The organism is Geobacillus sp. G4, from assembly GCF_040327975.1.
In the GTDB taxonomy this organism is placed as follows: domain Bacteria; phylum Bacillota; class Bacilli; order Bacillales; family Anoxybacillaceae; genus Geobacillus; species Geobacillus thermoleovorans.
In genome coordinates, this window is record NZ_JBEPJY010000006.1 from 1 (window position 1) to 114623 (window position 114623).

115 protein-coding genes, 1 other RNA gene and 3 pseudogenes (1 of these 119 running past the window's edge) are annotated in these 114623 nt (G+C 53.6%); 103 read left to right on the forward strand and 16 right to left on the reverse strand.

The window, feature by feature from the left end; all coding sequences use genetic code 11:
* The 14 genes from ABS784_RS08725 to ABS784_RS08790 all read left to right on the forward strand — a co-directional run.
* A partial coding sequence (locus ABS784_RS08725) for a transposase (protein WP_328004481.1) occupies positions 1-486 on the forward strand: 486 nt, incomplete at its 5' end.
* A gap of 110 nt (positions 487-596) precedes the next feature.
* Entirely contained in the window at positions 597-2072 is a 1476-nt protein-coding gene (locus tag ABS784_RS08730; RefSeq protein ID WP_352512172.1) for a 2-hydroxymuconic semialdehyde dehydrogenase, read from the forward strand.
* Positions 2073-2093: 21 nt separating this feature from the next.
* Entirely contained in the window at positions 2094-2879 is a 786-nt protein-coding gene (locus ABS784_RS08735) for a 2-keto-4-pentenoate hydratase (protein WP_352512349.1), read from the forward strand.
* Positions 2880-2896: 17 nt separating this feature from the next.
* A complete protein-coding gene (locus ABS784_RS08740) occupies positions 2897-3796 on the forward strand; it encodes an acetaldehyde dehydrogenase (acetylating) (RefSeq protein ID WP_131873565.1) in 900 nt (299 codons plus the stop codon).
* On the forward strand, positions 3793-4821 hold the full coding sequence (dmpG, locus tag ABS784_RS08745) for a 4-hydroxy-2-oxovalerate aldolase (protein WP_020279807.1): 1029 nt from the start codon (positions 3793-3795) through the stop codon (positions 4819-4821). Before ABS784_RS08740 ends, dmpG begins: the two co-directional genes overlap by 4 nt.
* The gene (locus tag ABS784_RS08750) at positions 4821-5606 is read left to right on the forward strand and encodes a 2-keto-4-pentenoate hydratase (protein ID WP_033012887.1); all 786 of its coding nucleotides are present in this window, start codon (positions 4821-4823) and stop codon (positions 5604-5606) included. Before dmpG ends, ABS784_RS08750 begins: the two co-directional genes overlap by 1 nt.
* Before the next feature lie 7 nt (positions 5607-5613).
* Complete coding sequence (locus tag ABS784_RS08755) at positions 5614-5817, forward strand: 4-oxalocrotonate tautomerase (protein ID WP_223811951.1); 204 nt, start codon at positions 5614-5616, stop codon at positions 5815-5817.
* Between the two features lie 18 nt (positions 5818-5835).
* Positions 5836-6690, forward strand: coding sequence for a DODA-type extradiol aromatic ring-opening family dioxygenase (locus ABS784_RS08760; RefSeq protein ID WP_033012882.1), 855 nt, complete (start codon positions 5836-5838; stop codon positions 6688-6690).
* Positions 6691-6921: 231 nt separating this feature from the next.
* Positions 6922-8154 (forward strand): ABC transporter substrate-binding protein, encoded by a 1233-nt coding sequence (locus ABS784_RS08765; protein WP_352512175.1) that lies wholly within the window; start codon positions 6922-6924, stop codon positions 8152-8154.
* 106 nt (positions 8155-8260) lie between these two features.
* Positions 8261-9121 carry a branched-chain amino acid ABC transporter permease gene (locus ABS784_RS08770; RefSeq protein WP_033012881.1) on the forward strand — a complete coding sequence of 287 codons (861 nt, stop codon included), beginning with the start codon at positions 8261-8263 and terminating at the stop codon, positions 9119-9121.
* A 1-nt stretch (position 9122) separates the two neighbouring features.
* Positions 9123-10112 (forward strand): branched-chain amino acid ABC transporter permease, encoded by a 990-nt coding sequence (locus ABS784_RS08775; protein ID WP_020279801.1) that lies wholly within the window; start codon positions 9123-9125, stop codon positions 10110-10112.
* A complete protein-coding gene (locus ABS784_RS08780; RefSeq protein ID WP_033012879.1) occupies positions 10109-10864 on the forward strand; it encodes an ABC transporter ATP-binding protein in 756 nt (251 codons plus the stop codon). Before ABS784_RS08775 ends, ABS784_RS08780 begins: the two co-directional genes overlap by 4 nt.
* Complete coding sequence (locus tag ABS784_RS08785; RefSeq protein WP_352512178.1) at positions 10857-11570, forward strand: ABC transporter ATP-binding protein; 714 nt, start codon at positions 10857-10859, stop codon at positions 11568-11570. Before ABS784_RS08780 ends, ABS784_RS08785 begins: the two co-directional genes overlap by 8 nt.
* A 33-nt stretch (positions 11571-11603) precedes the next feature.
* Complete coding sequence (locus tag ABS784_RS08790; protein ID WP_066227602.1) at positions 11604-13064, forward strand: aldehyde dehydrogenase family protein; 1461 nt, start codon at positions 11604-11606, stop codon at positions 13062-13064.
* A gap of 439 nt (positions 13065-13503) precedes the next feature.
* Here the strand turns inward: ABS784_RS08790 and ABS784_RS08795 are convergent, their stop codons facing one another.
* Both ABS784_RS08795 and ABS784_RS08800 read right to left on the reverse strand, forming a co-directional pair.
* On the reverse strand, positions 13504-14271 hold the full coding sequence (locus ABS784_RS08795; protein WP_044737191.1) for an IclR family transcriptional regulator: 768 nt from the start codon (positions 14269-14271) through the stop codon (positions 13504-13506).
* Positions 14272-14347: 76 nt separating this feature from the next.
* The gene (locus ABS784_RS08800) at positions 14348-15109 is read right to left on the reverse strand and encodes an IclR family transcriptional regulator (RefSeq protein WP_044737190.1); all 762 of its coding nucleotides are present in this window, start codon (positions 15107-15109) and stop codon (positions 14348-14350) included.
* A 187-nt stretch (positions 15110-15296) separates the two neighbouring features.
* Between ABS784_RS08800 and ABS784_RS08805 the strand changes: the two genes are divergently transcribed.
* The 13 genes from ABS784_RS08805 to ABS784_RS08865 all read left to right on the forward strand — a co-directional run bounded on the left by ABS784_RS08805 (position 15297) and on the right by ABS784_RS08865 (position 26963).
* The gene (locus ABS784_RS08805; RefSeq protein ID WP_352512181.1) at positions 15297-16574 is read left to right on the forward strand and encodes a phenylacetate--CoA ligase family protein; all 1278 of its coding nucleotides are present in this window, start codon (positions 15297-15299) and stop codon (positions 16572-16574) included.
* A gap of 38 nt (positions 16575-16612) precedes the next feature.
* Positions 16613-17839: an FAD-dependent oxidoreductase gene (locus ABS784_RS08810; protein WP_352512183.1), complete on the forward strand. Its 1227-nt coding sequence runs from the start codon at positions 16613-16615 to the stop codon at positions 17837-17839.
* 15 nt (positions 17840-17854) lie between these two features.
* Positions 17855-18283, forward strand: coding sequence for an acyl-CoA thioesterase (locus ABS784_RS08815; RefSeq protein WP_352512185.1), 429 nt, complete (start codon positions 17855-17857; stop codon positions 18281-18283).
* Complete coding sequence (locus ABS784_RS08820) at positions 18283-19230, forward strand: fumarylacetoacetate hydrolase family protein (protein ID WP_033012916.1); 948 nt, start codon at positions 18283-18285, stop codon at positions 19228-19230. The genes ABS784_RS08815 and ABS784_RS08820 overlap by 1 nt, the downstream gene beginning before the upstream one ends.
* Positions 19221-19721 (forward strand): DinB family protein, encoded by a 501-nt coding sequence (locus tag ABS784_RS08825; RefSeq protein WP_020279838.1) that lies wholly within the window; start codon positions 19221-19223, stop codon positions 19719-19721. The genes ABS784_RS08820 and ABS784_RS08825 overlap by 10 nt, the downstream gene beginning before the upstream one ends.
* Before the next feature lie 16 nt (positions 19722-19737).
* Positions 19738-20862, forward strand: a complete 1125-nt coding sequence (locus tag ABS784_RS08830) for a cupin domain-containing protein (protein ID WP_033012920.1) — start codon at positions 19738-19740, stop codon at positions 20860-20862.
* Positions 20863-21013: 151 nt separating this feature from the next.
* A complete protein-coding gene (locus ABS784_RS08835) occupies positions 21014-21604 on the forward strand; it encodes a hypothetical protein (protein ID WP_081639191.1) in 591 nt (196 codons plus the stop codon).
* Between the two features lie 572 nt (positions 21605-22176).
* Positions 22177-23385 carry an ABC transporter substrate-binding protein gene (locus tag ABS784_RS08840; RefSeq protein ID WP_352512188.1) on the forward strand — a complete coding sequence of 403 codons (1209 nt, stop codon included), beginning with the start codon at positions 22177-22179 and terminating at the stop codon, positions 23383-23385.
* Positions 23386-23402: 17 nt separating this feature from the next.
* Positions 23403-24275 (forward strand): branched-chain amino acid ABC transporter permease, encoded by an 873-nt coding sequence (locus tag ABS784_RS08845; protein ID WP_020279834.1) that lies wholly within the window; start codon positions 23403-23405, stop codon positions 24273-24275.
* Positions 24272-25258, forward strand: a complete 987-nt coding sequence (locus ABS784_RS08850; RefSeq protein ID WP_318538799.1) for a branched-chain amino acid ABC transporter permease — start codon at positions 24272-24274, stop codon at positions 25256-25258. The genes ABS784_RS08845 and ABS784_RS08850 overlap by 4 nt, the downstream gene beginning before the upstream one ends.
* The gene (locus ABS784_RS08855; RefSeq protein ID WP_020279832.1) at positions 25258-26049 is read left to right on the forward strand and encodes an ABC transporter ATP-binding protein; all 792 of its coding nucleotides are present in this window, start codon (positions 25258-25260) and stop codon (positions 26047-26049) included. The genes ABS784_RS08850 and ABS784_RS08855 overlap by 1 nt, the downstream gene beginning before the upstream one ends.
* The gene (locus ABS784_RS08860; protein WP_352512190.1) at positions 26033-26725 is read left to right on the forward strand and encodes an ABC transporter ATP-binding protein; all 693 of its coding nucleotides are present in this window, start codon (positions 26033-26035) and stop codon (positions 26723-26725) included. Before ABS784_RS08855 ends, ABS784_RS08860 begins: the two co-directional genes overlap by 17 nt.
* A gap of 19 nt (positions 26726-26744) precedes the next feature.
* Positions 26745-26963 (forward strand): hypothetical protein, encoded by a 219-nt coding sequence (locus ABS784_RS08865; RefSeq protein WP_352512191.1) that lies wholly within the window; start codon positions 26745-26747, stop codon positions 26961-26963.
* 226 nt (positions 26964-27189) lie between these two features.
* Here ABS784_RS08865 and ABS784_RS08870 read toward each other — a convergent pair whose 3' ends face one another.
* The gene (locus ABS784_RS08870; protein ID WP_352512193.1) at positions 27190-27576 is read right to left on the reverse strand and encodes a hypothetical protein; all 387 of its coding nucleotides are present in this window, start codon (positions 27574-27576) and stop codon (positions 27190-27192) included.
* A 161-nt stretch (positions 27577-27737) separates the two neighbouring features.
* On the opposite strand from ABS784_RS08870, the gene ABS784_RS08875 reads away from it, so the two are divergent.
* From ABS784_RS08875 to ABS784_RS08970, 20 genes and pseudogenes are all read left to right on the forward strand, one after another.
* A complete protein-coding gene (locus ABS784_RS08875; RefSeq protein WP_025039199.1) occupies positions 27738-28709 on the forward strand; it encodes an ABC transporter ATP-binding protein in 972 nt (323 codons plus the stop codon).
* Positions 28706-29479 (forward strand): ABC transporter permease, encoded by a 774-nt coding sequence (locus tag ABS784_RS08880; protein WP_011230984.1) that lies wholly within the window; start codon positions 28706-28708, stop codon positions 29477-29479. The genes ABS784_RS08875 and ABS784_RS08880 overlap by 4 nt, the downstream gene beginning before the upstream one ends.
* Before the next feature lie 2 nt (positions 29480-29481).
* The gene (locus ABS784_RS08885; protein ID WP_011230985.1) at positions 29482-30270 is read left to right on the forward strand and encodes an ABC transporter permease; all 789 of its coding nucleotides are present in this window, start codon (positions 29482-29484) and stop codon (positions 30268-30270) included.
* Between the two features lie 364 nt (positions 30271-30634).
* Positions 30635-31024: a MerR family transcriptional regulator gene (locus tag ABS784_RS08890; RefSeq protein ID WP_011230986.1), complete on the forward strand. Its 390-nt coding sequence runs from the start codon at positions 30635-30637 to the stop codon at positions 31022-31024.
* Complete coding sequence (locus ABS784_RS08895; RefSeq protein WP_014195650.1) at positions 31021-32556, forward strand: class I adenylate-forming enzyme family protein; 1536 nt, start codon at positions 31021-31023, stop codon at positions 32554-32556. The genes ABS784_RS08890 and ABS784_RS08895 overlap by 4 nt, the downstream gene beginning before the upstream one ends.
* A 23-nt stretch (positions 32557-32579) precedes the next feature.
* Positions 32580-34262 carry an acyl-CoA dehydrogenase family protein gene (locus ABS784_RS08900; RefSeq protein ID WP_352512195.1) on the forward strand — a complete coding sequence of 561 codons (1683 nt, stop codon included), beginning with the start codon at positions 32580-32582 and terminating at the stop codon, positions 34260-34262.
* A gap of 121 nt (positions 34263-34383) precedes the next feature.
* Positions 34384-35325, forward strand: coding sequence for an alpha/beta hydrolase (locus tag ABS784_RS08905; protein ID WP_352512197.1), 942 nt, complete (start codon positions 34384-34386; stop codon positions 35323-35325).
* A gap of 135 nt (positions 35326-35460) precedes the next feature.
* Positions 35461-37068: a GGDEF domain-containing response regulator gene (locus ABS784_RS08910; RefSeq protein ID WP_352512199.1), complete on the forward strand. Its 1608-nt coding sequence runs from the start codon at positions 35461-35463 to the stop codon at positions 37066-37068.
* A gap of 18 nt (positions 37069-37086) precedes the next feature.
* Positions 37087-37476: a response regulator gene (locus ABS784_RS08915; protein ID WP_352512200.1), complete on the forward strand. Its 390-nt coding sequence runs from the start codon at positions 37087-37089 to the stop codon at positions 37474-37476.
* The gene (locus tag ABS784_RS08920; protein ID WP_352512202.1) at positions 37445-39889 is read left to right on the forward strand and encodes an ATP-binding protein; all 2445 of its coding nucleotides are present in this window, start codon (positions 37445-37447) and stop codon (positions 39887-39889) included. Before ABS784_RS08915 ends, ABS784_RS08920 begins: the two co-directional genes overlap by 32 nt.
* 192 nt (positions 39890-40081) lie before the next feature.
* Positions 40082-40765, forward strand: a complete 684-nt coding sequence (locus tag ABS784_RS08925) for an SOS response-associated peptidase (RefSeq protein ID WP_352512204.1) — start codon at positions 40082-40084, stop codon at positions 40763-40765.
* Complete coding sequence (locus ABS784_RS08930) at positions 40765-41169, forward strand: thiol-disulfide oxidoreductase DCC family protein (protein ID WP_352512206.1); 405 nt, start codon at positions 40765-40767, stop codon at positions 41167-41169. The genes ABS784_RS08925 and ABS784_RS08930 overlap by 1 nt, the downstream gene beginning before the upstream one ends.
* A gap of 63 nt (positions 41170-41232) precedes the next feature.
* On the forward strand, positions 41233-41628 hold the full coding sequence (locus ABS784_RS08935; RefSeq protein WP_352512208.1) for a hypothetical protein: 396 nt from the start codon (positions 41233-41235) through the stop codon (positions 41626-41628).
* 343 nt (positions 41629-41971) lie between these two features.
* Entirely contained in the window at positions 41972-43492 is a 1521-nt protein-coding gene (locus ABS784_RS08940) for an NAD(P)H-hydrate dehydratase (RefSeq protein WP_352512210.1), read from the forward strand.
* Between the two features lie 333 nt (positions 43493-43825).
* Entirely contained in the window at positions 43826-44260 is a 435-nt protein-coding gene (locus tag ABS784_RS08945; RefSeq protein WP_011230994.1) for a GNAT family N-acetyltransferase, read from the forward strand.
* 131 nt (positions 44261-44391) lie between these two features.
* Entirely contained in the window at positions 44392-45141 is a 750-nt protein-coding gene (locus ABS784_RS08950; RefSeq protein ID WP_352512212.1) for an IclR family transcriptional regulator, read from the forward strand.
* Positions 45138-45831 (forward strand): annotated as a pseudogene (pxpB, locus tag ABS784_RS08955) (5-oxoprolinase subunit PxpB). Before ABS784_RS08950 ends, pxpB begins: the two are co-directional and overlap by 4 nt.
* Positions 45824-46795, forward strand: a complete 972-nt coding sequence (locus ABS784_RS08960) for a 5-oxoprolinase subunit C family protein (protein ID WP_352512214.1) — start codon at positions 45824-45826, stop codon at positions 46793-46795. Before pxpB ends, ABS784_RS08960 begins: the two are co-directional and overlap by 8 nt.
* Positions 46792-47562 carry a 5-oxoprolinase subunit PxpA gene (locus ABS784_RS08965; protein WP_352512216.1) on the forward strand — a complete coding sequence of 257 codons (771 nt, stop codon included), beginning with the start codon at positions 46792-46794 and terminating at the stop codon, positions 47560-47562. The genes ABS784_RS08960 and ABS784_RS08965 overlap by 4 nt, the downstream gene beginning before the upstream one ends.
* A gap of 287 nt (positions 47563-47849) precedes the next feature.
* Positions 47850-48821 (forward strand): YbgA family protein, encoded by a 972-nt coding sequence (locus tag ABS784_RS08970; RefSeq protein ID WP_352512217.1) that lies wholly within the window; start codon positions 47850-47852, stop codon positions 48819-48821.
* A gap of 89 nt (positions 48822-48910) precedes the next feature.
* On the opposite strand, the gene ABS784_RS08975 is transcribed toward ABS784_RS08970, so the two are convergent.
* Entirely contained in the window at positions 48911-49180 is a 270-nt protein-coding gene (locus ABS784_RS08975) for an excalibur calcium-binding domain-containing protein (RefSeq protein ID WP_066233008.1), read from the reverse strand.
* Positions 49181-49299: 119 nt separating this feature from the next.
* Here ABS784_RS08975 and ABS784_RS08980 point away from each other — a divergent pair, with 119 nt between their 5' ends.
* The 4 genes from ABS784_RS08980 (at position 49300) to ABS784_RS08995 (ending at position 54537) form a co-directional block, all read left to right on the forward strand.
* Positions 49300-50781: a transposase gene (locus tag ABS784_RS08980; RefSeq protein WP_352512352.1), complete on the forward strand. Its 1482-nt coding sequence runs from the start codon at positions 49300-49302 to the stop codon at positions 50779-50781.
* An 83-nt stretch (positions 50782-50864) separates the two neighbouring features.
* Positions 50865-51701: an HAD family hydrolase gene (locus ABS784_RS08985; protein WP_352512219.1), complete on the forward strand. Its 837-nt coding sequence runs from the start codon at positions 50865-50867 to the stop codon at positions 51699-51701.
* Between the two features lie 173 nt (positions 51702-51874).
* The gene (locus tag ABS784_RS08990; RefSeq protein ID WP_352512221.1) at positions 51875-53557 is read left to right on the forward strand and encodes a long-chain fatty acid--CoA ligase; all 1683 of its coding nucleotides are present in this window, start codon (positions 51875-51877) and stop codon (positions 53555-53557) included.
* A complete protein-coding gene (locus tag ABS784_RS08995) occupies positions 53557-54537 on the forward strand; it encodes a phosphotriesterase family protein (protein WP_062898584.1) in 981 nt (326 codons plus the stop codon). The genes ABS784_RS08990 and ABS784_RS08995 overlap by 1 nt, the downstream gene beginning before the upstream one ends.
* A 76-nt stretch (positions 54538-54613) precedes the next feature.
* Here ABS784_RS08995 and ABS784_RS09000 read toward each other — a convergent pair whose 3' ends face one another.
* On the reverse strand, positions 54614-54856 hold the full coding sequence (locus ABS784_RS09000; RefSeq protein ID WP_025039201.1) for a hypothetical protein: 243 nt from the start codon (positions 54854-54856) through the stop codon (positions 54614-54616).
* A gap of 65 nt (positions 54857-54921) precedes the next feature.
* Between ABS784_RS09000 and ABS784_RS09005 the strand changes: the two genes are divergently transcribed.
* The 5 genes from ABS784_RS09005 (at position 54922) to thiE (ending at position 60097) form a co-directional block, all read left to right on the forward strand.
* Positions 54922-56601, forward strand: a complete 1680-nt coding sequence (locus ABS784_RS09005) for a DUF6044 family protein (protein ID WP_011231003.1) — start codon at positions 54922-54924, stop codon at positions 56599-56601.
* A 1-nt stretch (position 56602) separates the two neighbouring features.
* Positions 56603-57625, forward strand: coding sequence for a glycosyltransferase family 2 protein (locus tag ABS784_RS09010; RefSeq protein WP_023634543.1), 1023 nt, complete (start codon positions 56603-56605; stop codon positions 57623-57625).
* Positions 57626-57797: 172 nt separating this feature from the next.
* Entirely contained in the window at positions 57798-58607 is an 810-nt protein-coding gene (thiM, locus tag ABS784_RS09015) for a hydroxyethylthiazole kinase (RefSeq protein WP_011231005.1), read from the forward strand.
* Between the two features lie 18 nt (positions 58608-58625).
* Complete coding sequence (thiD, locus tag ABS784_RS09020) at positions 58626-59426, forward strand: bifunctional hydroxymethylpyrimidine kinase/phosphomethylpyrimidine kinase (protein ID WP_011231006.1); 801 nt, start codon at positions 58626-58628, stop codon at positions 59424-59426.
* Between the two features lie 5 nt (positions 59427-59431).
* Entirely contained in the window at positions 59432-60097 is a 666-nt protein-coding gene (thiE, locus tag ABS784_RS09025; RefSeq protein ID WP_352512225.1) for a thiamine phosphate synthase, read from the forward strand.
* Between the two features lie 90 nt (positions 60098-60187).
* On the opposite strand, the gene ABS784_RS09030 is transcribed toward thiE, so the two are convergent.
* Positions 60188-61183, reverse strand: a complete 996-nt coding sequence (locus ABS784_RS09030; RefSeq protein WP_011231008.1) for an acyltransferase family protein — start codon at positions 61181-61183, stop codon at positions 60188-60190.
* Between the two features lie 125 nt (positions 61184-61308).
* Between ABS784_RS09030 and ABS784_RS09035 the strand changes: the two genes are divergently transcribed.
* The 4 genes from ABS784_RS09035 (at position 61309) to ABS784_RS09050 (ending at position 62672) form a co-directional block, all read left to right on the forward strand.
* Positions 61309-61470, forward strand: a complete 162-nt coding sequence (locus ABS784_RS09035; RefSeq protein ID WP_011231009.1) for a hypothetical protein — start codon at positions 61309-61311, stop codon at positions 61468-61470.
* The gene (locus ABS784_RS09040; protein WP_011231010.1) at positions 61471-61650 is read left to right on the forward strand and encodes an H-type small acid-soluble spore protein; all 180 of its coding nucleotides are present in this window, start codon (positions 61471-61473) and stop codon (positions 61648-61650) included. It abuts the gene before it with no gap.
* A 108-nt stretch (positions 61651-61758) separates the two neighbouring features.
* A complete protein-coding gene (locus ABS784_RS09045; protein ID WP_011231011.1) occupies positions 61759-61929 on the forward strand; it encodes a twin-arginine translocase TatA/TatE family subunit in 171 nt (56 codons plus the stop codon).
* 167 nt (positions 61930-62096) lie between these two features.
* Positions 62097-62672 (forward strand): YitT family protein, encoded by a 576-nt coding sequence (locus ABS784_RS09050; RefSeq protein ID WP_014195667.1) that lies wholly within the window; start codon positions 62097-62099, stop codon positions 62670-62672.
* A gap of 197 nt (positions 62673-62869) precedes the next feature.
* Here the strand turns inward: ABS784_RS09050 and ABS784_RS09055 are convergent, their stop codons facing one another.
* The 3 genes from ABS784_RS09055 to ABS784_RS09065 all read right to left on the reverse strand — a co-directional run bounded on the left by ABS784_RS09055 (position 62870) and on the right by ABS784_RS09065 (position 65065).
* On the reverse strand, positions 62870-64231 hold the full coding sequence (locus ABS784_RS09055; RefSeq protein ID WP_011231013.1) for a S8 family peptidase: 1362 nt from the start codon (positions 64229-64231) through the stop codon (positions 62870-62872).
* Positions 64232-64562: 331 nt separating this feature from the next.
* On the reverse strand, positions 64563-64859 hold the full coding sequence (locus tag ABS784_RS09060) for a spore coat protein (protein WP_011231014.1): 297 nt from the start codon (positions 64857-64859) through the stop codon (positions 64563-64565).
* A 20-nt stretch (positions 64860-64879) separates the two neighbouring features.
* The gene (locus ABS784_RS09065) at positions 64880-65065 is read right to left on the reverse strand and encodes a DUF892 family protein (RefSeq protein WP_011231015.1); all 186 of its coding nucleotides are present in this window, start codon (positions 65063-65065) and stop codon (positions 64880-64882) included.
* Positions 65066-65260: 195 nt separating this feature from the next.
* Here ABS784_RS09065 and ABS784_RS09070 point away from each other — a divergent pair, with 195 nt between their 5' ends.
* Entirely contained in the window at positions 65261-67198 is a 1938-nt protein-coding gene (locus tag ABS784_RS09070; protein ID WP_011231016.1) for a hypothetical protein, read from the forward strand.
* Positions 67199-67300: 102 nt separating this feature from the next.
* A complete protein-coding gene (locus ABS784_RS09075) occupies positions 67301-67441 on the forward strand; it encodes a hypothetical protein (protein ID WP_020278855.1) in 141 nt (46 codons plus the stop codon).
* Positions 67442-67515: 74 nt separating this feature from the next.
* Here ABS784_RS09075 and ABS784_RS09080 read toward each other — a convergent pair whose 3' ends face one another.
* Both ABS784_RS09080 and ABS784_RS09085 read right to left on the reverse strand, forming a co-directional pair.
* Positions 67516-67872: a hypothetical protein gene (locus ABS784_RS09080; protein ID WP_023634548.1), complete on the reverse strand. Its 357-nt coding sequence runs from the start codon at positions 67870-67872 to the stop codon at positions 67516-67518.
* Between the two features lie 44 nt (positions 67873-67916).
* The gene (locus ABS784_RS09085) at positions 67917-69020 is read right to left on the reverse strand and encodes a sensor histidine kinase (protein ID WP_014195670.1); all 1104 of its coding nucleotides are present in this window, start codon (positions 69018-69020) and stop codon (positions 67917-67919) included.
* A gap of 224 nt (positions 69021-69244) precedes the next feature.
* On the opposite strand from ABS784_RS09085, the gene cysK reads away from it, so the two are divergent.
* The 20 genes from cysK (at position 69245) to ABS784_RS09190 (ending at position 95232) form a co-directional block, all read left to right on the forward strand.
* A complete protein-coding gene (gene cysK / locus ABS784_RS09090; protein WP_011231021.1) occupies positions 69245-70168 on the forward strand; it encodes a cysteine synthase A in 924 nt (307 codons plus the stop codon).
* Positions 70169-70725: 557 nt separating this feature from the next.
* On the forward strand, positions 70726-71847 hold the full coding sequence (locus ABS784_RS09100; protein ID WP_407059900.1) for an AbrB family transcriptional regulator: 1122 nt from the start codon (positions 70726-70728) through the stop codon (positions 71845-71847).
* 48 nt (positions 71848-71895) lie between these two features.
* On the forward strand, positions 71896-72534 hold the full coding sequence (locus tag ABS784_RS09105; protein ID WP_013523641.1) for a Bax inhibitor-1/YccA family protein: 639 nt from the start codon (positions 71896-71898) through the stop codon (positions 72532-72534).
* 181 nt (positions 72535-72715) lie between these two features.
* Positions 72716-73513 (forward strand): hydroxypyruvate isomerase, encoded by a 798-nt coding sequence (gene hyi, locus ABS784_RS09110; RefSeq protein ID WP_031213236.1) that lies wholly within the window; start codon positions 72716-72718, stop codon positions 73511-73513.
* Positions 73510-74406, forward strand: a complete 897-nt coding sequence (locus ABS784_RS09115; RefSeq protein ID WP_011231025.1) for an NAD(P)-dependent oxidoreductase — start codon at positions 73510-73512, stop codon at positions 74404-74406. The genes hyi and ABS784_RS09115 overlap by 4 nt, the downstream gene beginning before the upstream one ends.
* 252 nt (positions 74407-74658) lie before the next feature.
* Positions 74659-75981 (forward strand): FAD-binding oxidoreductase, encoded by a 1323-nt coding sequence (locus ABS784_RS09120; protein WP_011231026.1) that lies wholly within the window; start codon positions 74659-74661, stop codon positions 75979-75981.
* Complete coding sequence (locus ABS784_RS09125; RefSeq protein ID WP_014195676.1) at positions 75981-77342, forward strand: (Fe-S)-binding protein; 1362 nt, start codon at positions 75981-75983, stop codon at positions 77340-77342. Before ABS784_RS09120 ends, ABS784_RS09125 begins: the two co-directional genes overlap by 1 nt.
* On the forward strand, positions 77339-78784 hold the full coding sequence (locus ABS784_RS09130; protein WP_014195677.1) for an FAD-linked oxidase C-terminal domain-containing protein: 1446 nt from the start codon (positions 77339-77341) through the stop codon (positions 78782-78784). Before ABS784_RS09125 ends, ABS784_RS09130 begins: the two co-directional genes overlap by 4 nt.
* Positions 78785-78891: 107 nt before the next feature.
* Positions 78892-81075, forward strand: coding sequence for a malate synthase G (locus ABS784_RS09135; protein WP_011231029.1), 2184 nt, complete (start codon positions 78892-78894; stop codon positions 81073-81075).
* Positions 81076-81263: 188 nt separating this feature from the next.
* Entirely contained in the window at positions 81264-82481 is a 1218-nt protein-coding gene (locus ABS784_RS09140; RefSeq protein WP_011231030.1) for an NAD(P)-dependent malic enzyme, read from the forward strand.
* A gap of 6 nt (positions 82482-82487) precedes the next feature.
* The gene (locus tag ABS784_RS09145) at positions 82488-83276 is read left to right on the forward strand and encodes a fumarylacetoacetate hydrolase family protein (RefSeq protein ID WP_023634476.1); all 789 of its coding nucleotides are present in this window, start codon (positions 82488-82490) and stop codon (positions 83274-83276) included.
* A gap of 155 nt (positions 83277-83431) precedes the next feature.
* Entirely contained in the window at positions 83432-84217 is a 786-nt protein-coding gene (locus ABS784_RS09150) for an IclR family transcriptional regulator (protein WP_044731246.1), read from the forward strand.
* 242 nt (positions 84218-84459) lie between these two features.
* On the forward strand, positions 84460-86736 hold the full coding sequence (locus ABS784_RS09155; RefSeq protein WP_352512232.1) for a DEAD/DEAH box helicase: 2277 nt from the start codon (positions 84460-84462) through the stop codon (positions 86734-86736).
* Positions 86737-86819: 83 nt separating this feature from the next.
* A complete protein-coding gene (locus ABS784_RS09160; RefSeq protein ID WP_044731248.1) occupies positions 86820-88082 on the forward strand; it encodes a ribonuclease H-like domain-containing protein in 1263 nt (420 codons plus the stop codon).
* Positions 88083-88521: 439 nt separating this feature from the next.
* A complete protein-coding gene (locus ABS784_RS09165) occupies positions 88522-88767 on the forward strand; it encodes a CotD family spore coat protein (RefSeq protein WP_044736280.1) in 246 nt (81 codons plus the stop codon).
* A gap of 602 nt (positions 88768-89369) precedes the next feature.
* Positions 89370-89666, forward strand: a complete 297-nt coding sequence (gene gpsB, locus ABS784_RS09170) for a cell division regulator GpsB (protein WP_011231037.1) — start codon at positions 89370-89372, stop codon at positions 89664-89666.
* Positions 89667-89765: 99 nt separating this feature from the next.
* An RNA gene (gene rnpB, locus ABS784_RS09175) (RNase P RNA component class B) lies at positions 89766-90162 on the forward strand.
* A 147-nt stretch (positions 90163-90309) separates the two neighbouring features.
* Entirely contained in the window at positions 90310-91452 is a 1143-nt protein-coding gene (locus tag ABS784_RS09180; RefSeq protein ID WP_014195686.1) for a THUMP domain-containing class I SAM-dependent RNA methyltransferase, read from the forward strand.
* Positions 91453-91574: 122 nt separating this feature from the next.
* Complete coding sequence (locus tag ABS784_RS09185) at positions 91575-93509, forward strand: ATP-dependent DNA helicase (RefSeq protein ID WP_352512235.1); 1935 nt, start codon at positions 91575-91577, stop codon at positions 93507-93509.
* Positions 93510-93729: 220 nt separating this feature from the next.
* Positions 93730-95232: a carboxypeptidase M32 gene (locus tag ABS784_RS09190; RefSeq protein ID WP_011231041.1), complete on the forward strand. Its 1503-nt coding sequence runs from the start codon at positions 93730-93732 to the stop codon at positions 95230-95232.
* 133 nt (positions 95233-95365) lie between these two features.
* Here the strand turns inward: ABS784_RS09190 and ABS784_RS09195 are convergent, their stop codons facing one another.
* From ABS784_RS09195 to ABS784_RS09205, 3 genes are read right to left on the reverse strand one after another with little or no spacing between them, the layout of a single operon-like run.
* Positions 95366-97015 carry a b(o/a)3-type cytochrome-c oxidase subunit 1 gene (locus ABS784_RS09195; protein ID WP_352512237.1) on the reverse strand — a complete coding sequence of 550 codons (1650 nt, stop codon included), beginning with the start codon at positions 97013-97015 and terminating at the stop codon, positions 95366-95368.
* Position 97016: 1 nt separating this feature from the next.
* Complete coding sequence (locus ABS784_RS09200; protein ID WP_011231043.1) at positions 97017-97487, reverse strand: cytochrome c oxidase subunit II; 471 nt, start codon at positions 97485-97487, stop codon at positions 97017-97019.
* A 21-nt stretch (positions 97488-97508) separates the two neighbouring features.
* The gene (locus ABS784_RS09205; protein ID WP_011231044.1) at positions 97509-97655 is read right to left on the reverse strand and encodes a cytochrome c oxidase subunit 2A; all 147 of its coding nucleotides are present in this window, start codon (positions 97653-97655) and stop codon (positions 97509-97511) included.
* A 294-nt stretch (positions 97656-97949) separates the two neighbouring features.
* On the opposite strand from ABS784_RS09205, the pseudogene ABS784_RS09210 reads away from it, so the two are divergent.
* From ABS784_RS09210 to ABS784_RS09290, 17 genes and pseudogenes are all read left to right on the forward strand, one after another.
* A pseudogene (locus ABS784_RS09210) lies at positions 97950-98174 on the forward strand (type I phosphoribosyltransferase); the annotation flags it as partial.
* 80 nt (positions 98175-98254) lie between these two features.
* Positions 98255-98557, forward strand: a pseudogene (locus ABS784_RS09215) (solute carrier family 23 protein); the annotation flags it as partial.
* 157 nt (positions 98558-98714) lie between these two features.
* Entirely contained in the window at positions 98715-99368 is a 654-nt protein-coding gene (locus tag ABS784_RS09220) for a hypothetical protein (protein ID WP_014195690.1), read from the forward strand.
* Positions 99369-99608: 240 nt separating this feature from the next.
* Positions 99609-100727, forward strand: a complete 1119-nt coding sequence (locus ABS784_RS09225) for a type III polyketide synthase (protein WP_352512239.1) — start codon at positions 99609-99611, stop codon at positions 100725-100727.
* Positions 100672-101295, forward strand: a complete 624-nt coding sequence (locus tag ABS784_RS09230; protein WP_025039382.1) for an isoprenylcysteine carboxyl methyltransferase family protein — start codon at positions 100672-100674, stop codon at positions 101293-101295. The genes ABS784_RS09225 and ABS784_RS09230 overlap by 56 nt, the downstream gene beginning before the upstream one ends.
* A gap of 178 nt (positions 101296-101473) precedes the next feature.
* Entirely contained in the window at positions 101474-105223 is a 3750-nt protein-coding gene (locus ABS784_RS09235; RefSeq protein ID WP_352512240.1) for a dynamin family protein, read from the forward strand.
* Positions 105223-105411 (forward strand): hypothetical protein, encoded by a 189-nt coding sequence (locus ABS784_RS09240; protein ID WP_318538810.1) that lies wholly within the window; start codon positions 105223-105225, stop codon positions 105409-105411. Before ABS784_RS09235 ends, ABS784_RS09240 begins: the two co-directional genes overlap by 1 nt.
* Positions 105408-105683: a YpbS family protein gene (locus ABS784_RS09245; protein ID WP_020279120.1), complete on the forward strand. Its 276-nt coding sequence runs from the start codon at positions 105408-105410 to the stop codon at positions 105681-105683. The genes ABS784_RS09240 and ABS784_RS09245 overlap by 4 nt, the downstream gene beginning before the upstream one ends.
* 120 nt (positions 105684-105803) lie before the next feature.
* A complete protein-coding gene (locus ABS784_RS09250) occupies positions 105804-106652 on the forward strand; it encodes a sulfurtransferase (RefSeq protein ID WP_023634567.1) in 849 nt (282 codons plus the stop codon).
* Positions 106653-106901: 249 nt separating this feature from the next.
* The gene (locus ABS784_RS09255) at positions 106902-107054 is read left to right on the forward strand and encodes a hypothetical protein (RefSeq protein ID WP_011231053.1); all 153 of its coding nucleotides are present in this window, start codon (positions 106902-106904) and stop codon (positions 107052-107054) included.
* Between the two features lie 112 nt (positions 107055-107166).
* Entirely contained in the window at positions 107167-107688 is a 522-nt protein-coding gene (locus tag ABS784_RS09260; RefSeq protein ID WP_033025271.1) for a TlpA family protein disulfide reductase, read from the forward strand.
* 121 nt (positions 107689-107809) lie between these two features.
* Positions 107810-107941, forward strand: a complete 132-nt coding sequence (locus ABS784_RS09265; RefSeq protein ID WP_011231055.1) for an FbpB family small basic protein — start codon at positions 107810-107812, stop codon at positions 107939-107941.
* 55 nt (positions 107942-107996) lie between these two features.
* Positions 107997-108140, forward strand: coding sequence for an acid-soluble spore protein N (locus ABS784_RS09270; RefSeq protein WP_011231056.1), 144 nt, complete (start codon positions 107997-107999; stop codon positions 108138-108140).
* A gap of 30 nt (positions 108141-108170) precedes the next feature.
* Positions 108171-108398 (forward strand): small acid-soluble spore protein Tlp, encoded by a 228-nt coding sequence (gene tlp, locus ABS784_RS09275; protein WP_014195696.1) that lies wholly within the window; start codon positions 108171-108173, stop codon positions 108396-108398.
* A 116-nt stretch (positions 108399-108514) separates the two neighbouring features.
* Positions 108515-108931 (forward strand): acyl-CoA thioesterase, encoded by a 417-nt coding sequence (locus tag ABS784_RS09280; RefSeq protein ID WP_011231058.1) that lies wholly within the window; start codon positions 108515-108517, stop codon positions 108929-108931.
* Between the two features lie 14 nt (positions 108932-108945).
* Positions 108946-109260 carry a hypothetical protein gene (locus ABS784_RS09285; protein ID WP_011231059.1) on the forward strand — a complete coding sequence of 105 codons (315 nt, stop codon included), beginning with the start codon at positions 108946-108948 and terminating at the stop codon, positions 109258-109260.
* Positions 109260-109679: a PaaI family thioesterase gene (locus ABS784_RS09290; RefSeq protein ID WP_020279119.1), complete on the forward strand. Its 420-nt coding sequence runs from the start codon at positions 109260-109262 to the stop codon at positions 109677-109679. The genes ABS784_RS09285 and ABS784_RS09290 overlap by 1 nt, the downstream gene beginning before the upstream one ends.
* A 23-nt stretch (positions 109680-109702) precedes the next feature.
* On the opposite strand, the gene ABS784_RS09295 is transcribed toward ABS784_RS09290, so the two are convergent.
* Positions 109703-109993 carry a HesB/YadR/YfhF family protein gene (locus tag ABS784_RS09295; RefSeq protein WP_011231061.1) on the reverse strand — a complete coding sequence of 97 codons (291 nt, stop codon included), beginning with the start codon at positions 109991-109993 and terminating at the stop codon, positions 109703-109705.
* Between the two features lie 181 nt (positions 109994-110174).
* On the opposite strand from ABS784_RS09295, the gene ABS784_RS09300 reads away from it, so the two are divergent.
* A complete protein-coding gene (locus ABS784_RS09300; RefSeq protein WP_011231062.1) occupies positions 110175-110321 on the forward strand; it encodes a hypothetical protein in 147 nt (48 codons plus the stop codon).
* Between the two features lie 314 nt (positions 110322-110635).
* Complete coding sequence (locus tag ABS784_RS09305) at positions 110636-111574, forward strand: magnesium transporter CorA family protein (RefSeq protein ID WP_014195699.1); 939 nt, start codon at positions 110636-110638, stop codon at positions 111572-111574.
* Positions 111575-111616: 42 nt separating this feature from the next.
* Here the strand turns inward: ABS784_RS09305 and ABS784_RS09310 are convergent, their stop codons facing one another.
* Complete coding sequence (locus tag ABS784_RS09310) at positions 111617-112210, reverse strand: DUF502 domain-containing protein (protein WP_011231064.1); 594 nt, start codon at positions 112208-112210, stop codon at positions 111617-111619.
* Between the two features lie 179 nt (positions 112211-112389).
* On the opposite strand from ABS784_RS09310, the gene ABS784_RS09315 reads away from it, so the two are divergent.
* Both ABS784_RS09315 and bioB read left to right on the forward strand, forming a co-directional pair.
* Positions 112390-113829 (forward strand): NAD(P)/FAD-dependent oxidoreductase, encoded by a 1440-nt coding sequence (locus tag ABS784_RS09315; RefSeq protein ID WP_014195700.1) that lies wholly within the window; start codon positions 112390-112392, stop codon positions 113827-113829.
* A 157-nt stretch (positions 113830-113986) separates the two neighbouring features.
* Positions 113987-114623: the 5' portion of a biotin synthase BioB gene (gene bioB / locus ABS784_RS09320; protein WP_011231066.1), read on the forward strand. The gene runs 365 nt beyond the window's last position; 637 of the gene's 1002 nt are visible here — the first part of the coding sequence; it begins with the start codon at positions 113987-113989; its stop codon lies beyond the right edge, outside the window.

Here is a 114623-nt window from a genome sequence, read left to right on the forward strand (position 1 = left end):
GCCCGCTATATCGAGTCCAAAGACACCCGCCTCGTCACGGTGGGGCAGGAGCGTTATCGCGTGTATCGCTATGAGGGGGCCATCCATGGCCTCGATGACGCGGTGGTGCTGCTGGCTTGGAAGGCGGATCAGCCGATGGCGCCGGAACATCTTCATTGCATCTTGAGCACCGACCGGGAACTCGGGGACGAAGACATCTTGCGTTACTACGCCCAGCGCTGGACGATCGAGTGCTTTTTCCGGCAGGCGAAAGATCAACTGAAGCTGGATGGATACCGCGTTCGCCACATTCGGGCGGTGAAACGGTATTGGGCGGTGGTGCTGTTGGCCTGCGTGTACAGCATCGCCGAATCCCGACAAAACCTCTCCACCGGGCTGGAGCTTCTTCGGTCGCGGAAAGACCACAGCGTCGTCGAGTTCATTTATGACGCTGCGAAGCAAGATATTCCCATTGATGTGATCAAAAAACAGCTCCGTATCGCGTAAGGGGTACCCTGTTTGTCTCTCTAACCATGGAAATTATTGTAATGAAAAATGCTCATCTACAGTTTCTAATTTTTCGATTTCTGCAGACTTGATGAAGGAGGAAATGATGAATGAAAACAGAAGTGGTAGCCAGCGAGAAAGTGAAGGCATTTGACTGCCAACATTTCATCAACGGGCGGTTTTTGCCTTCACAAAGCGGCAAGATGTTTCAAAACATTAATCCCGCTACGGGGGAAGTGATCGGCACCGTCTGTGAAGGGGGGAAAGAAGAGATTGACTTGGCGGTGGCCGCCGCAAAAAGGGCGCTTAGCGGACCGTGGAAGCGGATGACGACTGGGGAGCGGATCGCGGTTTTGCGCCGTATCGGTCATCTCATTTTAGAGCGCAAAGAGGAACTGGCCCGCCTCGAGTCGCTCGATACGGGGAAGCCATACTCTCTCTCCCTCACGTTGGATATTCCGCGGGCAGCGTATAACTTCCACTTTTTCGCCGACTACTTGCGATCGGTCGGCACGGAAGCGTATCAGACGGATGAGGTGGCCATCAACTATTCGATCCGCCGACCGGTCGGGGTCGTCGGGCTGATCAATCCGTGGAATTTGCCGTTGCTGTTGTTGACGTGGAAGCTCGCCCCATGTTTGGCAGCCGGGAACACGGCCGTCATCAAGCCGGCGGAATGGACGCCGCTCACCGCAACTGTATTGGCCGAAATTTGCAAAGAAGCCGGGGTGCCGGATGGCGTTGTGAATGTTGTCCATGGATTCGGTCCGGATTCGGCAGGGGCGGCGTTGACTGAGCACCCGGATGTTGACGCCATTACGTTCACTGGAGAGACAACAACTGGAAAAGTCATTATGGCGGCGGCGGCGAAATCATTGAAAAAGCTGTCTTACGAGTTGGGCGGGAAAAATCCGAACATCATTTTCGCCGATGCGGATTTGGACGAAGCGATCGAAACGACGTTGAAATCGAGTTTTATGAACCAAGGGGAAGTGTGTCTCTGCGGGTCAAGAATTTATGTAGAGCGGCCGATTTATGAACAATTTTTGCAAAAGTTTGTGGCGAAAACGAAAGAACTCGTTGTCGGCGATCCGTTTGACCCGAAAACCGATGTCGGCGCGCTCATCAGCCAAGAGCATTACGAACGGGTGATGAGCTACATCGAGCTGGCGAAGGAGGAAGGCGGTCGTATTTTAACCGGTGGAAAACGGCCGGATGGCTTGGATCAAGGATATTATCTTGAACCGACGATTATTGTCGGTGTCAACCGAAATTGCCGCATCGTCCGCGAAGAAGTGTTCGGACCGGTCGTGACGGTCATGCCGTTTGACGAAGAAGAGGAAGTGATCGCCCAAGCGAACGACACCCACTACGGATTGAGCGCGACGATTTGGACGAACGATTTGCGTCGGGCGCACCGGGTGGCGGCACGCATTGAAGCCGGAATCGTTTGGGTCAATACGTGGTTTTTACGTGATTTGCGCACACCGTTTGGCGGCATGAAACAAAGCGGCATCGGGCGTGAAGGCGGCATGCATAGCTTTGAGTTTTATACAGAATTGACGAACATTTGCATTAAGCTTTAGCTGTGGTGGACGAAAGAGGTGATGACGGTGAAGAAGTGGGATGATTGCGCCGAGTTGCTGCTGGCTGCTGAGAGGGAGAGACGTCCTCTCTCTCCCTTGACGACACTCGATTTGGCGCTGACCGTGTATGACGCCTATCAAATTCAATTGCGGACGATCAAACAAAAAGTAAAGGAAGGGCGCCGGATTGTCGGCAAGAAAATCGGATTGACCTCTAAGGCGATGCAGCAGCTGCTTGGGGTTGACCAACCGGATTACGGCCATTTGCTTGATGATATGGCGGTGGAAAACGGCGGGGTTGTTTCGTGGGAGCGGGTGCTGCAGCCAAAGGTGGAAGCAGAAATTGCGTTTGTCTTAAAACGTGACTTAGTTGGCCCGCGCGTGACTGTCATTGACGTGCTGCTGGCGACGGATTATATCGTTCCGGCGCTGGAGATCGTTGACAGTCGCATTGCCGATTGGAACATCCGTCTTGAAGATACAATCGCCGATAACGCTTCATCGGGACTTTACGTTTTAGGGGAAAATAGGTTGCCTGTTCATGCTGTTGATATTGGGCAAATCGGCATGGCGCTTTATCGAAATGGAAAGCTGGCCAATACGGGCGTTGGGGCCGCAGCGCTCGGACATCCCGCGTTTTGCGTTGCTTGGTTGGCAAACAAGCTCTATGAATATGGAAAAGAGTTGAAAGCAGGAGAAGTGATCTTATCCGGAGCCTTATCGGCAGCGGTGAGCGCCGAGCCTGGCGACGTGTTTTTCGCCCGCTTTGCCCATTTGGGGGAAGTACGGGTCGAGTTTGCGCCATAGGCAAGGGAGGAAAAACCGTGGGGAAAATCAATGTAGCAATTCTTGGTTCTGGGAACATCGGTACTGACTTGATGTTGAAACTCGAGCGTTCGGATGTGTTGCAGTTGACGACAGTAATTGGGATCGATCCTCAATCGGAAGGGCTGCGTCTAGCGAAAGAGAGAGGGTATCGCGTCATTGACAGCGGCATCCAAGCGTTTTTGGAGCATCCAGAATGGGCTGATTTCGTCTTCGACGCGACGTCCGCGAAAGCGCACATCCGTCATGCCAAACTGTTGAAGCGGGCCGGGAAGGTCGTCTTTGATTTGACACCGGCGGCCGTTGGACCGTTTGTTGTACCGCCTGTCAACTTAACTGAACATTTGGAAGAGACCAACATTAACTTCATCACATGCGGTGGACAGGCGACGATTCCGATTGTCCACGCCATTGGGCGCGTGCAGCCGGTTGCTTACGCTGAAATTGTCGCGACGATTTCAAGCAAAAGTGCAGGGCCGGGGACAAGAGCGAACATTGATGAATTTACGGAAACGACTGCTCGAGGGCTCGAAAAAATCGGCGGGGCGAAGCGTGGAAAAGCCATCATTATTCTCAACCCGGCTGAACCGCCCATTTTGATGAGAAACACAATATACGCACTTGTCGAAGGGAAGAAAGCAGCGGCGCGAGAAATTTGCGACTCGATCGAGGAAATGGTAGAAACGATCCGCTCGTACGTTCCCGGCTATCGGTTGCGCACGAGTCCGATCATTGAAGGAAATAAGGTGACGGTCATGGTTGAAGTGGAAGGAGCGGGTGATTATTTGCCGAAGTACGCTGGAAACTTGGATATTATGACCGCCGCTGCGGTGAAAGTGGCGGAGGAAGTGGCGAAACATCGATTGTCGAAGTTGTTGGCTGAGGAGGGGAAACGATGAAGCGAGCCATTACCATTACAGAAGTGGCATTGCGCGACGGCAGCCATGCCATCGCCCACCAATATACAACAAAACAAGTGGCCACGATCGCCAAAGCGATCGATGAAGCGAACGTTCCGTATATTGAAGTGTCACATGGAGACGGTTTGGGGGGATCTTCGCTGCAGTATGGCTTGTCGCGGACCGATGAATTTGAGCTGATTGAAACAGCTGTGGCGGTTTGCCGACAGGCCAAAATTGCGGTGCTTCTTCTTCCAGGCATCGGGACGGTCAAGGAATTGAAACAGGCCGCCCGCTTAGGAGCAAAAATGGCACGCATCGCGACCCATGTGACGGAAGCGGATATTTCGGCCCAGCATATTGCCGCGGCAAAAGAGCTTGGTATGGAAACGGTCGGGTTTTTAATGATGGCGCATATGGCGCCTGTGGAGGTGCTTGTTCATCAAGCGCAGCTTATGGAAAGCTACGGGGCGGACGTCGTCTATGTCGTCGATTCAGCCGGTGCTCTCTTGCCGCATGAAGTGAAAGAGCGCGTTCGTGCATTAAGGGAAGGCCTTGAAATTGAAGTCGGTTTTCACGCTCATAACAATTTATCATTGGCGATGGCCAATACATTGGCCGCGATTGAGGAAGGAGCGACGCGCGTTGACGGCAGTGTTCGCTGCCTGGGGGCTGGCGCTGGCAACACGCAGACGGAAGTGCTTGTCGCGGTGTTGGATCGGATGGGCATTCCGACCGGCATTGATTTGTATAAAATGATGGATTTAGCCGAGCAGCTTGTGGCGCCGATCTTGCCAAAAGCTCAGGAGATTACGCGTGACAGTTTGACACTCGGATATGCCGGCGTCTATTCAAGCTTCCTTCTTCACGCGCAACGCACCGCCCAAATGTTTGGTCTCGATGCTCGCGACATTTTAATCGAACTTGGCCGACGAAAGATTGTCGGCGGTCAAGAAGATATGATCGTCGACGTCGCCGCTGAAATGGTGCGCCAAAAGGCTGCTGTCGAGGAGGGAAAATGGTGATGAGTGCCCTTGATTACGAGAAACTCGTTATGGAGCTTCAGAGGGCGGAACGGGAGAGACGAGAGATTGTTCGCCTGACCGCCCAATATCCGAATATGACGGTCGAGGAGGCGTACGCTATTCAAGAGCGGCTCGTGGCGATGAAACGGGAGAACGGCTATCGGATCATCGGCCCGAAAATGGGATTGACGAGCGCCGCGAAAATGGCGCAAATGGGGGTGAACGAGCCGATCTACGGGTATGTGTTCGATTATATGGTCGTCCCTAACGGAGGGACGGTGGCCATGAACGAACTGATCCATCCGAAGGTGGAAGCGGAAATCGCCTTCATTTTAAAAGAGGATGTCCAAGGGCCGAATATTGACGCGACGGACATTTTAGCGGCAACGGAGTATATCATCCCAGCGCTGGAAATTATCGATAGCCGCTATGCTAACTTCGAGTTTGCCTTGCCGGATGTGATTGCCGACAACGCTTCCTCATCTAGAGTCGTATTCGGAAGCCGCCTCGTTCCTCCCGTCTCCCTTGAACTCGACTTGCTTGGAGTGAGTTTATCGATCAACGGTGAAGCGAAGGCGTTCGGCGCTGGTGCGGCGGTGTTGGGGCATCCGGCCAACGCGATTGCAATGCTGGCCAACATGTTGTCCAGAAAAGGAAAAGGATTGAAAGCGGGGGAAATCATTTTAGCCGGAGCGATGACGGAAGCTGTCCGTTTTGTGGCAGGGGATGTTGTGTTTGCCCAGTTTGACCAATTAGGAACGGTTTCGTTCCGATCGACAGATTGATGAAAGGATGAGCCGCATGCCGATTGTTCATATTCATCTGCTCGAAGGAAGGCCGGAAGAAAAGATTAAAGAAGTGATTCGCGAAGTAACCGGTACAATCAGCGCTGTTTTAGGCTCGCCAAAGGAAAACGTGCGGGTGATCGTGTCAGAAGTGCCGAAATCTCATTGGGGTGTCGCCGGCATCTCAATGTCAGATAAACAACGAAAATGAAGAGGGGGAAAAATCACGATGAGTTTGGAATTAGCCATGCTTGTGCCGCATACGCCGAGAATGTGTTTTGAGGATCGAACTCCTGAGTTTCAACATGAACTCGTCAAAGGGATGCACGAAGTGGCGAAAATCATCGAGCAAGTCAAACCGGATACCCTTGTTTTGATTTCTTGCCATTGGATGTCAAGCTTCGACCATTTTGTCGATGCCACTCCAAGACATAAGGGGGTATTGACTGCTGTAGAATGTCCTGATTTGATTGCCGATGTCCCTTACGATTATCCAGGGGATGAAGAGCTTGGCAAACAACTTGTAAAGGCGGGGAAAGAAGCCGGGCTTCGGGTCGTTGAAGTCAATGACCCGACCTACATTTGGGATTACGGGACGGTCGTTCCGCTCCGCTATTTAGCGCCGAATGAGGACATCGCCGTCATCAGCCTATCGGTGACGTGGGCGGCGAACTTGGAAGAAACGTACACATGGGGGCAAGTAATCGGCAAAGTGCTGCGCGAAAGCAAGAAAAAGACGATGTTTGTATGTAGCGGTGCGCTGGCGCATAATCTCGTCCGCCGGCCCGAGGCGCTGCCGACATTGGCCGAGCAGGCGTTGGATCGGGAATTTTTGCAATACTTACAAAGCAATAATGTGCAAGACGCCTGGAACATGCTTCCACAGTATGCGCGTGCAGCGGGTGTTGAATCCGGAGGGCGCCACCTGGCCGCCTTGCTCGGTGTCATTCAAGAAAACTATCAAAGCCGTTATTATGGGTATGGTCAATCATCCGGCAGCGGGAATGTGGTGATGACGTTTGAACCTGCTCCTGCTCAGTACAAGATGTTGTACATTCCTCAACAGACTGCACAGCACTCGTGAAAGTAGCTTCATTAGGTTTTCTACTGAAAAAACAAACTCATTTTGTTTCATATAGAGGAGTACAGCGCTTTTATATGCAACAACTTTTGCATTAATATAATAGTTGTAATCTTTTAAATATTTACAATATATTACGTGGCATGCGCTAGGGAGGGATTCCGATTTTTTGATTGCAATCTATTCATTTGACAAAAAAATGAAAACGCTTTAATAACAAAGGGGGCGAGAAGAATGAGGAAAACGAAAGGGATTTGGAAACGGGCAGCGGGGGTGATGGCGATGGCCGCCCTGCTCATGACAACGGGATGCGCGCAAAGCAGCACATCGAGCGGATCCGGTTCGGATGACAAAGGAGGAGGTTCTGGGGGATCGGTCAAAATCGGTTTTATTCTTTCCCAAACCGGTACGTTTGCGCCTTTGTCCGAGGGAATCCTCAACGGTTTTCAACTGTATTTGGATCAACATAACGGCACGCTTGGCGGAAAAAAAGTCGAAATCAAAGTGGAAGATGATGAGGCGAACCCGCAAGTGGCGCTGCGCAAATATCGACAATTGGTTCACGCTCAAAAGGTGGATCTTCTGGTAGGACCGATTTCTTCTGCCGTTGCTTATGCATTGCGCGATGAGGTCGAAAAAGATAACAAAGTGTTGATCGACGCCAACGCCGCCGGCGACGATCTCTCATGGGGCAAAAAGAGCGATTACGTATACCGCGTTTCATTCTCAAACTGGCAAAACGGCAGCAATGCCGCTAAATATTTAGCAGAACAAGTTGGTAAAAAAGCCGTCATCCTTGCTCCGGACTATCCTGCTGGAAAAGAAGTGCTGAGGGCGTTTAAGGCTGCCTTTGAAGCGGCAGGTGGAAAAGTGGTGAAAGAAATTTATCCGAAGTTGAACACGAACGATTTCGCCCCGTATTTGCAAGAAGCGGCGGCCGAGAAACCGGATTTGATTTACGCCTTCTTTACCGGCAGCGATGGGATTCGCTTTGTCACTCAATATAAAGAGTTTGGATTGAAAGGGAAAATTGCGTTGGCCGGCTCTTTGGAATTTGGCGATGAATTAATCACCCAGCCGACCGGCGAAGCGGCTGAAGGCATTATTACCGGCATCAACTATTCGCCGTATTTGGACAATGAATTGAATAAGCAATTTGTCGAAGCATACAAAGCGAAATATGGAAAGCTTCCTAATGTTTTCTCTGTGGAAGGGTACGATGCGGCCGCGGTGCTTGATAAAGCGATCACAGAAGCCGGAAGCCTTCGTTCCGAAGACTTGATCAAAGCGCTCAAAGGCATTTCTTTCGACAGCCCGCGCGGACCGATTACGATCGACCCGGCGACGAACAATCCGATCCAAAACTTCTATATTTCCAAAAATACGCTCAAGGATGGGGCGATCGTGCCTGAAGTTATCGAGACAGTGGAAAAGGTGACGATGCCCGACACGTCGCCGTTTGAATGAAAATTAGGAACAGAGGAGAGGGGGCGGTGCCGCCTCCCCTTATAAACACGAATATAGAAAATTTATTAGCCATCTATATGAACTAAAGGAAGGCAGGGGATGACGATTGTCTATCTTTCTGGCGCAACTGTTGACAGGGCTGGCCTATGGGATGCTCTATTTTATGATTGCTGCTGGGTTGACTATCATTCTTGGCGTGATGAATGTCGTGAATCTTGCCCATGGAACGCTGTTTATGGTTGGCACTTATATTGCGTTTACTTTTATCAATGATGAGCTGAACTTCTGGACTGCTTTGCTTCTAGCGGTTCTTTTGACGGCTGTATTAGGGCTGGCATTGGAAAAATGGCTGATTAAGCATGTATACGGAAAAGAGCTTGAACAAGTATTGTTAACCTTTGGGCTGAGCTTTATGATTGCTGATGCTGTCAAGTGGATATGGGGGACGGAAATGCATACGCTTCCAGCTCCAGACTTGCTAAGTGGATCTTTGTCGATTGGGAGCACGGCGTTTCCGGTTTACCGACTGTTTGTTGTTTTTGTCGGCTGTCTACTGGCTTTGTTGCTATGGTATTTGGAAACAAAAACGCGCATAGGGGCGATCATTCGGGCAGGCGTAGACGATCGTGCTATGGTTGGCGCCCTCGGCATTAATGTTGGGCTCGTCTTCACCGGAGTATTCGCGTTCGGGGCGGCATTGGCAGGATTGAGCGGTGTATTGGGCGGGCCGTTGATCGGCATGTATACGGGAATGGACAGCGAAATACTCGTCACATCCCTTATTGTCGTCGTCATCGGCGGTTTAGGTTCATGGAAGGGCTCATTTATTGGTGCGATTGCCATTGGAGTGATTGAAACACTCGGAAAGGTATGGTTCCCGTCTTTATCAATGTTGACGGTGTTTCTCATCATGATGATTGTCCTTATCATCCGTCCGCAAGGATTGTTTGGAAGAGAGGTGGCATAGAGTGAAAAAGCTGCTGCTCGGCGTTGTGCTGCTGATCGCTCTCGTTTTCGCTATGCCGCTTGTTTTGTCAGATTTCGGGATCAACTTGGCGACGGAGATCTATATTATGGCCATTTTTGCGATGAGCCTTGGGTTGATCATGGGCTATGCGGGAATGGTGTCGCTTGGGCATGCCGGTTTTTTTGGCATCGGCGCTTATACGGTTGCGGTCATTGGTCAGCATGTAGCGAACACATACTTGCTGCTTCTGTTGTCCGTTGTCATTTCCGGGATTATCGCCTTAGTCACCGGCGCTGTGTTTATCCGTACGTCCAAGTTTTACTTTTTGATGATTACCCTCGCTTTTGGACAATTGTTGTATGTTTTGTTTTGGCAACTGAAGCCGTGGACGGGCGGGGCAGATGGGATGTCCGTTTCCGCCATCTTGAATTTTGGTTTCGGGGAGATTGTGTCTCCAAACGGCTTTTATTACGTCATGGGTATCGCTTTTATTATTTCCTATATCCTCTTACGTTTATTTGTTGAATCGCCGGCGGGAAAGATTACGAAAGGCATTATGGAAAATGAAGCGCGGATGAGCGCCCTTGGCTATAACGTCCGGGTTTATAAACTGCTTGCTTATACATTGTCCGGAGCGTTGGCAGGGTTGGCTGGTGCGCTTTATGCATATTTTAACGTATTTGTTTCGCCTGATTTGTCTGGTTGGATGTTTTCTGGACAGGTGATGGTGATGGTGATTATCGGCGGAGTCGGCACGTTGCTTGGACCGGCGCTCGGTGCCAGCGTCTTTATTTACTTGCAAAATTTTATGAGCACGTACACCGAACGTTGGCCGATGGTCATGGGAGCATTGCTTGTCGCTCTTGTTCTTGCCGGAAAAGGAGGGCTTATTCATTGGCTGCAACATGGGAAGAGCCTTCTTGTTGCGCGCAAACGGACCGGTGAGGCAGTCTCGCAACAGCCGGTAAAGAAAGGAGAGGCCGTCCATTGAGCTTGCTTAGAGTGGAAAACATTAGCAAGTCATTTAAAACGCTGCAAGTGCTGCGCGACGTTTCTTTGGAGGTGAATCCCGGGGAGCGCCATGTCATCATCGGACCAAATGGTGCAGGGAAAACGACGCTTTTCCATTGCATAACAAATATCCTGCCTATTGACTCCGGCGCTGTGTATTTGGACGGAAAAGAGATCAACAAGCTCCCCGCCCATCACCTTGCCCATTTAGGAATGTCGCGGACGTTTCAAAAAAACAACTTATTTGGCGACTTGACGGTGGAAGAAAATATTCATTTGGCGCTCGCAGCGAAAAAACCGTATCGATACGACATTTTTTCGCCATTGATCAGCCGGACCGACATACGCAAGGAAACAAATGATATTTTGGAACAGTGGGAAATTTCCAACCGCCGTCATGTGAAGGTGAAACATCTTTCGTATGGGGAGCAACGGTTGCTTGAAGTGTTGTTGGCGATGGCGAGCAATCCGAAGATTCTTTTGCTCGATGAACCGACGTCCGGGATGTCCCCAGCGGAAACTGCGCAAACATCAGAAATGATTCAAAAACTTCCTAGCTCTGTCGCGCTAGTTGTCGTGGAACATGATATGGATGTTGTCTTTGCCATTGCGGACCGCATCACCGTTCTACATCATGGGGAGGTCATCTTAAGCGGATCGCCAGACGAGGTCAGAAACAATGAGGTGGTCAAGGAAATTTACTTCGGGGGAGGGGCGAAAAAACATGCTTGAGCTCCAAGATGTCCATTCGTATTACGGAACGAGCTACATTCTTCAAGGAGTGACCTTTTCCGTTCTGAAGGGAAAATGCGTCGCGCTGCTTGGACGGAATGGGGCGGGAAAAACGACGACGATTCATACGGTTGCCGGGCTGCATAAAGCGAAACGGGGAAGCATCCGGTTTAAAAACCGGTCGCTTGAATCGCTTCCCCCCCACCAAATCTCCCGCCTCGGCATCGGTTTAGTGCCGCAGGGAAGAAGAATTTTTCCGTCGCTGACGGTAAAAGAAAACTTGACGATGCCGGCGCGAAAAAGAAAAGCGGACGATGGAGGCATCAACTGGGATCTCGAGAAAATTTACGAGCTGTTTCCCGTCTTAAAGGAGCGGGAGAACAATTTCGGCACACAGTTATCAGGCGGTCAGCAGCAAATGCTGGCCATCGGGCGCGCGCTCATGACAAACCCGGAGTTTTTGTTAATGGATGAACCGTCTGAAGGGCTCGCTCCGGTCATTATTGACCAGATTGGGGAGATTATCGTTCAGTTGAAAGAGGCGGGGTTGTCGATTTTAATTGTAGAACAAAACATCGCCCTTGCCTGCAAGGCAGCGGACGAAATCTTAATCATGAATAAAGGAAAAATCGTATGGAGCGGTTCGCCGGACGAATTGATGGCCAATGAAGGCATTCAGCATAAATATTTGGGAGTTTCAAGTTAGATATATAGTTTATTTGCAAAGGAGTGGGAGAAAATGGAACAGTACGAACAATGGAACAAAAGTTATATTAATGGAGAATGGGTGGAAGGCGAAAGCGGTCGCACCTATGACATTTTGAATCCATATGATCGATCGGTTATCGCTTCTGTACCGTTGGCCACTGTCAAACAGCTTCACTGCGCGTTTGAAGCGGCGAGCGAAGCGCAAAAGGAGTGGGGGCGCTCCTCAGCTGCTCAACGAAAAGAAGTATTGCACAAAGCGATGGAATATTTGCAGGCAAACCGTGAGGAGATCGTCGATTTGATTGTCCGCGAAACAGGAGGCACCTTACTGAAGGCGAATGTAGAGTTTCATTTGGCGCTCGAGCTTTTAGAAGAGGCTCTGCATTATGTCGATGAAGTTGGGGCTGTGAGAGAGGTGCCTTCTAATATAGAAGGGAAAGTCAACTACATCTACCGATTGCCATTGGGAGTCATTGCTTCCATTTCCCCATTCAACTTTCCGTTAAATTTATCACTGCGCACGATTGTGCCGGCGATCGCTCTGGGCAACACTGTCGTGCATAAACCTGATATTCAAGTCGGGCTTGTCGGGGGAGTGGTGATCGCCCGGGCGTTTGAGTATGCCGGGCTGCCGAAAGGGGTATTGAACGTTTTGTTAACAGACATTGATGAGATTGGCGATGAGATGTTGACCAACCCGCATCCACGGCTCATCAGCTTCACCGGGTCGACGGCGGTGGGCAGACGAATTGGTGAGATCGCCGGCAGACAGTTAAAACGAGTGGCGTTGGAATTAGGAGGAAACAGCCCATTTGTCGTTTTATCTGACGCCGACGTAGATCAAGCGGTTAACGCAGCGGTTTTTGGAAAGTTCATCCATCAAGGGCAAATTTGCATGATCATCAACCGCATCATCGTCCACGAGAGCAAGTATGACGAATTTGTTGAGAAGTTCGTGCAAAGAGCGGCTGCGCTTCCGTGCGGCGACCCGCGTGACCCAAGCACTGTGATCGGACCGATCATTAATGAAAAGCAAATGCAAAAGGCGCTGCAAATGATCGAAGAAGCAAAACGAGAAGGAATCCGAATGGCCTTGGAAGGAAAACGGATCGGCAATGTGTTGACCCCATATGTGTTTGTCGATGTCGATCCGGCGAGCAAGCTCGCCCAAACAGAGTTGTTTGCCCCCATCGCTGTGGTGATTAAGGCGAAAACAGACAAGGAAGCGATCACCATTGCCAACCAAACGGAATACGGGCTCAGTTCCGCCATTTTTACAAGTGATGTTGAAAAAGGAAAAGAGTGGGCGTTGCAAATTGACAGTGGCATGACGCATATTAACGATCAAACGGTCAATGACGCTCCGAACATTCCGTTTGGCGGCAATAAAGCAAGCGGCCTAGGCCGCTTTGGAAATCCATGGGTGGTCGATGAATTTACGACGGTGAAATGGGTGTCCGTGCAGACGAAGGCAAGAACGTATCCATTTTAATAGAGAAAAGCCTGGGAGATCGGTTCAGTCGGATCTTCCAGGCTTTTTTCAGCCGGGGAGATTTCTACCGGTGATGTCGAATTCGTATACATGGAAAGCCAAAGAATTTTCGCGCCATACGCAACCCGATCATTATCATAACACTCATATTTCTAAATCTTTGTATGATATACAAAAATGGTCAAAAAATTCGTGGAAAAACAATTTTTATGCAAATATTGTAAAATAATTAATTTTTATTCATATTAGACTTGTTTTAAATGTTTATTCAAGGTGCGAAATGTGAGATAAAAGGTGCCCCACAAACTTCGGGACACCTTTTCTCGAATGCAATCGTCGGAAGTCAATGTCATTGCCCCTGTTTGAGACGAATAACAAACTATCGTCTTTTTTGGTGATGGCTGTATCCGGTTTGGCAGGGAAGGTACGTGGAGCAACTCTATCCGTAATACCCAAGCAGCGCCGAGATGTCGCGGGCTGCTTGACAAGCTAGATTGACCAGCCAGGGAATGTTCGCCCGGGTGATGCGCTGATTCGGCCCGACGATGCTGACGGCAGCGACCACCTCGCCAGAATAGTCGCGGATCGGAGCAGCGATGCTTGTCGCTCCTTCATGAAGTTCATCGATGCAAACGGCGTAGCCTTGTCGGCGGATGGCGGCTAGCTGGCTGATCAATTCATTGCGGTCGGTCACCGAGTTCGGCCCGTATTTTGGCAGCCCATGGCGGATGACGTTTTCGACCGTCGTTTGAGGGCTGAAAGCAAGAATGACTTTCCCAGAGCTTGTGCACGTGCACGGGTTGCTTCGGCCAATGTAGGAGAGCAGCCGCACTGGGTGCGGGCATTCAATTTTATACAAATAGACGATTCGGTCGTCCTCCAACACCGATAAGTGCACCGCTTCATTGGCCTCCTCCATCAAAGCCTCCAAGATCGGGACGGCATCTTTGAACATTTCCGTATGCAAGTCAACGACTCCGCTTAAATGCAAAACGGAAAGGCCGAGACGGTATTTGCGGGTTTTTTTGTTTTGTTCAAGGAATCCTTCTTTTTCCAATACAGTAACCAGCCGATGAACGGTCGTTTTGTGCAGCCCAAGTTGTTTGGCCATCTCGGTGACGCCCAGTTCAGGCGTTTCAGCAGAAAATAGGCGCAAAACGCGAAGTCCGTTTTTGACGGATGAGAGCGTGTCAACCATTTTTTTCATGTGAGGTGCCTCCTTTTGTTTTTATCGCATCCTTGCTGCCGCGCTTGAAAAAGCAGCAAGGGAGCGGCTGGCGTTGTCATAGTTTGGCGGAAATGGCGTGAGCTGTTTTTACCACAAGTTGCACGAGATGGGGGAGGGAGCGGTCGTTGATGCGCTGGATCGGCCCGGCGATCGAAACAGAATAGCGCACCTCCCCATTGCGGTGGCGGATCGGGGCGCTGATCGATGTCACCCCTTCATGAAGCTCTTCTTTGCTGATGGCATAGCCTTGCTGCCGTACTTGCGCTAATTTTTCCAGCAGCATGGACGGCGAGGTGATGGTTCTTGGTGTAAACGAAGGAAGTCCGCGAGCGATGATGCGGTCGATCGTTTCCCTCGGCTGATAAGCGAGAATGGCTTGACCGGTGCTGGTGCAAAACGCCGGGTTTTTTTTGCCGACGTAAGAAAGAAGACGAATCGGGTGATCGCACTCTACTTTGTGCAAATAGATGACGTCAGCACCGTAAAGTGTGGCAATATGGGCGCTTTCCCCAGATAACGAGACGAGCTCTTGCAAGAAAGGAAGGGCAATCTGGCAAATCGGAAACCGGGAATGGATGATTTTTCTCATCGCCAACAGGGAAGTGCCGAGGGAATAAAGATTGGTTTTCGCGTCTTTTTTGACAAATCCTTCGCTTTTTAATGTTTGCAGCAGCCGGTGGACGGCGCTTTTGCTGATATGTAGTCTCTCGGAAATGTCGGCGATGCCAAGTTCCGTTTCATCCATCGAAAACAGTTGCAGCAACCGCAAGGCGTTTTCCAACGAAGAAAAAGGTGTTCGCTCTTTGCGTGTTTCCATTATTCCCTTTCCTCCTTTCGATCGATAAGAAATCGCTTTCAAAAGCGCTGCAATTTTTTGTTTTGTTTCACATAGAGGAATACTAAACTTTTATGCGGGACAATGATAGTATAACATAAATTTCAGAACGTTTTAAATATTGTAAATGTGATTAATAAAAAAACGGAAAGAGGGGATGAAAAACAGAATGGTTTTGTCAGTTCGAGAGATGGAGCTGAGCTTGGAACAGTATCAGCTGCACAAAATCAATGAGTTGCTTATCTTTGTCACTCAGTTTAACGATTTTTACAAGGAAAAGCTCCGTGGCCTTTGTTTGCCAATCCGGACAATGGACGACTTTCGAAAGCTGCCGTTTACGACGAAAGAAGAGCTCGTGCAAGACCAACAGCTTTGTCCGCCTTTTGGCCGCAATCATTGCTACCCGGAAACGAGCTACGTCCGCTATCACCAAACATCCGGCACTTCCGGCAAGCCGCTCAAAATTTTGGATACGGAAGAAAGCTGGAACTGGTGGCGAGACTGTTGGGTTGAAGTGCTGAAATCAAGCGGGGTGACAAACCGCGATCGTCTGTTTTTGGCGTTTTCATTTGGACCGTTTATCGGTTTTTGGTCCGCCTATGAAGCAGCGAAAAAAATGGGGACGCTTGTCATTCCAGGGGGCGGCCAATCGTCGAAAGAGCGGCTGTATAGCATGATCGAAAACCGGGCGACCGTATTGCTTTGCACGCCGAGTTACGCCCTTCATTTAGCCGAGGTGGCCGAGGAAATAGGCATCGATTTGCCCTCGACGCCGATCAGAGCCATCATTACGGCCGGAGAGCCGGGCGGGTCGGTGCCGTCAACGCGAGAGCAAATTGAAACGCGATGGGGAGCGTCTGTGTACGATCATGCGGGGATGACGGAGATGGGAGCGTACGGCTACTCCTGTTCGGCACGCAACGGACTTCATATTAACGAGGCGCAATTTTTGGCAGAAATTATTGATCCGGAAACATTGCAGCCAGTGAAGGAAGGGGAGAGGGGGGAGCTCGTGCTCACGAACTTCAGTCGTTACGGTTATCCGCTCATTCGCTACCGGACGAGAGACATCGTGCTTTGTTCGTCATCGCCGTGCGCTTGCGGCAATCCGTATCGCTTTTTGCCGGGCGGCATTATTGGACGGGTTGATGACATGGTCGTCGTCCGCGGCGTCAACATTTTCCCATCGTCGATTGAGATGATTGTGAGAGAATTTGCGGAAATTAAAGAGTTTCGCATCGTCTATTACACGGAGCACGAAATGAATCAAGTGAAAGTGCAAATCGAGTCGGAAGAGGATGTCGGGCGGCGTTTAGCCGACCGTCTCAGAGAACGGATTGGCATCCGAATCGATGTCGAGCGGGTCGCGCCGGGATCGTTGCCCCGTTTCTCAATGAAAGCCAAACGAATCATTGACGAGCGCAACCGCCCACAACAAGTGAGCTAAACAAAATAGATGATATGAAAACGGAAAGGAGAAGAGTGATGAACCAATCAAACGTTCAACGGCGTCCAGTTCTCGTTGTCGGAGCCGGGCCGATCGGATTAACCGCGGCGTTGGCGCTCTGCCATTTTGGGCTTCCAGCGACCATATTGGAAGCGGAACCAAAAGACCGCCTCCGTCCGGGAAGCCGGGCGATCTACTTCCATAAGGCGACGTTGCAACACTTAGAAGACATTTTTCCCGGGTTAGGGAAGACATTTGCCGAACACGGCGTCGTATGGCCGATCAAGCGTACGTTGTTCCGCGGCAAGGAAGTGTATATGAAGCGGTATCCGGCTCCTGATCCGAACGTGCTTCCGCCGTTTACAAGCTTGCCGCAAGTCGAGGCGGAAAAATTTTTGTACCAAGCTTGCCTTGAGGCGGGAGTCGAGTTTGTCTGGGAGACGCCGGTTGTCGATGTCAAAACGGATGAGGAAGGTGTTGTTGTCATCACCCAATCGGGCGAGCGCTGGGCGTGCGACTATTTGATCGCTGCCGACGGGGCCCGTTCGACAGTCCGCCAGTCGGTCGGCATCGAAATGGAAGGGCCGCGGACGAAAGACTACTTTGTTGTTGTTGATGTCAAAGAAGATGAAAACGATCCGCTGCCGCTTGAACGGGTGTTTCATTATCAACATCCGGCTGTGGATGGGCGCAACGTTCTCTTTGTGCCGTTTGCTGGCGGATGGCGCATTGATTTGCAATTGCTTGACGGCGATGATCCGGAGCAGTTCGGCAGTGTGGAAGGCGTGAAGCAATGGCTGCCGAAAGTGATGCCGGAAAAATATGCCGACCGCATTACCTGGGTGTCGACGTATCGCTTCTTCCAAGTTGTCGCCAAGTCGTTCACCGACCGCCATCACCGTGTGCTGTTGGCCGGCGAGGCTGCGCATTTGTTCGCTCCGTTCGGGGCCCGCGGCATGAACTCCGGTGTGCCGGATGCGATTATGGCGGCCAAGGCGATTCAGACGGCGCTGCAGGCCAACACGCGCGAAGAAGCGAAAACAGCCATTGCGGCCGCTGCGAATGAGCGCCTGATTGCGGCGAGATACAACCGCGATTGTGCGGGGATTGCGTTAGAGCACATTCAAGGAACGGATCCAGCGATCAATATGAAGCGGGAAGTAGCGGCTTCATTGGCGCCGATTTTGCCGCGTCTTGGCAAGTGGCTTGATGAAGGGCCGTACGGGCCGAAATCGGGGCCGCCTCAGCTGTCGACGAAATATTGAGCAGGAGGGAAAGCAATGGAGTATCATTTGCAAGTCCGCTGGGGAGATACGGATGCGGCCGGCATCGTTTTTTATCCGAATTTTTACAAGTGGATGGATGAAGCATCCCACCACTTTTTCGCCAGCCTTGGGCGTTCGACGTGGAAGTTGTTTCAAGAAGAGCGAATCGGGATGCCGATTGTCGAAGCGAAATGCGAGTTTCATGCCCCGCTCTTTTTTGAGGACCAAGTTTGTGTAAAGTCCACGATCGTCGAGCTGCGGGAGAAATCGTTTCGCATCCACCATCAGTTTTTCCGAGGAGACCAGCTTGTGGCTGAAGGATATGAAGTGCGCGTGTGGACGACGTTTGCCGGAGACAGACCGAAAGCTGTTCCCATTCCAGCCGAGCTTCGCGAAAAGATGAAAAGAGAAGGGGCAATGATCAGATACAAGGAGGGATCATGATGAAAATGATCAACTACCGATTAGGTGATGTGGTGCGTGCTGGATGCATTGTGGATAATCAAGTCATCGACCTTCATCAAGCATATGTAGCGCGGCTTCGAGCCAAGGGATGCCCGCGTGCCGAACAGCTCGCCGCGGCGCTTGTTCCACCCAATACGATCGAGCTGCTCGAAGGTGGGGAAAAAAGTCTAGAAGAGGCGCAAAAGGCGGTGGAATTTGCTTTGGAAAACGGGCTGGTGATCGACCGGGCCAACGTCAAAATCGAAGCGCCGATATTAAAACCAAACAAAATTGTTTGCGTCGGTCACAATTACCGTGAACACATTTTGGAAATGAAACGGGAACTGCCGGAATACCCCGTCATCTTTGCCAAATTTAGCAACACGATCATCGGTCCGGAAGATAACATTCCATTGCCACCGATCACGAGTCAGCTCGATTACGAAGCGGAATTTGCCTTCGTCATCGGCAAGCGGGCGCGGAATGTCAAGCAGGCGGATGCGCTCGAATATGTCGCTGGGTATACGATCGTCAACGACGTCACAGCAAGGGATTTGCAGCGGCGGACGATCCAATGGCTGCAAGGAAAAACGCTTGATGGGAGCGCACCGATGGGACCGTGGCTTGTTACGAAGGATGAAATTCCGGATCCACATTCGCTCGAAATTTCATTGAGTGTTAATGGGGAAGAGCGGCAGCGGTCGAATACGAAAAATTTGGTGTTTAACGTTCATTATCTTGTAGAGTTTTTGTCGCATATCATGACGCTTGAACCAGGAGATGTCATTTGCACAGGAACTCCGGGCGGTGTAGGGGTCGCCCGCAATCCGCAAGTTTTTTTGCAACATGGTGATGTCGTGCGTATTGAGGTAGAGCGCATTGGCGTGCTCGAAAACCGCGTTGCCGCTGTGTCAAGTCAGGTGGAGGTGGAGTCGTCATGCCGTTGATTAAGCAATATCGGCAAGAAATGAAAGAAACAGTAGAAAAGATCATCCAAAAAGTCAGCTCATTGACGGAGGACGTGATTCGCTGGAAGCCGTCTGCCGATGAATGGTCGATCATGGAAATTCTTTGCCACGTCGAAGAAGTGATCGGCTATTGGACAAGGGAGCTTGTACGCGTCATTCAAGCCGGCGGCGGGGAGTGGGGCCGGGGGCTCAATGATGAAGCGAGGCTGGCGGCGGTTCGCCAGGCGGATGCCCGCACTGTCAGCGACGTCATCCATGGGATTAAGAAAGCAGCGAAATTTGCGGATGAACAGCTGGAACGGTTGAGAGATGATCAGTTGGCTCTTGAAGCCCCACATCGAAACCCGAAATTTGGCGTCAAGCCGATGACGTTTTTAGTCGAGCATTTTTTGACCGAGCATTTGGCCGGCCATTTGCGGCAAATTGAACGAAATTTAGGAAAACATGAAGCCGCTCAACCAAAACAATGAGAAAGGGGAAATTCATGTGGCGGAAAAAAACCCTTTTTTTCAAAGTAAAGAAGTGAAAGAGTTTACGAAGAAAATTGAACAATACCATTTAGGTCCGCTTTGGGAAGCGATTCCAGATTTGATGCATAAAGAGCCGAAGCCGGAAGCCGTGCCGTACTTATGGAAAGGGGAAACACTCCGCAAATTGCTTTTGGAGGCGACGCAAATTTTCACGCCGGAGCGCGGCGGCGAGCGGCGGGCGATTTACTTGCAAAACCCGGGGCTTAAGCAGCGTAAGCCGTGGGGTTGGGCGTCAACGACCAACACACTGTACGCGGCTGTCCAGCTTATTTTGCCTGGGGAAACGGCGCCGTCCCACCGTCATACGCAAAATGCGATGCGGTTTATCACAGACGGAAAAGGGGCGTATTCGATCGTACAAGGCGAACGTTTATTTATGGAAGAAGGCGATTTTCTTATCACCCCAGGCGGATTATGGCACGGCCATAGCCACCCGGGTGAGGAGCCGATGTTCTGGATGGATTGTTTAGATATCCCGTTTATTTATTCGACAGGCGGCACGTTCTTTGAACCGTACCCGGATGGTATTGAGCCGCCGTCGCTTCCGGATGATTACTCGGCGCGCAAGTATCGCGGCGGTATGGTTCGGCCGATTGGTGACCGGAAATCAAAAGTGGCTCCGCTTGGGTTGTATAAATGGAAGCAGACCGAAGCGGCGTTGGAGGGGCTCAGCGATTTTGAACCCGATCCGTACGATGGCATCGCCGTTGAGTACATTAACCCATCGAACGGCCAGACGGCCAACCCAAACATCGGTGCATGGATGCAAAAACTGCCGGTCGGCTACCGTTCAAAGGCGCACCGCCATACGTATTCGGCAATTTACCATGTGTTCAAAGGAGAAGGATATACAGTCATCAACGGTGTTCGATTCCATTGGACAAAAGGCGACTATTTTGTCATTCCGAACTGGGCTTGGCACGAGCATGTGAACACATCGAACGAAGAAGCGCTTCTGTTCTGCGCCAACGATTTGCCGATTATGGAAAAGCTCGGATTGCAGCGTGAGGAAGCATACCCGAACAACAACGGCCATCAAACGGTTGTCGGAGAGTTTGAGCCGGAGGCGGTGCGCGGCTAAGTGTCTGTGCCCTCTACAGTTGCAGGGGAAGTGTGACATGAAATGCAACCTTTTGTGCTGTTTCGTTCAAGAAAATATAGTGGTCATTGCACCGAACTGATTGAATGTTGTTCTTCGGAGCTGCAATTAAACAAGCTGAGGGGGGAACCAAATGAGCGTGATTTCAGCCAAAGGGACAAACGATACGGAAGCCGTCGGGGCGGAGCATGCGTCGATTCATCGTCTGCTTGAACGGTTCGCGGTGATCGATTGGCTTTCTTCGCTTGGCGAGCAGGGAGATGAGCAAGTAGAACAGAGGCTCCGCCAGTTCGCCGATTTTTTCGGCATTCGCCGATTAGAGATCAGATGGTTGGCTAAAGAAGAGCTCGCCTCATTCGTTGGGGCGCTCCGCCTTGAAGACGATGACATTTGGAAAGTGCTGCGGCATGTTCCCGATCAATTGAAACAGCAGGCTGAGCAAACAGGAAGATTGGAGGCGCTTTTGGCGCTTGCCGATGAGGTGCCGGCTTTGATTTTTCAACATAGCTTTGATCCGATCTTTGCGGCATTGAGCCCGTACGGCAACAATGTTGTGACCACTGCGGTCGGGTATATGATGTACATCGGCGGAATGGCTTGTGCGTGGGAGATGTTATCCGACCTGGAGGGGTGGAAGACAAATCCGTTTCTTTCTCTTATTTCTGTGTTGGAGCGCGGCCATTGGCCCTTAGGGGGTGTTAATGGACAGTTTGTCGTCATCTAAACTAAAATAGTTTGCTCAAACGGATTTGTTTTGTCTCAACGGCTTGACGGTGAGGGAAGTGTAGGTGGAGGACAAATCGAGACCATATCCGTTTTGACGGCAGGAAAGCCTGGGCGATCGATTAGACAAGATCGTCCAGGCTCTTTTTATGGCGGAGAAAATGGGAGCGAGGAGCGTTGAAATCAGGGGCATTTGTTTCTTATGACCGTTGGCTTCGGAAAACAAAGCTGGCCAACCGGCCGCTTTAAGCAGCCTCTTGCTTCCTCATGCATTTTTTGAAAAGATCTTTAAAATTATGACATTACGAAAAAATAGCGAAATCATAATAAATAAAATATATATTTTCCGAAGAATCTGTATTTATAAAGACAATTGAATCTCATCTAGGCTATTTTACCTATACGTTTTTTTGACTAAAGATGAAATAATATATTGAATTTTATAAAATTTATATATATTATAAATATTGATAAGTTTTAAATAGTTAAAATAGGGGGTGAATGGAGGAAGCGATTCAAAAAAAATGAAAGCGTTTTAAGAAACCAAAAAAATATTTGCAAGGAGGGGCCTGGGTGAAAAGAAAGTTCTACTTGATCGTGCTGGCGATGTTGTTGCTTGTTTTATCCGCCTGCGGCAATAGCGCCATCCAGTCAACAACGAAAAAAACCGAGAAAGCGTCGAAGGAAGGAGGAACGATCAAAATCGGTGTTCTTTTGCCTCTATCTGGTGTTTATGCCTCTTTAGGAAAAAATTTACAAATGGGGATGGAACTCTATTTTGAAAGCATCGGTTGGAAAACAACTGGAAAGGATATTCGGCTCATTGTCGAAGATTCAGAAGCCGATCCGCAAGTGGGGCTCAGAAAGGCCAGAAAGTTAATTGATCAAGATCAAGTCGATCTTTTGACGGGAACAGTGAGCACGGCGGTTGCTTATGCAATTCGGGATGAGGTGGACAAGAAAAAGGTTCCGTTTCTTGTATCCCATGCTGGAGGAAATGACCTAACAAGAAGCAAGCGAAGCGACTATATTTGGAGATCGTCGTTCTCTTCCTGGCAGATCGGCTATTCGCTGGGCCAATGGGCGTACGATCATGTCGGAAAAACCGTATATATCACAGCGGCCGATTACGCCTTTGGACGCGAGGTGTCCGCGGCGTTTAAAGAAGCATATACAGCAGCGGGCGGAAAAGTGGTCGGCGAAGTGTATCCGCCTTTAGGCAACAATGACTATTCCTCGTATTTAACGACGATCAAAAACGCCAAAGCGGATGCGGTTTATGCCTTCTTTGCAGGAAGCGACGCAGTGAAATTTGTTCAGCAATACGAGCAATTCGGGTTGAAAAAAGAGAAAAAATTAATTGGTTCAGGCTGGCTTGTTTCAGAGGACGTTCGCAAGCAGCAAGGCAATGCGGGAGTCGGAGCGATCGCATCTATTTTCTGGGATTACCATTTGGATACAAAGGAAAATAAAGCGTTTATCGAAGCGTTTGAGAAAAAATATAACGCACGCCCGACGATTGAAGCGTTGGAAGGCTATGATGCGGCAAGAATCATCGCAGAGGCGTTGAAAGTTGTCGGAGGCGATGTTTCCAATCCTGACAAAGTAGTTGAGGCGATTTCCAACGTGCAATTTGTCAGCCCACGGGGACCGATTCAGTTTGATAAAGAAACCCATCATATCATTCAAAATATGTACATCATCGAAACAGAAGAAGTGAATGGCCAGACAGAAAACAAAGTGATTGAGGTAATCGAAAAGGTGAAAGATCCTGGGCAATAGAACGGGGGAGAAGAAAAATGGACGTCATTGCCGCTCAACTTGTCAACGGTGTGTCGTATGGCATGTTGTTGTTTGTCATCACTTGCGGCTTGTCTTTAGTGTTTGGAATATTGGGGGTGTTGAACCTCGCCCACGGCTCCCTATATATGATTGGAGCCTATGTCGCCTATACAATGACCTCGCAATGGTTTGAAAACTTTTGGCTCGCCTTAATTGTTGCACCGCTCGTTGTAGCAGTCTTATCCCTCGCCATTGAACTCATCTTGCTTCGGCCAACCTACCATTTAGGGCATTTATCGCAAGTGCTGTTGACGTTCGGACTAGCATATGTCATTCATGATGTAACATCGATGATATGGGGATCGGATGTGTTATCCATCCCCCTCCCTTCTCCTTTATCAGAAACGCTGCCTTTATTTAATCAAGAATTTCCGGCATATCGGCTGTTTGTCGTGGCCGCCGGTGTTGTGTTGGCGCTTTGCTTATGGTTTGTCCAAGAAAAAACCCGTTGGGGGGCGATCATTCGCGCCGGATTGAGCGACAAGGAAATGATCAGCGCGTTAGGGGTAAATATCAAGCTCGTGTTTACGGCCGTTTTCTTTGCCGGCGGATACTTGGCGGGGGGCGGTGGGGTGATCGCTTCGCCTATTCTTGGCTTATACCCAAGCATGGAGTTTCAGACATTGATTTTGGCTTTGGTCGTGCTCGTTGTCGGCGGACTCGGTTCGATCGCTGGAACGTTTGTCGCCAGCTTGGTTGTAGGAATCGTTGAAACGTTCGGCCGCTTTCTTATGCCGGAGCTCAGTTTGTTTCTTGTATTCGGACTGATGGCGGTGATTTTAATTTGCAAGCCGAATGGATTGCTCGGAAAGCAGGTGGTCAAACATTGAATAAACAAGTGTTCATCAGTGTGGCTTCGGTTCTCTTGCTTGTTGCTGCCCCCTTTTTCTTTTCTTTGTTTTATTTGAATTTGCTCGCTGAAATTTTGATTTTGGCGATCTTTGCTCTTAGTTTGAATGTGCTTGTTGGCTATACGGGGCTTGTGTCATTGGGGCATGCGGCCTTTTTTGGGATCGGCGCGTATGCATCCGCTTTGTTGTCTAAAGAGTGGTCGCCTCAGTTTCTATTGACGATGTTGGCGTCGCTTTTGATTACCGCCGCCGCAGCAGCCATCATCGGTCTGTTTTGCGTGAGGGTCAATGGGTTTTATTTCCTTATGCTCACGTTGGCGTTTTCGCAAATGATTTACTCGTTCGTCTACCAATCGACGACATTAACAGGCGGATCGAACGGGCTATCCGGTTTGCCGAGCCCGGTTTTCGGAACGTTGGACCTTTCTCATCCTGTCTTTTTGTATTATGTCATTTTGCTTGTCTTTATCGTGATGTATACCGTGCTAAGCTTGATGGTCAAGTCTCCTTTCGGCCATGTGTTGATAGGGATTCGGGAAAATGAGATGAGAATGAAAGCCATCGGGTATAACACCACCTTGTATAAATACGCTGCTTTTATCATTGCTGGGGCCATTGGCGGGCTTTCGGGCGCTTTATACTCGACTTTTAATGGGTTTGTTTCGCCAAACGATGTGTATTGGACGATGTCCGGATCAGTGTTGATCATGGTGCTGATCGGCGGCGCCGGAACGATGATCGGTCCCGTTTTAGGAGCGGCTTTCATCGTTGTTCTCGAAACGATCGTCAGCTCTTATACGACGATGTGGATGTTGATCATCGGGGTGATTTTCATCCTCTTTGTCGTGTTTATTCCTCAAGGGATTGTCGGTTTCGAGCGTGCGTTGACTAAGCCGTCAGCGAATCGGCTATCGTTTTCACGAAAAGCCAAAGCATTGGTGAAGAAAGAGGCGAACCAGTGATGAGGAAAGAAGCGGAAAAGGATGTCATCTTGTATGTGGAGGGAATCAGCAAACATTTTGGGGGGCTGCAAATTATTAAACATGTTTCCCTCACCGTGAAAAAGGGCGAGCGAATCGGGATCATCGGCCCGAATGGAGCGGGAAAAACGACGTTTTTCAATTTGCTGACAGGGGATCTCCTTCCGACTGGCGGGAAGATTTACTATAAAGGGAAGGAGATCACCCGCATGCCGAACTTCCGCAGGGCGCAAGTGGGGATTGTGCGCACGTTTCAGAAAAACAACTTATTGAATGAACTGACCGTGCTTGACAACTTGCTGTTAGTGTTGCAACGAAAGCGGAGAATGGCCAACATTTGGTTCAAGCCGAGAAACGCCCGCCGGTTGCTGGCGCTGTTTGAGGAGGCAGAGCACTTGCTGCAAACGTGGGGGCTGGCGGACATAGCCAATGAACGGGTGAAAACGTTGTCGTATGGCGAACAGCGGCAAGTGGAAATCTTGCTTGGCATTGCAATGGAGCCGGACGTGCTGTTACTTGATGAACCGACGGCGGGCATGTCTCAAGCCGAAACGAACTACATCGCCGAGCTGCTTCGGCAGTTGCCAAAGGATATTACGATGATGGTGATTGAACACGATCTTGATGTTGTGTTCGGCTTGGCAGAACGGATGATTGTGCTGTACAACGGCTCCATTTTCATCGACGGGGCCCCTGAAGAGGTGCGAAGCGACGAACGGGTCAACGAAATTTATATCGGGAAGGAGAAGGCGGCTGGTGCTTCATATTTCTAATTTAAATGCTTTTTACGGAGATAGCCATATTCTTCACAATGTTTCATTAACGGTCGAAAGGGGAAAAGTAACCGTTCTATTGGGCCGGAACGGGATGGGAAAGACGACGGCGATTCACTCGATTATGGGGATGGTTCCGGCTCGGACAGGGAAGATTGTCTTGGAGCAGATCGAGATCCAGGATAAGGCGAGCTTTCAAGTGTCGCGGCTGGGGGTTGCCCTCGTTCCGCAAGGGAGACGAGTATTTCCGAATTTAACCGTGAGAGAAAACTTAATGACTACCTACCGTCCGGTGGAAGGCGGATGGACGCTCGAGAACATTTACGCCATGTTCCCGCGTCTGAAGGAAAGGGAGTCATCGATGGGCGGCGATTTAAGCGGCGGAGAGCAGCAAATGCTTTCGATCGGCAGGGCGTTGCTGACCAATCCGAAAGTGCTGCTTCTTGATGAGCCGTCAGAAGGATTGTCACCGCTCATGGTGCGGAAGGTGGCGGAAATCATTCGACAGTTGAAGCAACAAGAGCTAACGATCTTTTTGGTCGAGCAAAACTTAGCGATGGCGCTGGAGCTGGCTGATTTTGTCTACATTTTAAATAAAGGGTCCGTCGTATTTGGCGGAGCGCCGGACGAGTTGGATGTCCACGTCAAAAACAAGTATTTGCTGTTGAGCTCTTAGATTGGCCGGGGTCATATTGATGTTGTATACCGATCCGCGTCAAGCCATAACCTTGGTCGATGCCATTTCCCTCTTTCGCTGCCGGTTCGGCATGTTTGCCCGTTTGGCAGACCCAATGGCAGCTGATCCGCTAGTTTCGCAACGGGCAAGTTGGCGGGACAAAGGTTCACAAGAAAGCCTGGAAGATCTGTTCCGTTGGATCTTCCAGGCTTTTTTGCGGCTAAAATCATTCAGTTGACCGGCATCGACAGCAGACAAGGGGATTGCAGACAGAGGCAACTCGTTTGAAACGCACGATCGTTTGTAAGCTGACCAAAGAAACGGGGGGCTGTTCAAGGGATGACTCATTCAGCCAAAACATTATCCGGTGAGCTCAGCAAAGATGAGAAACAAACGCGGAGAAAAACGGCGAAATAATGGGGCTATTGAGCATCGAAAAGATGAACCGGACGGAAGGGTCGGCCCTAATACAGATTGAGCGCCGTTTTGACCCGCTTGATCTCCTTTTTGTTTTCGAACAGCTCTTCAACTAAAATGTTTTGGCCGTTGGCGACATCGGTGATCCGTTTGTCCATGTCGGCCACTTGCTGGCTTAATTGGTTGAGTTGTTCATTCGTTTGCTGCACTTGTTTGGCGAGCTGGTCGACTTGCTCATGAGTTTGCTGTACTTGGTGGTTCAGCTGCTGCACTTGGCTGTTAAGGTGTTGGACTTGTTGGCCCAGTTGCTGCACTTGCTCGTTTGTTTGTTGCACCTGTTGGCCCAGTTGCTGCACTTGTCCGTTCGTTTGTTGCAGCTGCTCGGCAAGTTCTTTAATGGCTTGCCAAATCATTTCATTTGAGATCGCTCCCATTCGACAATCCCCTTTCTGGTTCGATTCTCCTTCTATTATACATGACGAAAGAAAGAGATGATAGAAGAAAGATGACGAAACGTTTTTCTTTGCGGCGCGTCCTTCGAATGTGATATAACAAAAGAATGTCAGTAGTATGCACATACTGGAGGATGAACATGGTGATCCGTGTCAGCCATTTGCATAAATCGTTCCGCGTCCATCGCCGCGAAGCGGGATGGCTTGAGGCGGCGCGCAGTTTATGGCGGCGCGACTACCGCGTCATTGAGGCGGTGAAGGACGTTTCGTTTACGATTGAAAAAGGGGAGATTGTCGGCTTTTTAGGTCCAAACGGGGCGGGGAAAACGACGACGATGAAAATGCTTGCTGGCCTCTTGCATCCGACATCAGGAGAGATCACGGTCGGCGGGTTTGTGCCGTTTGAGCAAAAGCCGGAGTTTAAAAAAATGATGAGCTTGGTGATGGGGCAAAAAAGCCAGCTCATTTGGGACATCCCGCCGATGGAGACGTTTTTGGTCAATAAAGCCATTTATGACATCGACGATCGGGCTTTCCGCCAGACGCTCGAGGAATTGACGGAACTGCTCGACTTGGCGTCGCTGTTGGACAAGCCGACGCGCAGTCTGTCGCTCGGGCAGCGGATGCGCTGCGAGCTGGCGGCGGCGCTTTTGCATCGGCCGCAAGTGTTGTTTTTGGATGAGCCGACGATCGGGCTTGACGTTCATACGCAAGAAAACGTGCGTCGCTTTATCGTTGACTACAATCGGGAGCACGAGACGACGATTTTGTTGACATCGCATTACATGGGTGATGTTGCAGCGCTTTGCGACCGGGTGATGATCATCAACTACGGGCGATTGATTTACGACGGGGAACTGTCAGTGCTGACGGAGAAGCTGGCGCCGTACAAGCGATTGGAAGTCCGGTTTTCACGGGTTCCGGACATGGATTGGGGAGAGTATGGCGAAGTGGCGGAAATCGAAGAAGGAACAGTCGTATTGCGGGTGGCGCGCGAGAAGGCGGCGGGGACAGCAGCGCGGTTATTAGAGCGGTTTGATGTCCGCGACATCAATATTGAAGACCCGCCGCTTGAGGAAGTGATTACGCGCGCGTTTCAGGAGGAGCGTGTATGATTCGCAAATATATCGCTTTGTTGCGGATGAAATACATCGAAATGCTCGCGTATCGTTTGGCGACGTTCGTCTGGATGACGGGTGCGATCACGCAGCCGCTGATCACGATGTTTGTCTGGATGAACATTCATCCGGAAGAGAGCGATTCGTTTGTCTTTTATTTTATGGCCGTCATTTTTGTCGAACGAATGACGAGCGCGTGGGATGTATGGGAGCTGGACCGTGAAATTCGCGAAGGGACGTTTTCGAATTGGTTGCTGCGGCCGCTTCACCCGATCCATTGGGCGATCGCGGAAAACATCATTTATAAATGGCTGTTTGCCGTCATTTTAGTGCCTGTCTGGGTAGTGGCAGCGACATTTTGGCCGGCGCTTCGTCCTCACATGACGGCAAGTCAAATCATGTTGTTTTTGATGGCGGTTGTATTGGGTGCGGCGCTTCGTTTTTTGCTTAGTTACTCGTGCGGGTTGCTTGCGTTTTGGATGACGAAAGTGGCGGCTGTGTACGGCGTGATCGACGTCATTTCGTTGTTTTTGTCAGGACGGATCGCGCCGCTTGGGCTGCTTCCGCCGCAGCTTCGCGAATGGAGCGAGTGGCTGCCGTTTCGCTATATGATCAGTTTTCCGATCGAAATCGCCACCGGGGCGGCGGATGGAGGAGAGTTGGCGCGCGGCTTTGCGATCGCCGCCGGGTGGATGATGGCGCTGATTGGTGCTTTGCAATGGCTGTGGAAAGCGGGGATGAGAAAAAATCAGGCGGTAGGTGGATGAACATGCGGCGATACGGGCGGGTGTTCCGCGAGTTTTTCCGCGCTTGTTTGGTCGAGGAAATGGAATACCGGAGCGAATTTTTCGGCAATTTTATCGCCAGCTTTTTTGGCATCGCAATCGCTCTGTTGACCGTCCATATCTTTTTTTACCAGACGGATCGCTTAGGCGGCTGGACGTATGGGGAAGTGCTTGTGCTGCTCGGCGTCTTTAATACGCTGCGCGGATTCATCGATTTTGCGCTCCGCCCGAACATGCCAAGGCTGCTTGAGCATGTCAGGCGCGGCACGCTCGATTATATTTTGACGAAACCGGTCGACAGCATGTTTTACGTCAGCTTCCGCCACCTTGTCTTTTGGCGGCTTATCGATGTGGCGCTTGGCATCGGCGTCATCGGCTTCGGCTTGTATGTTGAACGCTACGTGCCATCGGCGGCCGACGTATGCATGTTTCTGATCGTGATGGCCGCTTCTCTTTTGCTCATTTATTCGCTATGGATGATGTTGATGACGACCTCGTTTTGGGTCGTGCGCATCGATGACTTGTCGTTTATTTTCGATTCGTTTTTTGATACGGCCCGCTTTCCCGGCAGCATGTACCGCGGGGCGGTGCGGTTGGTGATTACCTACATCTTGCCGGCGGTGTTGATCACCAATACGCCGGCTTTGGCGCTGCTTGGAAAATGGCGCATCCCGACAGCGCTGGCGGCTTTGGCTGCGGCCATTCTCTTTTTATGGCTGGCCCGTCGCTTTTGGCGGTTTGCCTTGCGCTTTTACACCGGGGCGGGCGGGTGAGGAAACGGCTCCTTAGACAGGGGCTTTTTTCTTTTGTCATGGTGATTTCGCCAGGGAATCAGCGGCGCGTATATCGACCCATGCCGTCCGATTCGCTTCTGGCCGCCATGAATAATGGAAAAGCGTTTCAGTGCTGATGACCTGTGCGTTCGGTCGACTGTCTCTTTCTTTGCATTGGCTTAGGATGTCTCCTTTCGCCGACGGCTCCCAGATCCATTTTTTCCATATTGATGGTTGGATGGCGGAGAGAATGGACACGGAGAAGGGGGAGGATGACTGTTTCTTTGCTTTCATATTCGTTGACTTTTACGTAAACGTCAATTAAAATAAAATTCAGAATATTGATTCTAGAAAAGGGATGGCCATGCACTATTTCACCATTTCCGATTTGGCGCAAGAGTTTGATGTGAGCACACGGACGATCCGCTATTATGAAGAACGCGGATTGCTCTCCCCGATTCGGACCGAGTCAGGGCAGCGGCTGTATACGAAAAAGGAGCGGGCGAAACTCAAGCTCATTTTGCGCGGCAAACGGTTCGGCTTTTCGCTTGACGAAATTCATGAGATGATTGCGCTGTTTGATGAGGATCGCACGGGGAAGAAACAGCTTGAAAAAACGGTCGAATACGGGCGGCGGAAATTGAAGGAGGTGAGCGAGCGGATCGAGGATTTGCTTCAGCTGAAGGCGGAGATGGAAGCGCTGCTTTCCGATTTTGAACAGCGATTGCGAGAATGGGAGGAATCGGATGGATGAACATTTCAGAGCTGCTCGCCCGGAATGCGAGGAAATTTCCAGAGAAAACGGCGGTCATCGAAGGAGAATCATCGCTGTCGTATGCCGAGGTCAACTGCATGGTCAATCGCTTGGCCTCATCATTGGCTCGGCTTGGTGTCGGACGCGGCGATAAAGTCGCGCTGTATATGCCCAATACCAAAGAGTTTGCCGTTTCGTACTTTGCTGTTTTGCGCCTTGGCGCGGTTGTTGTGCCGATTAACGCGCGCTTGACGGCGGCTGAGGTGCAGTATATTCTCGGCCATAGCGAGGCAAAGGCGCTCATCGCCCACGATTGGGTGCATCAAGTGCTCGCCCCGCTTGTCGGTGGAAGCGATGGAATCTGGGTGAAGACCGGGAAGGCGGAAGGCGGTTGGCTGTCGCTCGAGGAGTTGATCGATTCGGGTGATCCAGAAGAGATCGTCTGCCCAGCCAAAGAGGATGATGAGGCGACGATTTTGTATACATCGGGGACAACGGGGCGGCCAAAAGGGGTGTTGTTCACGCATCGCAATGTGATCACGGTTGCGGACATGATCGTGATCGAAACGAAAATCGACCGTCAAAGCCGCCTGCTGCATCTCATGCCGCTCAGCCACTCAGCGCCGCTTCATTTGTTTTTCATAGGCGGCACGTACGTCGGTGCGACCCATGTCCTAGCGCCTGCGTTTTCCCCGGATGCGTTGCTCGAACTGGTCGAGCGTCACAAGATCACCCACTTTTTCGGCGCGCCAGTGGCGTATTTGTTGACGGCGAAGCATCCGCGGTTTGACGAATACGACCTTTCTTCGGTCCGTTGCTGGATGTACGGCGGGGCTCCGCTGTCGCGTGAGGAAGTGAAGTTTGTCGCCAGCCGCTTTGGCGCCGGGCGGATGATGTGTTTATACGGTTTGACCGAAGCCGGCCCGAACGGGACGTACTTGTCTCCTGAGGAGCATGGCGAAAAAGCGGGGAGCGTCGGCCGAGATGCCGCTCTTCATTGCGAGGTGGCCCTCGTCGATGAGAACGGACAGGAAGTTGCGCCCGGCGAGGTCGGGGAGATCGTGCTGCGCGGGGAGAGCATCATGAAAGGATACTACAAGGACGAAGAAAAAACGAACGAGGTGATCAAAGACGGCTGGCTGTACACCGGCGATTTGGCGCGCCGCGATGAAGACGGCTACATTTGGATCGTCGACCGGAAAAAAGATGTCATCATTTCCGGCGGTGTCAACATTTATCCAAAGGAAGTCGAAGATGTGCTGCGAACGCATCCGGCGATCGCCGATGTTGCCGTGATCGGCGTGCCGCATCCGGAGTGGGGCGAAACAGCAAAAGCGTTTGTTGTATTGAGCCAACCTCTCGAACCGCTTGCGGAAGAGTGCAAGCGTTTCCTATCTGACAAGCTGGCTGACTATAAAATTCCGCGTCTGTATGAGGCGATCGCTGAACTGCCGCGCAATGCGACGGGAAAAGTGTTGAAACAAGTGCTGCGGATGTGGGAGACGACGGCGCAGGGAGCACAGGGACGATAAGAAGAGGGGAAAGGGGAGAGACGATGAAACCGCTTTATGAAGTCGATCCGAATTTGCTGGTGAATTTGAAACGGCATTTGGATGACGAATTGTATCGGTATGCGGAAGAAAAGCTCGCGTCGTTTTACGAATTTTGCTTGACGGACGTCGACCGCCGCGCCGTGCACACCGACCGCGAAGGGCAGCCGCGCCTCATCAAGTACGACCGGTTTGGGAACGACATTTCCGAAGTATGGGTAAACGAAGGATACGTGCAGACGGCAAAACAGACGTACGAAACGGGCATTGTCGGTTATGTGCACAAACCGATTCCCGATCTTGGAAGAAAAGGAAACTACATGTATTCGTACGCCCAAGGGTACATTTTATCCCAAGCTGAGCCCGGGTTTTATTGTCCGGTGACGCTGACGATGGCAACCGCCTATGTGCTTGAACATTTCGCCGACGACGAGTTAAAAGCACGGTACTTGCCCCATGTCACTTCCACCGGTGAGGTCGAACTGTATGAAGGGGCGACGTTTTTAACCGAGCGCCAAGGCGGGTCGGACGTTGGCGCCAACGCGGTGCGTGCTGTGCCGTGCGGCGACCATTATAAACTATATGGGGAAAAATATTTTGCCAGCAATGCCGGCCGCTGCGGCGTGGCGCTCGTATTGGCGCGCATCGACGGGAGCGGGCCGGGGACGAAAGGGCTGAGCTTGTTCCTTGTCCCGTGGCGCAAAGAAGATGGGACGTTAAACGGCATCTCGATTCGCCGCCTGAAAGATAAGTTAGGAGTGCGCGCCGTGCCGTCGGCCGAAGTCGTGTTTGACGGGGCCGAGGCGTATGTGGTCGGCGATCCGCGGAAAGGCTTCTACTATATGATGGAAGCGCTTAATCTCTCGCGCGTCTGCAATGCGGTTGCTTCCGTCGGCATCATGAAGCGGGCGCTTGAAGAGGCGAAACAATACGCTGAGCGACGCACTGCCTTTGGCCATGTCTTGACGGATTACCCGATGGTGCGCGAGACGCTTGCCAATTTGACGGCGAGACAGGAAGTGGAAACGAGCGCCTGCTTTGACATGATCGCCTTGTTTGACCGCGTCATGACCGCGCCTCATGAAACGGACGGGGCGGAGAAAGCATGGCTCAGGCTTTTGATCGCACTTCTTAAAATGCGCACCGCCGAAGAGGCGATTGCCTTTAGCCATGAGGCGATTGAACTGCACGGCGGCAACGGGTATATCGAAGATTTTGTCACCCCGCGCCTGCTTCGTGACGCCCAAGTGCTGACCGTTTGGGAGGGAACGGCGAATATTTTGGCGCTCGAGGTGCTGCGTTTGATGCGCAAATACCGCATTCACGAGCGGTTCATCGCGGAGATGAAGGAGCGGCTTGAGCGGTTGACGGCCGAGGTTAAGCCGCTTGCCCGCCCGGCTGAAGAAGGGTTGAAGGAGTTGGTGGCCGCGCTCGCCCGTCTTGGCGGCCAAGCGGATGAGGTGCAGACGTTTCATGCTAAGACGATTGCCAATCGGATGTGTGATTTGTATTTGAGCGTTATTGCTCTTGAGCGCGGGCAAGAAAACGAGCGGAATCGGCTGATTGCTGAGCTGTTTTTGCGCCGCGTCTGGGAGCGCGGGCTCGTGGACGAACAGATGGCGTCGGTGCGCGAGTTTGACTTGATCGTCAGATGTAAAGGAGCGTCTGCGCCGCTCGCGCATTCGTAAGTTGGCGGCATGAAGCGGGCCATGGGCGAAAGGGATGTTCGTTTTTGGCGGACATCTCTTTTTTGACTGCCAAATGAGCAATTCAACAAGTAGGATGAAAGAAAGGAAGGGGAAAACGGACATGGAAGTGGTGCGCACGCCGCGCCGGACAAAACGGCGCGTTTGGATTTCTGCGGCCATTGGCGTTGTCATTTTGGGGTTGCTCGCCTGCGTCGGTTTGTCCGTTTATGTCGGCTGGCAGCTGACGCATAAACCGCGCGAGCCGGTTACCATGACGCCGAAAGACTATGGCATGGCGTATGAAAGTGCGACATTTACAAGCAAAGATGGGAAAACGGCGCTCGAAGGCTGGATCATTCCGCCTAAAGGAGCGGCGAAGATGACGGTCATTTTTGCCCATGGGTATGCCGGCAACCGGATTCAGAAAAACGTGCCGTTTTTGCCGCTCGCCAAGCGGCTTGTTGACGACGGGTACCGCGTCATCTTGTTTGATTTTCGCGCGAGCGGCGAGTCGGGAGGCGATATGATTACGATCGGCGTCAAAGAGAAAGACGATCTGCTTGGCGTGATCGATTACGCGAAAACGCACTACCGCGAGCCGGTTGCCTTGTACGGCATTTCGATGGGGGCGGCGACGTCGATATTGGCGGCGGCCGAGGACAGAGATGTTCACGGGGTGATTGCGGACAGCCCGTTTAGCGACCTTGAATCGTATTTGCGCGCCAATATGCCGGTATGGACGCACTTGCCCGATGTGCCGTTTACGTATTTGATTTTAGCGATCGTCCCGGCGCTTGCGGATTTGGATTTGGGTGTGTCTTCGCCCATCCATGCGGTCGATCGTGTCGCGCCGAGGCCGATTTTGTTCATCCACAGCAAAGACGACCGTTCGATTCCATACAAAGAAAGTGTGAAGTTGTACAACACCCATCCGCATGCGTTTCAACTATGGCTGACGGACAAAGCGGATCATGTGAAAAGTTTCTCGCTGTATGGCGACCAATACGTGAATCGCATGCTCTCCTTTTTGCGGTCGCTCGAGCAACAGCAACCAAAGAAATAAGCATTTGGTCGTATACAGAACATAAAAAGCCATATATAATGTAAGGAGAGTGGAACGGCTTCGGCGGTTCCTTCTTTTTTGCGCCCGCTGACTTATTGGATCGGGGATGAGAAAACGGGAGGGTCGCGTTCGGTCATGGACAAATACAAAGAGCATTTTTGGCGCAATATTCGTGCCAAATTGGAACAGTGGGAGCAGGAAGAAGCGATTACGTATGAAGATGTGTATCGGTTTTTTCATAACATCGTCGGAACGGCCGCTGTCATTGGGATGGAAGAGTTGGGGAAAAGAGCGTGCCGGCTGATGAAGCGGCTTGAGGCGGAAAACGGGAAACTGTGGACGCCAGCCGAGCTGAAAGAGCACGTATATGAGTTGATGCATTGGTATTATGACGAAACGTACCGCGATGTTCCTACTCATTTTTCTTTTTCGTCGGCGGACGCCGACGAAGCGCCGCTTATCTTGCTTGTCGATGATGATGCGCTCTTTTTAATGTATATGAAAGAGCAAATCGAGAAAGTAGGCTGGCAGATTGTCACCGTTGCCCAACCGGAAAAGGCGGTGACACAATTGTATGAGGTGAAGCCGGACTGCGTTGTCATCGACGTGCATATGAACGGAACAGACGGTTTGACGGTGCTCAAGGAATTGAAGGCGGCGCTTGGCCAACAATTTGTTCCAACTGTGGTCATCAGCGCCGATGATCGCGAAGAGGTGCGTCTGCAAAGTTACGCGTCCGGTGCTGATGATGTTATGGTAAAACCGTTTGCCTTACCGGAATTTATCATTCGAGTGCATCGGTTGTTGGAGCGGAAAAAACAGTTGGAAGGGCTTCTGCTTGTCGATGAGCTCACTCGGTTATACAACCGCAAATATTTGCCTGAGGCCTACCGCCAGCTCGAAAGCGAGCGGGAGCGGCTTGGGGAGCCGTACTGCATCGCATTGCTCGACCTAGATCATTTTAAGCAGATTAACGACCAGTATGGTCATTTAGTTGGAGACGAGGTGCTGCGTGAATTTGCGGCGCTCCTTCGGCATGGAACACGGCCAAACGATTTAGCGTTCCGCTTCGGGGGCGAAGAGTTTCTTCTTTTTTTGCCGAAAACGATGCAACACGATGCGTTTGAAGTCATTGAACGGCTCCGTAATCAATTTCGTTCCCGCTCATTTTCCGGAGGGGGCACGGCGTTTCGTTGCACGTTTTCTTGTGGGATCGTGGAGGTGAACGAGGGAGGCGCGCCGCTTGAATATTGGCTTGAGCGGGCGGACGGGGCGTTGTATGCGGCAAAAAACGGCGGGAGGGATCGGACAGTGGCCGCCGAAAAGATAGATGACATGCGGCAGCGAAAAACGGTGAAAATGGCCGTCGTTGACGATGATGTGATCGTTCGCACGGTTGTGGCTGATCTTCTCGAACACATTGCCCGAGATCGGAAAGAGCAGTGTGAAGTGCGGGCATTTGCCGATGGGGTATCGTTCATCGAATCGTCATGGCACGAAGGCCATTCGCCGTGCCTTGTCATTCTTGACGGGATCATGCCGAAAATGGACGGGATTGAAGTGTTGCGCCGTCTTCGCAGCCGCCGCGATGAGTCGCGCTATAAAATTATTATGTTAACAATGCGCCAAAGTGAAGAAGATATCGTACGGGCGCTTCAGTTAGGAGCGGATGATTATATAACGAAACCGTTTAAACGGCTTGAGCTTGAGGCGCGGGTCAGCCGATTGTTGAAACGGATGTAGCGAGGGAGGGGAAGCTGATTGAAACAGATTTTGCTTGTGGAAGATGAAGAAGTGTTGCGCATGCTAGCGGCCGATTTGTTGACCGATGAAGGGTATAAGGTGGACGAAGCGGCGGACGGGGCCGAGGCGCTCAAGAGGCTGCGCGAACGCGATTATGATTTGGTGCTGCTCGATTATATGCTGCCGTTTTATAGCGGCGTCGAGGTGCTGGAACATTTTCGCCGTGAATGTCCGGAGAAGCGTCCGAAAGTGATCATGCTGTCGGCGAAAACCCAGCCGGCCGACCGAGAGCGGGCGTTGGCGGCCGGTGCGGATCTGTTTATCGAAAAACCGTACCGCCCATTTGAATTCGTGAAGAAAGTGAATGAGGTGCTGCATGAGACGGATGGCAGTCCACTTTCGCCGTAGCGTGGCATCCCGATTTGTATGGCTCATGGCTGGATTTACGGTTTTGTTTTTTCTCGGCTCGGCGCTGCTCGTGATGTACCAGCAGTCGCTCACCCGTTCGTTCGAGGCGGTGCAACAGGCGCTCGAGCAAAAGGAAATTCGCACCCATCAGCTTGATCGGGCGTTTACCCAAGCGTTTTTTGATGTGCGCGGCTATTTTGCGTTCGGACGTCCGTCGTTCAAAGAAAGCGTTTTTCAGCAACAAGAAACTGCGAAACAAGTATTGAGAGAAATGGAACCGTTGGCTGTCCATCCGGAAGACGAGCGGTTTCTTCGCGATGCCCACGACTTTTTCATCCGCTATTTCGAACAGCTCGTGCCGAAAGCAATAGAGGCTTTTGAGCGCGGCGACCGACGGGAAGTGGCGTTGATCGCGGAAAACGGCGGCACGGCGGCGGTGCAAAGTTTTCAAAAGCGGCTTGCCGCCTATCATGATACGCTGATCGACCAGATGAAGCAAGAATATATCGATTTCAAGCGAAAACAGCAATACGGGCAAGCCGCATTTATCGCTTTTATCGCGCTGATGTTGTTTTTATTGCAGCGGCTTATGCGTTTGGCAGCAAGGCAAATCGGCCGCCCGCTCCAACAGTTTGCCGCCGCTGCGGAACAGTTTGCCAAACAAGGCGCAACTGTCGAATGGCCAACATTTGACGAGCAGGAAGATGAAATTGGCAAACTATCAAAAGCGTTTATGATGATGATGGAGAGCATTCGCGAAAAAGAGGAGCATCTGTTGGCGCAAAACGAAGAACTTCTCGCCCAGCAAGAAGAGCTCGAGGCCCAGCAAGCCGAGCTGGAGCAAGCGTTGGCCATGGCCGAGCGCCGCGAGCAGGAGCTGGCGCGCCGCAATGACCTTATTAAAGGCATGGCTCAGTCTCTTGACAAGCAGGAAGTGTTACATAGCGTCATCCGCCATTTATGCGCCATCATGAAGGCGGAACGGGGCATCATCGTCGTTGCCGATGAAGAGCGAGCGCATGCTTCGTTCGGTTTATCAGCGATGAGCGTGCATCGGTTTTTGCAGCAACTGTATAACGGTCTCGAACACCGCTTGCTCGAGACGAAGCAGGCATTCACCATCCGCCGCGAACTGCCGGGGTTTGAGCGCGGTTACCATGACGAACCGCTATATTCATACGATCTGTTCGTCCCTGTGTTGTCGCCAAGTGATGATGTGGAGGCGGTCATCGTCTTAAGCCGGTTCGGAGCAGCGTTCACGGATGATGAAGCGGTCGAGGCCGAACAGCTTGGCAAGCATATTTCGATTTCCTTGCAAAAACTTGCCTTATACGAGGAAGCGGAAAAAGATCGGCGTCTGACGGAAGATATTTTCAACCATTTGCCCGAAGGCATTCAGCTCGTCGACCTTCATGGAACGAACAAGCTAATGAACGGGCGGATGAAGGAATGGTTCGGCGCCGCGGCAGACGGATGGCAAGAGGCGCCGTATGCCGAGTGGAAACAGCGGCTTTGCGCATTGGCCACCGATGAGCAGGCGCTTAGCGTCTTTCTCGATCAGGCCGTTTTTGGTCCGGCGGATGAGTTATCCGTGATGACGTATGAACTCAAAGAGAATCGGATCGTTATGGAAGTTTATGCCGCACCGCTTTACCGAGGGGGAGCGAAATTTGGCACGATTTTCGTCCATCGCGATGTGACAAAGCAGGTGGAAGTTGATCGGATGAAATCGGAGTTGGTCAGCACGGTCAGCCATGAATTGCGGACGCCGCTGGCGGGCATTCTCGGTTTGGCGGAGCTGTTGCTCAACAGACCGCTTGCGCCGGAGCGGCAGCATAAATATTTGACGGCCATTTATCAAGAAGCCGAGCGGCTGACCGCTTTAATTAACGATTTTCTGGATGTGCAGCGCATGGAAGCCGGCCGACAAACGTATCATTGGGAGCCGGTTGACCTCGTTCCGGTCGTTGAAAAAGTCGTTGAAACAGAAAAACTGGGAACGGATATCCATGCGTTTTCAGTCTCCATAGAGACAAAGCGGACGGTGATCCGCGGCGACAGGGAACGGCTGCGGCAGCTGTTTACGAATTTAGTTCATAATGCGGTGAAATATTCTCCAGACGGTGGGACCGTTGCGATCCGGCTTTATGAGCATAGCGGCCGCTTGTGCGTCGATGTGCGGGATGAAGGGCTTGGCATCCCGGCTGAGGCGCTGCCGCATATTTTCGAGAAGTTTTACCGCGTTGATAATTCGGACCGCCGCCGCATCGGCGGAACAGGACTCGGCCTGACGATCGTCAAAGAGATTGTGAAAGCGCACGGCGGCGAGGTGGACGTCGTCTCGGAAGAGAAAAAAGGGAGCACCTTTACTGTTCGTTTTCCTATGGCGTCGATCACGCAAGAGATCAACTGAAGCTTCTTTTCATCAAGTGGCCGGATTTCCCCTCGGCCGCTTTTTTTGTAAACTGATAAAGAAAGGAATGGGATCATCTAGAAACACTTACCCTTTCATCACATGAGCGCACATGGGGAGAGTGTTGTTGGCAGTTTTCTGGTAGAAGATCGTTTTCTTCCTTGAAGCTAACGAGAAGAAGGGGGAAGAGGCATGTGCGGTCGGTTTACCTTAACGGTTGATTTGTTGGCGTTGCAGGAGCGGTTTCACTTCCGTTATGAAGGTTCGCTTGCTCCCCGGTTCAACATCGCCCCGGGTCAAGATGTGCTGACCATCGTCGCCGAAGGGGGAGAGAGAGTCGGGAAAATGATGTGCTGGGGGCTTGTACCGTTTTGGGCAAAAGATGTCCGCATCGGTGCGAAGATGATCAACGCCCGGGCGGAAACGATCGATGAAAAGGCGAGTTTTCGCCATGCGTTCAAGCGGCGGCGCTGCTTGATTTTAGCCGATGGGTTTTTTGAATGGAAAAAGGAAAGAACGAAAAAAGTGCCGTACCGGTTTACCCTCAAAACCGGCGAGCCGTTTGCGTTCGCAGGGTTGTGGGAGCGCTGGGATGGGCCAAGCGGGCGGCTTGAGACGTGCACGATCATTACGACGAGGGCGAACGAGCTCATCGCCCCCATCCACGACCGGATGCCGGTCATACTGCCGCCTGAACGACATGAAGACTGGCTAGATCCGCGTTTGGACGACAGCGAGTATTTGAAGTCGTTGTTGCTGTCGTATCCTCAAGAGCAAATGCAGATGTACGAAGTGGCGCCGCTCGTCAACTCGCCGAAAAATGATGTGAGCGCTTGCATTGAACCCGTCAACAGCCGGTCGATGGAGGGAATGTGATGCATCCTATCATCTTATTTGATGGCGATTGCTTGTTTTGCCATGCGAGTGTGCATTGGATTGCTGCCCGCGACCGAAAGGCAGTATTCCGCTTTGCGGCGCAACAAAGCGCTGTTGGTCAAGCATTGTTGGCAAACGGGGAGGCATCGGCGAAAGACAGTGTCGCCCTCATCGAGAACGGCTGCTGTTATGTCAAATCTGCCGCTGTCCTGCGCATCGGTCGACGCCTTTCGTGGCCGTGGAATTGGCTGGCAGCGGTTGGATTTCTCGTTCCGCGGCTGTTGCGTGATCATATGTATGACGCGATTGCCAACCGCCGTCATCGTCTCGCTGCGAAGCGTGATCGTTGTCAGCTGCCGCCGCCTGAGCTGCGATCTCGTTTTCTTGACAAATTGCCGCGGTGAAGAAGGAAAATATGCCTATTTGTCGTATTGAGAAGGGAAAGAAACGAGGGAGGGGAAATGGGCATGACAAACGAAACAAAACGGTGGCTCGAACAATGCACCGTTGCGGCGCTTGAGCAGTTTGCCGATGATTTGGCGGCCGAAGCGGAACAAAGTGAGGAAGAGGCCCGCCGTCGATTTTATGAAGGCATGGCAGTGGCGGCAAAGCTCGTGGCATTGCGGTGGGAAGGAAAATGTACGTACATCGACGGCGACTTGATTGACAACGTATATGAAGCGCTTGTGGTCTTTTCTCTTGAAAAACTGGAAGAGGAATTGACGCTCGAAACGCAAGCCGATTCCAGCAGCCGATGCTCGTTTTGCCTCAAAGAAAAACCGAGGCTGGCTAAAGGTCCACTGGCGGCGATTTGTGACGATTGCCTGCAGTTTGGGCTGCAAGCGATCGCCAAGCAGCCGTGACCAGGCGGCGGTCATCGCGAGGGCGATGGCCGTCGTTTTTCCGCATAGCGGATGAAGCGGGTAGGACAAGGCGAGCAACACGGCGATAAAGGCGATGACGCCGCTCCAATGAAAATGCGCCTAGACGCAGCCGCCGGCTGTTCCGGCAAGGCTTGATCCTAAATCATACATTGATGATGGGAAGGCGCGGCAGGGAATGTCAAACGTTTCATGAACGCTCCATAAAGACCGCTCCATCGGGCATCGTGGTTCGTTCTCGAAGCCTGATTCTCCCATGGCCAACATGTGTAAAAGATGGAGCGTCAAGGGGGACGGAGGTCAAAAGAAACGAGGAGGAAGGAGAATGATTCCAATCGTAACATCTGATGAAATGTATGCCATCGACCGAGAAGTGACGGAGAGGATCGGCATTAGCGCTGATTCATTGATGGAAAACGCGGGGCAGGCGCTGTTTTCAGCGCTGAAAGAACGCATTTCACGCGCTGCTAACGTAGCGGTGCTTGCCGGGGCGGGCAACAACGGCGGGGATGGGTTTGTCGTTGCCCGCATGTTGAAAAGCTACGGCTACGAAACCGATGTATGGCTCGTTCCACCAAAGGAAAAGGTGAAAGGAGCGGCGCGTACCGCGCTTGAGGTGTACGAGCGGTCCGGCTATTCGTGGAACGCTTATGAGGGGAATGAGCGGGCGTTTGCGGCGCGCGTGCCGCATTATGATGTCATCATCGACGCACTGCTTGGCATTGGCGTCAAGGGGGAAGTTCGTTCTCCGTATCAAGAAATCATTGAACAACTGAACCGCTCGCGGGCTGTTGTGTATGCAATCGATGTGCCAAGCGGGGTGCCGGCGGATGGCGGTGATGTCGCCGCGGCCGTTCGCGCGGATGTGACGCTCACCATTCACTGTCCGAAGCTTGGGGCGTACACGTTTCCAGCGGCCGATTATTACGGGGAGCTTGCTGTTGTGGATATCGGCATTCCGCCGGTCGTGGTCAAAACGAATGCAGTCCGTCGGTTTGTGTGGGAACGAAGCGATGTCATACGAACGATGCCAAAACGGAAGCGGTCTTCGCATAAAGGAACGTACGGCAAACTGCTTGTCGTCGGCGGGTCGAAGGCGATGGCTGGAGCGGTGACGCTCGCCGCTAAAGCGGCGCTGCGAAGCGGGGCCGGACTTGTGACCATGGCTGTTCCGGAAACGGTGTACGAGGCGGTCGCCAACCGGGTGCCGGAGGCGATGTGTCGGCCGTGGCCAGCCGAGGGCGGCGCGTTTGCCGGCGCGGCTGATTGGGACGGGCTTGATGTGGATGCGATGGCGATCGGCCCCGGGCTGGGGCGGACGGAAGGGGTGCGCCGTCTTGTTGGGGAGTTGGTGCGAAAGCCGGTGCCCCTTATCCTCGATGCCGATGCCCTATTTTTCTGGGATGATTACGTCGAACAGGTGCGCCGCCGAAGCGCGCCGACGGTGATCACCCCGCATCCGGGGGAAATGGCGCGCATCGTCCGTCGCTCCATTCGCGAGGTGGAGCACGACCGCTTTGGGGTATCCAAGCGGTTGGCGATGGAATATGGCGTGTATGTCGTGTTGAAAGGGCCATATACGATTGTTACGGCGCCGGATGGAGCGCAATATGTGAACACAACCGGCAATCCGGCTTTGGCGAAAGGCGGCAGCGGTGACGTGTTGACGGGCATCGTGGCGGCGTTTTTGTTGCAGCACGAGGCGGTGCAGCCTGCGGTGAGCAATGCGGCGTTCGTGCATGGAAAGGCTGCTGATTGGCTTGTTCAACACGGTCATTCGCCTTGGGATGTATTGGCGTCGGACGTTGTGGAGGCCTTGCCGGCTGTGCTCGCTTCGCTGGCGTGATCAACCGGTCCATTGAAAGGGGCGCTGGGGGATGAAAACGATCCAGCTGGCTTGCGAATAACCGGCTGGCGTTTTCTTTCTCCCAGCCTTCTGCGCATAAGGCATGTGGTTCGGGCGCAAACTTTACCGCTGAGGCCGTATTTGCGGCTGCAGCTGTAATCGTTGGTTTATCAGCCGACAATCTTCCACTGATCGCTGGGCTGCGCCCTTCACGCGCTTGAAGCGGGAGTCTTCTTTCGAAACGATGATCAACGTTGCGGAAAGGCGGAAGTTCCATTTTTGGACAAACATGGATATCATGAATGTAGAAATAGAAGAAGGGAGATGGGAGTCATGCCGCAATTTGTTTGGCTCGAGACGGAGGAGGAAGTAAGAAGCGCTTTTCCGGTCATGCGGGAGCTGCGCACTCATTTGGATGAAGAAACGTATGTCGCGCTTGTGCGTGAAGCGCAAGAAAAAGAAGGGTATAAGCTTGCGGCGTTATATGATCAGGACAAAATGGTTGCCGTTGTCGGATTCATGCCGATGATCACGCTCTATAACGGCCGTTTTATTTGGGTTTGCGATTTGGTCACGACATCAGCCGAACGTTCGAAAGGGTATGGAAAAGCGTTGCTGTCGCATGTGCACGAATGGGCGAAGGAGCACGGCTACGGGATTGTCTCGCTGTCATCCGGCCTGCAACGGGTTGACGCCCATCGCTTCTATGAGGAGAAAATGGAATATCAAAAAGTGAGTTATGTGTTTTTGAAACGCTTATCGATTTGAATCCGACGGCGTCCGTTCAGCGGGCGCTTTTCATTTTGTGGTAGAAAGTTGTTCCACTTTTCATTATAATAAAAAATATATAACTCGTATTTTGGAATTAATATTCTGATATTCGGAACAGAGGGGCAATGATGAATAAAACGGTCTTAAAAACAAAAGAACTGCTTGATTTGTTTCTCGATTGCGAACGGTTGACGCTGCCGGAAATGGTCGAGCGGCTTCGGATGCCCAAAACGTCGGTGTACCGGATGGCGCAGTCGCTTGTTGTCCTTGGTTTTTTGCAAAAACGAGGCGATTACTATGAGCTCGGTTTAGCCTTCTTGACGTTTGGCGCGCTCGTCGCCGAGCGGCTCGATATTCGCCGGGCGGCGCTGCCGGTGATGAAGCGGCTGAAAGAGGAGACGAACGAAGCGGTGAATCTTGTCATTCGCGACGGCGATGAGGCGCTGTATATTGAAAAAGTCGAGACGTCCGAGCCGGTGCGCGTCTATACGAAAGTCGGGCGGCGCGCCCCTCTGTATGCCGGGTCGTGCCCTCGTGTCTTGCTCGCGTTTATGGACAAGGCGGATCGGGAACGTTATTTAGAACAAGTCGAGCTTGTCAAAATCGCCAAACATACGGTGACCGACAAAGAAGCGCTGCGCCGGTTGTTGGAAGAAGACCGGGACCGCGGCTATACGGTCAGCTATTCTGAGCTGGAAAACTATTCGGCCGCCGTTGCGGTGCCGATTTTCAACCATGAAGGCGCGGCGGTTGCCGGGCTGAGCGTTGCCGGGCCGGAACAGCGCTTTTCGCCAGATGATGTGGCGCGCATCGTTCCGCGATTGAAGCAGGCGGCGATGGACATTTCGCGCGAACTCGGCTTTCGGGGGAAGGGATGACGGTGGAGTATACGTTGTTTCCATTATGCGAATATGCGGTGACGGTTCGGTTTTCAGACCGCATTGACGAGGACGTGAATGATATCGTCCACCAAACGGCCGCCCGGCTTCAGGCCGAGCGAAAAGAAGGCATCGAGGAGATCGTGCCGGCGTTTTCGTCACTCACCATCTACTATGATCCATTGGTGATCGATTACATCGGCATAGGCGCATGGCTAAGGAAAAACATCAGGCGGTCTGAACAAGCGGTGCGGCGTTCGGCGCGGACGGTCGTCATTCCCGTCTGTTACGGCGGCGAATTCGGTCCGGATTTGCCGGATGTCGCTCGTTTCCATGGGATGACAGAAGACGAAGTGATAGCGCTCCATTCGGCTGGACGCTACCGAGTTTATATGATCGGCTTTTCTCCTGGATTTGCCTATTTAGGAGGGCTGTCGCCGCGCTTGGCGACGCCAAGGCGGTCGGTGCCGCGCACAAAAGTGCCTGCCGGTTCGGTCGGCATCGCCGGCGGACAGACGGGCGTCTACCCGCTTGCGACGCCGGGCGGCTGGCAACTGATCGGTCGAACGCCGCTGAAGCTGTTTGACCCGCACCGAGAGAAGCCAAGTTTGCTTGCGGCTGGCGACATCGTGGAATTTCGGCCGATTGGGGCTCGTGAATTTGCACGTTTGGAGAGAGGAACATGATTGAAGTGATCGATGGCGGATTTTTTACAACCGCTCAAGACGGTGGGCGTTTCGGCTATCGGCACGCCGGTGTGCCGGTGGGCGGGGCGATGGATAGGTGGGCGTATCGCCTGGCTAATGCGCTCGTCGGCAACAATGGGGATGAGGCGGTGCTTGAGGCGACGATGGCCGGGCCGACGCTTCGGTTTCACGTTGAGGCCGTCGTTGCGGTATGTGGCGGCGATTTCCCGTGTGCGCTCAATGGGCGGCTGTTTGCACTTTGGAAGCCGATGGCTGTCGAGCCGGGCGATGTGCTCGAAATTGGGGTGTGTCGGACGGGGTTTCGGGCGTACATCGCCGTATCAGGCGGCATCGATGTCCCGCCTGTAATGGGCAGCCGTTCCACGTACGTTCCAGCGCAGCTTGGCGGTTTCGCTGGTCGGCCGTTGCGGTGCGGCGATGCGCTGCCACTCGGCGCCGCCCATGGGTGTCGTGTAGCCGAACCGCTGCGTTGGGGGCTTGCTTCAGCCGCCCGCCGTTATATCAGCGGGAAAATGAAAACGGTGCGCGCGGTTCCCGGCCCGGAGTATGACGAATTTACGCCGGAGAGCCGCCGCCAGTTTTTCGCCGCTCGCTATGAAGTGACGCCACAGTCCGACCGGATTGGCTATCGGCTTTCCGGTCCAGCGTTGGCGCTTGTGCGCGAGCGGGAGATGGTGTCGGAAGCGGTCGTCTTCGGCACGGTGCAAGTACCCGCGTCCGGCCAGCCGATCGTATTGATGGCCGACAGCCAGACGTCGGGCGGCTATCCCCGCATCGCCCAAGTCGCGGCGGTTGATTTGCCGATTCTGGCGCAGGCTCGCCCGGGCGACCTTATCCAATTTCAGCCGATCAGGCCGGAAGAAGCGGCGCGGCTTTATACGGAACAAGAGCGGCAGTTGGCTGGGTGGATTTCGGCCATTCGCCGTCAATGGGAGGGAGAACGGTGAGGATGATTGATTTGAACTGTGATTTTGGCGAAAGTTTTGGCGTGTACCAGCTTGGACAGGAAGGAATTTTGCCGTATGTCACGTCCGTCAACATCGCCTGCGGGTTTCACGCCGGCGACCCGCTCGTCATGCGGCGGACGGTGCAGCTTGCGATCCATCATGGCGTTGCCATCGGCGCCCACCCGGGGTTTCCGGATTTGCTTGGCTTCGGACGGCGGGTGATGGCCGTTTCGCCGGAGGAAGTGTATGCGTACGTCGTCTACCAAATTGGTGCGCTGGCTGCGTTTGTGAAGGCCGAAGGCGGCGTGATGACGCACGTCAAGCCGCACGGCGCCTTGTACAATATGGCGGCGAAAGACGCGGCGTTGGCGGAAGCGATCGCCAAAGCGGTGCGCGATGTTGACCCGTCGCTTATATTGTATGGTTTGGCGGGGAGCGAGATCATCCGCGCGGGCCGCTCCTATGGCTTGCGGACGGCGAGCGAAGTGTTCGCTGACCGGACATATCAGGATGACGGCTCCCTCACTCCAAGAAGCGATCCGTGCGCCATCATCGCCGACGAGGATGAAGCAGTCAAGCAAGTACTCATGATGGTCCGCGACCGGCGTGTCCGCTCGCTGCAAGGGACGGACATTGCCATTGAAGCCGACACTGTCTGCCTGCATGGCGACAACGAGCAGGCGGTCCGATTTGCCAAGCGGCTCTATGAAGCGTTGCGAAATGAAGGAATCGCCATTCAGGCGGTGCGTCGGGAGGAGAGACGATGAAAAAAGAAAGCAGGCTCAGCGTGTTTGGCGCTATCGTCGTCATCTTGATGGCGTATATGGGCGTCTATACCGCTATGCAGCAGCTGCCGCCACTGTTCCGCTAAAGAACAAAGCGTCCTAAGCAGGAAAGCCGCTTAGGGCGCTGTTTGCATTTGGAGCTGTTTATTGCTTCTTCTAACTTATACCGATTTTTTGACTGGCTCAATGAAATCGGCATTCATGACAGTCACTCATTTGATTGGTTACAATAACAAAGAGAGATGACGGAACGAGAAAGGAGAAAAAAGATGCATTACGCCATTCCAACAGTGGTGGTCAGCGAGTGCCTCGGGTTTTCCGCTTGCCGGTATAACGGCGACATCATTCACAATCCGTTTATATCTCGTTTAGCCGCGTTTGCCCGGCTTGTTCCTGTATGCCCCGAAGTGGCCATTGGTCTTGGGGTTCCGCGGGAGACGGTTCGGCTTGTGAAACACGGCGAGGAAAAGCGGCTTGTGCAGCCGTCGACAAATCGAGATTGGACGAAGGAAATGAAGGCATTTGCCACCTCCTTCTTCGACCAAATCGAAGAAATTGATGGATTCATTTTAAAAAGCCGTTCTCCGACGTGTGGCATCAAAGATGTAAAAGTGTATGGCAATGCTGACAGCAGCATGGTCATCGAGAAAGGAGCAGGGCTGTTCGCCGATCATGTATTTCAACGCTTTCCCCAAGCGGTTATTGAGGAAGAAGGACGCTTGACGAATGCAGCCATTCGCGAACACTTTTTGACAAAGTTGTTTTCGCTCGCCTTATTTCGTGAAGTGAAAGCCGAGCGGTCCATGAAAGCGCTCGTGCAATTCCATTCTGAGCATAAATATTTATTTATGGCGTACAGTCAAACGTGGTTGAAGCAGCTTGGCCGCTTGGTGGCGAACCGTGAACGCCTTCCGGTTGAGCAGGTGCTGAAGTTGTATGAGCAGGGATTGCATGCCTTATTTGCCCGCGCTCCGCAACGCCGTTCCCATATCAATGTTTGCCAACATGTGATGGGCTATTTCAAAAAGGAGATGTCAGCGAAAGAAAAGCAATATGTATTGGAACTGTTGGCGCAATATCGGGCGCAGCAACTGCCGCTCAGCAGTGTGACAAGCGTCTTGAAATCGTGGGCCATTCGCGAAGAAAACGATTATTTGTTGCAACAGCGGTACTTCGCCCCGTACCCGCCTGCTCTCTTAGATGTCCGCGATTCGGGCAAAGGAAGGGAAACGGCGGTGTGAGCGATCGCTCATTCGAAGAAAGCAAAAGCCAAAGGGTGATTCGGTTGGCCCTTTGGCTTTGAACAAGATGGAGAACAAAGGGCGAAAGACTATCGTTCGCAGGCGATCCCATCTTTATCTCGATCCAGTCGTTGATTGGCATCGTATAATGCTTTCGATACGTAAGGCTTATATTTGGTTTTTCCTCCTTTGTTTTTGACAGAGGAGGAGCGGGCTACGCCCCCTGGATAATCTTTGTTCAGCGCGGTGCAGTTTGGATACGTTTTGATTTTGGCTGCCGCTTCGGCCAGGCGGAGCGAGTCAAAGGAAAAGCTGGCTACGAGTGCAAGGGAAAGGACAAGCGAGATCACGAATCTCATCATGTGTTCCCCCCTCTTTGCAAAATGATGGCAAGCTTTTCTAGAAGGCCGGTGAAAAAGTACACCCTGAGGCAGGGATTTAGGTGGCTTGTGTCGAAAAAGGAAGAAAAATCGTTGGAATGGAGCGTGAATGGATGATGAAAGCCCCCAAAAACCCTTCGACTCAGCCTCGGCTGTTTCAAGTCATCGACATGGAGGACCTGGTTCCCCCACACCATATCCTGCGCCAAATCAACGAAGCCGTCGACTTTTCCGTCATTCACGATTGGGTGGCTCCCCTGTACACGGAAAAAACGGGTCGCCCGGCGGCGGATCCGGAACGGCTGCTTCGCCTGATGCTGCTCTCGTATTTGTTTGATCACTCTGAGCGGGAGTTGTATGAGATCCTCCCCATGCATGCCGGATACTTGTGGTTTTGCGGTCTCGACTTTGAATCCGTGCTTCATCCGGATCCTCATCATCCTACGCTTCCGGATCGAACGACGCTCGTCAAAACGCGGAAACGCTGGCGCCAACATGGAATCTTTGACCGGCTGATGACCTACGTGGTGGATCAATGCATCGCGGCGGGGTTGGTCTCGCCGGATGTGCATGCGGCGGCTGACGGCACTCAAGTGCGGGCGAATGCTTCGATCCACAGCTTGCGGGAAGTCAAGCTCGCTCCGGTGGAAACGTTGGAGGACTACCTCGCCCGCACCGCCCGGGAAGATGAACAGACCGAGTCCCCGGATGCGGACCGGAATCCCGATGACGACCCGCCTTCTCCGTCTCCAAAATCAGGGGAACGCGTCCATGCCGAAGAACGAGGAAACTTCCGTGGAATCAGGTTTTCCAACCAAACCCATCGAAGCGTGACGGATCCGGATGCCCGGCTGTACAAGAAAGGCAAAGGACAGGAAGCGTATCCTCGGTATCTGGTGCACGACGTCATCGATGTCCAGTCGCGCGTCATTTTATCTCGAAAAGCGAGCGTGGCCACCGGAACGGCGGAGCGGGAGACGAGTTTGGAGCAGCTGGCCTCGATTCGGTTTCGCCATCCGTCGATCACGATTCGGACCTTGTCCGCGGACAAAGCGTATGGCACCACCGAGTATCTGGAAGCGATCTTCGTTCAAGGCATCACACCGCTCGTGTCGCTGCGCCGCAAGGAGATGGAGGAGATTCCAACCTGGAAGCGCCGGGCGAAGAATCCCGCTCAGGAAGCAAAGCGCCAGGCGAAAGTCCGAGACGTTCAGATTCGCAATCAAGCGAGGCTCATTCAGCAACAGGGCGGCTATCGATCCATTCAAGCCCTTCGCACGCGTTGTGAGCATGTGTTCGCCGAAGGGAAGGAATGTCATGGGCTGGACCGGGCCCGAAGCCGGGGTCTTTACGCCATGGAAGAACAGGCGCTGTTGACCGCCGTCGTGCAAAATCTGAAGCGATTGTGCCGGTTTCGAAAAAAACGAGGGGGGACCGGCTCTTTGGCGTGCGCAAAACCGGAATTTGGAGCAGGAAGTCCTGCTCGTCCTTCCGTCCTTTGGCGCCAAATGGCGGGGAGAATGGCCTCCAAAATTCGACATGAGGGAAGTCTATGCCCCATTAATTCACCGGCCTTCTAGAATCATATTTTGCCATATTTGCGTTCGTTCATCAACCAAAAGCGGACAAGCAAACGGTGACGGGCCAAGAAAGGGGAAACAGTATGCACGGAGCAGACATCAAAGCGATCGTCTTTGATTTGGACGGAACACTATACGAGGAAACGGGGCATTTTGATTATTACGCCGAGCAGGTGGCCAAACGGCTTTGTGAAACAGACCGGCCGCGGTTTTGGAACGATTACCGCGCGGTGCTCGCCGGACGCCATCCGCTTCGCATCGGCGTTGTGTACGATACAAAGGAAGATTTGATTTTACAGCTCGAAGAAGGAAATGTTCGCGAAGCTCGCCGCTGGAGCGGCGAGCCGTTGACGAAGCTGGAGATCGAAACGGTTTACACGAAGCCGGTGGCGGTCGACTTGGACCGCTTTTTCAGCATCGGCGACCTTTGGTGGGTTCCAAGCTCGATCGGCCGCCATTACGGATTGGCTAATGCGGATACATATGCGGCATTTTTGAAGACGCGCGAATGGATGATGGGGCCGGAATTCAAAATGAACGGGGCGCCGGGGTTGGCGGAGACGCTCACCGAGTTGCGTAAAAAAGCGGCGCTTGTGTTGATGACGAACAGTCCGGAGCCGGACAGCGAATCCATTTTGCGGAAGCTGGGGTTGGCGGATGTATTTCACCATAAAATTTTCCAAGCTGCCAAACCGATTAAAACGGCCGCCCATTTGGAAGCCATTCGGGCGCGTTTTGGCGTCGATTACCGACAAATGCTTTGCGTAGGGGACAATGTTGGCAATGATATCGCTCCGGCCCGTCGGCTCGGCTGCCGGACGATGTTGGTCGACACCTATGGCTTGGCGAAACAAGGGGATGCAGATTTCATCGTCGCTTCGACGTCGGCGTGTGTGCCGGTGCTGCGCCGCCTGTTGTAGGCGGTGTGTTTTTTTGTTTTGTATATTCAGAAAATTATTGAAAGTATTTATGAAAGCGTGTACAATAAAAGACAACCGGCTATATACCAACTGGTCAGTAAAAAAACTGTCCAATGCTGCTTGCGCGGCGGTTGCCGCATTGAACGATCGCGTGAAAAGGAGGAGGGGGCGGAATGAATACGAGACATTACCCGTATTGGCCGAAACGACTCTCGAAAACGCTGGCTGTGCCGGAGACGACGCTGGTCGACCATTTGGAAACAACGGCAAAGCGCTACCCGAACAAAACGGCGATCTATTATTACGGAGCTGCGTACTCGTACAAAGAGCTGCTTGATGACGTCAACGCGTTGGCCGGCTATTTGCAGCAAAAGCTGTCCGTCAAACCGGGCGACCGCGTTCTATTGTACATGCAAAATTCTCCGCAGTTTGTCATCTCCTACTATGCCATTTTGCGCGCTGAAGCGATCGTCGTGCCGATCAATCCGATGAACACCTCAGAGGAGCTTTCCTTTTACGTCAATGATTGCGAAACGAGAGTCGCCATCGTTGGGCAGGAGCTGCTTGACAAAGCGGCCCCGCTCCTTGGACGAACGGCGTTGGAACAAATCATCGTCGCCGCTTATTCTGATTATGCTTCCGATGAATCGCCGGTTTCGCTTCCGGCTGAAGTGGCGGCGCCGCGGCGGGCCATTGGGGATGAGCGCATTCTTTTATGGGCGGACTGCCTCGGCGCCCAATTGCCGCCGCTTCCATACAACGGCCATGTTGATGACATCGCCGTCTTGCCATACACATCCGGGACGACCGGGGTGCCAAAAGGCTGCATCCACCCGCACCGGACGGTGAACGCCAACATCGTCGGCGCCTACCACTGGGGCGATGTGACGAGCGATTCGGTCGCGTTGGCGACGCTGCCGTTTTTCCATGTCACGGGGATGGTCCATAGCATGCATACGCCGATTTTCGCCGGCGCCGCCATGGTGTTGATGACGCGCTGGGATCGGGACGCGGCCGCCCGGCTGATTGAATTGCACCGCTGCACGCATTGGGTGAACATCAGCACGATGCTGATCGACTTTTTGGCCAACCCGGCGCTTGGCCGGTATGACATTTCCTCGCTTTCGAGCATTTCCGGCGGCGGAGCGGCGCTTCCGGAAGCGGTCGGGGAAAAATTGTTCCAGCTCACCGGCGTCCGTTATTTTGAAGGCTACGGGCTGACGGAGACGATTTCGCAGACGCATTTCAATCCGCCGGACCGGCCGAAATTGCAATGTCTCGGCGTTCCGTCGTTTGACGTCGACGCGCGCATCATCGACCCGGCGACGGGGCGGGAGCTTGGCGTCGGCGAAGTCGGGGAGATCATCGTTTGTGGCCCGCAAGTGTTCCGCGGCTATTACCGGCGTGAAAAAGAAACGGAAGAAGCGTTCATCGAGCTCGACGGCAAGCGGTTTTTCCGCACCGGCGACATCGGGCGGATGGATGAGGAAGGCTACTTTTTCATCGTCGACCGCGTCAAACGGATGATCAACGCTTCTGGATACAAAGTGTGGCCGACCGAAGTCGAGTCGCTTTTGTACAAACATCCGGCTGTTCAGCAGGCGTGCGTTGTCGGCGTGCCGGATCCGCGCCGCGGCGAAACGGTGAAGGCGTTTATCGTCCTTCATGACGAGTATGTCGGCAAAGTGACGGAACAGGAGATCATCGAATGGGCGAAAACGCAAATGGCGGCGTACAAATATCCGCGCCTCGTTGAATTCCGCAAATCGTTGCCGATGACGTCAAGCGGCAAGCTGCTTTGGCGGAAACTGCAGGAAGAGGAGTATGAAAAAGCGGGGAAAGGGGTGAACAACTGATGGCGGAGATGGTAGAAACGGTATGCGGGCCGGTGCCGGTGGAACAGCTTGGCAAAACGCTCATCCACGAGCATTTCCTCTTCGGTTATCCAGGGTTTCAAGGCGATGTGACGCGCGGCACGTTCCGTGAAGACGAGTCGCTTCGCGTCGCAGTCGAGGCGGCGGAAAAGATGAAGCGGCACGGCATTCAAACGGTTGTCGATCCGACGCCGAACGATTGCGGGCGCAACCCGGCGTTTTTGCGGCGCGTCGCTGAAGAGACGGGGCTGAACATTATTTGCGCCACCGGCTATTATTATGAAGGGGAAGGGGCGCCGCCGTACTTCCAATTCCGCCGGCTTCTCGGAACAGCAGAAGATGACATTTACGACATGTTTATGGCCGAGTTGACCGAGGGCATTGCCGATACCGGAATCAAGGCGGGTGTCATCAAGCTCGCCTCGAGCAAAGGGCGCATTACTGAGTACGAAAAGATGTTCTTCCGCGCTGCCGCCCGCGCGCAAAAAGAGACGGGTGCGGTCATCATCACCCATACGCAAGAAGGAACGATGGGGCCGGAACAAGCCGCCTATTTGCTTGAGCACGGCGCCGATCCGAAAAAAATTGTCATCGGCCATATGTGCGGCAACACGGACCCGGACTATCATCGAAAGACGCTTGCTTACGGCGTTTACATTGCGTTTGACCGCTTCGGCATCCAAGGGATGGTCGGCGCGCCGACCGATGAGGAGCGGGTGCGGACGCTCCTTGCTCTGCTCCGCGATGGGTACGAGAAACAAATTATGCTGTCGCATGACACTGTCAACGTTTGGCTCGGTCGTCCGTTTACGCTGCCGGAACCGTTTGCGGAAATGATGAAAAATTGGCATGTCGAGCATTTGTTTGTGAACCTCATTCCCGCGCTGAAAAATGAAGGAATCCGGGACGAAGTGCTTGAGCAAATGTTCATCGGCAATCCGGCGGCGCTGTTCTCGGCTTGACGCCGTTTGTAAGGTCGGTAAAAACCGCGCTTTCTGCAAAATCGTTGTTGCGAACGCGCGGAAAAGCGGTTGTTTATCATCCTAAACCGAGAAAACCCCCACTTCCACGCGTGAGCGTAGGTGGGAGAGCGTTCAAGAGCGAAATCTCCATGGTTCGCGCGTTTTTTCGTTCCATCACCAGTTTTTTGGGCAACGTTGTGTTGCATGCAAAAGGCTGATCGAAAGGTAAATAGACGAATAGAAAACCGCCGTCATCCGGCTTCATCCGGCCGACGGCGGTTTTTTGTTTGGACAGGGGTCCGTTTTTTTCCATTCTCATGAATAATTTTCCTGTTGGGTTGAACAATAAAGAAAGACAAGAGCCGGGCGAAAGGGGGAGAAAAGGTGCCGGCCATCGAAAAGCGAATCCTGATCTTCTCTTTCGTTGTCATCGCCTTGTACGTGTCGCCGTATTTTGTGCTTGGCGAGGATGCGCATATGCGCGTCCACGACAATTTGGATTCGAACATCGCCTGGTATAAGGTGCTCACTCGAAGCGGTGAGCTGTTCGGACCGGTCGATGGCGTCATTCCGCAAATCATCAACGGCCTGCCGCGCAACGCGTTCGGCACAGAATTCAGCGGCATCGTTTGGCTTCACGCCCTGTTTCCATCCATTTACGCCTATGGGCTCAGTCAAGCCGCAACCCGCGTATTGGCGTTCATCGGCATGTATTTGCTGCTGCGAAAACATGTGCTGCCGGGCGAGCGCTGGGGATGGATTCGCATCGGCTCTTCGTTGACGTTTGCCTTGACGCCGTTTTGGCCATCGGGAATGTTAAGTACGCTCGGGATGCCGCTTGCGCTTTGGGCGTTTTTAAACATTCGGGGCGGCGAGCGTTCATGGGTGAACTGGGCGGTGTTGACGCTTTTGCCGCTCTATTCGAGCTTCGTGCTTGGATTTTTCTTTTTCTTGAGCGCGCTTGGGATTTGGTGGCTCATTGATGTCATCCGCGGCAAGGGTTGGAATTGGCGGTTTTTGGCGGCCATCGTCTATATGACGATGCTCTATTTGGCGGTCGATTACCGGCTTGTCCATTCGCTCTTGTTTTCCAATGAGCCGACAAGCCGCGACGAATATTTCCACGCCCGTCTGCCGCTTTGGCGCGTCATCCGGCTGACGTTCAAAAACTATGTGCTCGGCCATACCCACGTCATGACCGTGCATGGGCTCGTCATTTTACCGGTGACGCTCGTTGCCTTGTACATTGTATGGAAGCGGAAAAGCTGGCGGCGGGAGAAACTGTTTTTGATTTTGCACGGGTTGAACTTCGCGCTGTCGACATGGTATGCGTTTTGGTTTTACAAAGGATGGCTGCCGCTCACCGAACGGTTTGATTTGCTCGATAAGTTCAATTTCGCCCGCTACCATTTTTTGCGGCCAATGGTGATTTACGTCTTGTTTGCACTGGCGCTGAAAATTTTTTGGCAGGAAGGCCGAAGGTGGCGGGCGGTCGGTGCGGCGGCCATTGTCTTGCAGCTTGTCGTGCTTGCTTTATGCAATGAGGAAATCGTCTACCGCGACAAGCCGTCGTTTCGCGAGTTTTACGCGGAAAAGCAGTTTGCCGCCATTCGCCGCTATATCGGCCGCCCGGTGCATACATACCGTGTCGCCAGCATCGGCATCCACCCGGCGATCGCTCAATACAACGGCTTTTACACACTCGATACGTACAACAACTTTTATCCGCTCGAATACAAGCATCGGTTTCGCCGCATCATCGCCAAGGAGCTTGCGAAAAACAAAAAACTGCGCGAGTATTTCGATGAATGGGGCGGGCGCTGCTATTTGTTCGTCGATGAGCTCGGCAAGCGGTATATGTTTCAGAAAAACTCGAAGCGGACGATTCGCAGCTTGGAATTGAACACAAACGTGTTTTATAACATGGGCGGGCGCTACATTTTTTCAGCGCTGCCGATTGAAAATGCCGACGAAAACGCCTTGCGCCTTGAGCGGGTGTTCCGTTCCAAAGAGTCCGCGTGGACCATCTATTTATACAAAGTCGTGCCGGAGGGAGGAAGGTGACATGTTCGAACCGACGTTGGCTATTGTTGTGCCGTGTTACAACGAAGAAGAGGTGCTGCCGGAGACGATCCGCCGCTTACGGGAGTTGCGCGAACAATTGATTGAAGAGCAGCTCATTTCATCCAACAGCGCGCTTTTGTTCGTCGATGACGGCAGCTGTGATGACACATGGAAGATCATATACAAAGCGAGTTTGCGTCACCCGGAAGTGAAAGGGCTGAAACTGGCGCATAACGCCGGCCACCAAAACGCGCTGCTTGCTGGGCTGTTCGCCGCGAAAAGGCATGCCGATTGCCTCATTTCGATCGACGCCGATTTGCAAGATGATGTAGCGGCGATTCGGGAATTTGTGCAAAAGTTTCGTGAAGGCTATGACATCGTCTACGGCGTGCGCCGGCGGCGCGATGCCGATACATGGTTCAAGCGCCATACGGCGCAAGGGTTTTATCGGTTGATGAAGGCGTTTGGCGTCGATCTCGTTTACAATCACGCCGACTATCGCCTTATGAGCCGGCGCGCTGTGGACGCGCTTGAACAGTTCGGGGAAGCGAACTTGTTTTTGCGCGGCATCGTTCCACTTTTGGGCTTTCGGTCGGCGACGGTTTATTATGACCGAAAAGAGCGGCTGGCCGGGAAAACGAAATATCCGCTGAAAAAAATGATCGCCTTTGCGCTTGACGGCGTGACGTCGTTCAGCGTCACCCCGATCCGTTTCATTTCGCTCGTTGGGTTTCTCTCGTTTGTCGTCAGCTTGATGTTTGGCGCCTATTTTCTTTTCCTCAAATGGGTCGGGCATACGGAAACGGGTTGGACGTCGCTCATTACGTCCATTTGGCTGTTAGGAGGGTTGCAACTGATGGCGCTCGGGCTGATTGGTGAATATATTGGAAAAATTTACAAAGAAACAAAACGGCGGCCGCGCTATATCATCGATTTGGATTTGTGGAATTGGCCGCTGCCGCAGCGGCTGTCGCCGGCGGCGCCGTCCGAAGAGGGAGGGGCGGCCGAATGGACGCGTTCGTAATGGAACAAAAAGGGAGGTGCGCTTTGGCGGCCGCCTTTTTTCTTTGTCTTGCAATTCAAAAAAAGAAAGAGTAGACTGATGGATGGGGAGAATGGATCATTCTATTGGCCGAAAGTACGGCGAAAGCCAGTGTATGGCCGGCGAAAGGGCTTGGAAAGGGGAGAAACCGGAAATGGCCAATTGGCATGAATGGGCGGAACTGCTCGAGCGGGTAAGAGAGGAGAATCCGCTCGTCCATAATATCACGAATGTCGTTGTGACGAATTGGACGGCGAATGGATTGCTTGCGCTTGGCGCTTCACCGGTGATGGCGTATGCGAAAGAGGAAGTGGGCGAGATGGCGAAGCTCGCTGGAGCGCTTGTCCTCAATATTGGGACGTTGAATGACAAAGAGGTGGAAGCGATGCTTGTCGCCGGCCAGGCAGCCAATGAAGCCGGCGTGCCGGTCATTTTCGACCCGGTCGGGGCCGGGGCCACGCGCTACCGGACGGAGACGGCGCGCCGCATCGCGGAACAAGTCAAGCTTGCCGTGATCCGTGGCAATGCGGCGGAGATCGCCAATATGATTGGTGAGGCGTGGACGATTAAAGGAGTCGATGCCGGCGGCGGCAGCGGCGATCGAGTGGCGTTGGCCAAACGGGCGGCGGAGCAGCTCGGCGCCGTTGTCGCGATTACTGGAAAAGAGGACGTCGTTGCGGACGGACAGACGACGTATCTTATTCAGAACGGCCATCCGTTGTTGACGAAAGTGACCGGAGCGGGCTGCTTGCTGACATCGGTCATCGGAGCGTTTGCGGCCGTTGAGCGCGATGCGGCGGCAGCGGCGGTGGCTGCGCTTGTGTATTACGGCGTCGCAGCGGAGCAGGCGGCGGCCAAAGCCGGGGAGCGCGGACCGGGCAGCTTCCAGACGGCGTTTTTGGACGCGTTGGCGTATACAAGCGTCGATGATGTCAAACGGCATGGCCGGGTGGAACAACGGTAAAAGGGGAGGAGAAACACGATGGTGTACAAAGCGTTGACGATTGCCGGGTCGGACAGCGGCGGCGGCGCCGGCATTCAGGCTGACTTGAAAACGTTCCAGGAGCTCGGCGTCTTTGGCATGTCAGCGATCACGGCGGTGACGGCGCAAAACACCCTTGGCGTGCAAGGAGTCTATCCGCTCTCGGCGGAAGCAGTCGCCGCCCAGATCGAATCGGTGGCCGCCGATTTAGGCGCGGATGCGGTGAAAACCGGCATGCTCTTTAGTGCCGAGATCATTCGTACGGTTGCTGAACAAGTGAAAAAACATAAATGGGAGCGGCTGGTCGTCGACCCGGTGATGATCGCCAAAGGCGGCGCTCCGCTGTTGCAAGAGGAAGCGGTGGCCGCGCTGAAAGAAGAGCTGCTGCCGATGGCGCTTGTCATTACACCGAACATTCCAGAAGCGGAAGCGTTGACAGGCGTTGTCATCCGCACGATGGATGACCGCCGCGAAGCCGCGCGCCTCCTCCACCGGATGGGCGCCCGCTATGTCGTCGTGAAGGGCGGCCATGACGATGATGGCGAAGAAACCGTCGACTTGCTGTATAACGGCAGCGAATTTTCCTATTTTAAAAGCAAGCGAATTGACACGCGCCATACGCACGGAACCGGGTGTACATTTGCCGCGGCGATCGCCGCTGAGCTGGCGAAAGGGCGGCATCCTGTCGACGCTGTCGCGACGGCGAAGGCGTTTGTGCAATCGGCGATTGCCCACCCGCTCGGCATCGGCCAAGGCCATGGGCCGACGAACCATTGGGCGTACCGCCAATATGGAGAGTGAGAACGATGGTGCGCATCGCGAGCGGCGAAATGAAGGAGCGGCTGGCTGTTTACTTCATTATGGGAAGCCAAAACAGCGAACGTCCGGCCGCCGATGTGCTGAAAGAAGCGCTTGACGGCGGTGTGACGTTGTTTCAATTCCGCGAAAAAGGGCCGGGCGCTTTAAAAGGGGCGGACAAAGAGGCGCTCGCCCGGCAGCTGCAGCGCCTTTGCCGCGCTTATGGGGTGCCGTTTATCGTCAACGATGACGTCGAGCTGGCCCTCGCCATTGATGCCGACGGCGTCCATGTCGGTCAAGACGATGAGGACGCGCGGCGCGTGCGGGAAAAAATCGGCGATAAAATTTTGGGCGTCTCAGCGCACAACGTCGAAGAAGCGATGGCGGCCGTTGAGGCGGGCGCCGATTACCTCGGCGTCGGCCCGATTTACCCGACCAGTTCGAAAGAGGATGCAAAGGAAGCGCAAGGACCGGATGTTCTCCGCCGCTTGCGCGAAGCCGGCATCACCATTCCAATCGTCGCCATTGGCGGCATTACGGCTGCGAACGCCAAAACCGTTGTGGAAGCCGGGGCGGATGGAGTATCCGTCATCAGCGCCATCGCTTCGGCTCCGTCGCCAAAGGCGGCGACCGCCGCCTTAGCGGAAGCGGTGCGGGCAGCCCGCACGCGCTGAATGAAAAAGTCGGTTTCCACTTGTAGGCAAAGCGCCATAAATGGAAAAAGGTGTCCCGTTGATATTTCGGGACACCTTCTTTTTTGACTGCTAGGTCGTTGTCTGCCGCCAGTTCGGCCATCGCCATTCCAACAGCGGCCGCACGAGCCGGACGACCGGCTTGCTTCCAAGGATGAGCATCATGGCAACCGACAGTGCAAGCAGAAGCGGATAGCCGTGCACATCCATAATAAAGTCTGGGAATGGCGTCTCGTGCAAATATTTTAAAATAAACCCGTGCAAGATATAGATGTAAAACGTGCGCGCCCCGAGCACGGAAAAGGAGAAGCGACGGCTCGGGATGAGCGACAGAAAGCCAAACATCATGAGCAGGCTCGCCCCATAAATGGCGAGGCGGCTCGCAATGCCGGCTGATTCCGAGACGCCGAGCGTATCGTACGATTTCGAGCCGTACAGCCAATCTTGCGGCAAATCCGGAAACCCGAAATGGATGACGAAAAACATGCCAACAAGCACGAATAGCGAAACGAGGCGCACTGGGGCGGCAAACAAGCGCTCGATCGCCGACTTTTGAAAGAAAAATCCAAGCAAAAAGAACGGGAAAAACGTGAGCGTTCGCGACAAGCTCAGCCATTTTTCCACTTCCATCATCCCGCCGGCAAGGCCGAAAAGAAGCGCCATCGGCAATGCGATCCGCTTTGGCAGCCGGCCGAACCATAACAGCAGCACGTTCCAGCTAAACAGGCTGAGCAAAAACCATAAACTCCAATGCGGGGTCAATAAGTCAAGTTCCAGCGACTGTTTGTCATACAGGAAGAAATAGTAGATCGAATACACCAGCTGGAACAGAACGTACGGGATGAGCAATTTTTTCGTGATCTTTTGCAAGTAGCCGTGCTCGTGGAATTTTTTTGCGAAATAGCCGGAAATGAAAACGAACGCCGGCATGTGGAAAAAGAAAATCCACGTATACAAGCTGTGCACCCATAAGACGTCATCAATGTACGGGCGCAGAAAGTGGCCAAACACGACGAGGAGCATGAGCGCGCATTTTGCGTTGTCAAAATAATAGTCCCGCTCCTTCATAGTGTTTCCTCCTTTCTGTACACACCAATTCGAATCATACTCCTTCTTTTTGAGGGAGTCAACGCAGGAAACGAAGCGATGGGATGTCCGCTGTCATCAGTTTGCCAAAGAAAGGTGATGATTCGGTGAAAAACGATCGGCGCGAAATAGGCGATATGACGCAGTTGCTTGAAATCATCAACGCCAAAGGAGACGAAGGCGAGCTTCATGAGATTGTCTGCAACGACGAGTTGTTTTGGAAAAGCTTGCGGGCACAGGCGGAAGACAGTGCGAAAGGAGGGGAGTAAATGGAACTGTTGCGGGCGAAGCGAATGGCTGAAGCCGGGGAGATCGTTCCGGTGATGTATAAAGGGAAACAAGTGGTGATTCAGCACGTCGATGATGAGCGCGAAATGGCTCGCGTTTATTTCACCGATGAGCCGGAACACGAACAAGACGTACCGGTGCGACTGCTTGAGGAACAATGAGAGATGTGCAAATTGTCGCCGTTTTGTCAAGGGAAAGACGATGACACTGTCTGTTCTTCTATGGTATAATGATTCAAGAAACGACGCTTGAACATTGGAGTGACAAACATGAACATCGGCTTTGGAGAAATTGCGCTCATCGTCTTTTTCGCTTTGCTCATTTTCGGGCCGAAAAAGCTGCCGGAGTTAGGACAAGCGGCCGGGAAAACGCTGCGCGAATTTAAGAATGCGACAAAAGGCATCATCGACGATGACGAGACGACAAAAGCGCAAAAATAAGAGGTTGGGCATAGAGGCCTGGCCTCTTATTTTTGCATTTCGTCCGTGACCAGCCATTTCCTCCGCGATGCGGCAAAAAAGAGACAAGCTCTGTCAAGGGGCGCCATATACATATATATGGAGGCATGTTGGCTCGTTGGGATAAGCCGTGGCGGAGGGGTTTCGTGATGATCAAAAAAATGGCGGCGGTGATTGTCGGCAGTCTGCTTCTTGGCGTTGGCATCAACGTCTTTTTAGTCCCTCACCATTTGCTTGATGGGGGGATGATCGGGCTCGGGCTGATCGCCAAATACGTGTGGCACGTTCAGGCTGGGTTGACGATGATCGTCTTAAGCGTTCCGCTTTATGCAGCCGCATGGTTTTACTACCGCCCGTTTTTTTACAACAGCTTGCACGGACTTTTATTTTCCTCATGGATGATTGACGTATTGTCCGTTTTGCGCGGCGTGGTGGTGTTGGATCCGCTTTTGAGCGCGGTCATCGGCGGGGTGCTGGTCGGCGCGGGCATCGGCTTGATGCTGCGCGAGGAGACGAGCACGGGCGGGACCGACCTGCTCGCCCAGTTTATCGCTAGATGGACGAACTGGAACGTCGGGATCATCATTTTTGTCATTGACGCCTGCATTATTTCAGCTGGGAGCATGATCATCGACTCAGTGCCGTTTGTCCACTCGCTTGTCGTCGTCACGGTCGTCGGAGCGGTGACGACGATGTTGACGTGCGAAAAAACGATGGGGGTATAGCCCGAATCCCCATCGTTTTTCGTTTCAGCAGATAGGCGCTCCTCTATGGGAATGCGGCACCGAAGGCGCCGTTTCCGGCTGTTTGCTGATTTATGCTGTGGGGGAGTTTTAACATCGTTCGCACAGGAGATGAGAATTTTGTCCGTTTGACCTTTCCCAGCGACGAGTTCCCCAATCATTGGCGGAAGGAGCATCGGTTATTGCTTAGCCAGCTCGAGCGCGCGGTAGACGTTAATCAGCCCATAGCCGTAATACGGATCTTTTCCTCTCTCTCCCAAATCGTCAGCGCTTTCGAGAATAATGTCGCGCACTTCATCGTTCGAAAGCCGCGGGTTGACGGAGCGGATCAAAGCGGCGAGTGCGGTGACGTGCGGCGCGGCCATCGACGTGCCGGAAAGGGCGGCGTACCGGTGGCCGGCAAACGTGCTGGCAATGTTCGTTCCAGGCGCGACGACATCCACATAGTCGCCGTAGTTGGAATAAAGCGCATAGGAAAGATCCGGGTTGACAGCGCCAACACTGATCACTTCTGGATAAGCGGCTGGGAAGCTCGCCTGCGACGTGCTGTCGTTGCCGGAAGCGGCGACAAGCACGACATCATGAGCGTCGGCGTAGCGGATCGCTTCCTCAAGCACCGAGGACGGTTGGTAGTTGCCAAGGCTTAAGTTGATGACTTTTGCCCCGTGGTCGACCGCCCAGCGGATTCCTTTCGCTACATCAATGCTCGTTCCATAGCCGTCCGCATTTAATGCTTTGACGGCCATGATCGGGTTGAACCATGTCATGCCGGCGACTCCTTCGCCGTTGTTCGGCTGTGAGGCGATAATGCCGGCGACATGGGTGCCATGGCCATTTTCGTCATTCGGAGAGCGGTCGTCGGCCAATACGTTATATCCGGGCAGAAGGCGGCGGGTTAAATCGGGATGGGTCAAATCGACTCCGCTGTCGATGATGGCGACAGGCACATTCCGCTTGCCGCGCGACAGCGTCCAGCCGTCTTCGGTATGAATGGCCGGCAAGTTCCACTGGTAGCGGGCGTAAAACGAATCGTTCGGCACCGGCGCCGGCTTGTTCCACTCATTTTGCATGTAAATGTAGTGCGGTTCGCAATAATCAACCGTTGGAAGAGAGCGGAAATAGCGGCGCATTTCCTCATACGTTTGCTCGCGCGAGCGGAATACAAACACGTGGTCGACCTGCTTGATGAACTGGCCGGCGATGGCTGCCTCCATTTGTTGAAGACGGCTTTCCGATGGCAATGCCCGAAAGCGGACCACGATCTCATTGGCGAAATAATGGCTTCGGTCACCGCGGCGATTATGGAGGATTTCCCGAATGCGCGGGTGCTTGTTCAACTGCTGTTTCAGCTGCTCGCCTGCGCTTAAGCTGTCTAAGGCGACAACGGTTGGATGGGTGGGTGCGACCTCGGCGTCAAACGGCTTCAGCCGCGGTGGAGCCGGGGCGTTTTCTTCTGGAGCCGGTCGCCCCAAGACGGCTGCGGCAACGAGTAGAGCAACAACCGCGCTGGCCGCGGCCCATATTCGGTATCGGCGTTTCACGCTGTTCACCTCCTTTGTTGTTAGGATGGGCGATTGACGGACAAATCATGAAAAATGGGATTCACCTTTTGCCATGGTGAAATCCCATTTTCTTCTTCAGCGGCCGACCGATTGCATACAGATGCAATTTGAAGTTTTCACATTTGCGGCTTTTGCCGAGCATTTGATCGACTGTCGGGAGACCGAACAACGCCGCTTTCAGCCTCATGTATGGGTCTGAGAAGCGGATGGTTGTTCGGTCTTCCGTCACGCCAAGGCGTGACGGGGGCAAGCCTGTGGCTTGCCCTCGACAGTCGAAAAATAGATAAGCGGCTTTTCTGTCAAAGATATGTTAAACGTTTTGATTGTATCTAGACAGCACTTGCTGCGCTGCTTGCAGATCGAGGCGCAGCTGCTCTTGAACGTTCGTCGGATGGTAGTACCCTTTGTTGACCATATATTGGCTGATCTGTTCATGGAATGTGATCGCGTCATTCAAATGTTGCTTTAACGTGTTGCGCACTTCTGGGGTGGAAGCTTCGGCAATGGCCATCGCGCATCCTTTAATGGCGTTTTTCGCACTGATCAGGCAATCAGCGGCGATCATTTGATCGTTCAATACGCCGGTCGGTGTCATCGTTGCCTGCATCGTTGTCCCTCCTTTTGTCCTTATGACAGCAAGTTTTGCAAGTCGCGGATGTGCTGCTGTGTCTTTTGCATGTCTTGTTGAATGAGCGATTTCAATTGTGGATCGCTTGCCATTTGCTGCATGGCGGCACTTTTGGCAAGACAGGTGCTTTTAAACATAAGCAGTTCGTGCAGCTCAAGCGTTTCGTGTGTTCCTGCCGCGTTCATTCTTCTCACCACCTTCCGTGACATAGTATGTGTCCGGCTGTTTGCAGTATGGGTGGGGAATGATGGGAAAAGCGGGTCGTGGCGCTTTGAACGATCGCGACAATGGGGAAAAGAAGGAGTCCGCGCGCTCAAGTTTTGCCTAGAGCGGGGCATACTATGGGCGCAATCCGCTTTATGAAGGAGGTAGGGAAACGGGTGAGAAAAACATTCATTGTGCTAAGCGTTGCTGTTCTCCTTCTTTTGGTTGCCGGGGCCGTTCTTCTTTTGCGCCGAGGCGAGTATGCGTTTGTGCCGGATGGGAGCGATATTGCGCCGTATGAAGCGAGCAAACAGACTGGAATCGATGTGTGGGGGCGATGGATCGCAGCGGATGACCGCCGCATCCAAGCGTTGTCGGCTAGAAACGAGCATTTGCAAAAAGAGGAAGGGGCGGTTGTCGTCGATGACCGGTTGCTTCGTCTCGGCAAGGAGGTGTTTTATAAAGAAACGTTCGGCAATGAAGTGTTTTTGACCGACATTATGGGTATTGTCGACGGGCCGCTGACGCTTGCCAATATGGCCAAAGCTATTGTCGCATTAAAAGGAGAAGGGACGACGAATTTGCGCGTGCCGCTTGCCGAAGATGTGACGATCGGCGGCCGCACATATAAAAAAGGCGAGTTGATCGACACGGGCATCGACGTGCCCAAAGGGTCATACTTGCCGCTCGGGATGCCGATCGTCACCGACGGCGGCCGCATGCGCGTCGGCATCAGCTGCGCCGCCTGCCATGCGACCGTCGATCCAGTGACCAAAAAAGTGGTGGAAGGGGCGCCGAACAACGATTTGAATGCCGGAATGCTCATGGCGTTGGCGACGAATTCGAGCGCTTATTTTACTCATGCCAATATCCGCTCGCTGAAAAAATATATCCGCTCGTTCGATCGGACGATCATCGATTCGCACGGGCGCAAAGCGGCGCTGCCGGATCCGGAGCTGCTTGAGCGGGACGTGGATCGCATTTTTGCCAGCTGGCCGCGCGGCAATTTTGATTCGACGATCGATATGAAAGCGAATCCGGCGCAAATTCCGGATTCGTTTACACGCGGCGACCATCCGTACGGGTGGAGCGGCTTTGCCGCCGCCGGCTCATTCCATGGCTTGGCTGCTTTCAGCAACAACGTGCACGCGCAAAATGCCGATTCGCTCGCGCAGGCGGAAATTAGCGATGCGCTGTTTGGCATTGATAAAGAAGTGTATCTCGGCACGATTTTGCAAAACGCCGCCCATCCGCGGTTTCGCTATCAGCCGACGACAAAGGAGAAACCGTCCGCCTTTTTCGCGAAAGTCGACCCGACGCCGAAAACGGCCGGCGTTAATCAGTTTGTCGCGCCGCCGCAGTTTCCGAAAGTATCGCTCGTCGCTCCAGATGGGTTGATCGTCAGCGAGCCGGGTTATCGGTTCAATGAGCAAAACAATGCCGTGGCCGCTTGGCAAAATACGCTCAATCCGCCGCCGCCAAATGAACGGATCAGCGAGGAGCGGGCGGCGAGAGGAAGAGAGGTGTTTGTCCGCGCCGGTTGCATCCGCTGCCATGCCGGGGCGTATTTGACGAACAACCGAGTCATCGCTGCTGATGTAGTGGGCACCGAGCCGTCGCGGGCGAAAGCGCTGAAGAAAACAGAAAAAGTGTTTGGAGAGCCGGTGTTGTACGCTCCTGACACGCCGGTGCCGATTCCAAAAGGGGCGAAAGTGTTGAAAGTGCCAACTGATCAGTTAGACCGAGAACAAATCCGGCTCTCCTTTGCTCATGGCGATTCACCGGGAGGGTATAAAGTGCCGAGCCTGATCGGGCTCGCTTGGAGCGCTCCATACTTGCATGATGGCGGCGTGGCGGTTGGGCCGAACGGTGAGCTCGGGCTTTCGGGCACCGTTCAAAAAGGCATCGCCCCTGATGCGCGCAACAGTCTGCGGGCGCTGATCGACCGGACGTGGCGCGAGCGCGTCATCGCCGCCAACGCCAAGGACTCCGACTTGCGGACGGTGCATGTGACCGGCGCCGGGCACCGTTATTGGATCGACCGTCAAGCCGGATTTACGAAGGAAGAGCAAGAGGCGGTATTGGACTATTTGTTGTCGCTCACCTCGCGCTGACCGCATCGAGCGTCGTTTATTCTGCGCTCATGCCGCTGGGAATAGTTCCCTTGCAACGCTGTTATAAGACGGCTCACACTAATAGGCAAGGGAGGGAAAGCGATGAGCGAAACATGTTTTTACTGTCAGTGCGAGTGCGATGACAAGGTGCATTACGTATCGTTCCATACGAATGGCGAAGAACGCGAAGAAACGCTTTGTCCGGAATGTTACCAAGAATGGCTGCAGGGCATGCAAGGTTGACCTTTCTTCCTGCTTTCGTTTCGCTTGGAAGCGGGGCTTTTTCGCGAAATGATGATGAAAAAACCGCACCGTGGTCAAACCGGTGCGGTTTTTTGGGACAGCGGCGGAGTGGCGATGATGTCCGCCAAATCGCCGTCTTCGTCATAGGCGCGGTAGACAGCGGCTTTCGTACGCGGAGCATGGACCGATAAAAAGAGAATGCGCTCCTTGCCTTCGCGGGCGACTTTCGTTTCCATTTTCAATGACACTCCGTTTATCGTGAGCGAGTAGAACCGGTACGTCAAGCCAAGCCATGTGCGTTCTGACCGCAGGGTATCTGGATGATGGCGGATGAACGCAGCGAGCTCGGCGAACGAATGCATTTCCCGCTCGAGCCATTCGCGGATGGCACTTGCCGCCTGCTCCAACCAGCTTTTCCAAGACGTTTTCATCGGCATCACCTTTTTTCATCCATCTTGCCCATTTTCGCTGTTCGTCATGCAGGGAGGCGGATGGAAAACGTCGTCATGTTGTCGTCGGAAGAACAGCAGATATCCCCGCCGTGGTCTTCGATCACTTTTTTGCAAATGTACAGGCCGATGCCGGTTCCGAGTTTTTTCGTTGTAAAAAACGGCTCGAAAATCGTTTCCACAATGTCGGCTGGAATTGACGGACCGTTGTTGGCGATTTCGATGATGATGCTTCCGTCTTGGCAACGGGCGGCGATGTTGATCCGCCGCGGTTTTTCCCTCTCTTTCACCGCTTCGATCGAGTTGAGCAAAATGTTTACCAGCACCTGGCGCAGCTGATCTTTATAGGCAAATATATGTATGGATTCATCGATCGCCACCGAAAGGTCGACATCGCTGTCGACGATCGTGGCGTATAAAAACTCGATAATTTCCTCCAACAACTGGTACAGCGAAAACGTTTCTTTTTCGCTTTCAACAATTTCTTTGCGTGAGGCATGCAAAAATTGCGAAATGCGAAATTTCAGCTGCTGCAACTCATGGTCGATAATGTCTAAATAAGGAAGATGCGGATGCTCAAACTTCAATAATTGAATAAAACCAATAATAGCCGTAAGCGGATTGCGAAACTCATGGACAAAACTCGATGACATTTGCCCAAGCAGCGTCAGCCGGTCTTGATGCGATCTGGCAATGAGCGCGTTTTTTTCATGCAGTTCTTTTTCCTTTAACTCATTGTATTTTGTGATGGCATGAAACAGAAATTGGTCAAACAGCTCGTTCAAATGGTCGATGAGCGGGGACAGCTCGTCGACCGGCAGCGGCGCGGCGAGCGCGTGGTTGATGACGAGCCGCCTCCCAAGGTTGACGTTGTAGACGAGAGCGCCGATGCCGACATTCATTTCCGCACGTTCTTTCGCGATTTTGTTGGCTAACCGTTCGACCGTCTCGCTAGATAGCGACCGCAACAGCGCTTCTTTGACCAGCTCAAACACTGCTAAGCCGTTTTGTTCGACATGATCGATGTATTTGTCATCGTCGGCAATTTTCATATGTTGCCGCCAATAGGCGAGAAAGTTCGGCAAATGGGCTTCTAAATGGGTGACGAGCTGCTGTGCCGCAGATGCCAAAAAAGCCACCTCGCTTTCCATCATTTATTTTTTATTATAAGGGGGAATATCGGACTAGAACAGGGGAAAAATCGCAATCGGTCCGGCCAAACGAACGTCCTTTTGCGAAAAACGATCCAAAAACGCCTGGTGCTGCGGGCGGGACAGACTGTTTGAACGAAAAAAGAAAAATCATTTATAATGAATGAGGCAAACAAATATTTTGCTAAAGGTTGGGGACGATCGTGAAATTGTATGACTCGATTTTAGATTTGATTGGCGGCACGCCGATTGTAAAGTTGCAGCGTCTTCCTGACCCGGACGGCGCGGATGTGTATATGAAGCTTGAATCGTTCAATCCGGGCGGCAGCGTCAAAGACCGGCCCGCTTGGGAAATGATCCGCCGCGCCGAGGCGGAAGGGAAAATTGCACCGGGAAAAAGCACGATCATTGAACCGACGTCCGGCAACACCGGCATCGGCCTGGCCATGGTGTGCGCCGCCAGAGGTTACCGTTGCATCATTACGATGCCCGACAATGCGACGGTCGAACGGGTGAAAATTTTAAAGGCGTACGGAGCCGAAGTCTATTTGACGCCGGCGGAGAAGCGGATGCAAGGGGCGATCGATGAGGCAAACCGGCTTGCTGGCGAAATCCCTGACAGCTTTATTCCGATGCAGTTTGAAAATCCGGCCAATCCGGATGCACACCGGCATACAACAGCGGTGGAAATTTATGAAGCGTTTGATGGACGGCTCGATGCGTTCGTGTTAACCGCCGGCACCGGCGGGACGGTGACCGGAACAGGGGAGGAGCTGAAAAAACGCATCCCGAATTTGCGCATTTACGTCGTTGAACCGTACGGTTCGCCTGTGTTGTCGGGCGGCAAGCCGGGGCCGCACAAAATTCCCGGCACGGGTCCGGGGTTTATCCCGAAAATTTTAAATCGCTCGATTTATGATGACATTTTTTTGATCAAAGATGAGGATGCCCAACAGATGGCGCGCGAACTGGCGGCGAAGGAAGGCATTTTGGTCGGCGCTTCGGCCGCTGCCAGTGCCTATTACGCCATCAAAGTGGCGAAACAGCTCCCCAAAGGCGCCCGCGTCCTTTGCATGGCGCCCGATTCCGGCGAGCGGTATTTGTCATCCGATTTATTCGCTGATTAAGCGGACGGCGCATCGGCGAAAAAGCGAGGGCCGTTGGCTTCACTGCTCCTTGCCTGTCATGGGAAGAGAAGCATTCCTCTCTGCTAAACAGGAGAGGAATGTTTTTGGTTTGGTATTTCTGATGCAATTTAAAGCTTTAACATTTTTCGTTTTTACCGGTCATTTCATCCGACTGTCGAGTGACCGAACAACACCGCTTAAAGACCCATGAATGGGTCTTTAAGCGAGTCGTTGTTCGGTCTTCCGTCACGCCTTAGCGTGACGGAGGCAAGCCTATGGCTTGCCTTCGACAGTCAAAAATGGATGAGTCACTTTTCCGTCAAGGATATGTTAAACGATTTCGTTGCATCTATATAGTTTGCAGAAAGCGGATAGTAGAGCAACAGTTGCCGTCCCTTTTTGCCTTCGCGCCGCCGTCCGCTGTCGATAAAACCGGCAGTCAAGTACAATCGCTGCGCTGTCAAGTTTTGTTCATTGACAGCAAGCACAATTTCGTTGATGTAAGGTGGAGAGGAAGTGTTCGCTTGGCTTTGGAAAGACAACAAGGGCGGAACAGCATGGCGCGCATCGCGTTGACGCTGGTGATCGCGGCGCTCGGCGGCTTCATTTTCGCCTTGTTTGGCGTTCCGCTCCATTGGATGCTCGGTCCAGCAGCTGCGTTGCTTTTGGTTGGTCGTTTTTTGAAGGGAAAGTTGTATTGGCCGGTCGGCATTCGCAACGCTGCGCTCATTCCGATCGGCTATACGCTAGGGACATCGATGACGGCAGGAACGCTTGTGGAGATGGGCCGACAATTGCCGGCGATGTTGCTGGCGACGGTGTTGATTTTGTTGTTTAGCTTCCTTGTTTCTTGCCTTGTCGCGAGATGGACAAGGATTCCGCTCCGTTCGGTTGTCACCGGCAGCATCCCCGGCGGATTGTCGCAAATGCTTGTGTTGGGCGAGGAGCTCGACGGTGTCGATGCAACGATTGTCACGTTTTTTCAAGTGATGCGCCTGATGGGCGTCGTGTTTCTCGTCCCGCTTATCGCCTTAAGCCCGTTCTTTTCCGGCGGCGCTGAGGCGGGGACGGGCGCAGAATGCGGACAAGGGGCGCATTGGAGCGTCGGTCTTGTTTGGCTGTATTTGATCGTCACGGTTGCCAGCGCGATCATCGGAAGGCGCATCAAACTGCCGACTGCCTATTTGCTTGGCCCGATCATCGGAACATCGGCTCTGGTCATTGCCGGGACGCCGGCGCCCCATTTGCCAGCTCCTTTGTTAGATATCGCGCAAATCGCGATGGGCGCTTATCTAGGCTTAATGCTGAAACCGGCTCGCATCGCGGAAAAGGGAAGAGCCGTGCTGGCCGCTGTGGTTACCGGTCTTGCGCTCATTTTGTTTTCCATGGCTTCGGCATTTGTCTTAACGGCTCTGCATGGCGTGCCGTATTTGACAGCGTTCATCGCCTTGGCGCCGGGGGGCATGGATCAAATGGGAATTTTGGCGCGGGAGGCGCATGCCGACCTTGCCGTTGTGACAAGTTATCAAATGTTCCGCATTTTTTTCATTTTGCTTGTCGTTCCACCGGTGCTGAAAAAACTGTTTGCCGCCCGCTGGTTTCGGTGGATCGAACGATGGACCATACATCATGGTGGGCGGTCCATGCAGTCTGCGTCAATCCAAAAGAAAGGACTGTGACAAGAAACAAATATATGCTAAACTAGAAAGAAAAAGGAGGGGGTTGCCATGAACCATTCGACCGTTTATCGTCCGCATAGCCCAGTGGCGAAGTTGGCGGTTTCCTTTTTAGCGGCGCTGGCCGTTGCGACGGCGGGGCTGTATGCCGGGCAATGGGTGCCGGCTGGCCTGTATTTGCCCCTTTACGCGCTTGAACTTGTGCTGCTGTTGGTCATGATGTTCGCCCGCGTGAAAAAAGCTGTCGGCTATCCGCTTATGTTTGCGTTTATGTTTGTCTCGGGGGCGACGCTCTATCCGCTCATCGGCTATTACATTTCCATCATCGGCGCGGCGGCGGTGTTCAAAGCGTTTGCGCTGGCCGTTGTATCGTTTTCCGGCGTTGCCATTTACGCAGCGAGAACGAAAGAAGATTTTTCGTTCCTCGGCGGGTTTTTGATGCTGGGCGCGTTTGCGCTCCTTGGCTTGCTGATCATCCAATGGTTCATCCCATTCTCAAGCGTAGGGCAAATGGGCATCGCCGCTTTGGGGATTTTGATTTTCCTTGGCTTTACGATTTACGACATCAACCGTTTGGCCCGCTATGGCTTTACGGAAGCGGACATCCCGATGATTGTGGTCAATATTTACCTTGATTTCATCAACTTGTTTGTCTACATTTTGCGTTTTTTCGCCAGCGATGAGGATTGAGCGCCAAAAAGGGCTGCTTTTGGGGCAGCCCTTTTTCCATGACCGTGGCATTGATCAAAGCGGCAAGTCGAAATGGTGCGGCTGTTTTTTTACGGCATTAAAGGGGAAACGCGGTGAGGCAGGAATCGGCAAACGGTGGGGCGAATATAGAGAAAGAAATGGAGAAGAAAGGAGCCTCATGATGAAGTTTGCCGTCAATGTATCGACGATTTTCACGGAAGCGCCGTTTCTCGCCCGGTTTGCCAAGGCGAAGCAGCATGGGTTTTCGCACGTTGAATGCCAGTTTCCGTACTCGGTGGCTCCTGAGGCGATTGCTGATGAACTCGAGCAGCTTGAGCTGTCGCTTGTTTTGCTGAATTTGCCCGCTGGCGATTGGGAAAAGGGGGAGCGCGGGCTCGCCATTTTTTCTGACCGTCATGATGAATTCCGGCGTGCACTGGAGGAAGGAGTGCGTTATGCGCTCGCGCTCGGTGTACCGAATCTTCATTGCATGGCCGGAGTGTTGCCAAGGGACTTGCCGCGCGAGCGGGCGAAGGAGACGTATATGCGCCGCATTGACGAAGCGGCTGCAACGCTTGCTGTTCATGGTTTGACGCTGACGATTGAACCGATCAATCCGTTCGATATGCCCGGCTACTTTTTAACCGATATTGAGGAAGCGGCGGCGATCATACGCGATCTCGGCCGGACGAATGTGAAATTGCAATATGACGTCTATCATATGGCTCGGCTCGGACGCAATGTGACAGCGACGTTTGCCGACTACGCACCGCTCATCGCGCATGTGCAATTCGCTGATGCCCCCGGGCGGCATGAGCCGGGGACGGGAGAGCTTCCGTATCGCGAGATTTTCGCATTTTTGCAAGAGCACGGCTACAATGGAGCGATTGGACTTGAGTACATTCCATCAGGGAAAAGCAGCGAAAGTTTTGTCTGGTATGATGAATACCGCGGAATGAAAGGGGGAGGCGGACGATGACACGCGTCGGCTTTATTGGATTGGGCGTGATGGGCTCGCGCATGGCTAGACGGCTGCTTGAAGCGGGATTCAATGTCACGGTGTACAACCGTACGACAGAAAAAGCGGTTCCGCTTGTCAACCTTGGCGCCCGACAGGCGGCGACAGTGGCAGAGCTGGCTGGCGAGGCGGATATCATTTGCACGTGCTTATCGATGCCGGATGATGTCATCGAGGTGTATACAGGTGAAGGCGGCGTCCTTAGCGCGGCCCATCCGGGGACGATTTGCCTTGATTTTACAACCGTCGGTCCGAAAACAAGCCGGTTTGTCGCTCGGCGCGCCGATGAGCACGGCGTCGCCTATTTGGACGCGCCGGTAAGCGGCGGGCCGGAAGGGGCGGAGCAAGGGGCGCTGACGATCATGGTCGGCGGGGCGAAAGAAGCATGGGAGCGGGTGCGTCCGTTGCTTCGGGTGTTAGGAAAAACGGTTGAATATTTAGGAGAAAGCGGCGCCGGCAGCGCGGCAAAAGCGATCAACCAGTACTTGGTCGCCGTCCATTCGGTCGCCGCGGCGGAAGCGATGGTCGCTGGCGTCGCTTATGGGCTTCATGCCGGGAAGCTGTATCGGCTGTTAAAAGAAAGCTATGGAGACAGCCGGATGTTGCGCCGCCATATGGAGCAGTTCGTGTTGCCGCGTCGATTCACTCCTGGCGGGGCGGTCAAGTATGTACATAAAGATGTGCGCTTGGCGAACGAGTTGATGGATGAAATCGGCCTTGGCCGCCGACTCGGCATTCAAGCAGAAGAAGCGTTTGCCGCAGCGATCGCCGCAGGCCTTGCCGACTTGGATATGGCCGCGGTCATTCAGCCGCTCGAGCAGCGGGTCGGAGTGGTGGTGGAAGAGACGGAATGAACAAAATGATCCCTAAATTCAAAAAATTCATTGAAAAAATGGATGAGCGATGGTTTAATAGAAGTAGCAGGAGGGCTGGCCCCAAAGGTTGTTTTGGGCTAAATCACTTGTATATATGACGGTGATCGGAAAAGGTGTCCCGATTCTTTTGGGACACCCTCCGCCTGATAAAGAAAACGGTTCGAGCGGCTCGCTTTTTTTTACTGATAAAAAGAAACGATGTTTCTTATTACGAAACGGAGGAGGGCGCTCATGCTTTCATTGACATGGATTGAGGAGCTGCAGGCGTTTTTGCATCCAGAACAGATCAAACGGAATGAATCGTTCCACCCCCTCGGCAATGATGGGGCGGTGACCGTCTATCCGCGAACAGAGGAAGAAATCGCTGCGGTGCTCCGCTATGCCGACCGCCATGGCAAAAAAGTCGTCATCGCTGGACGCGGCACAAAACGGGGGTTTGGCGGGCATCGGGAACAGGCGGACATCTTGCTGTCGTTGGAACACTATGCCGGCATTGTCGAACATGCGGCCGCCGATATGACGGTCACTGTCAAAGCCGGAACGGTGTTTGGTGATTTGCAGCGCGCGCTCGCTCCGCATCGGCAAAAGGTCGCCTTGGACCCGTTTTGGCCGGAGGAAGCGACGATCGGAGGGGTCATTGCCGCGAACGATAGCGGTCCGAAGCGGCTCGGCTATGGGGCAGCGCGCGATTCGGTCATCGGGTTGCGCGTCGTCTATCCGAACGGGACCGTCATTCGTTCCGGAGGCAAAGTGGTAAAAAATGTCGCCGGCTACGATATGAATAAGTTGTTCATTGGGGCGATGGGGACGCTCGGGGTGCTGAGCGAGATTACGCTCAAGCTTCGACCGCTCGCGAAATATGAAAGCGTTGTGTTGCTGTCGTTCCCAAGCGGCGATCTTCATGACATTCGCTCGTTTGCCGTTTCGTTCCTTGATACAATGATGGAGCCGATTTGTTTTGAACTGCTCAACCCGGCGCTTTCCGAGCGGCTGACGGGACGGCCGGTTTATACGCTTGTGATCGGGTTTGAAGATGTGGAAAACGCCGTCCATTACCAAGAGCATTGGGTTGAACGACTGCGGCCGAAAGCGGTGGAAATGTCCATTTTAGCCGGCGAAGAGACGGCGGCGTTTTGGCGGACGTTTTACACGATGGCACCGAACGGGCGTCTGGAGCAGGCGGAAAACGGTGTTGAAGCGGCAGTGAAAATCGGGGTTGTCAACTTGGATGTACTCTCCATCTTGCGTGAAAGCGTTTTAATCGCTGACCGTTGCCATGTCCGCATCGAGGCGCACGGCGGATTGGGCCACGGGCTTTGTCAGGCGTATATGCACGGCGGCGAAGAGGGAGTGTTGACCGCGATCGAGGAGCTGCGTCAAACGGCGGTTCGCCTTGGCGGCTACGCGATTGTGAAACATTTGCCGCTTTCGCTGCGCCAGCGCGTCGACGTCTGGGGCGGAAAGCCGTCGTACTTTTTCTTGCTCGAAGGCATTAAGCGGAAAATCGATCCGAACAAAACGGTCAACGATCAACGCTTTATTGGGGGGATTTAATGATGAGCACGATGACCAATGAACGGGCGGACAGCCCGGCGTGTGCGACCGCGAGTCTTGGCAACTATCGTTTTCACGATTTGCCGGACCCGAGCAAGTGGGCTGATTGCGTTCATTGCGGCATGTGTTTAGAATCATGCCCGACGTACGAACAGACGGGTGAAGAACAGCACTCTCCGCGCGGCCGCGTTCATTTGATGAAGTCGGTCGGCGAAGGGAAGCTTGAGTTGACGCCTGATTTGCTCGATCCGATTTTTACGTGCTTGGATTGCCGTGCATGCACGACGGCTTGCCCGGCCGATGTCGATGTCGGTGGGCTCATTGAACAAGTGCGCGGCCAGCTCCGCCAGGCGGTTCCGCTCACCGGTTGGAAGGCGCTTGTCAGCGACGTTTTCTTAAAAGGCATTTTTCCGCATCCGTCGCGCCTCGATTGGCTCGGCCGCCTGCTGAAATGGTACCAAAAAAGCGGCTTGCAGACGGTGGCGCGCAAAACCGGACTGCTGCGTGTCATGCCCGATCACTTGGCTGAGATGGAGGCGATTTTGCCAGCGGTCGGTACGCCGGTTCGGAGAAAGTATAAACATCAGCCGCTCATTAAGGCGAAGGGGGAAACAAAGCGAACCGTCGCGATTTTGACCGGATGCGTCATGGATGTTATGTTTAGTGATATTAACGAAGCGACGATCCGTGTATTGACCCATAACGGCAACGATGTCGTCATCGTCCCGAACCAGACGTGCTGCGGGGCGCTTCACGTTCACGCCGGCGACCGCGAAACCGGCCGGAAGCTCGCCAAGCAAAATATTGAGGCGTTTCAACATGTCGACCATGTCATCGTTAACGCCGCCGGCTGCGGCTGCATGTTGAAAGAATATCCGGAACTGTTCCGCCATGACCCGGAATGGCATGAAAAGGCGGAGCAATTTGCCGCCAAAGTTGAGGATGTGTCCAAATTTTTGCATGACACGGGCTTCAAACCACCGAAAGCGGAATTGAACGTGCGCCTCACCTACCATGATGCGTGCCATTTGGCCCATGGCCAGGGCATCCGCCAAGAGCCGCGCGCTTTGATTGAAAGCATTCCGGGGGTGGAAATGGTCGCCATGCCAAACGCCGATCGTTGCTGCGGCAGCGCCGGCATTTACAACCTCACCCATCCGGAGATGGCACAAGCGGTGCTTGAGAGCAAAATGCAACACGTGCCGCAAGAGGTGGAGCTGATCTCGATGGGCAATCCAGGTTGCATGCTGCAAATGGCGCTTGGCGTCATGAAACATGGACGAAACCAAAAAATCGTCCATACGGTGCAGCTGCTCGATTGGGCGTACCAAAAAGAAGAAGGGAAGGACGTGCGCATATGAGAAAACGGCCGATTGCAACGAACGACCCGCACATCCAAGCGCTCGCCCGCATCGTTGGGGAACAGGCGATTTTATACCGGAAAGAAGATTTAATGGCGTATGACTGCGACGGCTTCACCGTCCACCGCCATTTGCCAAGGGCGGTTGTATTTCCAAACAGCACGGAGCAAGTGGCGGCGGTCGTCAAATACTGCCATGAGCATGATCTTCCGTTTCTCGCCCGCGGCGCCGGCACGGGGTTAAGCGGCGGGGCGATTCCGCTAAACGGCGAAGTCGTCATCAGCCTAACGCGGATGAAGCGGCTGTTGCACGTCGATCTCGAAAACCGGCGCGCCGTCGTCGAGCCGGGGTTTGTCAACTTGAAGTTGACGAACTCGGTCGCCCACCGCGGCTATTACTATGCGCCCGACCCGTCAAGCCAATATTGCTGCACGATCGGCGGCAACGTCGCTGAAAACGCTGGCGGCGCCCACTGCTTAAAATACGGAGTGACGACGAACCATATTTTAGGGCTTGAAGTCGTCTTGCCGAACGGCGAAGTGATTGAAATCGGCGGAAACGGCGTTCCCGATCCGCCAGGCTACGATTTGCTCGGGCTGCTGACCGGGTCGGAAGGGACGCTTGGCATCGTGACAAAAATCACCGTCCGTTTGTTGAAAAATCCCGAGGCCAAACAGACGGTGCTCGCCTATTTTGACGAAGTGGAAGATGCGAGCCAGACCGTTTCCGACATCATTTCCGCTGGAATCGTGCCGGCGGCGCTCGAGATGATGGACCAAACGGCCATCGAGGCGGTCGAAGCGGCCGCGTTTCCGGTCGGGCATCCGAAAGACATCGCCGCGCTGTTGCTCATTGAAGTGGATGGCATTTCCGCCGGGATCGACGAACAAATCAACGATATTTTAACGATTTGCCGCCGCCATCATGTGCGCGAAGTGAAAGTCGCCCAGTCAGAGGAAGAACGGGCCCGCTGGTGGGCGAACCGGAAAACCGGCTTTGGCGCCATGGGGGCGATTTCGCCTGACTATTTAGTGCAAGATGGCGTCATTCCGCGTAGCCGTCTGCCGGAAGTGCTGCGGGAAATCGCCGATATCAGCCGCAAGTATGGACTGAGAATCGCAAACATTTTCCACGCCGGCGACGGCAATTTGCACCCGCTTGTGCTGTTTGATGCGAGCAAGCCTGGGGAGACGGAGCGGGCGCTTGCCGCCGGAAGCGAATGCCTCAAGGCGTGCGCGGCGGTCGGCGGATCAATTACAGGGGAACATGGCGTTGGCATTGAGAAAAAAGAAGAGATGCGCTTCATTTTCACTGATGAGGAAATTTTGGCGCAAACGGCAATCCGCGACGTGTTTAACCCGAAAAACTTGCTCAACGCCGGCAAGCTGTTCCCGACGCCGGGGCGTTGTGTAGAGACAAAGATGCCGTCGACAGTGAAATGAAAATTTTTTGAAAACGATTGCCAGTCATTTCGTTTCATGGTATCATCTTTTTAGAGAAATTGAGAAACGATGTTTCGTAATAAGAAACAAGAGAGGGGAAGAGAATAATGGGCGAATACGTACAAAAAGGGAACATCCAAGTCGCCAAAGTGTTGTACGACTTTGTCAACGAGGAGCTTCTGCCGAACAGCGGGTTGGATCAAGACAAGTTTTGGAGCGATTTCGGCGCGCTCATTTCCGACTTGACGCCGCGCAACAAAGAATTGCTCGCCCGCCGCGACGAAATTCAAGAAAAATTGAATGAGTGGCATAAAGCGCATCGCGGCCGCTTTGATTTTAACGAATATAAAGCATTTTTGACAGACATCGGCTATTTGGAGCCGGAAGTCGAGGACTTTGAGATTACGACCGACAATGTCGATGATGAAATTGCCGTGCAAGCCGGGCCGCAGCTCGTCGTTCCGTTGACGAACGCCCGCTATGCATTAAACGCTGCCAACGCCCGTTGGGGCAGCCTGTACGACGCGCTGTACGGCACCGATGCCATCAGCGAAGAAGACGGCGCCGAGCGCGGTTCGTCGTACAACCCGGTGCGCGGGGCGAAAGTCATCGCCTACGGGCGGCAGTTTTTAGATGAAGCGGTGCCGCTGGCGCAATATTCCCATAAAGACGCTGTCCAGTACGCCATTGTTGATGGCCAGCTTGTCGTGACGACAGAAGGCGGGGCGACGACGGGGCTGAAAGAGCCGGAAAAATTCGTCGGCTTCCAAGGCGACCCGCAACATCCGACAGCGGTGTTGCTGAAGAACAATGGCCTTCACATTGAAATTCAAATCGACCGCGAGCATGCGGTCGGAAAAACGGATCAAGCCGGGGTCAAAGACATTGTCCTAGAAGCGGCCGTGACAACGATCATGGACGGTGAAGATTCGGTGGCGGCCGTTGACGCCGAAGACAAAGTGCTCGTTTACCGCAACTTGTTTGGTCTCGTTAAAGGCGATTTGACAGCGACATTTGAGAAAAACGGCAAAATCATGACGCGCTCCCTGAACCCGGATCGCGTATACAAAACGCCGGATGGCGGGGAGCTCGTGCTGCCGGGCCGTTCGCTCATGTTCGTGCGCAACGTCGGGCACTTAATGACGAACAACGCGATCTTGCATGCGAATGGCGAGGAAGTGCATGAAGGGATCATGGACGCCGTCATTACAAGCTTGATTATGAAACATTCGCTCATCGGCAATACACGCTACTTGAATTCGCGCAAAGGTTCCATCTACATCGTCAAGCCGAAAATGCACGGATCGGCGGAAGTGGCGTTTGCCAACGAGCTGTTTGACCGTGTCGAAGATATGCTCGGCCTTGAGCGGAATACGATTAAAATCGGCGTGATGGACGAGGAGCGCCGCACGTCGCTCAACTTGAAAAACTGCATCTACCAAGTGCGCGACCGCATCATTTTTATCAACACCGGCTTCCTCGACCGGACCGGAGACGAAATTCATACGTCGATGGAAGCGGGGCCGATGCTGCGCAAAAACGAGATGAAATCATCGACTTGGCTGCAGGCGTATGAAAAATCGAACGTCGCCGTTGGGCTTGCCGCCGGCTTCCGCGGCCGGGCGCAAATCGGCAAAGGAATGTGGGCGATGCCGGATTTGATGGCAGAAATGCTGAAGCAAAAAGGAGCGCAGCTCAAAGCAGGCGCCAATACGGCATGGGTGCCGTCGCCGACAGCGGCCACGCTCCATGCGCTTCATTACCATCAAGTGAACGTCTCCGCTGTGCAAAGCGAACTGGCGAACGATCGGAACGATTATCGCGACGACATGTTGCAAATCCCGGTCGTTGACCATCCGCAATGGACAGCGGAAGAGATTCAAGAAGAGCTCGACAACAACTGCCAAAGCATTTTAGGCTATGTCGTCCGCTGGATCGACCAAGGGATCGGCTGCTCGAAAGTGCCGGACATTCACAACGTCGGACTGATGGAAGACCGGGCGACGCTTCGCATCTCGAGCCAAATTCTCGCCAACTGGCTCCATCATGGCATTTGCACGAAAGAGCAAGTGCTTGAGACGCTCAAGCGGATGGCGAAAGTCGTCGACGAACAAAACGCCGGCGATCCGAACTATCGTCCGATGGCGCCGAATTACGATGATTCGGTGGCGTTCCAAGCGGCGTGCGATCTCATTTTCCGCGGCTATGAACAGCCAAACGGCTATACCGAGCCGATTTTGCACCGCCGCCGTCAAGAAGCAAAAGCGAAATTTGCCGCCATTCAGCAATAAACGCCAAAAGCTGTATAAGGAACAAGGGATGGATGACCTTGTTCCTTCCTATCTATTATGATCAGAAAATTAAGAAAATAAATGGAGAAAGGAGGCAGCTCCTAGTTACTACTGGCCGGTTGTCAAACGCAAAGCAGCACAAAAGGCGGTACAAGGGGATGGGGAAGGCTAGTAGCTAGGGATCAGTGATGGAACATTTGCGAGAACGAGCGTTGCTTGTCCATCGGCAGGCAAGAGGAAAGCTGTCAGTTGAAGTGAAAGTGCCGGTCGTGAATGCCAATGATTTAAGTCTCATTTATTCGCCGGGAGTGGCTGAACCGTGCAAAGAAATTTACGTCGACCAAGACGAAATGTACAACTATACAGTGAAGGGCAATTTTGTCGCCGTCGTCTCGAATGGCACGGCGGTGCTTGGGCTTGGCAACATTGGCGCGCGGGCGGCGCTTCCGGTCATGGAAGGGAAAGCCGCCTTGTTCAAAGCGTTCGCCGGGATCGATGCCGTGCCGCTTTGCCTCGATACTGAAGATCCGGAACAAATCATTCAAACGGTCAAGTTGCTGGAACCGGCGTTTGGGGGCATCAATTTGGAAGATATCGCCGCCCCCGCCTGCTTTGTCATTGAAGAGCGTCTTCGCCAAGAGATGGCGATCCCGGTGTTTCATGATGATCAGCATGGCACGGCGATTGTCGTGGCCGCTGGGCTGACGAACGCCTTGAAAGTGGTTGGCAAACAGCTTGCCGATTGCCGGGTTGTCATCAACGGCGCCGGCGCTGCCGGGGTGGCGATCGCCAAATTGCTGCTGTCGATCGGAGTCGGCGAACTGATCGTTTGCGACACAAAAGGAGCGATTTATGAAGGGCGCTCGCATGGGATGAACGCTATCAAGGAAGAAATCGCCCGGCAAACGAATCACCGCCGTATCTCCGGGACGCTTGCGGACGTCATTCAAGGCGCGGATGTGTTTATCGGTGTCTCGGTTGCTGGGGCGTTGACGCCGGCGATGGTTCGGACGATGAACCGCGGGGCGGTCGTATTCGCCTTGGCCAATCCGGTGCCTGAGATCATGCCGGATGAGGCAAAAGCCGCCGGCGCCGCCGTGGTCGCGACCGGCCGGTCGGATTTGCCGAACCAAGTGAACAACGTGTTGGCGTTCCCTGGCATTTTCCGCGGCGCGCTCGATGTGCGGGCGACGCAAATTAATGAGGCGATGAAAATTGCCGCTGCCGAAGCCATCGCCGGGCTCATCCAGCCGGAAGAGCTGACGGAAGAGTATGTCATCCCGAACCCGTTTGACCGGCGCGTCGTCGAGGCCGTCGCTTCCGCCGTCGCCCGTGCCGCCATGGAGACCGGGGTGGCTCGAGTCAAGGAAAAAGTTGAGGAACAAAATCGTGTCAGAGAGGGGTAGCCATCGATGAAATTTGCCCGTTTTCTCGCTGATGGCGCGATTCGCGCCGGTGTGGTGAACGGTGAAGTGATCCGCGAAATCGAAGGAAATATGTTCACCGCTTGGGATTATACGGGAAACGTATTTCGCTATGATCGCGTTTCGCTCGTGGCGCCGCTTGCGCCGCGCCATGTGATCGGCATTGGCGCCAACTATGTGGCCTCCAGTGAACAGCTGCCGGTGGAACTGCCAGATATTCCTGTCTTTTTCTTTAAACCATCCTCGTCGGTCGTCGGGCCGGAAGCGGAGGTGGTCATTCCGAGCGGGGTTGGTGAAGTGAAATTTGAATCCGAGCTGGCGGTTGTGATCGGCAAAGAGGCAAAACAGGTGAGCGAAGAAGACGTGTGGTCGTATATTTTCGGCTATACGGTCGCCAACGATGTCACCGCGCCGCAGTTTTTCCACCCGGACGGCCATTGGACGATCGGAAAATCGTTCGATACGTTTACACCGCTCGGCCCGGTCATTGAAACAGAGCTCGATCCTCGGGCTGTATCGGTGAAAGCGCGGGTCAATGGTGAAGAAAAGCAGAACAGCTCGACCAAGCTGATGATCATTTCCATCAGCAAAATGATTTCGTATTTGTCTCATGTCATGACGCTGCAACCGGGCGACGTCATTTTGACGGGAAGCCCGGTCGGCGCCGAGCTTGTCGGCCCGGGGACGGTCATTGAATGCGATGTGGACGGCATCGGCACGCTCCGCAATACGTTTGTCGCCGCCAAAGCGCCGGCCGTTTCCATCCGACGCTCATAACGAACCCGCGGCATCCTTGCGCCAAAGAAGCAAAGCATCAGGTGTGCCAGCGGTCAAAGCATTCCGTTTTGACGGCAGCGCCGCGCCGCTCACCTGCAAAAGCCCGGCCGTTCGTGTATAATAGCGAGCAGAGAGAATAAATCGAGGTGAAAGGAATGGAAAAAGAAAACACGGTCAAATCGGTCCGCCGGGCGCTGCAAATCATCGACATCGTCAGCGGGAAAAAGGATGGGCTGGGCGTTACGGAAATCGCCAGACAAATGGACATCAACAAAAGTTCGGTGTACCGCATTTTAACGACGCTCGCCCAATACGGTTATATCGAACAACATCCGGAAACGGAGCGGTATAAGCTTGGGTACAAGTTTTTAGAGCTCAGCTCGAAGCTGCTCGATTCCATTGATTTGCGTCAAGAGGCGAAGCCATATTTGCGCCAGCTTGAAAAAGAAACGAACGAGGTCATCCATCTCGTCGTCTATGACCAAGGGGAAGTCATTTATATTGAAAAATTGGAAGGAACGGAGACGCTGCGCATGCACTCCAAAGTCGGCAAACGGGCGCCGATGCATTGCACGGCAGTTGGCAAGGCGATTTTGGCCCATTTGCCGCCGGCGGTGGCTGCGGAGATCGTGGACCGAAAAGGACTGCCAAAGCATACGGATTGGACGATCACCGACCGCGAGACGTTTTTTCGTGAGCTTGAGACTATCCGGCAAAACGGGTATGCGCTTGACTTGGAAGAAAACGAGTACGGCATCCGCTGCGTGGCCGTTCCGATTTTTGACTATACCGGCGGCGTCGTCGCGGCAATCAGTGTTTCCGGCCCGACGATCCGCATGACGGACGACCGCATCAAAGGGCTCACTGTGCGCATGCGCCAGATCGGCCAAGAACTGTCGGCAAGGCTTGGCTATCGTGGAGCCCATTCCGTCCAGCTGTAGCGGCTGGACGTTTTTTTTGTGCGAAGAAGAATGACCCATGTGGATGCCGCCTTGGCGGGGAAGGTGAGAAGAAGGAATCCTTTTTCCAAAACCGTTCAGATACAATAGTTCTGTCGTTCGGTCGGCTCCGATATATCGGTTGTCTGCCAATCTTAAACGGGAGAGGACTGCCTCTTGGTGGGCGTTTTTTGTAGTGCAAACAAACGGAATGCATGTAAAATAGAAACGAGGTGATATGCGACGTGAAAAAACAGACGCTTTCGGAATGGATCGAACAGCTTCGCCAAGATCCGAATGTCGTGTATTGGCATGAAATCGAACCGAAAGAAGCGAATTTCGTTCCGTTTCCAGACGAACTCGATCCGCGGTTGCGCGCGGCGCTCAAAGCGCGCGGCATCGCTTCGTTGTATACGCACCAGGCGGCCGCTTATGACGCGGTCCAAAGCGGGCGGAACGTTGTCGCCGTGACGCCGACCGCTTCAGGGAAAACGCTTTGCTACAATTTGCCGGTGCTCGATGCCATTGCCAAAGAGCCATCGAGCCGCGCCCTGTATATTTTTCCAACCAAGGCGCTCGCTCAAGATCAAAAAAATGAACTAAACGAGATCATCGCCGAGATGGGGGTGTCGATTTACAGCCATACATACGACGGCGACACGGCGCCGGCGCTGCGGCAAAAAATCCGTCAGGCGGGTCATATTGTCATCACCAACCCGGACATGCTTCACACGGCGATTTTGCCGCACCATACGAAATGGATTTCTCTTTTTGAACAACTGCGCTACGTCGTCATCGATGAACTGCATACATACCGCGGTGTATTCGGCAGCCATGTGGCGAATGTCATCCGCCGCTTAAAGCGCATTTGCGCCTTTTACGGGAGCCGACCAACATTTATTTGCACGTCGGCGACGATCGCCAATCCGAAAGAGTTGGCGGAGCGGCTGATCGGCGAACCGGTGACGCTTATTGACAACAACGGGGCGCCGCGCGGGCGGAAATATTTCGTGTTTTACAATCCGCCGGTTGTCGAGCGGACGATAAACATCCGCCAAAGCGCGACAAAAACGGCCGTTGAGCTCACAAGACAGCTGCTTGTCAACCGCATTCCGACGATCGTTTTCGCGCGCAGCCGCGTCCGTGTCGAGTTGATTTTAAGCCATTTGCAGGCGGCGGTGAACGAACGAATCGGCGATACGATGATCCGCGGCTACCGCGGCGGCTACTTGCCGAACGAACGGCGCGCCATTGAAAAAGGGTTGCGCAGCGGGGAGATTATCGGTGTGGTGAGCACGAATGCGCTCGAGCTCGGCGTCGATATCGGCCAATTGCAAGCGTGCGTCTTAACAGGGTATCCGGGAACGATCGCCAGCACGTGGCAGCAAGCCGGGCGCGCCGGCCGGCGCCAGGGCGATTCGCTCGTTGTGATGATCGCAAGCTCGAGTCCGCTTGATCAGTACATCATCTCCCATCCGGAATACTTTTTCGCCCGCTCGCCGGAGACGGCGCGCATCAACCCGGACAATCTGCTCATTTTGGTCGATCATCTCAAATGCGCCGCCTATGAGCTTCCGTTCCGGCGCGGCGAGACGTTCGGCGGCGTCGAGGTCGAAGAGATGCTCGATTTTTTGGCCGAGCAAGGGGTGCTCCATGAGCGAGCTGGGCGCTGGCACTGGATGAGCGACGCGTTTCCCGCGCATGATATCAGTTTGCGCTCCGCGGCTCAGGAAAACGTCGTCATCATCGATATTTCCGACACCGCCCGCCATCGCGTCATCGGCGAAATGGACCGCTTCAGCGCGATGACGCTGCTTCATGATGAAGCGATTTATTTGCACGAAGGAGCACAATACCAAGTGGAAAAGCTCGACTGGGAGGAGAAAAAGGCGTACGTCCGCCAAGTTGATGTTGAATATTTTACGGACGCCAATTTGGCTGTCCGGCTTGATGTGCTGTCGGAAGACCGAAGCGAAACGCGCGGACAAATGGCGGTGCGTTACGGTGATGTGTCGGTCCGAGCGATGGCGACGATTTTTAAAAAGCTGAAGCTGTCCACGTTTGAAAACATCGGTTCGGGGCCAATCCGCCTTCCGGAGGAAACGCTTCATACGTCAGCGGCGTGGATGGAGTGGGAGGCGGTGCCATCGCGCTTTTCCCCGGCGTTGTTTGAGCAATTGCTGATCGGCATGGCTAATGTGCTTGGTCATCTCGTGCCGGTGTTTGTTATGTGCGACCGCTCTGATGTTCACGTTGTGCCGCAGCTTAAGGCGCCGCATTCCGGGCGGCCGACGATTTTCCTTTATGATCGCTATCCAGGCGGAGTCGGCCTGTCGGAGGCGGTGTTTGAACGGTATGAAGAGATCATGAAACATGTGAAAGAATGGGTCGAACGTTGCCCGTGTGCGGACGGCTGCCCATCGTGCATCGGCATTTCAAACGCTGACGGACCGTCGTTGAAGCGCGAACTTGTCCAGTTTTTGGACGAACAACTTGCCGTTTGGGCCGGTCCGTCCGTTTAAGCGTCGTCATGCGTGTTTTTGCCGATTGTGGGAGAATCAACTTATAGAAGCAAGCCGATGTCAAGCACGGAGGGGGTGAACGGATGAAGCCGAAGTTGGCGCAATGGAAAGAATTGCTTGCCGCCCGGCATAAAAAGGAGAGCGATGAAGAAAAAAAAGAGAAACCGGACGGGCAACCTGTGACGGACGTGCCGTATGCCGACGTGTGGCGGGAGTACGGCGCCAAGCCGTATTGGTTTGACGGCGATTACTGCCTCATTCGGGAAACGGTGTATCCGCTTGACTATCAGCACGGCCGCTATCGGCTCGGAGCGCTGTATGAGGTGCACGAAAGATGGCAGGAGGCGCCGTTTTCCCATCCGCTCTCCTGCCGCGGCTTTGCCGTTAGCGACTTATTCTTTTTTGACACGGAGACGATGGGACTTTCAAGCGGGGCGGGAAACATCATGTTCTTGCTTGGCCACGCCCGCGTGTTTGGCGATTTCGTCACCATCCGCCAGCACCTTCTGCCATACCCAGGGGCGGAAGTGGCGCTCTATCAAAGTTTTTTGTCCGATGTCGATTATACGACGCTTGTTACATATAATGGAAAATCTTTCGACTGGCCGCGCCTGAAAACGCGCCATGCGCTTGTCCGCGACATGGTGCCAAAATTGCCGGCGTTCGGGCATTTTGATTTGTATCACGCCGCCCGCCGCTTATGGAAAGACAAATTGGATTCGCTGCGCCTTTCAGAAGTGGAGCGGCACATTCTCCATGTCGAGCGGGGCGATGATGTGCCGGGCTTTTTGGCGCCGATGATGTACAAAGAGTTTTTGCAGACGCCCCATCCAGACCGGCTCATGCCAGTATTGCGCCATAACGAGCGCGACGTGTTGTCGCTCATTGCTCTCTACATTCACTTATCCGTTCAGCTGCTTGAAGCCGACCGGCTCGCTGACCCCAAGGAGCAGTTGGCCGCCGCCCGTTGGTTCGAAGCGGTCGGGGAAACAGCGGCTGCAAGGGGGGTGTACGAGGAGGCGAGCGGCAAAGGGGCGAAGGAAGCGCAGGCGGCGAAATGGCAGCTTTCGCTTTTATACCGAAAAGAAAAACGATATGAAGAGGCTGCTCTCCTTTGGCGCGACTTGTTTGTCCACGGAAATGGCTATTGGAAGGCGAAGGCCGGGCTTGAACTAGCGAAGGTGTATGAACATTATTTCCGGGATGCGGCCGAAGCGCACCGTTATGCCGTTATGGCATATGAAGCGTGGCGGTCGCTCGCTAGGATGAGCCGACAACATAGCGAGAAAGAAGAAGCGGAATGGCGCAGTCGGCTCGCGCGGCTCGAACGCAAGAAAAACGGGTGAGAACTTGTCCATTTCCCTGGCAAGCGCAAAATATGACAGAAAACGAAAATGTTTCGTCTTTTTGTTGTGAATCTTGTAGAAAAAAGAAAAAACGTGTACAATGGCATCGGAATGAACGAAAACGATGGCAGGGAGAAGAAGACGATGCGGAGCATGTACAAAAAAATTTTGTATCTCTTTTTTATTGTCGTCGGTTTGACGTTTGTCGTGTTCAATTATATCTATTAATGAACGTCAGAGCGGCCGGCGCCGCATAACGGATTCAAAAAGACGAATGACTATGCCAAAACGCTCGAAGCACCGGGGGCGAGAGAGCCGATAGATTTTTGGCGCGAATGGCTGCTCAAAATGGGTGTTTATACTAGTACGAGTCCACTCCGCTCATCATAGGCTAGTATTGTCAAGCTACAGCCTAACTCGATGAAAGGAGAGGAATAGTATGCATTGCCTGCCGAATGTAACGGCGCCGATCGTTCATCCGCCTCGTTGCAACGTTTTGCATCACTTCGAAGCAACGATTGTGCCGCACATCCATCCATCGCATACGACGCATGTTTATCATCACCTGTATGAACATCAACATTATTTCCCGCATACGGAATCGGCGGTGGCTCAGGCTGCCAGCCGCCATCTGTACTGCCCGGGTCCGGGGCCGATGCCATTTCCGCCGTTTCCGCTGCGATAGTAAGGGCCAAAACAGAAGCCGCTTTGTCGGCTTCTGTTTTTTAAAAAGAAAAGATAGGAAAGTATAAAATTTTCCAATTGGGCAGAGAGCTGTCTAGCTCCAAGCGCCATCGGTGTGATGCGCTCCGCCCCTTCTTTCGGCGGCGACACACTGAGTTCGCTTCTTTGAAATATCCCACGCAAGGGGGTGTCCCAAAAGGATCGGGACACCCTTGCTCATCACCATATATCGCCACGAAACAATGAATCATGCGCAATATGTTGTATTTCGTTTGAGAGGAATGACGCTTTTGGGTCAGCCCCGAGCCTCCTCGGTGGGGCTTGTGCGCTCTTCGCGGAGCCAAGGATGGCGACATTTCGCCGTTGCCCGCAGGATGCGGGCTGTCTTTAGGCGAAATTGGGGCGCTTTGCGCTTTTCTTAGGATGGAAAACGCCGGCGGCGTTTGGGCGGGAGGGCGGCGTTTCGGCGCCGCCGGGAAGTCTGCGTGGGCGCCGTGCGGCTTCCCGATCGATGCGGCAAGCCAACCGTCAATTGACAACCGGCTGAATTTCTGAAAAAATAAAGAGAAGATGATCGTTGAATGCGGATTGAGGTGAAAAGCCATGTCAGCCCATCAAGTGAAACTGACGCCGAAAGACATTTTAGAAAAGGAATTTAAGGTAAGCATACGGGGGTACAACCAAGACGAAGTGGATCAATTTTTGGATCTCATTATTAAAGATTATGAAGCATTTCAGCAAGAAATTGACGAGTTGCGCCAGGAAAACGCCCGGCTGAAGCGGCAAGTCGAGGAGCTTCAAAAACGGCCGGCGATGTCGGCGGGAACGACGAACTACGACATTTTGCAGCGCCTTTCCAACTTAGAAAAGCATGTGTTTGGCCGGAAACTGTATGAATAACCAGCCGGCAGGGCGAAGTTGATGCAGGGATTTCTAATTTTTTCTTCTTGATTCTCACACCAAGATCAGCTATACTGTAAGATGCTCGCAGCGTTAATCATGTTCGGGTAATCGCTGCGGCCGGTTTCGGCCGTAGAGGAAAGTCCATGCTCGCACGGTGCTGAGATGCCCGTAGTGTTCGTGCCTAGCGAATCCATAAGCTAGGGCAGTCTGGCTTCGGCTGGGCTGACGGCGGGGAAAGAACCTACGTCCGCATGCGGATATGGTTCGATTACCCTGAAAGTGCCACAGTGACGCAGCTCTAAGGGAAACCTTAGAGGTGGAACGCGGTAAACCCCACGAGCGAGAAACCCAAATGATGGTAGGGGCACCTTCCCGAAGGAAATGAACGGAGGGAAGGACAGGCGGCGTACGCTGCCTGTAGATAGATGATTACCGCCGGAGTACGAGGCGAAAGCCGCTTGCAGTACGAAGGTACAGAACATGGCTTACAGAACATGATTAACGCGGTGATTGGAATCGTGGGAAAGCCCTCCTGCAGGAAGGAGGGCTTTCTCTTTTGTGTGTTTTCCTTCCATATGACTATAATGGAAGTATAGGCCATGAATGAGGATACATACATCTATCAGATAGGGGGAACAGGATGACTTCGTTTTCGCTGATTGCCACGGCCGCGATGGGGCTCGAATCAGTCGTCGCGGAAGAAGTGCGCCGGCTTGGCTATGAGTGCCAAGTGGAGAACGGCAAAGTGACGTTTGAAGGCGATGCGCTCGCCATTTGCCGGGCCAACCTTTGGCTGCGCACCGCTGACCGCGTGAAGCTGAAAGTCGGTGAGTTTCGAGCGACGACGTTTGAGGAGTTGTTTGAACAAACGAAGGCGTTGCCATGGGCCGATTACTTGCCGAAAGATGCCGAGTTTCCGGTGATCGGGAAGTCGGTCAAATCAACGCTGTTCAGCGTTTCCGACTGCCAAGCCATTGTGAAAAAGGCAGTCGTCGAAAGCTTAAAAGCGCGCTATCATTTGTCGTGGTTCCCGGAAACCGGGCCGTTGTATCGGATCGAGGTGGCGCTTCACAAAGATATCGCTACGTTGACGATCGATACAAGCGGCGCTGGGCTGCATAAACGCGGCTACCGTGCTCGCCAAGGGGAGGCGCCGCTAAGAGAGACGCTCGCGGCCGCCTTAGTGTTGCTCACCAATTGGACGCCCGAGCGCCCGTTCGTCGATCCGTTTTGCGGGTCGGGCACGATTGCCATTGAGGCGGCGCTGATCGGCCAAAACATCGCCCCAGGGTTTAACCGGGATTTCGTCTCGGAGCAATGGCCGTGGATCGGGGAATCGGTATGGGAAGAGGCGCGCCAAGAGGCGGAACAGATGGCGCGTTACGACCAACCGCTTGATATTTGCGGGATTGACCTTGACCCGCACATGGTCGAGATCGCCAAGATGAATGCAGCCGAAGCGGGGCTTTCCGATCTCATTTCTTTTCGGGAGGGCCGCGCCGAGCAGTTTCGGACCGATGCACAATACGGGGTGATCGTCGGCAACCCGCCATACGGCGAACGGCTTGGCGAACAACGGGAGGTCGAAGCGCTCTATCGCGCCATCGGCCGCGCCTTCGCCGCCTTGGATACGTGGTCGGTGTACATTTTAACCGCCCACCGCGGTTTTGAAACGCATTACGGCCGCCCGGCGACGAAGCGGCGCAAACTGTTTAACGGCTTTATTGAAACCCATTACTACCAGTACTGGGGGCCGCGGCCGCCGCGCGAAGCTCGAAGTTGACTTCTCGGCGGCCATCGATCATAATATTGTTTTGTTACTAGGGATCGAGCGCGCAACAAACTTGTTGCGCGCTTATGCATGATATGCCGGGGGAGTTTATGCCAATTGGAGGGGTGGCGACGATGGGCCATGAACGTTATCCGTTTGTTGTAGAAAAAAATGAAAACTTTTTTGATAAGTTGAGCCAGTGGATCGGCGATGTTTTTTATGACATTTTGCCGGAAGCCGGCTTTGAGCTGCGCGACGAGCAAATTTATATGGCGTTTCAGCTCGAGCGGGCGTTTCGAGAAAAAAAGGTGATCTTCGCCGAAGCGGGAGTTGGCACAGGGAAAACGATCGTGTATTTGCTGTATGCAGTCTGCTACGCCCGCTATACCGGCAAGCCGGCCATTATCGCCTGCGCCGATGAGACGCTCATTGAGCAGCTCGTCAAAAAGGAAGGCGATATTGCGAAGCTATCCAACGTGCTCGGGCTGGAAATCGACGTCCGGCTGGCGAAATCGCCAGATCAATATTTATGTTTGAATAAACTGGAAGAAGTAACGACGTATGACGATGACGACATCGAGCTGTATGAGCAAATTTACGATGAACTTCCGGCCTTCGTCCATGACAACAAACCGCTGCAGTCGTTCTACCGCTACGGCGACCGAAAAGAATACGCCCACCTGACTGATGAGCAGTGGAAAAAAATCGCCTGGGATCCGTTTCAAGACTGTTTCACGTGCGAAAAGCGGCATCGCTGCGGACAGACGCTTTGGCGCGACTATTACCGGAAGGCGGCGGATTTGATCGTCTGCTCGCACGATTTTTATATGGAACATGTTTGGACGTATGAAGCGCGCAAGCGGGAAGGACAGCTGCCGCTGTTGCCGGAAGCGAGCTGTGTCGTGTTTGACGAAGGGCATTTATTGGAGTTCGCTGCGCAAAAGGCGTTGACATATCGAATGAAAGAGACGACGCTTGAGACGTTGCTGACACGTCTTCTTGAAAACGACATCCGTGAAGAGCTCGCCTATTTAATTGAGGAGACGCTGGAGACGAGCACGCGCTTTTTTGATGAGCTGAAAGCGTGCGCGAAAGACGTTCCGGGTTCGAACCGGAAAGAAATTTTGCCGTCGCCGCGTCTTGAACAATGGGCGAAGCGGCTCCGCGGCCAAATGGTCGAAATCGGCAACGAGCTTGTGTTTGAAAGCGAGACGTATACGATCGATCATTACCAGCTGAACATTGTGGATGAATATTTGGACCAAATCCAGTATTCACTCGATTTGTTTTTGAAAAACGCCGACGCCATTACGTGGCTTGAGTCGTCGCGTCAAGAGGCGACGTTTGTCGTCATGCCGCGCACCGTTCAAGAAGTGCTGCGTGAAAAAGTGTTCGCGAAACGCATGCCGTTTGTCTTTTCGTCGGCAACACTATCAAATGGAAAATCATTCCAATATATAGCACAAAGCTTAGGCATTGATGACTATTTATCGTTCAGCGTGCCGTCGCCGTTTGATTATGACGAACAGATGACGATTTTTATGCCGACGTTCCGCGCGGATGAGACGCTGTTTGCCAAAAAATACGCATATGCGTTTGAAAAATTGCGCGAAACCGGAGGCCGGGCGCTCATCTTGTTCCCGACGCGCGAGGAGCTTCTTCAGTTTAAAGAGGCGGCAGCCGGCAAACCATTTTCGTTTTTGTTTGAAGGCGACCGCGAAATCAGCGATTTGGTCGCTGAATTTCAGCGCGAGGAAGAGACGGTGCTTTGTTCTGAACATTTATGGGAGGGGCTGGACATCCCGGGGCCGTCGCTGTCGAACGTCATCATTTGGTCGCTTCCGTATCCGCCGAACGATCCGGTGTTTCAGGCGAAGCGAAAAGCGTATCGCAACCCGTTTTGGGACGTCGATGTGCCGTATATGCTTCTTCGCCTTCGCCAAGGAGTCGGACGGCTCATTCGCACGCGTGATGACCGCGGCATCGTTTCCATTTTCGTCACCGACAGGGAAGATGAACGGGTCATTGCGGCGATCAAAGACGTGTTGCCGACAGCGGTGAGGGGCTGACCCAAAAGCGTCATTCTTCTCAAACGAAATACAACATATTGCGCATGATTCATTGTTTCGTGGCGATATATGGTGATGAGCAAGGGTGTCCCGATCCTTTTGGGACACCCCCTTTTTCATTTTCCATAAAAATAGCATTTTCTCGCTGGCAAGCAGGAAAACGGCACCTTGTTATGGAAATGATGATACGGCCATGAAATACATAGGGGGACTGAGTATAGTGAAACCAATCGAAGCGCAGTTTTTGCAATACGTGAAAAAAATGACGGGCTACCGCGAAGCGATTGGCCTCATGTATTGGGATTTGCGGACTGGCGCCCCGAAAAAAGGGGTCGAGCAGCGATCAGAAGTGATCGGCATGCTGTCAGAAGAAGTGTTTCGCATGTCGACATCCGAGGAGATGGCAGCCTTTATCGCCAAGCTGTCGCCCAAAGCCGTCTACGAGCAGCTGAATGACGTGACAAAGAAAACGCTTGATGAATGCAAAAAAGAATACGAGCGCAATAAAAAAATTCCAGCGGATGAATACAAAGAGTTTGTCGTGCTTTGTTCCAAAGCGGAAAGCGTTTGGGAAGAAGCGAAAGCGGCTGCTGATTTCGCCCGGTTTCGCCCGTATTTGGAGCAAATCATCGAGTTTCAGCGCCGCTTTATCCGTTATTGGGGGTATGAAGGACACCCGTACAATACGCTGCTCGATCAATACGAGCCGGGCATGACCGTCGATTTGCTTGACGAACTGTTCAGCCGCCTGCGCGAACGCATCGTCCCGCTTGTGCACGCCATTTCCGCCGCGTCCGACAAGCCGGACACGTCCTTTTTGTTCGCGCCGTTTCCAAAAGAAAAGCAGCGCGCTTTTCTGCTTGAGTTGCTTAAAGAGCTCGGCTATGATTTTGGCAAGGGGAGACTTGATGAGACGGTCCATCCATTTGCGATCGGGCTCAACCCGAACGATGTGCGCATTACGACGCGCTACGACGAGCGCGACTTCCGCACCGCGGTGTTTGGCACGATCCATGAATGCGGCCATGCGCTGTATGAACAACACATTTCCGAGGCGCTTGTCGGCACTCCGCTTGCAAGCGGGGCGTCGATGGGCATTCATGAATCGCAGTCGCTCTTTTTTGAAAATATGATCGGACGCCACTATGCGTTTTGGAAGCGGCATTACCCGCGCCTGCAGCAATACGCGCCCACGCAGTTCGCCGACGTTTCGCTTGATGCGTTTTACCGGGCGATCAATGAAGCGAAGCCGTCGCTCATTCGTATTGAAGCGGACGAACTGACGTATCCGCTCCATATTATCATCCGCTATGAAATCGAAAAGCAGCTGTTTGCTGGGGAGCTGGAAGCGATCGACTTGCCGGATGTATGGAATGAGAAATATGAACAATACCTTGGCATCCGCCCGCACAACGATGCGGTCGGCGTGTTGCAGGACGTCCATTGGTCCGGCGGCAGCTTCGGCTATTTCCCATCGTATGCGCTCGGCTATATGTATGCGGCGCAATTCAAGCAAGCGATGGAAAAAGAGTTGGATGTAGCTGGGCTGCTTGAAGAGGGGAACATCGCACCGATCCGTGAATGGCTGACCGTTCATATCCACCAGTTTGGAAAAATGAAAAAGCCGCTCGAACTTGTGCGCGATGCGACGGGCGAAACGCTGAAAGCCGATTATCTTATTCAATATTTAGAAGAAAAATATAAGGCGCTTTATCGATTATAGAAACAGGCGCGTCAGTGCAAACATCGTTCTTACGCTGTTCGTTTAGTTTTTCTGTCGACAAAGTCCTATTGTGTCTCGGTTTTATGCACATAAAGAGGAAGGTGTCCCGATCGCTTGGGGACACCTTCTTGTTTCACCATAATTTGTATCCTTTCGACCCCGGCGGAGCGTTTTGAATGATGTCGATGATCGGCACCGTATAGGCGATCAAAATGAGCGCAACGACGAGGCCGATCCAAAGCTTCCAGTTTTCAAGCGCCAGCGCAGCCCGTTCATACGGAGCAGCTGCCTCGGCGACCGGAAACTCCGTTTCGCCTTTCGGGGCGAAAAAGGCCAAGCTGATCACGATGACGAGAATCAAAATAATGCCGATGAACAAGATGGTGCCGCCGACCGCTTGCGCGATTTGGTACGGAATCCATTCAAGCGCTTGCGGCGAATTGCTGTACGTTGAGAACGCCGAGCGTCGCGGTGCGCCGAGCAGACCGGCAAAATGCATCGAGCCGGACATGAACGTCATCCCAACCGCCCAAACGATCGTTTGAATGATGGCGAGCCGGTTCATCGCTTTCGTCATCACCCGGCCGGTCAAATGCGGAATGAGCCAGTATGACGCACCAAAAAATGTTAGGACGACAGTCGTTGCCACCGTTAAATGGAAGTGGCCGGTCACCCAAATCGTATTATGGACGACTTGGTTGAGTTGGTGCGAGGCGTTAATAATCCCGCCGGTGCCGGCCGGAATAAAAAACAGCATTCCGACAAACGGGGCGAAAAAGCGGGCGTCGCTCCACGGGAGTTTCCGCAGCCAGCCGAACAAGCCGGTCGCTCCCTGCGAGCGGCCGTACGATTCAAACGTCGCAAACATGGCGAACGCGGTCATGAGCGACGGAATGATGACCATGAACGTCAAGACGACTTGCACGTATTTCCAAAACGGCGAAATTCCCGGCTCAAGCAATTGGTGATGGAAGCCGACCGGAATCGAAAACAGCAAAAACAAGATAAACGCCAGCCGTGCGAGTGAATCGGAGAACATTTTGCCGCCGATCACTTTCGGAATGACGGCGTACCAAACCATATACGCCGGCAATAGCCAGAAGTAGACGAGCGGATGCCCAAAATACCAAAACAGCGTCCGGCTCAAGAGCACGTTCACCCGATCCGTGAGCCCAAGCGACCACGGAATGAGCTGGAAGACGACGGTGGCGGCGACGCCAAGCGAACAGACGAGCCATAGCACCATATTCGTCACTGACATGAACGCCAGCAGCGGGCTCACTTGACCGCGGTGCGTTTTCCGCCAGCGGGCATAATGAGCGAACATCGCAAAGCCGCTCACCCAGCTGCCGACGACGACAAGCGCCAAGCCGATGTAAAAGCCGGCGTGCGCTTGCAGCGGCGCGTAAAACGTATATAAGACAGATGCCTTGCCGGTTAAGATGAAAAACGCACTCATGGCTGTTCCGATTGTCATCAGCCAAAAACCGATCCAACCGGTCCGGCGCGAACCGTCTGAGAGCGCCCCGGTTGTACGGCTGACCGCGGCGAACTGAAAGCCGATAATGAAAAACGTCGTCAGCACGAGTCCAAGCAAGACGCCATGCGTCGTCAAAATCGTGTAATAGCTGATCCCAGCCGGGAGCTCAAACTTGCCGGAACGGACTAATGTTTGCAATAGGCCGGCGAACCCCCCGAGCGCGAGGGCGGTAAAGGCGACGAACAAATGGGCAAGCGCCAGTTTCGCATCGCGGCGATCGACTTTTTCCAACGGTTGTGCCATGTTACTCCACCACCTTTATGCGCGCCGTCATCATATGGTGGCCGGCGCCGCAATACTCGTTGCAAAGAATCGTATATTCGCCCGGTTTGTCAAACGTGGTTGTTAAGCTGTTCACATAACCGGGTTCGACCATCATGTTCACGTTCGTTCCCGGGATTTCAAATCCGTGGATGACGTCTTTCGAAGTGACGTTGATCGTCACTTTCGCTCCTTTTGGAATTTCGATCGCATTCGGTGTAAAAGAAAACGCGGCGACGACGATGTTCAACTCGTATTCCTTGTCTCCTTTTTTGACGAGCCCCGGATGATCAAACGGCGGGGTCGAATCGACTTTTTCTGGATCGATCGTCGTCAGGCAGCTCGGCGGCTGCTGTCCGGCGGCGAATGCACTTACGCCGACGACCGTCAAAAAAACGATCAAACAGCCGATGCCAAACGCAAGCCAAATTTTTTCATACTTATGGATGTGCATACCGATTCCCTCCTTTGCCGCTTACAGGCGGTGCAAAAATAAAAAGTAGACGCTGACCCAAGAAAAAATGATGAAAAAGCCGAGCAGAAACACAGAGGCCAGCGTGCCTTTGAGCGCCGGCTCTTTTTCCTTTTTCGTTTGCCGGGCCGCTGTGATCAGTTTTGCCATGCCGTATCCCTCCTCTTTGTTGGATTCATCCCCCATAACAGCAATTCGGCAGGTGCGCCAAACGGCCAATTTCCCTGCTTTGACACTATCATAACTGTACAAAACTGGGGCAACAGTGACTTTTCTCACAAAAACGATGCTGGAAGTGTGAACAAATGGTGACGTTTGTGAAAAAATGATGAAGACGTCATTTTCTCTCGCGGCAGCAGAGCCCGCCAATGTTCTTTTTGCTGGCATGTAAAGCGCCGGCGATTGAACAGGCAATGCGATGCAGCAAAGAGATTAAGCCTATCGATCATTGATGATTTTTTAGCCAACGGCCAAGCGGCGCTCGGAATGGTGGAGATCATCGAGCAAGCGGGGGCTGATATGGTCGGCATCGGCATTGTCATTGAAAAAGCGTTTCAAGACGGCGGCCGGCTGCTTCGTTCGCGCGGTTTCCGCGTTGTGTCGCTCGCCCGCATCGCATCGCTTGATGGTGGCGCCATTCAATTTGCTGACGAGGTGATGAGTCGATGAAGATGAAATGGTGGCAAGTCGGATCGCTCGGCATCCAACATGTATTGGCCATGTACGCCGGGGCGATCGTCGTTCCGCTCATCGTCGGCGGGGCGCTGATCGCGATGTTCGGCATGGTCATTGCCTACGGTGTGAAAATGTTAGGCCAAGTTGACCTAACTGTGCAAGAGAACTTGCTGATCATCGCCTGCTCGGTCGGCGTGGGGCTTGGGGTGACGGCGGTGCCGAACTTGTTTGCCGAGCTGCCGACCGGCTTGCGCATTTTAACCGACAGCGGCATCGTCGCCGGCAGCATGACCGCCATCATCTTAAACGCCGTCTTCCATTTCGGTAAGGCAAGAAAATCGGCTGCACTGCCGCTGCAGGAACAAAAAATTTCATAATGGTGTTGATCGCTTTTATAGCCATCTTCGTTTTCCGGCCACTGCTCGGGAAATGGGGGTGGCTTTTTTATTGGCGTGTCGATTGGCAGAGAAAATGATAGAAACTGGTGGAGGGATGATGGTATAATGGAAAGCGAATAGGAAAGGGGGTGAAACAATGGATGAATGGGTGGAGCGCCTTTTCGATGAGCTGCGGCAAATACGGAATCAGATGGCGACCAAACAGGATGTTGTGCGGGTGAATGATCGCATCGATCGGCTTGAACAAACGGTGAGCGCGACGAAAGAGGATGTTGCGCGGTTAAATGGACGCGTCGGGCAACTCGAAGAGACCGTGGCAGCGACGAGAGAAGACGTTGTCCGGATGAATGATCGCATCGGGCGGCTTGAGCAGACCGTGGCAGCGACGAGAGAAGACGTCGCAGCGCTGGATGGGCGCATCGGGACCATCGAGCGGACGATGGCAACGAAAGAGGATGTCGCAGCGCTGGATGGGCGCATCGGGCAACTCGAAGAGACCGTGGCGGCTAACAGAGACGACATTGCGGCGCTCGACAGCCGGATTGGGCGCATGGAACAAACGATGGCGACGAAAGAGGACGTTGCCGAATTGCCGTTTATTCGGCAAGCTGTCGTGGAAACGTTAGAAACGCTCCATGAAATTTCGGCGATGAAACAAACCCTCACAGAAATGCAACAAAAAGTCAATGAAGTCATTGCCGGACAAGCGCGGCAAGAGCTCGTACTTCAATCCCTCGCTTTGCACTTGCTCGAGCATGAAAGTGAAATCCGCGCGCTAAAAGCGAGATAAATAACGAACCTCTCCTATTGTACATCCTCGCTGATGATCATGTTCCTTCCAAAACAGGCCGGTTTTGTCCGCGCCTGTTTTTTGATTGCAGCAACTTTTCATAACTTTTTTTGGCTGCGAAAACTAGAAATCCATTCGCTGTTCCTGAAAAAACGGGTGTACAAACATATTTTCCATTGCATATAGTTTGGCTTGTTGCGCATCCTAATAGAATAAAGAGGAACAGACCGAGGTGTTTGTATGCCGGTTCTTTTATCTGTCGGCACAGCAAGGATGCCGTATACGGCCGCCCAAGACGAGGTGAAGCAGCATGTCGCCGGGCTGTTCGCCGGTCGAATGGCGCGTGCGGAGCGGCTGCTGCAGGCGTTTGACAACAGCGGCATTCATACGCGCTCTTTTGTTCAGCCGCTTGCCTGGTACAGCGTGCCGCGCGGCTTTGGAGAAAAAAACGGGGTGTATATCGACTGCGCCGTCCGCTACAGCGGTGAGGCAGTCAACGACTGTTTGCGCAAGGCTTCGTCCGGCCCTGTTTTGCATAAGGAGATCGATGCGCTGTTTTACATCTCAACGACGGGACTGTCGACACCGAGCATTGAGGCGCGGCTGATGAACGTATTGCCGTTCTCCCCTCATGCCGTAAGAGTGCCGATTTGGGGGCTCGGTTGTGCGGGAGGAGCGGCAGGGCTCGCCCGGGCAGCCGACTATTGCCGGGCGTTTCCGAATGCCAAGGCCCTTGTGATCGCCGTTGAGTTTTGCAGCTTGACCTTTCAACCCAATGATTGGTCCAAACGCAATGTGATCGGTACGTCGCTTTTTTCCGACGGCGTAGCGTGCTTGCTTGTGGCCGGCGACGGAGCAGCGTCGGCAGCCGGCGCACCGCGTGTCATCGCCGCCCGCTCGGTGCTCATGCCCGGATCGGAAGACGTGATGGGCTGGGATGTTCGTGACGAAGGTTTGTTTGTCATCTTTTCAAAAGACATTCCAACAATCGTTCGTTCTTGGCTGCGCCCGCAAGTCGAGTCGTTTTTGCAGGAACATGGGTTAGGGCTTGGGGATCTTCATTATTTCATCGCCCACCCGGGCGGGAGGAAAGTCATTGAAGCGTACGAGGAGGCGTTCGGATTCGGTCCGGAACAGACAAAAGCCGCTAGAGACGTGCTCGCCCGCTACGGCAACATGTCGTCGGCCACCGTGTATTTTGTGCTCGAACAGATGATGCGGCAGCCGCTTTCGTCCGGGCACGGCCTGCTTATCGCTCTCGGCCCGGGCTTTAGTGCGGAAATGGTGCTGCTTCAATGGGGGGATGATCGTGCGGTTTTGGTTCGTGTTTTTGGCGGTTGCCGGCATGCGCGTCATTGAGCTTCGGCTTGCAAAACGGAACGAACAGTATGTGAAAGCGCTCGGGGCGCGGGAGTTCGGCGCTCGCCATTACCCGTTGATCGTATTGATGCATGTCGGTTTCTTTTTGTCGTTGGCTGTTGAGGCGCTTCGAAAGGGCGCGCGCCCGTCGCGCCGCTGGCCGCTTTTGTTTCCGCTTTTTCTTGTCGTGCAAGGGCTGCGCGTATGGACAATTGGGTCGCTCGGCCGTTTTTGGAATACGAAAATTTTGATCGTACCAAACGGCCAAGTAGTGAAAAAAGGGCCGTACCGATGGCTTCGCCACCCGAACTATGTGGTTGTCGCCTTAGAGATTGCGCTGTTGCCGCTTTTGTTTCAAGCGCCGATCACCGCGCTTGTCTTTTCGCTTTTGAACGCATTTTTGCTGTCGATTCGCATCGCGGTTGAGGAAAGAGCGCTGGCGGCGCTCACCGACTACCGGGAGGCGTTTCGGGAGCGGCCGCGTTTTTTGCCCCGGTTAAGGGGGGAGGCTGCCATCCGCAAGATGCGGCAAGCTGAAAGCAGCGGACAAATAAAAAACAGCCCTTGAGCCGTCTATAATGGCATCTGTTCGCCGTTCGCCTGCGGGCGGCGGCAGGGCGTTGCCTCTTTCTCTATGTCATCCTGTCGGGTTACGGCAGGATTTTTCTTTTTTTCTATTGGGAAACGGGGCGAAATGCAGTAAAATGAATGTAAATGACATTGAGGGAGACAAAGGGGTTTTGGTCATGGGGCATATTGCGATTGAGCGGCCGTCATTGCGGCTGTGGCTTTCGAAAATGATCGACATGCACGATCAGCTTCAGTCCGCGGATGACCAGGAGCATGCGGACAAAGTGAAGCAGCTCATCGAAAAAGCGGCATCCGGCGAGCTGATTGTCGCGTTTTGCGGCCATTTTTCCGCCGGCAAATCGAGTTTGATCAACGCGTTGCTCGGCGAGCCGATGCTGCCGTCCAGCCCGATTCCGACGAGCGCCAATCTCGTCAAAGTGAAAGCCGGCCCGGACTATGTGCGCGTCTTTTTCCACCGCGATGAGCCGGTCGAGTATGAACCGCCGTACGACCCGGACTTGATTCGCGCCCAATGCCGGGACGGGGAGACGATCGAATGGATTGAAATCAGCCGAACGACGGACGCCATCCCGCCGGGGGTCGCGATCCTCGATACGCCGGGCATCGATTCGACCGATGACGCCCACCGGCTGGCGACGGAGTCAGCGCTTCATTTGGCGGATGTCGTCTTTTACGTCATGGATTATAACCATGTGCAAGCGGAATTAAACTTCCAATTTACGAAGCAATTAACAGATGAAGGAAAAACCGTTTATTTGATCATCAACCAAATCGATAAACATCGCGACGACGAGCTGCCGTTCGCTGAATTTCGCGCCTCGGCCGCCGAGGCGTTCCGGCGTTGGGGAGTTGAGGCGGCCCGTTTGTTTTTCTTGTCGCTGAAAGACCCGTCACATCCGCACAACGAATGGCATGAGCTTGTCGCTTGTTTGCGCCGGTTGTTTGCCGACAAGGAGGAATGGCTCGTCCGCGGCGCCGAGTCGGCGTTAAAACGGATCGCGGACGGCCATCTTGAGCATCTCCGCGCGCGGCACGAGCTGCTTGAGCAAACGATTGAGACGCGCCTCGAGGCGCTTGGCGGCGCCGATGACGAGGCGGCGGCCATCGCGGAGCTCGATCGCCTTGAGGCGGAGCTTGCCGATTGGCAAACAGCGCCGTCGCGGGCGGAGGAGGCGTTCCGTTCGGAGCTTGAGCGCGTGCTGCAAAACGCGTACGTGATGCCGTTTGAGACGAGGGAGCGGGCTGAGGCGTACTTGCAGGCGATGCAGCCGAATTTCAAAGTGGGCTTGTTGTTCGCGAAGACAAAAACGGAGCAAGAGCGCAAGCGGCGGCTTGAGGCGTTTTATGAAAGCGTCAAAGCGCAAGCAGCGGCGCAAATCGAATGGCACGTCCGCCAGCTCCTTGTTCAGTTTGGAAAGGAATGGCATGCTGATGACGCTTGGCTCAGCGAGTGCCAGCAATGGACGGCGGAGTGGGATGAGACGATGCTTGCCGGCCTCGTCAAACAAGGGGCGGAATCAAGCGGCGCCGCGCTATTAAATTATACGGATGAGGTGGCGGCGGCGCTGAAAAAACGCTACCGCGACTCGGCGCTCGCCTTGTTTGCCGAACTGAAGGAACAAATCGCCAAACGGGCGGCCGCCCAAACGGAAACATTGAGCGGACAGCTTTCGGCGGCGCGCGAAAAAGCGGAGCTCGCCGCCCGCCTCGCCCGCCTCAGAGCCGAGCGGGACGAGCGCCGGCGTGCGTTCGAGCAGCTGATCGCTGCTCCAAACGAGTCTGCATCGCTTGATGAAAACCGTCTCGCCGCGTTGACGGCGCCGCCGGTCTTCCGGAAAGCGCGTCATGCCGAGACGGCAAAACCGCAAGCAGCATCCAAGCCAGCGGAAACAAGCCATCTTTCCGCCAAAGAGCAAGCGCTCGGTCAGGAAGCGGCCGGCCTCGGAGTGAGCGAAAGAGCGGGCGAAGCTCGGACGCCTTCAAGCGGCGGAAAACAGCGGAGCGAAGAGGCGGCCGAGCGGCTTGAGGAAGCGGCGGCTTGGCTTGAACGGTCCGAACTGCTTGGCCGCTTCGCTGGACCGTTGCGCGACAAGGCGCGTCGGCTTCGCGAGCGATCGTTTACCGTCGCCTTGTTTGGCGCCTTCAGCGCCGGCAAATCGTCGCTGGCGAACGCCTTGCTCGGCGCCCCGCTTCTGCCATCGTCGCCCAACCCGACAACCGCCGCCATCAGCAAAATCGCCCCGCCCGATCACAAGCACCCGCACGGCACGGCGGTGGTCAAGGTAAAAAGCGAACTGCAAATTTGGGCGGATGTGCAATCGTCGCTTCGGCAGTGCGGCCATGAGGCGGATACATGGGATGAAGCGCTCCGCCTTTGCGCCCGCCTGGCCGAATCGGGAGCCGAACATCCGGCGCAAAAGCCGCATGTGGCTTTTTTGGCAGCTGCCGCGGCCGGCTATGAGCGGATGAACGGTCGATTCGGGGAGATCGTCTCCATCGGTTGGGAAGAACTCGAGACGTATGTCGCTGACGAAGCGGTGTCATGTTTCTTAGATGAGGTCGTGTTGTACGCCGACTGTCCGCTCACCTGCCAAGGGGTGACGCTTGTCGATACCCCGGGGGTGGATTCACTTAACGCCCGCCATACGGGAGTGGCGTTTCATTACATGAAGCATGCTGATGCGTTGTTGTTTGTGACGTATTACAACCATGCGTTCTCGAAAGCAGACCGCGAGTTTTTGCTTCAGCTTGGGCGCGTGAAAGACACGTTTGCGCTTGATAAAATGTTTTTCGTCATCAATGCGGCTGATTTGGCCCAGTCGAAAGAGGAGCTTGAGGCCGTCATTTCCTATATGAACGGAGAGCTCGCCCGCTTCGGCATCCGCTTCCCGCGCCTTTATGCGCTCTCAAGCCGCTTGGCGCTGGCGGAAAAAACGGGGGCCGAGCCCGGTCCGCGCGGCGTCTTGGCGGACTCCGGCTTGTCTGCCTTTGAAACCGACTTCTTCCGCTTCTTAACGGAAGAACTGGCGGAAGTCGCCGTCGAGAGCGCATATGCCGAGCTTGAGCGGGCGCGGCGGGCGGCAGAGGAATTCGCGCGCGCCGCTGGGCAAAGCGAAGCGGAAAAAGCGGAGAAACGGCAGGCGCTTGAGGCGGTGAAAACGAAGATGCACGCCGTGCTTGCTGGCATTGATGATGCCTACGGCCGGCAGGCGCTTCGCCAGGAAGTCGACGAATTGCTCTATTACGTCAAGCAGCGCGTCTTTTTCCGCCTCAACGATGTGTTTAAGGAGGCGTTCAACCCGGCGGTGCTCCGCGACGACCAAGGCCCGGCGCGTCGGGCGCTTGAGCGTTGCCTCGACGAGTTGCTCGCATCGGTTGGCTTTGATTTGGCCCAAGAGTTGCGGGCGACGAGCTTGCGTGTTGAGTCGTTTTTGCACAAGCAGCTGGCCGAGCAGTTCTCGCGCCTATTCCATGAGCTTCGTCGTTTCGATGATGCGCTCGCGCTCACGCCGCCTGAGCCGTTTGCCTTTTCGGCGCCGGAGTTTGCCAACGCCCTTGGGGATGTAGACCGGGTGCGGTTTACCAAGGCGCTTTCGCTGTATAAAAACGCTAAATCGTTTTTTGAGCGCGACGAAAAGCGGTGGATGAAAGAGGAAATTGAGGCGGCGCTTGTCGAGCCGATCGACGCCTATTTGGCTGAGCAAAAAGAGCGGCTTGTGGCGACGTACGCAGAACAATACAAGGCTGCCGTCGCCGCACTTTCGGCCGCTCTCGCGGAACAAGTCGACAGCTATATGGAGGGCTTGCTTGCCGCGCTCGCCGAAGCGGCGGATCATGAGGCGCTCGCCCGCATCGAAGCGGCGCTTCGCCGCCTTCTTTCGGGCCGCGGCGGGGAGGTGCGTTGATGAACCGGTTTCACGCTTGCGCTACATGCATCCACTACCGTATAGAAAAGCGAGCCGACGGGCTGTACACGTATTGCCGCCGGCTCGGCTATGCGACGAAACCGAACTATCGGTTCAACTGTTGGACGCCGAAACCGAACGTCCGGCGTTTGATGGAAAAAGAAGCAGGAAAGGACGGGGACCATTGAGCGAAGTGCATCACGCGATCACTGCCCATGTGCAAAAACAGCATACCATCTTGAAGCAATTTGCTATGCTCGACGCCGAGCGCGAGCGGCTCATCGACGAAGCGGTCGAGCGGTGCCGCCGCGGCGAGTCGTTTACGGTTGATGGGATCAATGAAGTGACGAAGCGGATGAACGAACTGGCCAAAAGCGGCCTCGTGCCGGCGCGCCGGTGCGTGACGCCGGAGATGGTGCGCGAGTACGTGAGCCGGCTTGAAGGGAAAGAGCGATCGTGACGATGGCGAGCGCTGGCTGAGCGTGTCGGCGCCGCCGGCGTCCTGTTGATGATTGGCTGCTTTCCGTTCCGATCAAGAAACAACGTTTGGCGTCAGCAAAAACAAAGAGGGGGAGGACATATGGCGTCGCTTGTTTCCCATGAATGGCTCCTTCGCCATTTGCACGACGAAAACACGCGCATTCTTGATTGTCGGTTTTGGCTTGGCGATCCTGCGAAAGGAGCGGCCGTTTACCAGGAAGATCATATTCCTGGTGCCGTGTATATGGACTTGGAACGCGACTTGTCGGGCCCAGTCGGAGAGCACGGCGGCCGCCACCCGCTCCCGTCGGCCGAGCAAGCGGCGGACGTGTTTGGCCGAGCCGGCATCGATGAAACGGTGACCGTTGTCGCTTACGACGACCAAGACGGGGCGATGGCGGCGCGTTGCTGGTGGCTGCTTCGCTATTTCGGCCATGCCCACGTATACGTATTGGACGGCAATTATCGTGAATGGAAGAAGAAAGGGCATCCGGTGACGAACGTCGTCCCTGCTGTGGCGTCCCGCCCGTTTCGGCCGCGTCCGGATCGGTCATGGCTGGCGACGGTTGAGGATGTGCGCGCCGCCGTCCGCGATCGCTCGGTTGTGCTCATTGATTCGCGTGAATGGAAGCGATATGCCGGCCTGGAAGAACCGATCGACCGCCGAGCCGGCCGCATCCCAGGAGCGGTGCACCGGTTTTGGAAAGACGGAATGACGGAAGGCGGCTACTGGAAAAGCGCTGTCGAGCAGGCGGCTCGGTTTGCCGATTTTGACCGTGGGCAGCCGTTGATCGTTTACTGTGGTTCCGGCGTCACCGCCTGCCCGAACGTGTTGGCGCTCCACGAAGCTGGTTATCACAACGTTCGGCTGTACGTCGGCAGTTTCAGCGACTGGATTTCCTATCCGGACCACCCGATTGAAACGGGTGACCCGTCATCCGATGCTTAGTTTTCTCCGATTCGGGCTGAAACATCATTCGACGCCTCGGTGTTGTCGGATGGAACCGTTGTTTTCTTTTCGTTTTCTTTTTTCGGTCCGCATGAGGTCGAAGCGTTGTTGATTTTCAACGATTTTCACCTAGTGTTTGTTTCGCTTTTCTTCCATTGTTTCGGCCGCCGGTTGAAGCCGCTGTATGCATAGTTTTTTGGCCGCCGGCGGATACTATAGGTGAACCGACGGAAGCAGAGGAGGAGACGCATGGGCCGGACAAAACTTGGCAATGCCAATGCCCAACGAAACAACAACGCGAAGAAGAAAAACGGCTTTAACGAATGGAGGAGCGAATTCGCTTCGTACGCAGAAGTCGAAGCGGAGAAAATGAAAAACGATCATAAAAACATCCGATCATGATGAGGGCGCGCCCCTCGTTTTTTCGTTTTAAGCACGATGGTTGGCAAATGGCAAACGTATGTGCTATAATCGTGGACAGAGCGGCGGGAGGCGCCGGTAGGGAGGGGACAACGTGCGGAAATGGCTAGTCGTTCTTTTGTTCTTGGCTGTCGCCGGCTATGGCCTTTGGAATGTGATGGCGGCTGACAAACCGAATGAAGCAAACGGAGCCGGTCCGGAAGTGGGTCAGACGGCTCCCGACTTGACCTTGCCGGCGCTTGGGGGCCAGTCGGTTAAGTTGTCGGCGCTGCGCGGCAAAGCGGTCGTCCTCAACTTTTGGACGTCGTGGTGCCCGCCATGCAAAAAGGAAATGCCGGAGCTTGCCAAGTTTTACGAGCGGCATGGCCGCGAAGTTGCGCTCCTTGCCGTTCATTTGACGACGCAAGATACGTTGGACAACGCTGAGCGGTTTGCGAAAGCGAACAGGCTCGTGTTTCCAGTCGGCCTCGATGTGCGCGGCGAAGCGCTTCGTCAATATCGAATCCAAACGATTCCAACGACGTATATTATCGATCCAAACGGCGTCATTCGGCGAAAAATTGTCGGCCCGGTGACGGCGAAGCGGCTCGAGCAGGAAACAGCGCTTTTTCGTTGAGCAGATGGCTGCAGCGAAAGGCGCTTTCTTCGTGGTTCGTTATTTTTCAAAAAGTTGTCATAATTTTTATCTTTTTTGGGCATGAATAAGATTACAATAAAAGTGAGGGGAGGTTGAAGCGATGAGACGATCCCGCAAAATGACTCTCCAAGAACTGATCAGCGAGAACAAACGGCAATTGTTGAACGATCGGGAAGCGCTCGAAAAAATCGAGAAAAAGCTGGAAGAGCGGATGCTCAAAAAAGCAGAATGACCCATGCATAGCGGTTCTCCGGGCGGACAGACTAGATGGCGAGGAGGCGAAGACAATGAGCAATCCGAAAGGAAGCCGCAAACATTTCGTGCCGAACCATATCGGCACACAGCCTCGCGCCGCAGGAGGAAACAAGGGCAAACAAATGCAAGACCAGTCCGGCCAGCACGCCCAAGTCATCCAAACGAAGGGCGAATAGCCGGAAACTCGCGCAAAGGAGGAAGCATTCATGCCGCGTCCGAAACCGGATGACCGCAGCGACAATGTGGAAAAGCTGCAAGAAATGGTGCAAAACACCATTGAGAACATAGAAAAAGCCGAAGAAACGATGCAGTTTGCGTCGCCGGAGGAGCAGGAGAAGATCCGTGCGAAAAACCGCCGCCGCGAAGAAGCGATCGCTGCGATGCGCGCGGAAATCCGAGACGAAGCAGCTGCACGGGAACACGGCTGCCAGTAAACGAAGCAGCCCTCATGCGGGGGCGGCTTCGTTTTTTTGTCTACCGCTTGAGCGAGCCGACGGGCGAATGGTAACATAGAAGAGGAGGCCCGGTAAAAAATGGAGGGAGAACGAACGTGAAAGTGGCAGAAAAACAAATTGAAGTGCGTTATGCGGAAACAGACCAAATGGGCGTCGTCTACCACGCGAACTATTTAGTTTGGATGGAAGTCGGGCGCACGGAATTGATCAAACAGCTTGGCTTTCATTATGCTGACATGGAGAAAGAAGGCATCATTTCGCCTGTTGTCGATTTGCAAGTGTCGTACAAAAAGCCGCTTCACTACGGGGAAACGGCGACTGTCCGCACATGGATTGACGCCTATGACGGCATCCGCGTGACATACGGCTACGAGATTCTCGCCCCGGACGGCGAGGTGGCGGTGACCGGAAAGTCGCAGCATGTTTGCGTCAAGCGCGATACGTTTCGGCCGATCGTGATCCGCAAATATTTTCCTGACTGGCATGAAGCATATGAGCGGGCGAAGCGGTAAAGGGGAGCGGTGCGATGGCGTTTGGCATCCGCCGACATGAGCTCGCGGCATGGAAAGAGAAAGTGAAGCGCGGTGAAATCGCCTTTTTGACCCACTATTGGTACGACGAACGGTTTCCGCATTGCACGACAGTGACGAAAGTCGGCTGCGCCGATGTCGAAAAACTCGCCGCTTGGGGGCGGCAGTACGGGCTGAAGGAAGAGTGGATCGATCGGCGCGGTGAGTTTCCGCATTTCGATTTGCTCGGTGAGACGCAAACGCGCATTTTGCAGCAGGAAGGACGGCTGTTTGAACTGGAACGATTCACGAAACGGGGGAAGAAGGAATGATGATCGATTTGGCCGTTGTGAAGGAAATGTCGAAACATACGTTGATCGATACGCTCGGCATCGAAATTGTTGAGGTTGGCGAAGGCCGCGTCGTCGCGACGATGCCGGTCGACTGGCGCACGCACCAGCCGGCTGGGCTGCTGCATGGCGGCGCCTCAGTCGCCTTAGCGGAGACGGTCGCCAGCATCGGCGCGTACGCGCTTGTGGACCCCAACACGGAAAACGTCGTTGGATTGGAAATCAACGCCAATCACGTCCGCGCCGTTCGCCGCGGGACGGTGACGGCGACAGGGACGGTGTTGCACCGCGGTCGGACGACGATGGTGTGGGATGTGCGCATTACGGACGAACAAGGGGAGCTCGTCTGCATCTCCCGCTGCACGATCGCCATTATTCGAAAAAGCGAGCGCCAAGGCTAGCTTTTTCAATCGCCGCGGGACATTCAATGGACGAGAAAAACCGGCTCATTGCTTTTTTCGTCCAAATCCACAGTCAAATCACGTCCATCGAAATACCATTGGTCGCTCTCTTCAATAAAAAAGGTGATGCCATCAACCGTCGTCTGCGCCGCCGGCTTGTCGACCAGTTCGTCTTTGGCCATGCCAAGCGAAAACCCTTTTTGCACGGTGCTGCACCCGCCGTAGCGGGCAAAAAAGCGGATCGCATCGCCCGGCTTCAGCCCGAGCTCCCGCTTGTACCAATCAAACGCTTTTTTTGTAATCATGATGTTCATGGCTTCCCCTCCTCACTTGTTTATTATAAGTGAATGGACGGCGCCGGTAAAACGATTGTGTGAACATTGGCTGACAATTTGAGGGCGAAACAATTTCCAAAAAAATGGATTAACCTAGCCCTGACTGGCTCGAGTAAAATGCCGGCCGACGGCGAACAGTAAAAGCGAGGGGGTGAAGACGGTGAGCAAGAAGCGGCCGTTTGCGCCAAGCTATGAATCGGATGGGGTGATGGGCGAAAAGAAAGAGCAACGCCCGCGCCGTTCCAACCGTCGGCAAATTGACAAACAAGCGCCTGATTTTTTCAACACGACGCCATCGAGCGAATAAAAAAGCCGAATCGAGCGGGCGATGGTTGAACATCGCGCTGTTTTGTGAATAAAGTAGCCAGTAGGCTGCTTTTTTTTATGGCACCTACTATACAAACGGGCCGGTCCGCGCTATCATTACTTGAGGGACATCTTTTTCGAAAGGAGTGGCGTTTTCGTATATGAGTAGTTCAAGCCCGAACGAACCGGAACCGGAATATAGCGGGGAACGCGGCCTGTTCCTTTTCTTGTCGGCTGCTCATCATACGAAAACGGGCTCCGGACGGAAAGGAAGAGGCGCCGCCTTCCTCGCGTGAAAAGGAGGAAGGATGCCAGATGATGAAAATGTATTTGTCCGATGCCAACGGCAAAATGCGCGAAATCGATCATATTGAAAATGGCTGCTGGATCAATCTCGTTGCCCCGACGGAAGACGAAATTCGCTACATCGCCCACCATTTGGACATTCCGATCGATTCGATCAAAGACGCGTTGGATGACGAGGAGCGGTCGCGCGTCGAAAAGGAAGACAACCATGTGCTCATTATCGTCGACATTCCGATTGTCGCCCATGATGAAGTGGACGGCCCGATTTACGAGACGATTCCGATCGGCATGATCATTACGAACACGTGTTTTATTACGGTTTGTTTGCAGGAGAATCCGATTTTCGAAGAATTCTCCAAAAACAAAATCAAAAACTTTTACACGTTTATGAAGACGCGGTTTGCGTTGCAAATGCTGTACATGATTTCAACGTATTATTTGCGCTATTTGAAGCAAATCAATCGGCGGACGAGCGAAATCGAAAAAGAATTGCACCAATCGATGAAAAACAAGGAGCTGTTTTCGCTTCTCAGCATGGAAAAAAGCTTAGTGTATTTTATGACGTCGCTGAAGGCGAACAACATCGTCATGGAGCGGCTCATGCGCCTCAATTATTTGCGCATGTACGAAGATGACCAGGATTTGCTGCAGGACGTCATTATTGAAAACAAGCAGGCGATTGAAATGGCCGAAGTATACAGCAGCATTTTAAGCGGCATGATGGACGCGTTTGCTTCGGTCATCTCAAACAACTTAAACATTGTGATGAAGTTTTTGACGGCCATTACGATCGTCATTTCGCTGCCGACGATGGTGGCGAGTTTCTACGGCATGAACGTACCGATTCCGTACCAACACTCTCCGTACGCCTTTTTGATCGCGATGGCGCTCGCCGGTTCACTGTCAGCGGCGACGGCGTACATCTTTTGGAAAAAGCGATACTTTTGACGGCCAGGCGCGTTTTGGATGGCCATGCGAACGGCTGCCCTGTCATTGGGGCAGCCGCTTTTGCTTTCGGACGGCCACACCGCCGGAGAGGATGAATTTCATCGCCTCTTCCGGCGAGATGTCGACGACTTCCACTTGCTCTTTCGGGACGAGCAGGGTGAGCCCGGCGACTTGAAACGCCTGCGGGATATAGACGGCGACGTAGTCGGCGAGAGGATCGTGCCAAGCGCCGACATCATCCATTGTCATGAAGCCGAGGCATTTCCAGCCGCTTTCTGGCATTGTAACGAGCACAACTTGCGAAAACGATCGTTTTTCCCCGACGAAGGAAGCGATTGTATCTTTGGCGACGGAATAAACCGTTTTCATCAAGGGAATGCTTTCAAGCAACCGGTCGATCAGTCGAATGAGGCGGCCGCTTACGTATTGCGTCGATAGCCAACCGCAGACGGTAATCAGCGCGACAGTCGCCAATAGGCCTAGGCCGGGAATGTAGCGGCCATCCAAATACGGACGGACGTATTGGCCAAGCAGCCCATCCAAAACGGTGAACACTTTGTAGCACACATAGACGGCGAGTAAAATTGGCACGATCGTCAGCATGCCGTTTAGAAAATGTTTCACGAAAAAACGCATCCCTTTCCCTCCCCGCTATTCATTCTCTACCACCATACCAATTTTTTTGGCTTTATACAACTCTCTATTATATCGAACATTTTCTGTTGTATTCGGTAAGAAAGTTCGTGTTTTTCCTTGACGAACTGCCAAATGTTCCGTATACTTTCGAATGGAACATGGGAAATGGGGGATGGATCATGAACAATCATTACGATGTGATCGTGGTCGGCGCCGGGCCGGCCGGCATTTTCACTTGCTACGAACTGACGCTCAAACTCCCTGGAGCGAACGTGCTCTTAATCGATAAAGGGCACGATATCTATAAACGCAATTGTCCGATTTTGCAAAGAAAAATTGAAAAGTGTCCGCCGCCGGCCGGCAAAAAAGACTATGCCGGCTGCGTGCCGGCCTGTTCGATCACGAATGGATTCGGCGGAGCGGGGGCGTATTCGGACGGCAAATTCAATATCACGAGCGAATTCGGCGGCTGGATGACCGACTATTTGCCGGCTTCGACCGTACTTGAGCTCATCCGCTATGTCGATGAGATCAACTTGAAGCACGGAGCGACGACATCGATCACCGACCCGATGACGGATAAAGTGAAAGAGATCGAGCGGCGCGCCTATGCGGCCGGGCTGAAGCTATTGCGCGCGTACGTCCGCCATTTGGGTACAGAGCAAAATTTGGAAATTTTGAAAAGCATTTTTGAATATTTGCGCGAGCGGATTGCGATGCGCTTTACAACGGAAGTGGATGATATCGTGACCGAGCGGACGGAGAGCGGCCATCGAGTGAAAGGCGTTGTGCTGAAAAACGGAGAAACGTTGACAGCGGAAAAAGTCGTCATCGCTCCGGGGCGCGATGGCTCGGTTTGGCTGAGCAAAATCTTGCGCAAGCGCCGTTTGCGGATGATCAACAATCAGGTTGACATCGGAGTGCGCGTGGAAACATCGAACATCGTCATGCAAGAAATTAACGAACATCTGTATGAAGGGAAATTCATTTTCAACACGTCGGTTGGGACGCAAGTGCGCACGTTTTGCAGCAACCCGTCCGGACATGTCGTCGTCGAAAACCATTCCGGCATCATGCTCGCCAACGGCCATGCGTACAAAGATCCAAAGCTCGGCAGCAACAACACGAACTTTGCCCTTCTTGTTTCACATAAGTTTTCCGATCCGTTTGACAAGCCGAACGAATACGCCCATGAAATTTCTCGGCTGGCGAACGCCTTGTCCAACGGCGGCATCATCGTGCAAAAATACGGCGACATTTTAAAAGGACGGCGATCGACGGAAAAGCGGATCAAAGAAGGGTTCATCGAACCGACGCTAAAAGAAGCGGTGCCGGGCGATTTAGGCCTCGTTTTGCCGTACAACACGATGAAAAGCTTGATCGAAATGACGGAGGCGCTCAACCACGTCACTCCGGGGCTTGCCTCTGAGCATACGCTCTTTTATGGGGTGGAAGCGAAGTTTTATTCGGCGCGTCCGAAACTGAACGACCGCTTTGAAACCGAAATCGCCGGGCTGTATGTCGGCGGCGACGGCGCCGGCATTACGCGCGGCCTTGCGCAGGCGAGCGCCTGCGGCGTCTGGATCGCCCGCGACATCGTCGAGAAATTGACGCATTAGGTGAGGAACCGAGGGCAGGCCCCTTCAAACGGGGGCCTGTTTTTTTGCTGTCTGCCTGGGGACGGATTAAAAAGTAAACTGAAATGAAAATATAGTTGACAAATATGCGGCTGGTCCGTTACGATAAATGTAATGATATGGAAAGGGGAGAGGAGAGATGGCAAACTGGCTGGTGTTGGCCGAGCAAGTGTTGGGAGGCCACGAGCTGACCGATGAGGAAGCATTGGCGATATTGGATTGTCCGGATGAGGAGTTGCTCCTTTTGCTGCAAGGGGCGTACCGGATTCGCTCCGCCTATTATGGAAACAAAGTGAAGCTGAACATGATCATCAACGCCAAATCCGGCCTCTGTCCGGAAAACTGCGGCTACTGTTCGCAGTCCGCCGTATCGACGGCGCCGGTGAAAACGTATAAAATGGTCGACAAAGAGACGTTGTTGCGCGGCGCGGAAGAAGCACACCGTTTGCGCATTGGGACGTACTGCATCGTCGCCAGCGGCCGGGGGCCGAGCGATAAAGAGATCGACACCGTTGTGTCCGCGGTCAAGGAAATTAAAGAGCGGTTCGGGCTGAAAGTGTGCGCCTGCCTTGGGATCTTAAAGCCGGAGCAGGCGGCGCGGCTGAAAGAGGCGGGGGTGGATCGCTACAATCATAACATCAACACATCGAAGCAGCACCATCCGAACATTACGACGTCCCATACATACGACGATCGGGTGCGGACGGTGGAAACGGTGAAAGAAGCTGGTCTTTCGCCTTGTTCCGGCGTCATCATCGGCATGAAAGAAACGAAGC

Excerpts from the sequence above, each read along its gene's own strand:
- ABS784_RS08730 (WP_352512172.1), top strand. The coding sequence starts at position 597 with ATGAAAACAGAAGTGGTAGCCAGCGAGAAAGTGAAGGCATTTGACTGC.
- ABS784_RS08735 (WP_352512349.1), top strand. The coding sequence starts at position 2,094 with ATGACGGTGAAGAAGTGGGATGATTGCGCCGAGTTGCTGCTGGCTGCT.
- dmpG (WP_020279807.1), top strand. The coding sequence starts at position 3,793 with ATGAAGCGAGCCATTACCATTACAGAAGTGGCATTGCGCGACGGCAGC.
- ABS784_RS08750 (WP_033012887.1), top strand. The coding sequence starts at position 4,821 with ATGAGTGCCCTTGATTACGAGAAACTCGTTATGGAGCTTCAGAGGGCG.
- ABS784_RS08755 (WP_223811951.1), top strand. The coding sequence starts at position 5,614 with ATGAGCCGCATGCCGATTGTTCATATTCATCTGCTCGAAGGAAGGCCG.
- ABS784_RS08760 (WP_033012882.1), top strand. The coding sequence starts at position 5,836 with ATGAGTTTGGAATTAGCCATGCTTGTGCCGCATACGCCGAGAATGTGT.
- ABS784_RS08765 (WP_352512175.1), top strand. The coding sequence starts at position 6,922 with ATGAGGAAAACGAAAGGGATTTGGAAACGGGCAGCGGGGGTGATGGCG.
- ABS784_RS08785 (WP_352512178.1), top strand. The coding sequence starts at position 10,857 with ATGCTTGAGCTCCAAGATGTCCATTCGTATTACGGAACGAGCTACATT.
- ABS784_RS08790 (WP_066227602.1), top strand. The coding sequence starts at position 11,604 with ATGGAACAGTACGAACAATGGAACAAAAGTTATATTAATGGAGAATGG.
- ABS784_RS08795 (WP_044737191.1), bottom strand. The coding sequence starts at position 14,271 with ATGAAAAAAATGGTTGACACGCTCTCATCCGTCAAAAACGGACTTCGC.
- ABS784_RS08800 (WP_044737190.1), bottom strand. The coding sequence starts at position 15,109 with ATGGAAACACGCAAAGAGCGAACACCTTTTTCTTCGTTGGAAAACGCC.
- ABS784_RS08805 (WP_352512181.1), top strand. The coding sequence starts at position 15,297 with ATGGTTTTGTCAGTTCGAGAGATGGAGCTGAGCTTGGAACAGTATCAG.
- ABS784_RS08810 (WP_352512183.1), top strand. The coding sequence starts at position 16,613 with ATGAACCAATCAAACGTTCAACGGCGTCCAGTTCTCGTTGTCGGAGCC.
- ABS784_RS08815 (WP_352512185.1), top strand. The coding sequence starts at position 17,855 with ATGGAGTATCATTTGCAAGTCCGCTGGGGAGATACGGATGCGGCCGGC.
- ABS784_RS08820 (WP_033012916.1), top strand. The coding sequence starts at position 18,283 with ATGAAAATGATCAACTACCGATTAGGTGATGTGGTGCGTGCTGGATGC.
- ABS784_RS08825 (WP_020279838.1), top strand. The coding sequence starts at position 19,221 with ATGCCGTTGATTAAGCAATATCGGCAAGAAATGAAAGAAACAGTAGAA.
- ABS784_RS08835 (WP_081639191.1), top strand. The coding sequence starts at position 21,014 with ATGAGCGTGATTTCAGCCAAAGGGACAAACGATACGGAAGCCGTCGGG.
- ABS784_RS08845 (WP_020279834.1), top strand. The coding sequence starts at position 23,403 with ATGGACGTCATTGCCGCTCAACTTGTCAACGGTGTGTCGTATGGCATG.
- ABS784_RS08855 (WP_020279832.1), top strand. The coding sequence starts at position 25,258 with ATGAGGAAAGAAGCGGAAAAGGATGTCATCTTGTATGTGGAGGGAATC.
- ABS784_RS08865 (WP_352512191.1), top strand. The coding sequence starts at position 26,745 with ATGTTGTATACCGATCCGCGTCAAGCCATAACCTTGGTCGATGCCATT.
- ABS784_RS08870 (WP_352512193.1), bottom strand. The coding sequence starts at position 27,576 with ATGGGAGCGATCTCAAATGAAATGATTTGGCAAGCCATTAAAGAACTT.
- ABS784_RS08880 (WP_011230984.1), top strand. The coding sequence starts at position 28,706 with ATGATTCGCAAATATATCGCTTTGTTGCGGATGAAATACATCGAAATG.
- ABS784_RS08885 (WP_011230985.1), top strand. The coding sequence starts at position 29,482 with ATGCGGCGATACGGGCGGGTGTTCCGCGAGTTTTTCCGCGCTTGTTTG.
- ABS784_RS08890 (WP_011230986.1), top strand. The coding sequence starts at position 30,635 with ATGCACTATTTCACCATTTCCGATTTGGCGCAAGAGTTTGATGTGAGC.
- ABS784_RS08895 (WP_014195650.1), top strand. The coding sequence starts at position 31,021 with ATGAACATTTCAGAGCTGCTCGCCCGGAATGCGAGGAAATTTCCAGAG.
- ABS784_RS08900 (WP_352512195.1), top strand. The coding sequence starts at position 32,580 with ATGAAACCGCTTTATGAAGTCGATCCGAATTTGCTGGTGAATTTGAAA.
- ABS784_RS08905 (WP_352512197.1), top strand. The coding sequence starts at position 34,384 with ATGGAAGTGGTGCGCACGCCGCGCCGGACAAAACGGCGCGTTTGGATT.
- ABS784_RS08910 (WP_352512199.1), top strand. The coding sequence starts at position 35,461 with ATGGACAAATACAAAGAGCATTTTTGGCGCAATATTCGTGCCAAATTG.
- ABS784_RS08920 (WP_352512202.1), top strand. The coding sequence starts at position 37,445 with ATGAGACGGATGGCAGTCCACTTTCGCCGTAGCGTGGCATCCCGATTT.
- ABS784_RS08925 (WP_352512204.1), top strand. The coding sequence starts at position 40,082 with ATGTGCGGTCGGTTTACCTTAACGGTTGATTTGTTGGCGTTGCAGGAG.
- ABS784_RS08930 (WP_352512206.1), top strand. The coding sequence starts at position 40,765 with ATGCATCCTATCATCTTATTTGATGGCGATTGCTTGTTTTGCCATGCG.
- ABS784_RS08935 (WP_352512208.1), top strand. The coding sequence starts at position 41,233 with ATGACAAACGAAACAAAACGGTGGCTCGAACAATGCACCGTTGCGGCG.
- ABS784_RS08940 (WP_352512210.1), top strand. The coding sequence starts at position 41,972 with ATGATTCCAATCGTAACATCTGATGAAATGTATGCCATCGACCGAGAA.
- ABS784_RS08945 (WP_011230994.1), top strand. The coding sequence starts at position 43,826 with ATGCCGCAATTTGTTTGGCTCGAGACGGAGGAGGAAGTAAGAAGCGCT.
- ABS784_RS08950 (WP_352512212.1), top strand. The coding sequence starts at position 44,392 with ATGAATAAAACGGTCTTAAAAACAAAAGAACTGCTTGATTTGTTTCTC.
- ABS784_RS08960 (WP_352512214.1), top strand. The coding sequence starts at position 45,824 with ATGATTGAAGTGATCGATGGCGGATTTTTTACAACCGCTCAAGACGGT.
- ABS784_RS08970 (WP_352512217.1), top strand. The coding sequence starts at position 47,850 with ATGCATTACGCCATTCCAACAGTGGTGGTCAGCGAGTGCCTCGGGTTT.
- ABS784_RS08975 (WP_066233008.1), bottom strand. The coding sequence starts at position 49,180 with ATGAGATTCGTGATCTCGCTTGTCCTTTCCCTTGCACTCGTAGCCAGC.
- ABS784_RS08980 (WP_352512352.1), top strand. The coding sequence starts at position 49,300 with ATGGAGCGTGAATGGATGATGAAAGCCCCCAAAAACCCTTCGACTCAG.
- ABS784_RS08985 (WP_352512219.1), top strand. The coding sequence starts at position 50,865 with ATGCACGGAGCAGACATCAAAGCGATCGTCTTTGATTTGGACGGAACA.
- ABS784_RS08990 (WP_352512221.1), top strand. The coding sequence starts at position 51,875 with ATGAATACGAGACATTACCCGTATTGGCCGAAACGACTCTCGAAAACG.
- ABS784_RS08995 (WP_062898584.1), top strand. The coding sequence starts at position 53,557 with ATGGCGGAGATGGTAGAAACGGTATGCGGGCCGGTGCCGGTGGAACAG.
- ABS784_RS09000 (WP_025039201.1), bottom strand. The coding sequence starts at position 54,856 with ATGAGAATGGAAAAAAACGGACCCCTGTCCAAACAAAAAACCGCCGTC.
- ABS784_RS09010 (WP_023634543.1), top strand. The coding sequence starts at position 56,603 with ATGTTCGAACCGACGTTGGCTATTGTTGTGCCGTGTTACAACGAAGAA.
- thiM (WP_011231005.1), top strand. The coding sequence starts at position 57,798 with ATGGCCAATTGGCATGAATGGGCGGAACTGCTCGAGCGGGTAAGAGAG.
- thiD (WP_011231006.1), top strand. The coding sequence starts at position 58,626 with ATGGTGTACAAAGCGTTGACGATTGCCGGGTCGGACAGCGGCGGCGGC.
- thiE (WP_352512225.1), top strand. The coding sequence starts at position 59,432 with ATGGTGCGCATCGCGAGCGGCGAAATGAAGGAGCGGCTGGCTGTTTAC.
- ABS784_RS09030 (WP_011231008.1), bottom strand. The coding sequence starts at position 61,183 with ATGAAGGAGCGGGACTATTATTTTGACAACGCAAAATGCGCGCTCATG.
- ABS784_RS09040 (WP_011231010.1), top strand. The coding sequence starts at position 61,471 with ATGGAACTGTTGCGGGCGAAGCGAATGGCTGAAGCCGGGGAGATCGTT.
- ABS784_RS09045 (WP_011231011.1), top strand. The coding sequence starts at position 61,759 with ATGAACATCGGCTTTGGAGAAATTGCGCTCATCGTCTTTTTCGCTTTG.
- ABS784_RS09050 (WP_014195667.1), top strand. The coding sequence starts at position 62,097 with ATGATCAAAAAAATGGCGGCGGTGATTGTCGGCAGTCTGCTTCTTGGC.
- ABS784_RS09060 (WP_011231014.1), bottom strand. The coding sequence starts at position 64,859 with ATGCAGGCAACGATGACACCGACCGGCGTATTGAACGATCAAATGATC.
- ABS784_RS09065 (WP_011231015.1), bottom strand. The coding sequence starts at position 65,065 with ATGAACGCGGCAGGAACACACGAAACGCTTGAGCTGCACGAACTGCTT.
- ABS784_RS09075 (WP_020278855.1), top strand. The coding sequence starts at position 67,301 with ATGAGCGAAACATGTTTTTACTGTCAGTGCGAGTGCGATGACAAGGTG.
- ABS784_RS09080 (WP_023634548.1), bottom strand. The coding sequence starts at position 67,872 with ATGAAAACGTCTTGGAAAAGCTGGTTGGAGCAGGCGGCAAGTGCCATC.
- ABS784_RS09100 (WP_407059900.1), top strand. The coding sequence starts at position 70,726 with ATGGCGCGCATCGCGTTGACGCTGGTGATCGCGGCGCTCGGCGGCTTC.
- ABS784_RS09105 (WP_013523641.1), top strand. The coding sequence starts at position 71,896 with ATGAACCATTCGACCGTTTATCGTCCGCATAGCCCAGTGGCGAAGTTG.
- hyi (WP_031213236.1), top strand. The coding sequence starts at position 72,716 with ATGAAGTTTGCCGTCAATGTATCGACGATTTTCACGGAAGCGCCGTTT.
- ABS784_RS09115 (WP_011231025.1), top strand. The coding sequence starts at position 73,510 with ATGACACGCGTCGGCTTTATTGGATTGGGCGTGATGGGCTCGCGCATG.
- ABS784_RS09120 (WP_011231026.1), top strand. The coding sequence starts at position 74,659 with ATGCTTTCATTGACATGGATTGAGGAGCTGCAGGCGTTTTTGCATCCA.
- ABS784_RS09125 (WP_014195676.1), top strand. The coding sequence starts at position 75,981 with ATGATGAGCACGATGACCAATGAACGGGCGGACAGCCCGGCGTGTGCG.
- ABS784_RS09130 (WP_014195677.1), top strand. The coding sequence starts at position 77,339 with ATGAGAAAACGGCCGATTGCAACGAACGACCCGCACATCCAAGCGCTC.
- ABS784_RS09135 (WP_011231029.1), top strand. The coding sequence starts at position 78,892 with ATGGGCGAATACGTACAAAAAGGGAACATCCAAGTCGCCAAAGTGTTG.
- ABS784_RS09140 (WP_011231030.1), top strand. The coding sequence starts at position 81,264 with ATGGAACATTTGCGAGAACGAGCGTTGCTTGTCCATCGGCAGGCAAGA.
- ABS784_RS09145 (WP_023634476.1), top strand. The coding sequence starts at position 82,488 with ATGAAATTTGCCCGTTTTCTCGCTGATGGCGCGATTCGCGCCGGTGTG.
- ABS784_RS09150 (WP_044731246.1), top strand. The coding sequence starts at position 83,432 with ATGGAAAAAGAAAACACGGTCAAATCGGTCCGCCGGGCGCTGCAAATC.
- ABS784_RS09160 (WP_044731248.1), top strand. The coding sequence starts at position 86,820 with ATGAAGCCGAAGTTGGCGCAATGGAAAGAATTGCTTGCCGCCCGGCAT.
- ABS784_RS09165 (WP_044736280.1), top strand. The coding sequence starts at position 88,522 with ATGCATTGCCTGCCGAATGTAACGGCGCCGATCGTTCATCCGCCTCGT.
- gpsB (WP_011231037.1), top strand. The coding sequence starts at position 89,370 with ATGTCAGCCCATCAAGTGAAACTGACGCCGAAAGACATTTTAGAAAAG.
- ABS784_RS09180 (WP_014195686.1), top strand. The coding sequence starts at position 90,310 with ATGACTTCGTTTTCGCTGATTGCCACGGCCGCGATGGGGCTCGAATCA.
- ABS784_RS09185 (WP_352512235.1), top strand. The coding sequence starts at position 91,575 with ATGGGCCATGAACGTTATCCGTTTGTTGTAGAAAAAAATGAAAACTTT.
- ABS784_RS09195 (WP_352512237.1), bottom strand. The coding sequence starts at position 97,015 with ATGGCACAACCGTTGGAAAAAGTCGATCGCCGCGATGCGAAACTGGCG.
- ABS784_RS09200 (WP_011231043.1), bottom strand. The coding sequence starts at position 97,487 with ATGCACATCCATAAGTATGAAAAAATTTGGCTTGCGTTTGGCATCGGC.
- ABS784_RS09205 (WP_011231044.1), bottom strand. The coding sequence starts at position 97,655 with ATGGCAAAACTGATCACAGCGGCCCGGCAAACGAAAAAGGAAAAAGAG.
- ABS784_RS09220 (WP_014195690.1), top strand. The coding sequence starts at position 98,715 with ATGGATGAATGGGTGGAGCGCCTTTTCGATGAGCTGCGGCAAATACGG.
- ABS784_RS09225 (WP_352512239.1), top strand. The coding sequence starts at position 99,609 with ATGCCGGTTCTTTTATCTGTCGGCACAGCAAGGATGCCGTATACGGCC.
- ABS784_RS09230 (WP_025039382.1), top strand. The coding sequence starts at position 100,672 with ATGATCGTGCGGTTTTGGTTCGTGTTTTTGGCGGTTGCCGGCATGCGC.
- ABS784_RS09235 (WP_352512240.1), top strand. The coding sequence starts at position 101,474 with ATGGGGCATATTGCGATTGAGCGGCCGTCATTGCGGCTGTGGCTTTCG.
- ABS784_RS09240 (WP_318538810.1), top strand. The coding sequence starts at position 105,223 with ATGAACCGGTTTCACGCTTGCGCTACATGCATCCACTACCGTATAGAA.
- ABS784_RS09250 (WP_023634567.1), top strand. The coding sequence starts at position 105,804 with ATGGCGTCGCTTGTTTCCCATGAATGGCTCCTTCGCCATTTGCACGAC.
- ABS784_RS09255 (WP_011231053.1), top strand. The coding sequence starts at position 106,902 with ATGGGCCGGACAAAACTTGGCAATGCCAATGCCCAACGAAACAACAAC.
- ABS784_RS09265 (WP_011231055.1), top strand. The coding sequence starts at position 107,810 with ATGAGACGATCCCGCAAAATGACTCTCCAAGAACTGATCAGCGAGAAC.
- ABS784_RS09270 (WP_011231056.1), top strand. The coding sequence starts at position 107,997 with ATGAGCAATCCGAAAGGAAGCCGCAAACATTTCGTGCCGAACCATATC.
- tlp (WP_014195696.1), top strand. The coding sequence starts at position 108,171 with ATGCCGCGTCCGAAACCGGATGACCGCAGCGACAATGTGGAAAAGCTG.
- ABS784_RS09285 (WP_011231059.1), top strand. The coding sequence starts at position 108,946 with ATGGCGTTTGGCATCCGCCGACATGAGCTCGCGGCATGGAAAGAGAAA.
- ABS784_RS09290 (WP_020279119.1), top strand. The coding sequence starts at position 109,260 with ATGATCGATTTGGCCGTTGTGAAGGAAATGTCGAAACATACGTTGATC.
- ABS784_RS09295 (WP_011231061.1), bottom strand. The coding sequence starts at position 109,993 with ATGAACATCATGATTACAAAAAAAGCGTTTGATTGGTACAAGCGGGAG.
- ABS784_RS09305 (WP_014195699.1), top strand. The coding sequence starts at position 110,636 with ATGATGAAAATGTATTTGTCCGATGCCAACGGCAAAATGCGCGAAATC.
- ABS784_RS09310 (WP_011231064.1), bottom strand. The coding sequence starts at position 112,210 with ATGCGTTTTTTCGTGAAACATTTTCTAAACGGCATGCTGACGATCGTG.
- ABS784_RS09315 (WP_014195700.1), top strand. The coding sequence starts at position 112,390 with ATGAACAATCATTACGATGTGATCGTGGTCGGCGCCGGGCCGGCCGGC.